At 44.6% G+C, this 109,815-nt stretch carries 85 protein-coding genes, 1 tRNA gene and 2 riboswitches (1 of these 88 cut by a window edge); of the genes, 31 read left to right on the top strand and 55 right to left on the bottom strand.

The window, feature by feature from the left end; genetic code table 11:
- Window positions 1-205: 205 nt before the first annotated feature.
- The 5 genes from DVG78_RS17565 to DVG78_RS17545 all read right to left on the bottom strand — a co-directional run bounded on the left by DVG78_RS17565 (window position 206) and on the right by DVG78_RS17545 (window position 5,966).
- Window positions 206-1,069, bottom strand: a complete 864-nt coding sequence (locus DVG78_RS17565) for a sigma-70 family RNA polymerase sigma factor (RefSeq protein ID WP_013930257.1) — start codon at window positions 1,067-1,069, stop codon at window positions 206-208.
- A 200-nt stretch (window positions 1,070-1,269) separates the two neighbouring features.
- Entirely contained in the window at window positions 1,270-3,495 is a 2,226-nt protein-coding gene (gene pnp / locus DVG78_RS17560; RefSeq protein ID WP_114462358.1) for a polyribonucleotide nucleotidyltransferase, read from the bottom strand.
- 229 nt (window positions 3,496-3,724) lie between these two features.
- Window positions 3,725-3,994, bottom strand: a complete 270-nt coding sequence (gene rpsO, locus DVG78_RS17555) for a 30S ribosomal protein S15 (RefSeq protein ID WP_114065773.1) — start codon at window positions 3,992-3,994, stop codon at window positions 3,725-3,727.
- Window positions 3,995-4,057: 63 nt separating this feature from the next.
- The gene (locus tag DVG78_RS17550) at window positions 4,058-5,563 is read right to left on the bottom strand and encodes an LptF/LptG family permease (RefSeq protein ID WP_114462357.1); all 1,506 of its coding nucleotides are present in this window, start codon (window positions 5,561-5,563) and stop codon (window positions 4,058-4,060) included.
- Between the two features lie 10 nt (window positions 5,564-5,573).
- Entirely contained in the window at window positions 5,574-5,966 is a 393-nt protein-coding gene (locus tag DVG78_RS17545) for an START-like domain-containing protein (RefSeq protein WP_114462356.1), read from the bottom strand.
- Window positions 5,967-6,192: 226 nt separating this feature from the next.
- Between DVG78_RS17545 and DVG78_RS17540 the strand changes: the two genes are divergently transcribed.
- Both DVG78_RS17540 and DVG78_RS17535 read left to right on the top strand, forming a co-directional pair.
- A tRNA-Met gene (locus tag DVG78_RS17540) sits at window positions 6,193-6,266 on the top strand.
- A 167-nt stretch (window positions 6,267-6,433) separates the two neighbouring features.
- On the top strand, window positions 6,434-6,769 hold the full coding sequence (locus tag DVG78_RS17535) for a T9SS type A sorting domain-containing protein (protein WP_147277108.1): 336 nt from the start codon (window positions 6,434-6,436) through the stop codon (window positions 6,767-6,769).
- Window positions 6,770-6,794: 25 nt separating this feature from the next.
- Here the strand turns inward: DVG78_RS17535 and DVG78_RS17530 are convergent, their stop codons facing one another.
- From DVG78_RS17530 to DVG78_RS17520, 3 genes are all read right to left on the bottom strand, one after another.
- Entirely contained in the window at window positions 6,795-7,508 is a 714-nt protein-coding gene (locus DVG78_RS17530; protein WP_114462354.1) for a LolA family protein, read from the bottom strand.
- A gap of 114 nt (window positions 7,509-7,622) precedes the next feature.
- The gene (gene trpA / locus DVG78_RS17525; protein WP_114462353.1) at window positions 7,623-8,402 is read right to left on the bottom strand and encodes a tryptophan synthase subunit alpha; all 780 of its coding nucleotides are present in this window, start codon (window positions 8,400-8,402) and stop codon (window positions 7,623-7,625) included.
- Window positions 8,403-8,562: 160 nt separating this feature from the next.
- On the bottom strand, window positions 8,563-9,048 hold the full coding sequence (locus DVG78_RS17520) for a peptide deformylase (protein WP_114462366.1): 486 nt from the start codon (window positions 9,046-9,048) through the stop codon (window positions 8,563-8,565).
- 156 nt (window positions 9,049-9,204) lie between these two features.
- On the opposite strand from DVG78_RS17520, the gene DVG78_RS17515 reads away from it, so the two are divergent.
- The 5 genes from DVG78_RS17515 to DVG78_RS17495 all read left to right on the top strand — a co-directional run bounded on the left by DVG78_RS17515 (window position 9,205) and on the right by DVG78_RS17495 (window position 15,951).
- The gene (locus tag DVG78_RS17515) at window positions 9,205-12,075 is read left to right on the top strand and encodes a PVC-type heme-binding CxxCH protein (protein WP_114462352.1); all 2,871 of its coding nucleotides are present in this window, start codon (window positions 9,205-9,207) and stop codon (window positions 12,073-12,075) included.
- Window positions 12,076-12,314: 239 nt separating this feature from the next.
- The gene (locus tag DVG78_RS17510) at window positions 12,315-12,893 is read left to right on the top strand and encodes a hypothetical protein (protein WP_114462351.1); all 579 of its coding nucleotides are present in this window, start codon (window positions 12,315-12,317) and stop codon (window positions 12,891-12,893) included.
- A 27-nt stretch (window positions 12,894-12,920) separates the two neighbouring features.
- Window positions 12,921-14,108 carry a serine hydrolase domain-containing protein gene (locus DVG78_RS17505; protein ID WP_114462350.1) on the top strand — a complete coding sequence of 396 codons (1,188 nt, stop codon included), beginning with the start codon at window positions 12,921-12,923 and terminating at the stop codon, window positions 14,106-14,108.
- Window positions 14,109-14,137: 29 nt separating this feature from the next.
- Entirely contained in the window at window positions 14,138-15,175 is a 1,038-nt protein-coding gene (locus tag DVG78_RS17500; protein WP_114462349.1) for a sensor histidine kinase, read from the top strand.
- A complete protein-coding gene (locus tag DVG78_RS17495; protein ID WP_114462348.1) occupies window positions 15,175-15,951 on the top strand; it encodes a LytR/AlgR family response regulator transcription factor in 777 nt (258 codons plus the stop codon). The genes DVG78_RS17500 and DVG78_RS17495 overlap by 1 nt, the downstream gene beginning before the upstream one ends.
- Window positions 15,952-16,001: 50 nt before the next feature.
- Here the strand turns inward: DVG78_RS17495 and DVG78_RS17490 are convergent, their stop codons facing one another.
- Window positions 16,002-17,084: a Gfo/Idh/MocA family protein gene (locus tag DVG78_RS17490; RefSeq protein ID WP_114462347.1), complete on the bottom strand. Its 1,083-nt coding sequence runs from the start codon at window positions 17,082-17,084 to the stop codon at window positions 16,002-16,004.
- A gap of 263 nt (window positions 17,085-17,347) precedes the next feature.
- On the opposite strand from DVG78_RS17490, the gene DVG78_RS17485 reads away from it, so the two are divergent.
- From DVG78_RS17485 to DVG78_RS17475, 3 genes are read left to right on the top strand one after another with little or no spacing between them, the layout of a single operon-like run.
- The gene (locus DVG78_RS17485; protein WP_147277107.1) at window positions 17,348-18,922 is read left to right on the top strand and encodes a sensor histidine kinase; all 1,575 of its coding nucleotides are present in this window, start codon (window positions 17,348-17,350) and stop codon (window positions 18,920-18,922) included.
- 8 nt (window positions 18,923-18,930) lie between these two features.
- Window positions 18,931-20,007 carry a sensor histidine kinase gene (locus DVG78_RS17480; RefSeq protein ID WP_229598255.1) on the top strand — a complete coding sequence of 359 codons (1,077 nt, stop codon included), beginning with the start codon at window positions 18,931-18,933 and terminating at the stop codon, window positions 20,005-20,007.
- Window positions 19,988-20,761 carry a LytR/AlgR family response regulator transcription factor gene (locus tag DVG78_RS17475; protein WP_114462344.1) on the top strand — a complete coding sequence of 258 codons (774 nt, stop codon included), beginning with the start codon at window positions 19,988-19,990 and terminating at the stop codon, window positions 20,759-20,761. The genes DVG78_RS17480 and DVG78_RS17475 overlap by 20 nt, the downstream gene beginning before the upstream one ends.
- Before the next feature lie 7 nt (window positions 20,762-20,768).
- Here DVG78_RS17475 and DVG78_RS17470 read toward each other — a convergent pair whose 3' ends face one another.
- On the bottom strand, window positions 20,769-21,248 hold the full coding sequence (locus DVG78_RS17470) for a Fur family transcriptional regulator (protein ID WP_114065789.1): 480 nt from the start codon (window positions 21,246-21,248) through the stop codon (window positions 20,769-20,771).
- 104 nt (window positions 21,249-21,352) lie between these two features.
- On the bottom strand, window positions 21,353-21,721 hold the full coding sequence (locus DVG78_RS17465) for an alpha/beta hydrolase (protein ID WP_114462343.1): 369 nt from the start codon (window positions 21,719-21,721) through the stop codon (window positions 21,353-21,355).
- A 304-nt stretch (window positions 21,722-22,025) separates the two neighbouring features.
- Window positions 22,026-22,173, top strand: a riboswitch (cobalamin riboswitch).
- A gap of 91 nt (window positions 22,174-22,264) precedes the next feature.
- Here DVG78_RS17465 and metE point away from each other — a divergent pair.
- Window positions 22,265-24,571 (top strand): 5-methyltetrahydropteroyltriglutamate--homocysteine S-methyltransferase, encoded by a 2,307-nt coding sequence (gene metE, locus DVG78_RS17460; RefSeq protein ID WP_114462342.1) that lies wholly within the window; start codon window positions 22,265-22,267, stop codon window positions 24,569-24,571.
- Window positions 24,572-24,644: 73 nt separating this feature from the next.
- Here the strand turns inward: metE and DVG78_RS17455 are convergent, their stop codons facing one another.
- The 7 genes from DVG78_RS17455 to DVG78_RS17425 form a co-directional block, all read right to left on the bottom strand.
- Entirely contained in the window at window positions 24,645-25,349 is a 705-nt protein-coding gene (locus DVG78_RS17455; protein WP_114462341.1) for a hemerythrin domain-containing protein, read from the bottom strand.
- Window positions 25,350-25,701: 352 nt separating this feature from the next.
- Window positions 25,702-26,976 (bottom strand): sialidase family protein, encoded by a 1,275-nt coding sequence (locus DVG78_RS17450; protein WP_114462340.1) that lies wholly within the window; start codon window positions 26,974-26,976, stop codon window positions 25,702-25,704.
- Between the two features lie 134 nt (window positions 26,977-27,110).
- On the bottom strand, window positions 27,111-28,433 hold the full coding sequence (locus tag DVG78_RS17445) for a DUF4374 domain-containing protein (protein ID WP_114462339.1): 1,323 nt from the start codon (window positions 28,431-28,433) through the stop codon (window positions 27,111-27,113).
- A gap of 23 nt (window positions 28,434-28,456) precedes the next feature.
- Entirely contained in the window at window positions 28,457-30,865 is a 2,409-nt protein-coding gene (locus DVG78_RS17440) for a TonB-dependent receptor (protein ID WP_114462338.1), read from the bottom strand.
- Between the two features lie 4 nt (window positions 30,866-30,869).
- A complete protein-coding gene (locus DVG78_RS17435; RefSeq protein ID WP_114462337.1) occupies window positions 30,870-32,051 on the bottom strand; it encodes a PepSY-associated TM helix domain-containing protein in 1,182 nt (393 codons plus the stop codon).
- A gap of 6 nt (window positions 32,052-32,057) precedes the next feature.
- Complete coding sequence (locus DVG78_RS17430) at window positions 32,058-34,397, bottom strand: TonB-dependent receptor (protein ID WP_114462365.1); 2,340 nt, start codon at window positions 34,395-34,397, stop codon at window positions 32,058-32,060.
- Between the two features lie 182 nt (window positions 34,398-34,579).
- Complete coding sequence (locus tag DVG78_RS17425) at window positions 34,580-34,909, bottom strand: DUF6686 family protein (RefSeq protein ID WP_147277106.1); 330 nt, start codon at window positions 34,907-34,909, stop codon at window positions 34,580-34,582.
- A gap of 372 nt (window positions 34,910-35,281) precedes the next feature.
- Window positions 35,282-35,493: riboswitch (cobalamin riboswitch) on the top strand.
- Window positions 35,494-35,559: 66 nt separating this feature from the next.
- Here DVG78_RS17425 and DVG78_RS17420 point away from each other — a divergent pair.
- Window positions 35,560-37,521: a TonB-dependent receptor plug domain-containing protein gene (locus DVG78_RS17420; RefSeq protein ID WP_147277105.1), complete on the top strand. Its 1,962-nt coding sequence runs from the start codon at window positions 35,560-35,562 to the stop codon at window positions 37,519-37,521.
- A complete protein-coding gene (locus tag DVG78_RS17415) occupies window positions 37,511-38,608 on the top strand; it encodes a DUF5074 domain-containing protein (protein ID WP_114462334.1) in 1,098 nt (365 codons plus the stop codon). Before DVG78_RS17420 ends, DVG78_RS17415 begins: the two co-directional genes overlap by 11 nt.
- Window positions 38,609-38,714: 106 nt before the next feature.
- Here DVG78_RS17415 and DVG78_RS17410 read toward each other — a convergent pair whose 3' ends face one another.
- From DVG78_RS17410 to DVG78_RS17300, 22 genes are all read right to left on the bottom strand, one after another.
- Complete coding sequence (locus tag DVG78_RS17410; protein WP_114462333.1) at window positions 38,715-40,400, bottom strand: hypothetical protein; 1,686 nt, start codon at window positions 40,398-40,400, stop codon at window positions 38,715-38,717.
- A gap of 147 nt (window positions 40,401-40,547) precedes the next feature.
- Entirely contained in the window at window positions 40,548-41,969 is a 1,422-nt protein-coding gene (locus DVG78_RS17405; RefSeq protein ID WP_114462332.1) for an exopolysaccharide biosynthesis polyprenyl glycosylphosphotransferase, read from the bottom strand.
- Between the two features lie 568 nt (window positions 41,970-42,537).
- The gene (locus DVG78_RS17400; RefSeq protein ID WP_114462331.1) at window positions 42,538-45,303 is read right to left on the bottom strand and encodes a hypothetical protein; all 2,766 of its coding nucleotides are present in this window, start codon (window positions 45,301-45,303) and stop codon (window positions 42,538-42,540) included.
- Window positions 45,303-46,010, bottom strand: coding sequence for a hypothetical protein (locus tag DVG78_RS17395; protein ID WP_114462330.1), 708 nt, complete (start codon window positions 46,008-46,010; stop codon window positions 45,303-45,305). The genes DVG78_RS17400 and DVG78_RS17395 overlap by 1 nt, the downstream gene beginning before the upstream one ends.
- 48 nt (window positions 46,011-46,058) lie before the next feature.
- A complete protein-coding gene (locus DVG78_RS17390) occupies window positions 46,059-47,195 on the bottom strand; it encodes a YjbH domain-containing protein (protein ID WP_229598254.1) in 1,137 nt (378 codons plus the stop codon).
- Between the two features lie 38 nt (window positions 47,196-47,233).
- Window positions 47,234-48,079 carry a YjbH domain-containing protein gene (locus DVG78_RS17385; RefSeq protein ID WP_158550045.1) on the bottom strand — a complete coding sequence of 282 codons (846 nt, stop codon included), beginning with the start codon at window positions 48,077-48,079 and terminating at the stop codon, window positions 47,234-47,236.
- A gap of 1 nt (window position 48,080) precedes the next feature.
- Window positions 48,081-49,100 (bottom strand): RodZ family helix-turn-helix domain-containing protein, encoded by a 1,020-nt coding sequence (locus DVG78_RS17380; protein WP_114462327.1) that lies wholly within the window; start codon window positions 49,098-49,100, stop codon window positions 48,081-48,083.
- A gap of 643 nt (window positions 49,101-49,743) precedes the next feature.
- Window positions 49,744-50,505 (bottom strand): WecB/TagA/CpsF family glycosyltransferase, encoded by a 762-nt coding sequence (locus DVG78_RS17375; RefSeq protein WP_114462326.1) that lies wholly within the window; start codon window positions 50,503-50,505, stop codon window positions 49,744-49,746.
- Window positions 50,506-50,522: 17 nt separating this feature from the next.
- Complete coding sequence (locus tag DVG78_RS17370; protein WP_114462325.1) at window positions 50,523-51,683, bottom strand: glycosyltransferase family 4 protein; 1,161 nt, start codon at window positions 51,681-51,683, stop codon at window positions 50,523-50,525.
- 17 nt (window positions 51,684-51,700) lie between these two features.
- On the bottom strand, window positions 51,701-52,714 hold the full coding sequence (locus tag DVG78_RS17365; protein WP_114462324.1) for a polysaccharide pyruvyl transferase family protein: 1,014 nt from the start codon (window positions 52,712-52,714) through the stop codon (window positions 51,701-51,703).
- 17 nt (window positions 52,715-52,731) lie between these two features.
- Window positions 52,732-53,619: a sugar transferase gene (locus tag DVG78_RS17360; protein ID WP_114462323.1), complete on the bottom strand. Its 888-nt coding sequence runs from the start codon at window positions 53,617-53,619 to the stop codon at window positions 52,732-52,734.
- 40 nt (window positions 53,620-53,659) lie between these two features.
- Window positions 53,660-54,844 (bottom strand): O-antigen ligase family protein, encoded by a 1,185-nt coding sequence (locus DVG78_RS17355; RefSeq protein ID WP_114462322.1) that lies wholly within the window; start codon window positions 54,842-54,844, stop codon window positions 53,660-53,662.
- A 28-nt stretch (window positions 54,845-54,872) separates the two neighbouring features.
- Window positions 54,873-56,186 carry a flippase gene (locus DVG78_RS17350; protein WP_114462321.1) on the bottom strand — a complete coding sequence of 438 codons (1,314 nt, stop codon included), beginning with the start codon at window positions 56,184-56,186 and terminating at the stop codon, window positions 54,873-54,875.
- 47 nt (window positions 56,187-56,233) lie between these two features.
- A complete protein-coding gene (gene gmd / locus DVG78_RS17345) occupies window positions 56,234-57,379 on the bottom strand; it encodes a GDP-mannose 4,6-dehydratase (protein ID WP_114462320.1) in 1,146 nt (381 codons plus the stop codon).
- 430 nt (window positions 57,380-57,809) lie between these two features.
- Entirely contained in the window at window positions 57,810-60,182 is a 2,373-nt protein-coding gene (locus DVG78_RS17340; protein ID WP_114462319.1) for a GumC family protein, read from the bottom strand.
- A gap of 96 nt (window positions 60,183-60,278) precedes the next feature.
- A complete protein-coding gene (locus DVG78_RS17335) occupies window positions 60,279-61,109 on the bottom strand; it encodes a polysaccharide biosynthesis/export family protein (protein WP_114462318.1) in 831 nt (276 codons plus the stop codon).
- A gap of 698 nt (window positions 61,110-61,807) precedes the next feature.
- On the bottom strand, window positions 61,808-63,124 hold the full coding sequence (ahcY, locus tag DVG78_RS17330; RefSeq protein ID WP_114065820.1) for an adenosylhomocysteinase: 1,317 nt from the start codon (window positions 63,122-63,124) through the stop codon (window positions 61,808-61,810).
- Window positions 63,125-63,486: 362 nt separating this feature from the next.
- Window positions 63,487-64,746: an asparagine synthetase B gene (locus DVG78_RS17325; RefSeq protein ID WP_114462317.1), complete on the bottom strand. Its 1,260-nt coding sequence runs from the start codon at window positions 64,744-64,746 to the stop codon at window positions 63,487-63,489.
- A gap of 401 nt (window positions 64,747-65,147) precedes the next feature.
- Entirely contained in the window at window positions 65,148-65,750 is a 603-nt protein-coding gene (locus DVG78_RS17315) for a Uma2 family endonuclease (protein ID WP_114462315.1), read from the bottom strand.
- A 220-nt stretch (window positions 65,751-65,970) separates the two neighbouring features.
- Window positions 65,971-68,163 carry a S9 family peptidase gene (locus DVG78_RS17310; RefSeq protein ID WP_114462314.1) on the bottom strand — a complete coding sequence of 731 codons (2,193 nt, stop codon included), beginning with the start codon at window positions 68,161-68,163 and terminating at the stop codon, window positions 65,971-65,973.
- A gap of 48 nt (window positions 68,164-68,211) precedes the next feature.
- A complete protein-coding gene (locus DVG78_RS17305; protein WP_114462313.1) occupies window positions 68,212-69,000 on the bottom strand; it encodes a M48 family metalloprotease in 789 nt (262 codons plus the stop codon).
- A 125-nt stretch (window positions 69,001-69,125) separates the two neighbouring features.
- Window positions 69,126-70,364 carry a NupC/NupG family nucleoside CNT transporter gene (locus DVG78_RS17300; RefSeq protein WP_114462312.1) on the bottom strand — a complete coding sequence of 413 codons (1,239 nt, stop codon included), beginning with the start codon at window positions 70,362-70,364 and terminating at the stop codon, window positions 69,126-69,128.
- A 199-nt stretch (window positions 70,365-70,563) separates the two neighbouring features.
- On the opposite strand from DVG78_RS17300, the gene topA reads away from it, so the two are divergent.
- Both topA and DVG78_RS17290 read left to right on the top strand, forming a co-directional pair.
- Complete coding sequence (gene topA / locus DVG78_RS17295; RefSeq protein ID WP_114462311.1) at window positions 70,564-73,026, top strand: type I DNA topoisomerase; 2,463 nt, start codon at window positions 70,564-70,566, stop codon at window positions 73,024-73,026.
- Window positions 73,027-73,154: 128 nt separating this feature from the next.
- On the top strand, window positions 73,155-74,015 hold the full coding sequence (locus DVG78_RS17290) for a dienelactone hydrolase family protein (RefSeq protein ID WP_114462310.1): 861 nt from the start codon (window positions 73,155-73,157) through the stop codon (window positions 74,013-74,015).
- Between the two features lie 87 nt (window positions 74,016-74,102).
- Here DVG78_RS17290 and DVG78_RS17285 read toward each other — a convergent pair whose 3' ends face one another.
- Both DVG78_RS17285 and DVG78_RS17280 read right to left on the bottom strand, forming a co-directional pair.
- A complete protein-coding gene (locus tag DVG78_RS17285; protein WP_114462309.1) occupies window positions 74,103-76,787 on the bottom strand; it encodes a TonB-dependent receptor in 2,685 nt (894 codons plus the stop codon).
- Window positions 76,788-76,931: 144 nt separating this feature from the next.
- Window positions 76,932-78,872 carry a putative porin gene (locus DVG78_RS17280; RefSeq protein WP_147277104.1) on the bottom strand — a complete coding sequence of 647 codons (1,941 nt, stop codon included), beginning with the start codon at window positions 78,870-78,872 and terminating at the stop codon, window positions 76,932-76,934.
- A 213-nt stretch (window positions 78,873-79,085) separates the two neighbouring features.
- Here DVG78_RS17280 and DVG78_RS17275 point away from each other — a divergent pair, with 213 nt between their 5' ends.
- On the top strand, window positions 79,086-79,880 hold the full coding sequence (locus DVG78_RS17275) for a pesticin C-terminus-like muramidase (protein ID WP_114462307.1): 795 nt from the start codon (window positions 79,086-79,088) through the stop codon (window positions 79,878-79,880).
- A gap of 90 nt (window positions 79,881-79,970) precedes the next feature.
- On the opposite strand, the gene DVG78_RS17270 is transcribed toward DVG78_RS17275, so the two are convergent.
- Together DVG78_RS17270 and DVG78_RS17265 are read right to left on the bottom strand one after the other, a co-directional pair.
- Window positions 79,971-80,615 carry a 3-keto-disaccharide hydrolase gene (locus DVG78_RS17270; protein ID WP_114462306.1) on the bottom strand — a complete coding sequence of 215 codons (645 nt, stop codon included), beginning with the start codon at window positions 80,613-80,615 and terminating at the stop codon, window positions 79,971-79,973.
- A 139-nt stretch (window positions 80,616-80,754) separates the two neighbouring features.
- The gene (locus DVG78_RS17265) at window positions 80,755-83,622 is read right to left on the bottom strand and encodes a T9SS type B sorting domain-containing protein (protein WP_114462305.1); all 2,868 of its coding nucleotides are present in this window, start codon (window positions 83,620-83,622) and stop codon (window positions 80,755-80,757) included.
- Window positions 83,623-83,935: 313 nt separating this feature from the next.
- Between DVG78_RS17265 and DVG78_RS17260 the strand changes: the two genes are divergently transcribed.
- The 6 genes from DVG78_RS17260 to DVG78_RS17235 all read left to right on the top strand — a co-directional run bounded on the left by DVG78_RS17260 (window position 83,936) and on the right by DVG78_RS17235 (window position 90,681).
- Window positions 83,936-84,721 carry a succinate dehydrogenase cytochrome b subunit gene (locus DVG78_RS17260; RefSeq protein ID WP_114462304.1) on the top strand — a complete coding sequence of 262 codons (786 nt, stop codon included), beginning with the start codon at window positions 83,936-83,938 and terminating at the stop codon, window positions 84,719-84,721.
- A 74-nt stretch (window positions 84,722-84,795) separates the two neighbouring features.
- Window positions 84,796-86,784, top strand: coding sequence for a fumarate reductase/succinate dehydrogenase flavoprotein subunit (locus DVG78_RS17255; protein ID WP_114462303.1), 1,989 nt, complete (start codon window positions 84,796-84,798; stop codon window positions 86,782-86,784).
- 105 nt (window positions 86,785-86,889) lie between these two features.
- The gene (locus DVG78_RS17250; protein ID WP_199563269.1) at window positions 86,890-87,642 is read left to right on the top strand and encodes a succinate dehydrogenase/fumarate reductase iron-sulfur subunit; all 753 of its coding nucleotides are present in this window, start codon (window positions 86,890-86,892) and stop codon (window positions 87,640-87,642) included.
- A 90-nt stretch (window positions 87,643-87,732) separates the two neighbouring features.
- Window positions 87,733-88,593 (top strand): LytR/AlgR family response regulator transcription factor, encoded by an 861-nt coding sequence (locus DVG78_RS17245; protein WP_114462301.1) that lies wholly within the window; start codon window positions 87,733-87,735, stop codon window positions 88,591-88,593.
- A gap of 142 nt (window positions 88,594-88,735) precedes the next feature.
- A complete protein-coding gene (locus DVG78_RS17240) occupies window positions 88,736-90,076 on the top strand; it encodes a hypothetical protein (RefSeq protein ID WP_114462300.1) in 1,341 nt (446 codons plus the stop codon).
- Window positions 90,077-90,336: 260 nt separating this feature from the next.
- Window positions 90,337-90,681: a DUF7678 domain-containing protein gene (locus DVG78_RS17235; RefSeq protein ID WP_114462299.1), complete on the top strand. Its 345-nt coding sequence runs from the start codon at window positions 90,337-90,339 to the stop codon at window positions 90,679-90,681.
- 63 nt (window positions 90,682-90,744) lie between these two features.
- On the opposite strand, the gene DVG78_RS17230 is transcribed toward DVG78_RS17235, so the two are convergent.
- Window positions 90,745-91,425 carry a DUF2461 domain-containing protein gene (locus tag DVG78_RS17230; protein ID WP_199563267.1) on the bottom strand — a complete coding sequence of 227 codons (681 nt, stop codon included), beginning with the start codon at window positions 91,423-91,425 and terminating at the stop codon, window positions 90,745-90,747.
- Between the two features lie 74 nt (window positions 91,426-91,499).
- Here DVG78_RS17230 and trpS point away from each other — a divergent pair, with 74 nt between their 5' ends.
- From trpS to DVG78_RS17210, 4 genes are all read left to right on the top strand, one after another.
- On the top strand, window positions 91,500-92,477 hold the full coding sequence (gene trpS / locus DVG78_RS17225) for a tryptophan--tRNA ligase (protein ID WP_114462298.1): 978 nt from the start codon (window positions 91,500-91,502) through the stop codon (window positions 92,475-92,477).
- A 42-nt stretch (window positions 92,478-92,519) separates the two neighbouring features.
- A complete protein-coding gene (locus tag DVG78_RS17220; RefSeq protein WP_114462297.1) occupies window positions 92,520-93,095 on the top strand; it encodes a phosphatase PAP2 family protein in 576 nt (191 codons plus the stop codon).
- Window positions 93,096-93,170: 75 nt separating this feature from the next.
- Entirely contained in the window at window positions 93,171-94,115 is a 945-nt protein-coding gene (locus DVG78_RS17215; RefSeq protein ID WP_114462363.1) for a ribose-phosphate pyrophosphokinase, read from the top strand.
- A 56-nt stretch (window positions 94,116-94,171) separates the two neighbouring features.
- The gene (locus DVG78_RS17210) at window positions 94,172-94,735 is read left to right on the top strand and encodes a 50S ribosomal protein L25/general stress protein Ctc (RefSeq protein ID WP_114462296.1); all 564 of its coding nucleotides are present in this window, start codon (window positions 94,172-94,174) and stop codon (window positions 94,733-94,735) included.
- Between the two features lie 85 nt (window positions 94,736-94,820).
- Here the strand turns inward: DVG78_RS17210 and trxA are convergent, their stop codons facing one another.
- From trxA to DVG78_RS17190, 4 genes are all read right to left on the bottom strand, one after another.
- Window positions 94,821-95,156, bottom strand: coding sequence for a thioredoxin (gene trxA, locus DVG78_RS17205; protein ID WP_114462295.1), 336 nt, complete (start codon window positions 95,154-95,156; stop codon window positions 94,821-94,823).
- Window positions 95,157-95,274: 118 nt separating this feature from the next.
- Entirely contained in the window at window positions 95,275-96,531 is a 1,257-nt protein-coding gene (locus DVG78_RS17200; RefSeq protein WP_114462294.1) for a serine hydrolase domain-containing protein, read from the bottom strand.
- A gap of 6 nt (window positions 96,532-96,537) precedes the next feature.
- Window positions 96,538-97,461, bottom strand: a complete 924-nt coding sequence (gene miaA / locus DVG78_RS17195; RefSeq protein ID WP_114462293.1) for a tRNA (adenosine(37)-N6)-dimethylallyltransferase MiaA — start codon at window positions 97,459-97,461, stop codon at window positions 96,538-96,540.
- Window positions 97,458-98,348 carry a PDDEXK family nuclease gene (locus DVG78_RS17190; protein ID WP_114462292.1) on the bottom strand — a complete coding sequence of 297 codons (891 nt, stop codon included), beginning with the start codon at window positions 98,346-98,348 and terminating at the stop codon, window positions 97,458-97,460. The genes miaA and DVG78_RS17190 overlap by 4 nt, the downstream gene beginning before the upstream one ends.
- Window positions 98,349-98,483: 135 nt before the next feature.
- Between DVG78_RS17190 and DVG78_RS17185 the strand changes: the two genes are divergently transcribed.
- The 5 genes from DVG78_RS17185 (at window position 98,484) to DVG78_RS17165 (ending at window position 102,716) form a co-directional block, all read left to right on the top strand.
- Window positions 98,484-99,281, top strand: a complete 798-nt coding sequence (locus DVG78_RS17185; protein ID WP_114462291.1) for an SDR family NAD(P)-dependent oxidoreductase — start codon at window positions 98,484-98,486, stop codon at window positions 99,279-99,281.
- Window positions 99,282-99,283: 2 nt separating this feature from the next.
- Complete coding sequence (locus DVG78_RS17180) at window positions 99,284-100,180, top strand: ROK family protein (RefSeq protein ID WP_114462290.1); 897 nt, start codon at window positions 99,284-99,286, stop codon at window positions 100,178-100,180.
- A gap of 47 nt (window positions 100,181-100,227) precedes the next feature.
- Entirely contained in the window at window positions 100,228-101,040 is an 813-nt protein-coding gene (locus tag DVG78_RS17175) for a sugar isomerase domain-containing protein (protein WP_114462289.1), read from the top strand.
- Window positions 101,041-101,056: 16 nt separating this feature from the next.
- On the top strand, window positions 101,057-101,545 hold the full coding sequence (locus tag DVG78_RS17170; RefSeq protein ID WP_114462288.1) for a GNAT family N-acetyltransferase: 489 nt from the start codon (window positions 101,057-101,059) through the stop codon (window positions 101,543-101,545).
- Window positions 101,546-101,687: 142 nt separating this feature from the next.
- Window positions 101,688-102,716, top strand: coding sequence for a cobalamin-independent methionine synthase II family protein (locus DVG78_RS17165; protein WP_114462287.1), 1,029 nt, complete (start codon window positions 101,688-101,690; stop codon window positions 102,714-102,716).
- A gap of 53 nt (window positions 102,717-102,769) precedes the next feature.
- On the opposite strand, the gene DVG78_RS17160 is transcribed toward DVG78_RS17165, so the two are convergent.
- The 6 genes from DVG78_RS17160 to DVG78_RS17135 all read right to left on the bottom strand — a co-directional run.
- Window positions 102,770-104,992 carry a DUF4175 family protein gene (locus DVG78_RS17160; RefSeq protein WP_114462362.1) on the bottom strand — a complete coding sequence of 741 codons (2,223 nt, stop codon included), beginning with the start codon at window positions 104,990-104,992 and terminating at the stop codon, window positions 102,770-102,772.
- A complete protein-coding gene (locus tag DVG78_RS17155) occupies window positions 104,989-106,209 on the bottom strand; it encodes a BatA domain-containing protein (RefSeq protein ID WP_114462286.1) in 1,221 nt (406 codons plus the stop codon). Before DVG78_RS17155 ends, DVG78_RS17160 begins: the two co-directional genes overlap by 4 nt.
- Before the next feature lie 180 nt (window positions 106,210-106,389).
- A complete protein-coding gene (locus DVG78_RS17150; RefSeq protein ID WP_114462285.1) occupies window positions 106,390-107,250 on the bottom strand; it encodes a DUF58 domain-containing protein in 861 nt (286 codons plus the stop codon).
- Between the two features lie 2 nt (window positions 107,251-107,252).
- Window positions 107,253-108,230 (bottom strand): AAA family ATPase, encoded by a 978-nt coding sequence (locus DVG78_RS17145; RefSeq protein WP_114462284.1) that lies wholly within the window; start codon window positions 108,228-108,230, stop codon window positions 107,253-107,255.
- Window positions 108,231-108,233: 3 nt separating this feature from the next.
- Window positions 108,234-108,851: a DUF4159 domain-containing protein gene (locus DVG78_RS17140; protein WP_114462283.1), complete on the bottom strand. Its 618-nt coding sequence runs from the start codon at window positions 108,849-108,851 to the stop codon at window positions 108,234-108,236.
- Window positions 108,852-108,916: 65 nt separating this feature from the next.
- On the bottom strand, window positions 108,917-109,815 hold the 3' portion of the coding sequence (locus DVG78_RS17135; RefSeq protein ID WP_114462282.1) for a TldD/PmbA family protein. It continues 439 nt past the right edge of the window; 899 of the gene's 1,338 nt are visible here — the last part of the coding sequence; its start codon lies off the right edge, out of view; its stop codon occupies window positions 108,917-108,919.

Below are 109,815 nucleotides of genomic sequence, written 5' to 3'. Positions count from 1 at the left end.
TAGATGAAAAATTTGTAAATGTTGTATTATTCTGTGGTAAGTTAATCAAAAGTTAAAAACCCCAGCAATAGTTAGCTGGGGTTTTTAAAGAAAAACAAAGTCCAAAGTAATTTCCAAGGGAAGCCTAAATATACCCCTAATAAACAAAAAAGCCGCCCTAAAAAGGCGGCTTCATTTATTATCGTCAAAATAATTCAAAGAGATGTTATCCCAAGTAAGTCTTCAACGCTTTGCTGCGCGATGTATGGCGCAAACGGCGGATGGCTTTTTCCTTGATTTGACGTACACGTTCGCGGGTCAGGTTGAATTTCTCCCCGATTTCTTCCAGCGTCATGGGATGTTCGCCGTTCAGTCCGAAGTACAACGCAATCACATCCGATTCCCGTTGGGTCAGGGTAGAAAGTGCACGCGCTACTTCTTTGCGAAGCGAATCGTTAATAAGCCCTTGATCGGGCTTCTCTTCCATGTCGTTTTCTAGTACGTCCAAGAGGCTATTTTCTTCCCCTTGTACAAAAGGCGCATCCATCGATACGTGACGACCCGATATTTTGAGCGTATCAACCACCTCATTGGCCGAAATGTCCAACACTTCTGCCAATTCTTCAGGAGAAGGCTCACGCTCGAATTTTTGTTCGAGATCCGAAAATGTTTTTGAAATTTTATTGAGAGACCCTACGCGGTTGAGCGGAAGGCGCACAATACGGGACTGTTCGGCCAATGCCTGCAAAATGGATTGACGAATCCACCATACGGCATAGGAGATGAATTTAAAACCACGCGTTTCGTCAAAACGTTGCGCAGCTTTAATTAATCCTAAGTTACCTTCATTGATAAGGTCACCAAGTGATAACCCTTGGTTTTGATATTGTTTAGCCACGGAGACCACAAAACGCAAGTTTGCTTTAGTCAATCTCTCCAATGCCTGTTGATCACCTTCCCGAATTCTTTGCGCCAAAGTCACCTCCTCGTCGGGAGTCAGCAAATCTACCTTTCCAATTTCCTGTAAATACTTATCAAGCGATTGGCTTTCTCGGTTGGTAATCTGCTTACTGATTTTTAGCTGTCTCATTTTATAAACTTTGGTGCTATCTTAATACTATTTGTTAACGAAAAAAGAGTATCAAAAGTTGATTTTCATATCAACTTTAAGTTAAAAAACCCAAAATCTACTGACTTTCTTGGATTTTTAGTAAAAATTATCAAAAAGGGCCAATCTACGCTTAGAATCAACTTGACTTTTTCGGCTGTGGCCCTTTTCAATACTCTTTTTTATCGACGGTTATCATCTCTACGACGCTCTCCCCCTCTATCATTGCCGCGTTCGCGACGGTCGCCGCGATCTTCACGCGGGGGTCTTTCTACGTGGCCTTCTGGTTTAGGCAACAATGCCTTACGTGAAAGACGATATTTACCCGTTTTTTTATCGTGCTCTACTAGTTTTACCTGTATTTCTTCACCCACTTGCAGCACTCCGTCCATCGCTTCGAGTCGCTCCCACGTAATTTCTGAAATGTGCAGTAAACCATCTTTACCCGGCATGAATTCAACAAACGCGCCAAATGGCTGGATTGTTTTTACAACTCCCGTGTACACTTCGTTTACTTCTGGAATGGCAACAATGCCTTTGATGCGTTTTACCGCAATGTCCATGCTGTTTCCGTTGGTGGCAAAAATGCTGACATAACCCGCACCGTCGCGTTCTTCGATGGTTACGGTTGCACCCGATACGCGTTGGATTTCCTGAACTACTTTACCACCTGGCCCGATTACGGCACCAATTTGCTCTTGCGCAATCTGAATAACCACCGCACGAGGAGCATGAGGCTTGAGTTCTTCGCGACTTTCAACAATCGCTTTCTTCATCTCACCCAAAATGTGCAAACGTCCACGACGCGCTTGGTCAAGGGCTTCGGCGAGTACTTCGTACGAAAGTCCGTCTACTTTCAGGTCCATTTGGCAAGCCGTAATTCCCTGTTCAGTACCCGTTACCTTAAAGTCCATGTCGCCAAGGTGATCTTCATCCCCTAAGATATCTGAAAGCACGGCGTATTTGCCAGAATTATCGGTAATCAATCCCATTGCAATTCCAGCTACGGGGGCTTTTATCTTAATCCCCGCATCCATCAGTGCCAGTGTACCTGCACAAACAGTTGCCATTGACGATGAACCGTTTGATTCTAAAATATCAGAAACGATTCGAATCGTATATGGATTTTCGTCATCGGGGGGTAATACTTTTTTCAATGAACGGTGGGCCAAGTTTCCATGGCCTACTTCACGACGGCCAGGTCCACGATTTGGCTTTACTTCACCCGTTGAAAAACCTGGGAAATTATAGTGCAACATAAAACGGCTGTAACCATAATACATGGTAGTATCAATGATTTGCTCGTCCATTTTGGTACCCAATGTAACGGTCGTAAGCGATTGCGTTTCGCCACGGGTAAACAACGCCGAACCGTGTGGTGATGGCAACAAATCAACCTCACACATGATAGGACGGATTTGGTCCAGCGCACGTCCGTCTAAGCGGCTGCGCTCATCCAATACCAAACGGCGCGAAGCTTCCCATTCCAAATCATGATAATAGCGCTTGATAAGCCCTACTTTGGCATCATATTCTTCGGGATTTTCGGCTTTGTATTGTTCTAAGTATTCGGTAATAACACCTTTGAAACCATCTTTACGGAGTTGCTTATTTGCACTTCCTTGACGGGCTACGGCGTAGATTTTATCATAACAAGCTTCACGAACTTTCTGACGAAGTTCTTCGTCGTGAACTACATACTCAAACGTACGTTTTTCAGTCTTACCCGCTTCTGCTTCAAGTTCTTTCTGAACCGCACATTGCAATTTAATGACTTCGTGGGCGGCTTTGATTGCCTCAATGACATCCTGCTCCGACGCCTCGCTCATTTCTCCTTCTACCATACAAATATCTTTGGCAGAACCCGCCACGATAAGATCTAAAGTAGCGGCTTTGAGTTGAGACGAAATGGGGTTAATGACGTATTCGCCATTGATTTTTGCCACCCGCACTTCCGAAATCGGGCCGTTGAAAGGCACATCGGTCAGCATCAACGCTGATGATGCAGCCAAAGCGGCTAAGGCATCGGGCAATACTTCGGCATCCGCCGAAATTAAAAATACGTTTACCTGCGTATCTGCGTAGAAATCATCAGGAAACATCGGGCGCAGGGCTCGGTCGACCAAGCGGCTGACCAACACCTCGTGATCCGATAATTTGCCTTCACGCTTCTGAAAGCTTCCGGGAATACGTCCCGCTGACGCGAATTTTTCTTGGTAATCAACCGACAACGGCAGAAAATCAGTACCGGGCCGGGCATCGGGATTGGAAACCACCGTAGCCAGCAACATGGTGTTACCCATACGCACAACAACAGACCCGTGGGCCTGTCTGGCTAGTTTTCCCGTCTCGATTGTGATGGTGCGACCATCAGGAAGTGTAATGGTCTTTGTGATGATGTTAAACATGAAAGAAGAATTAAAACCGCTTTGTGCCTGCGCTTCCGCTTAAGACTGTTATTTTGTTATCTATTAAATGTGAATCGAACAATACGTTTACACTTAACTTCATTAAAAGACAACAACGCAAGCTATTTATTGAATAAACCGCAAAAATTTTTGTACTTAATTTTGAAAGGGAGAGAAATGACAAACAGGGAATTCAATTGAATGAAATTCCCTGTTTGAGCGTATCGCGTTACTTTCTGATATTCAGTTCGGCGATGATAGTACGATAACGACTGATTTCAGTTCTTTGAAGATAATTCAGCAATCGTCTGCGCTTACCTACCAATTTCAAAAGACCAAGACGAGTGGCACTGTCGTGTTTGTGCTGCTTCAAGTGCTCGGTCAGGTGGTTGATACGGTGTGTAAATAATGCAATTTGTGATTCCGGAGAACCCGTATCGCTTTCCGACTTGCCATACTTTTGAAACAAGTCTTTTTTCACTTCCGATGTTAAATACATGATTGTAACCTCAGATTAATTTAGATGGAACATATATACAAAAACGGCTGCAAAGGTATGCAATTAGTTTGAATAAACAGCCTTATTGCCGCGCCATTTTTTAAGGGTATTGCTTTGCTGCCACTTTTTCGTCATTCTTTCCCACCAGATGATGTATACATCTTTATCAAACAGGCGAGAATCCTTCAAAGCACGGTCGGCAAAATAGATTCCGACAAATATCAGGAGTGTATTGGAAAACCAAGCCCCAAACGGCACCCAAACCAAGCCATCTTTGGCCCACTTGTCGCCCTGCAATGTAAGTACATACGATAAAATAAAGAAAAGAACCGACACCAACACTGGAATACCAAAGCCCCCCTTTTTGATGATGGCGCCCAAAGGTGCCCCCAACAGAAACATCACAAAACAGGAAACTGCCTGGGTATATTTATGATGCATTTCCAAATCATACCGATACCAGGTTTTCCCCTTATCAGTTAGGTACGTTTTGTTACTTTGGGCGTAAGATTTAACATTTTGGGCCTGCGTGAGCGCACTTGCGATTACTTGTTCTTTTTCGGAGGGCAAAGCCACGGGCTTTTTCTTCAACAGCGAGTCCACCCATTTGCCGTATTTGGGGGCCGTTGTTTTGGGGAGTGTTTCGGCCCGAAAAGCATAGCTAAAGTACTGTTTCGACTGGGGAAAAAGCCCATCTTTGGTCTTTTTATATTCCTTTTTGAGTGAATCAGCCACTTTTTGCAGCTCTTTGGCATTTTTCATGTACTCGTGGTATTGGAATTGATTCTCATCGGTACGTTTAAGGCCGAATGACTCCAAGCTTACCACCATTTTATAATGGTCAAAATAAGAGCGCGTAAATTGTCGGTTGTCGCTCGGCGAATAGCTCCCTCCTCCAGTTTGGCCATTTTCGGAGTATTGATTTCCTTTATACAATTCAAAAACCAAATAGCTTTGATTATTGATGGTGTACATCAGGCCTGAATCGGCCAAAATCACTTCGCGGTTACCCGCGTTGTAGTCGCTGGTCGGATGTCGATAAATCACCAATCCCTTTAGGCTTTTCTGGTCAGCAAATTTTTTATCTACTTTTATATTATACCCCGGCAAATCATTGTAGAAAATCCCTTCTTTAATATTGAGGGTGGCTTTGGCCGTTTTGATGTCATAAAGAAGGCTGTACCCCTTGAGATTGGCCCACGGCGCGACTTCGTTGTTGTACCAAAACGAGAAAACCGTAATCATCGCCACCATGACCATCACCGACCGCATGGCGCGCCATGTGGAGATTCCCGCGCTTTTGATGGCCGTTAATTCAAAAAACTCTCCCAAGTTTCCGAAGGTCATCAACGAAGAAAGCAGAACGGCCAAAGGTAAAGCTACAGGAACGGTAATGAGACTAAAAAAGCCGAGGAGTTTAACATAATTTAAGAAATCAATGTCCTTGCCCACGAGTTCATTCAAATACTGAGAGATAAGTCGCATCAAAAATATAAAAACGACAATGCACAAAGTCAGCACGAACGGGCCCAAAAATGACCGTAATACCAGTTTATCAATTTTTTTCATTCGTATTTACTCAACTTCCCACAATTTCCTTGAGACTCTCTATTAAACCGTCCCAAAGGTCTTTTAGTTCTTCTACGTCGGCGTTGGTGGAGTAGTCCGTAATCCGTAAATACGTTGAGCCAGTCAAGTCACTTACATCAATTTTAAATTCAATATAATTGTTATCCCGATTGTTTTCGCTCGTATTTAGAAACTCAAACTTTACGCTTTTGTTGAGGCGCAACGAGCTTTGTTCGGCAATATGACTCTCTTTGTCCCAGATAAAATCAAAGTTATGGTCAGGTTTGGTATTGACTTTATCACAAAACCATTCCGACAGGCCGGAAGCGGAACTTATGTAAGGGAAAAGCATCTTTGGCGAAGCCCTTAGTTCATATTCATTCGAGTATTTGAACTTTTGCATAGTGTTTGGCTTGTTTAACTTGTTAAAAAAGGTCGGTTGAATTTGCTTTGGTAGGGTAAACCGTTGTTTTTCTTCCTACAATTTTAAAATTATTTAATCTTCCAATAAATTACTTAATACTGCTAACCCTCTCAACGGCAACGGCAAAATAGAAACTTCCTTTAATTATTCAAAATCTGTTTGCGTAATAAAATTTTTTCTTCTACTTTTGCACCACCAAAACGATGGCGGGGTAGCTCAGATGGTTAGAGCGTAGGATTCATAACCCTAAGGTCGGCAGTTCGATCCTGCTCCCCGCTACAAAAAAAATCCCACTCTTGAGTGGGATTTTTTTGTTTGACAAATATACCATTCGCTTCATTCTACGGTATAAATCTCTTAACTTAGCGCCTGTTAAGGTATAAATTCCAGTTTGTATGAAGGAATTAATGCTATTTATTTTAATATTCTTTTTTTTCCCCTTTTCTTTGCCATTAGTAGAGAAAAGCGCCAACTCTTTATGCTATTTATTTCCCGAATCAGCTTCTGTTACAGATATTACCCCAGAATACGAATACTTTAAAGCCTATCCCAATCCTGCTTACGAACTACTCACCATCGAAATCGGCATGAAATTACCCGCCCATATCAGCCTCAAAATGGTTAATTCGGAAGGGGAAATAATACGAACACTTGTTGATGAACTTTTTCCGCCAGGAAGACATTTCTTTGAAACTACGCTCAACAGCGTCCCTTCAGGCACGTACCTGATTCGTTACGAAAAACTGGACAAGGTATTGATTAGAAGAGTGGTGGTCAAATAATTTTCGACCACCAAACTTCAAGTAATTATTTTTTAGGCATCACAAATACACTTTCGTCAATTGTCGGATTTATCTCCACTTTTGTAATCGTGGTCGTAATTACGCCTGCTTCGGGATTAGTGATTTCCGTCGTCGTAGGAAATGAAATTCCGTCAAATACTTTATAGTTTGACATTTTAGTTTCCACCTCCACATCTTTTCCTCCCACACTGACTTTAATGGCCGTTCTGATGATGTTAAAGTTTTTGGCGTCAATGGAGTGCGTCATGCTCGACCCGTCTTTCGAAACCATTTTCACTTTGTATACTTCTGTTCCATCAAGGGTTTCTTTCCCCAAAAGCTCAGTTTTGGTCCCTGATGATTTGTAGTTGGTAATCCCTGACAAATCAAGTTGGCTTACCGACGCCTTCAATTGCTCGTCGGGCAAAGGTGTGGGTTCTGGGCCAGCCATTGGATTAATCATCCAGCCCTTTTCTCCATCTATCGCCATAATGATAGACTGCCCCATAGCCTCCATTTCATTTCGCATTCCACGTTTATGCACAAAGACCGATTTTGTCGGAATATCCATTCCCATCACGCTGAGGGTCCCTTCCATACGCAGAGATTTTAGGCTATTAAGCTTTTCTGCCCCTCCCCTCGCCTGGATTGACTTGTCCAGAATCTCTTCGGCGGTTTGCGCCATCACTGTCAACGCGGTACTTGTGAGTAGCGCAACCATTACAACTAGTTTTTTCATGTCTTTACAACGGTTAAAATGTCAATTTTGGACGAAAGGTAAAACGAAAACGTAGAGCGAAAATAAGAACTTAAAAAAATAGGATGAACGGTCATTTCCCTCAGTCAGATGAACTTATAAACCTTGCTTTACACTCGAAACATAGGTAGTGATTGCTTCTTCTAAGTTTTCATTTTGTTGCACAACCCGGATAAAAGCACTGCCGATAATCGCACCTGCGGCGTGCTGACAGGCAGTTACGAAGGTTTCGTGGTCTTTTATGCCAAAGCCAATCAAACGGGGATTGCGCAAATTCATGGCGTTCACCCTAGCAAAATACGCTTCCATATCGTGCGTCACGCCCGTTTGAGAGCCTGTTACGCTGGCCGATGAAACCATGTAAATAAACCCTGCGCTGTTCTCATCAATCTGACGAATACGTTTGTCCGAGGTTTGAGGCGTGATTAGGAATATATTTAATATACCATATTGATCAAAAATGGGCTTGTACGTTTCGAGGTATTCGTCCACGGGCATATCGGGCAAAATCAGTCCATCTACACCCACCTCAGCGCACTGCTGGCAGAAGTTCTCCACCCCAAACTGAAGCACTGGGTTGATGTATCCCATCAATAACACGGGCAGTTTTATCTCGTCGCGCATATTGCGGAGTTGATCAAACAACTTTTTGACACTCATCCCATTTTCAAGCGCTTGTTGGTTACTGATTTGGATGGTTTCGCCATCAGCAACGGGGTCAGAATAGGGCATTCCGATTTCGACGAGGTCGGCACCTGCGTCTTGTAGTGACTTTAAAATGCGGCGAGTATCTTCCAATTTTGGAAAACCTGCCGTAAAATAAACGTTAAGATTATGGCTTGGATGGTGTTGAAAAAGAGAGACGATGCGATTCATGGAGTTCTTATAAAATTGGGATTTGTTACTTATCGGCGGAGCATTAGCAACGTAGTTTTGGTTACTAATCAACAACACGCCGAGGCAAAAGTAATTTTTTATACGCCTATAGCCAAAGTTTAACCAACGTTCTGTTGTTTACTTTTTTTTTGTAAAAAAACTACCGCCACCGAAACGATTTACCATCAATGGCCCGCATGGTACACAAAACGCCGTCGAGGTGGTCATATTCGTGTTGTAACAATTCCGACAGACTGCTATCGTCCATTATCCACTCACGGGGCTGCCAATTTTTATCTAAATACTTTATGGTAAGCGACTTATGACGTTTCACTTTGACCAACAAGTTGGGGAAGCTCATGCAATCATCCCACAATTCAAACATCTCATCGCTGAGATGGGTCAATTCAGGGTTAATAAAAACCACTGGTTTGTCGATATTCATGTAAATCAAGCGTTTCATGATGCCCAATTGCGGCGCCGCAATAGCCCGACCAAAACCGTATTTGGCGCGCACTTCCTGCATCACATTGTGCAAATCGGCCACCCAGCCTTCTACCAACGGTTTTTCTTCGGGTAAAATCGGCGAACAGGTTTCGTACAAACGTGAGTCACCCAATAAAAGTAAATCGGCTAAAGTTTTCATCATTCTATCAAAATGCTACATGGTGGGCAATTTACACAAATAGCCACAATCCTATTCAAAAAAATGTACTTCTTGTCCACTCTTTATAATAAGTTAAGAGTATATTTTACCAGAATGAGTACTTTTAATTGTACAACCTCAAAACCGTTTGTTAAGATGCCAAATGCACCTTTGAAAATCATTGTTGCCATGAGTTTGGTCTCGGTTCTTTCGTTTACAGGAACCAACACCCTCCAAAACGAATACCGTGCAGAATCGCCATCCGACTCCAACCAAGTGTTTGTACCCGATGATTTAGAGGCCACACTTTGGGCCGAGGCACCGTTGTTTTATAATCCGACCAATATGGACATTGATGCCAAAGGAAGGGTTTGGATTACGGAGGCGGTCAATTATCGAGAATTCAACAACAAACCCGATAAAAAACTTCACTTTGACCAAGGCGACCGCGTGGTCATTCTGGAAGATACAGATGGGGATGGCAAAGCCGACAATTCAAAGGTTTTTGTACAAGACAAAGATTTGGTGGCACCGCTCGGCATTGGGGTCATCGGCAATAAAATCATCGTGAGCTGCGCGCCCAATATCATCATGTACACCGACGAAAACGGCGATGATGTTCCCGATAAAAAAGAAATCTTCTTAACGGGTTTTGGGGGGCTTGACCACGACCATTCGCTCCACTCTCTCACGGCTGGGCCCGACGGTCGATGGCATTTTAATACGGGCAATGCTGGCCCCCACAACGTAAAAGATAAAGGCGGCTGGAACTTGCGTTCGGGCAGTATTTATACGGGCGGAACGCCCTACAACGACAAAAATCAGGGAAATCAAAAAAGCGACGACGGGCGCGTGTGGGTAGGTGGCTTGGCCTTAAGAATGAATCCCGACGGCACAGGACTGAAAGTGATGGCGCATAACTTTCGCAACAGTTACGAAATCGCCATCGACAGCTACGGAAATTATTGGCAAAATGACAACGACGACCAAGTAGTTACGTGCCGTACAAGCTGGGTGATGGAGGGTTCAAATGCGGGTTATTTCAGCGCCGATGGTACGCGCACTTGGCAGGCAGACCGCCGTCCCGACCAAGACATGTTTACGGCGCATTGGCACCAAGAAGACCCAGGCGTACTGGTAGCGGGCGACAACACCGGGGCAGGCTCTCCCACGGGTATGCTCGTGTATGAAGGGGATGCTTTGGGCGCAAAATACCGAGGCACCGTACTGAGCTGCGAAGCAGGCCGAAACGTGGTGTGGGCGTATTGGCCACAACCCAAAGGCGCAGGCTATGACATGACCAAACGCGTTGATTTCATCAGTTCATTTCCTAAAGTAGAAGCCCATTATGTATGGAACGACACGGGCGTGGATAAGCGCAAATGGTTCCGCCCCAGCGATGCCGCTACGGGCCCCGACGGTGCCATCTACGTGGCCGACTGGTATGACCCCATCGTGGGAGGGCACGCCATGCACGATAAAAAAGGCTACGGACGCATCTACCGCATTACCCCCAAAGGCAAGAAATTGACTACGCCTAAATTCGACCTTTCAAGCGTTGACGGGCAGATTGAGGCGCTCAAAAACCCCGCAATCAACGTCCGTAATCTTGGATTTGTGGCTTTGAAAGCGCAGGGAGAAAGGGTTGTTCAGCCCGTAAAAATGCTTTTGAATGACCCCAACCCTTTCATTCAGGCAAGGGCTGTGTGGTTATTGGCCCAGTTGGGTGACCAAGGGAAAGCGGAGGCCGAAAAGGTATTGAACGAAAGCAAAGATGAAAACCTAAGAATTACGGCGTTTAGGGCATTAAACCCTACCAATTTTTCTGTTCAAAAAAGTTTAGGGAGTGGGTTTTTACGCGAAATTGCTATTTCACTGCGCGACGTTCCTTACGAACAATCTAAAGAAACACTCAAAGCGTTATTTACCGCTTTTGACGGCGGAGACCGCTATTTTTTGGAAGCATTGGGCATTGGGGCCGACGGAAAAGAAGAAGCATTTTACAAGGATATTCGTCCAAGTTGGCCCAAAGACCCCGTTGGTTGGACACCCAAACAGGCAGGATTGGCGTGGCGTCTGCACCCCAAAGCCGCCCTGAACGATTTACGAAGTAGGGCCACGGCCAAGGCATTATCAGCGGCCGACCGTAAGCAGGCCCTCACCGCCATTGCGTTTATCAAAGACAAAGCCGCCGCATTAACGATGCTAGAATTGTCTAAAAGCCCGTTGAAAGATGTGTCAGAGCAGGCGTTTTATTGGGTAAATTTCCGTAAAACAAACGATTGGCAAGACCTCATCAACTGGCAGCAAGCCACGGCGGCGGTTCTTTCTCCCGTTCAAAAGAAAATGCTTGAATGGCAAAAGATAATGATGGATACCTCGGTAGCCAAATCACAACGCGAAATGGCCGCCAAGACCCTCGCCTCTGACCTCTACGGCGGTCAACTTTTGTTGGCGGCGGCAGGAGAGTCCAAAATCCCCAAAGAATTTAAACTGGTAATTGCAGAAGCTATTTTTAATAACCCCGACCGAAGCATCCGAATGATGGCGGGCGACTATTTCCCCCGCCCCAGTGGCAAAGGATTGTCCGTCAATTTGGCCGCCAGTCTTCCTGCCGATGTCACCAAAGGCAAGCAATTGTTTCAAACAAACTGCGCTACTTGTCACCGTTTTGAGACAGACGGCAAAGACATCGGTCCCGATTTGAGCATGATTAATAAGAAGTTTGATAAAAACGGACTACTCGACGCCATCATCAATCCCAGTGCAGGTCTGGCCTTTGGGTATGAGCCGTGGATTATCCAAACCAAAGACAAAAATACGTATTACGGATTTCTCGTAGGAGATGGTGCAACGGTGGTGCTAAAAGACGCCGCTGGACAAACTACGAGCCTTAAAGCCACCAACATCATTTCGCGTAAACAACTCAAAAACAGCCTCATGCCCGAGGCTTCATCATTGGGACTAAAAGAAAAGGATTTGTCGGACTTAACTGGTTATCTATTGAAATTACCAGCGGGACAATAACCTTTTTCCAAGTCGAATAAACCGAAGAAAAACTACCCGTCTAACAGTTTGAAATCTAAGAATGCCCCGTCTGACGGTTTCAAACCGACGGACGGGGCATTCTTAGGGAATTTCAGCCAAACCGGCCACCTTAAAAATACGACAATTCAAGTAGTACAATTAACCATTCGCCCCGCCTAATCTGGCAACTAAAAGAGCAAAAATGAAATTTTGTGGTGTCAAATCAACCAACAGTCACCATGAAACATTTTTTGCTCATTTGCTTTTCAATTGGCATAACACCCTCACTTTCAGCCCAAAACCAAACCCTGGTTGATGTATCAGCAGGCGTTCAGGCCTTTCATGTTCCCCTCAAAGGATTTTCGTATAACAATCCTCAGCCCGTCGTGATGGCGGGGGTTCATCAGGCATTCAACACCTGCCAAACCCTCGGACTTACCCTGCGCATTGGCTACGCCCGCCACAAGTACCAAGGCGATGCACTCTCGGTTCAAGCCATGTTTCAATACACACCCGTGGTAGCAAATCATTTAGAGTTGGGCATCGGCATTGGCGGCGGGTATCGGTGGTGGTTCCATCCTTCGCGTTCGCTCCAATGGACAGGCTCGGAGTGGAAAAATGGCCGCGCCTACAAAGGCGTCATTCAGGTACCGTTGCAACTAAGCATGGGCTATCGGGGCATTTCAACCGTTCAGGGAGAATTTAGACCGTACATTGCCTATCAACTAGGCGCTCATTTTGGGTATACTCCCGACCTTACCCCCATGCCTACTTCCACCTTTTTAGTAGGGTTAAAATACGCCCCCAAACAGCATTAATCAGTATTTTTATAAATTCATACAGACATGAAAAACCGCCTAATCGGATTTATTTTCCTCATAATTATCACAACTGCCTGTCAGAAAAACCTCTATGACGAGACAGTGGCAAACATCCCCGGCACCATTGCCGTCAATGCTGCGCACCCCATGAAAGACTCCCTGACGGCCATCGTCAACCGTCACGTTGCCAAGGGAGTTCCGGGCATTCAGGTCATGGTCAAAAGCCCTGCGGGTTGGTACGTTGTCAACGGGGGCTACGCCCGAATTGAAGATAAAACACCCATGCAAGACAACATGGTCGCTTGGTTGTACAGCCTGACCAAAACCTACACCGCCGCGCTCACCATGAAGCTGAAAGAACGGAGCTTGGTGGCCTTGGACGAACCCATTACGACGTATTTACCCGCTGATATTACCCAAAACCTCGTCAACAGTGACAAAATTACGGTTCGAATGCTGCTCAATCATAGCTCAGGTTTTCCCAACTTTACATCGCTGCCCGAGTTTCAACTACGACAATTTAACAACCCCTTTGACCAACAACCCCTGTTGGAACAATTGAAAACAGCCTACCATAAAAAACCCCGTTTTGAGCCCGGTACGGATTATTTGTATTCTAACACCAACTATTTATTATTGCAACTGATTATCGAAAAACGGTCGGGCAAACCTTACGACCAATTTTTAAAGGAAGAAATCTTGCAACCGTTGGCGTTAAACAAAACGTATTATGGCCTTACAGATCAACAAATTCGTTCGTTAGGCTTTCCCAATTATTATTTTGAACGCTACAACAACGGACAATTGGAAAACATCACCCAATGGAACAACGCCATCGGCAAGTCGATTGAAGGCTACGGTGGTATTGCCGCCAACGGCACCGATGCCATCAAATTTCTGGAAGCATTGAACGCGGGGAAAGTGGTTAATCAAACATCGTTGAAGGAAATGCGAACGTGGATACAAGGCAAAGAATCGACGGTGCCCGACTATGGTTTGGGGTTGGAATACTTTGAATACAACAAAGGAGTAGCCACCTACGGACACGAAGGCGACAACATCGGGGCCACGACTCAATTGATATACGTGCCCGCTTCCGATACTTATTTATTCATTTCCATCAATGCGGGTCGGCAGATTTTTGGGCAATATTTATTCCGAACTACCGATGCCAAAATTGACCTTTGTCGGTTTGTTTCAAAACTGAATTAGTCTCGACTTTAAACTCACCAAAATCCCTTATGGATAGACCCGACGACCGAAAATTACTCTTACTGGGCCCTTTAGCTCTTTGGACAATTTCGACGATTTTCTTTAATCTAAACATGTTCAATGGGGTCGTACCTTCGTTTAAGTTTCTGATTTTCGGGCTACTTTCGGTCTATTTTACATGGATTTTGGTGCGTTTTTTGGTCTTTCGGGTACGACGACGTTTTCATGGGATTCCCAACACCCGCAAACGAATTTTAACGCTCATTGCGCTGATGTTTCCAGGAACCGTGGTTGCGGTGGGTTGTCGGGTTATTGCCCTCAAGTATTGGGTTTATAAGGACACCGTGCTCACCGACGCCGACATCGACGTTTTGTTTATGACGGGACTGAGTTTTTTCAACTTTACCATCATTTATTCCCTCTACGAAAGCCATTATTTTTTTCAGCAATGGAACATCGTCAATCGGCAGAAGGAAGAACTGGCCCGTGCCAATTTAGAAATGCAATTGGATTCGCTGAAAAATCAAGTCAAACCCCATTTTTTATTCAATAGCCTCAATGCCCTTCAGGCGTTGGTCAAAACCCAACAGACCCAAACGGCTATGAAGTTTATTACTGATTTGTCGCAAGTGTATCGGTATTTGTTACAAAGCAACGAGCAGACGCTCATTTCACTCCAAAGAGAACTCGATTTTATGCACGCCTATTTTAGTCTGCTCAAAACCCGGTTTAGCAAGGGGCTGCATCTGGAAGTGAAAGTCAATCCTCAATGGCAGAATTACCAGCTTCCGCCCATGACGTTGCAACTTTTGGTAGAAAATGCGGTCAAACACAACAAGGTTTCAAGCCAAAATCCCTTGACCATCAAAATCGAAAGCGTCGAAGATGCTTACATTCAGGTCTCGAATAATTTACAACGCAAAAACAATGACTCGCTGCCAACCACCAAAAAAGGACTTGTCAGTATCAGCACCAAATACGAATTATTACAACTACCACCCATTGATTTGTACGAGGACACCGAAAATTATGTCGTCAGAATTCCGCTCATTAAACCCCAAGAATAATGAAAGTTGTCATTATCGAAGATGAAGAATTGGCCGCCGAACACCTCAAAGTCATGGTCACGGAAATTGACGCCAAAATTGAAGTAGTGGCGATGTTGGAGAGTGTCGAAAGCAGCGTAGATTGGTTTCGTACGCATCCCGCTCCTGATTTGGCGCTCATGGACATTGAGTTGGCCGACGGGCAAAGTTTTGAAATATTCAATCAAATTCAACTTAAATGTCCCGTCATTTTTACCACCGCTTACGACGAATTTGCCATTCAAGCCTTTAAAGTAAACAGCATTGACTATTTGCTCAAACCCATCGAAGAAGAAATGCTCCGACAAAGCCTACGGAAATTTCAACACTTACGAAAAACGTTTGGCGCTCTCGAAAATACCCTCAATTTGGACGAATTAAAAGCAATGCTCAGCTCGCAGAAGCACGTCAGGCCCAATTATCGCGACCGTTTTTTGCTCAAACAAGGAACCAAGCTATTGCCGCTGCGGGTGGAAGACATTGCTTATTTTGAAAGCAAAGAAGGGCTTACGTTTGTTAAAACCCGCGATAAACGTTCGTATTTGATTGAATATCCGCTCGAAGACTTGGAAACAATGGTCAACCCTAAGGCATTTTTTAGGGCTACTCGGCAGTATTTGGTGGCGCGACAATCCATCGACAAAATTCAAGTCCATCTCAACGGTCGCCTCAAAATCACGCTTAAACCCCTCACCGAAGATGAATTAATTATCAGCCGCTACAAAGCCCCTGAGTTTAGGGCATGGATGGGGGAATAAAAAAGGAGTGCACTCAACTGAGCGCACTCCTCAAAACTCACTTTTATGAATTACAATCTTACCACTTCGCCCGTACGCACAGACTCGTCGCAGGCAAACGCAATTTGAAGGCTGTTGACGGCGTCGTTCATGTGATCAGTCAAGTCAACGTCTTCCACGATGGCTTTTAAGAAATAGCTTTGTTCGCGGTTGCAAAGCTCTTGGTGGTCTGGCTCGTCGGTCAGGTTTATCCACTCATCTTCTTTGACAAACTGGTTGTTTTCGTTCAACTCGGCGTGATGAAAACGCAACGATTCGGTCTTGGTATGCGCATCTACATTGTCAGATTTGCCGCTGCCACCCGCTTCTTTGGCCACGATAGAAACGCAGCCTTTGGGTCCCACTACGTCTTTGACAAAGAAGGCGGTTTCGCTCATCATCGGGCCCCAGCCTGCTTCGTACCAGCCCACAGAGCCATCCTCAAAACGGATTTGTAACTGTCCGTAATTATAATTTCCTGCGGGAATTTCTTCGGTCAGTCGGGCACCGATGGCCGAGACCCAAACGGGTTTTGAACGGGTCATCTGGCACATCACGTCAATGTAATGAACACCGCAGTCTACAATTGGACTCAGGCTTTTCATCAAATTGCGGTGTACATCCCACATGTAGCCGTGGCTTTGCTGGTTGAGGTTCATACGCATGACCAAAGGCTTACCAAGTTCCTGCGCCAGTTCCACAAATTTTTCCCACGACGGATGGTGCCGCAAAATATAGCCCACCACCAGTTTTTTATTGGCTTTGACGGCCGCTGCTACCACGCGCTTTGCGCCTTCGACGGTATCGGCAACGGGTTTTTCGATAAATACGTGACAGCCATGCTCGAAGGCCATCACCGCAAACGCCTCGTGGGTATCGGGATAGGTCGAGATACAAACCGCGTCGGGGGTTGTAGCCTTCAGGGCTTCGGCATAATCTGAGAAAAGCGAATAGCCGCCGCCCAGTTTTTCATTCAGGACCTCCTTACTTTTTCCGGTTGAAACGATTCCGCAAATTTCGAAACCTTCGGCGTTATGATACGCCGTTGCGTGGGAGGCTCCCATGTTTCCGCATCCTACCACCAGAACGCGCACGGGTTTATTGAGTGTTGACATAGATAGTTTGAAAGGAAAATGATTCTTGCCGTAAAAGTACAACTTACTACTTTACCTACTACAATTTCTTGGGGGTTTGAATTCCCGCACGCTTTGGGCAGATAGAATCATCGGCCTAGACCTACCAACAGTTCATGCCGTGTTTTTCTCAATTCATTCATAAAAATCTCTAAATAAAGGCCGATGATTTCCGTGTTTAGGAAATTGCCCCTTATCTTCATCCCGCAATGCATTATGGCAACATCATGTAATTTAACCTAAACGTGTTACGACCCCGCTTTTTTTCACCTGCTGAGTGGCGATATCATCTGTTGATGATGCCCTTGCTGTTTACCATCGGCAATTATTTCTTCATCGGAATGGATTATTTCCGTTCTCTGGATACGTTTATCGCGGGTACGGTCGTGATTTTGGGGCTTTATTGGTTTTCAATTGTGTTGCTGACCATTGCCATTCGAAAAGTGCTCGCCTTTGTTCCCGAACAATACATCCTTAAACGCATCCTTATTATGATGGGGGTAGTGGGAGTGCTGACGGGGCTATTGGCCATTTTTGATGTGTGGGTGTATAGCGTAGTTCCGCATCTTTCCATCCCTTTTAGTTGGGCCAAAGTAAAACCTATTTGGATATTGGGAGCCGTGTTTGACGTTTTTATCTGCGCGGCCCTGAATTTGTTTTACGCGGAGTCTTGTCGAAGAAAAAAAGCTCAAGCCACGCGCCCAAACTCGTCGCCCCTCAACGCATCTTCAAAAATTGACGACCGTTTGGTAATTACTTATCAGGGATGGTGGTCGGGAGTGAGTCCGCTAGAATGGGGATTTCATGGATTGGTCTTGTTGATGTTGGTTCCGTTGACCAATTACCTGATTATCGGGCCAAATTATCTGTCTGACCCATTGCTGCTCAGCCTTGGCTCAGCGTTGGTCGTGATGCTATACATACCCTGCGCTGTATTATTGACGTTGTCGGTTCGGCTGGCTATTCGTACTTTCCCGCTTCTTCGTCAAACCCTTTTTCGGGTATTGTTAATGCTTTTCTTGACGGGAACGGTTTCTTCCACGGCGGTAGTATGCTCGTTGTGGGTCATTAGTGAAATCGACATATTTGGCGTTACATTTTCCATCATGACGGCCAAAGCGTTCATCCTGTTGGGGTTATGCTTTGATTTTTTGCTTTGCCTCACCCACGGTTATTTCTACGCTTTATCCATGTGGCAACAAGAACAGGTCGAAAAAGAGACCCTCAAAAATGAAGCCCTCCAACGACGCTACGACACGCTGAAGGGGCAGGTAAATCCGCATTTTTTATTCAACAGCCTTACCTCTCTTTCATCTTTGATTCAGGAGGATGTAAAACAGGCCGAAAAGTTTGTGGATGAACTGGCCAAGGTCTACCGGTATTTACTCCAAACCCACCAAAATCCACTCACCACGCTCGAAAAAGAAATCAATTTTATCAATTCGTACGTCTTTTTGCTCAAAATACGCTACGGAAATGGCATTTCAGTCACAATTGACGTCGACAATAACGATAAATCGGGTTATTTGCCACCGCTTACCCTGCAAATGCTGCTTGAAAATGCCATGAAAAACAACACAATTTCAGCCAAAAAACCACTGTCTATACTGATTCAAAGCACCGAAGAAGGCCAATTAATGATTCAGCACACGATTCAAAAACGAATGGTCAGCATTGCAGACCCGCAAGCTGAATTAACCAACCTAGTGGGCAAATATACCTTCTTGACGGTAGAGCCCGTTTCCATATTTGACAACGGAACAACTTTTACGGTACTACTCCCTTTGTTGCCCAATTTGACCGTCAGCGAAGATAAATGAAGTTATCATTGAAGCATATAACCCCGCCCAGTTTTCGCATCCGACAACAGACCAAACTGCATTTTCTGTTGTTGTTTTCGTGGTTTATTCCATTACTTACCTTTTGGATGGTTGGCCCCGACTATCTCAACAAACCCTTTGTTTTCATTGCAGCTACCAGCCTTAACCTAAGCATTGCGGCGTCGTGCCTCATTACTCTCGACTATTTTACGCAGCAAATCATCCAACGGTATCCCGACCTCAACCAAACCAAAAAACGGGCAGGATGGTTGCTCTTTACCTTTATGATTGTCACTCCAATATTCATTCTGGGGGGCATTTTCATGTACGATTATTTTCATCTGTTTGGCTATCATCACAATCCCCGCATCACCATACAAATTTTCATTTTGAATATCGGCGCAAACCTCCTTTCGGTAGGAATCGACGAAACGGTATATTCCATCAATAAATGGCGAGAAAACGCGCTTGAAAAAGAAAAATTGCAACAGGAAAACCTACAAAGTCGATTTGATAGCCTCAAAAGTCAGGTTAATCCTCACTTTCTCTTCAATAGCCTAAATTCGCTTTCCTCGTTGATTGCCGATGAACCCGCGCAGGCCGAGATTTTTGTGGACGAAATGGCCAAAGTGTACCGCTATTTGCTACAAACAAATTCGCAGGGGGATTTGACCAGTTTGGCCCATGAACTCAAATTCATTGAATCTTATTTTCACCTGCTCAAAACCCGCTACCGAAACGGCATTCATTTGGAGGTTAATATTCCAGAATCTTTTTATTCCTGTCAAATCCCGCCTCTAACCTTACAAATACTGGTCGAAAATGCGGTAAAGCACAACGTCATTGTGGCAAGTCGTCCTCTGCATTTGGAGATAACAGGACTCGACGGTCATTTTTTGCAGGTTCGAAATAACCTCCAACGCAAAAATACCCGCGTGGCATCCAATCAAATCGGCCTATCAAACATCATGGCCAAATATCAATTATTAACCCAATCAAAACCCGTCATTACTGACCATGATGGGTTTTTCACCGTTGTATTACCCCTAATTGTTGCGACGAAACATGAACGTATTAATCGTTGAAGACGAAGAATTGGCCGTAAAAAAACTGCAAAAACTCATTGCAGAGGCCGACGCATCACTCACCGTAGTGGGCATCACGGCAAGTATTGAAGAATCGGTGGATTGGCTGGAAAACCACCCCGCCCCTGATCTGATTTTTATGGACATCGAATTGGCCGACGGACAAAGTTTTGAAATTTTCGAACAGGTCAATGTACAGAGTACCGTCATTTTTACTACCTCCTACGATGAGTACGCTTTGCAAGCCTTTAAGGTCAACAGCATTGATTACCTGCTCAAACCGATACAAAAGGAAGATTTACAACGAAGCCTGAAAAAATTGCGCGATTTGCGCGGAAGCCAACAGACAGAGGGCGTGCCGTTTAGCATCGAAAAATTAATCAAAGAACTGCAATTGCAACAGCAGCCCATTGAGTTTCGGAAACGATTTCTGGTTCGCCAAGGCCAACGATTGTTGTCCATCGAAACGTCAGAAATTGCGTATTTCTTTACCGATGAACGTTTTAGTTTCTTCAAAACGCACAACAATCAAAAATTTCTGGTTGAATATACCCTCGACGAATTGGGGGAAAACCTCGACCCGCACCAATTCTTCCGGATAAGCCGTAGCGTCATTGTAACGCACCAAGCAGTTGAACAGATTCAGCCTTATTTTGGCAATCGTTTGTCCCTCAATTTACACCCGACGTTCGAGAAAGAAGCCATCGTTAGTCGGGAAAAGGTGAGCGATTTTAAAAAATGGATGGGTAAATAAAATGCCCTTAATTGACATTTTTTCCTGCTTTGTGGGGACAAAGTTCGTCGGTGCAATGCCCATAAAATACCAGCGAATGTTGTAAAACCTGCGTTTGAAACCAGTCACCAACGGTATTTTCGATGGAACCCATGCGCGGGTCACAAAATTCTTTCACGCAGTGACAGTCCAAACAAACCACGTGGTCGTGTTGCCGACTACCGAGCGTGCGTTCATAATGCGACGCCGGTGAGTTGCCAAATTGATGTTTTTTAATCAAACCCGCTTCGGCAAACAGTTCAAGCGTGTTGTAAACGGTGGCCATACTGAGGTGAAATCCCTTTTCCAGGAGTATTTCTCGCAGTTGGTTGGCGTCAAAATGATGATGGTCGTGGTGCGAATATATTTCTTCCAATATCGTATACCGTTCCTGGGTACGGCGGAAGCCTTTCAACTCCAGAAACTGGTCCAGTCGCAAAGTAGCTGCTCGAAGGTGTGAAGTGTGCATAATCTATAAGTAAGAATAGCGGGTGCATCTATGCCACAAATTTACCTTTATTTAGATTAATTACAAACAATAAACAAAGAAATCTTCAACCCAAACGCAAAGTGTTATTGGTTTTCAATAGCCGTCAAAAAACCAATAACCGTTTGATTAACAATGTATTGCTGTACTTTTCGTGTAATTGTGGCGTTGTCGTCGCCCAATTGTGAACTGTAGTATGCAAATTGAGCGTGGTTTCCGCCCTTGATTTCAACCCATTGGGTGTGGGAAGGCAACTTCCCTTTGTTCTCAAAAACTTCAGGCAGACTCGCCAAACCGTCATTGGTGGCGTAGAGTTTACGGTTGTTTGCGTAGTTGAAGTAAGCGTGTTGGCGGGTAAGTTTCGGGTTTGATAGGAAAGCCAGTTCCAAATCGTGAACGTGCCAATCAATGATAAACCAAACAAGTCTAAACCAGTTTCTCTTTGATAATTTCATGAGGGGATAACGTCGGCGAGGTTTAAAACCTCGCCGACGTTATTTATGAAAGATACATTTCAAAGCCAAAACGCCCAATGATTCTACTCTTAATCCCCACTAAGCTGCCACCTACTTTTTTTACCCTTATAAAAGGGCGTTTTTTTGCCAAATTCAAAAGATAAAATGTGTTATTTTATCAAAAATCAAACCATTAATAAATTATATTTTAACATTTTTTAGACTTTTTATCTATTTTTGTTTATATAAACAGTTTTTATATCTATATACATTTTCTTCCTATATTTTTGCCAAAGTTCTTTCACGACAATTGCCGTTTGGAGGTTTCTGACTTACTTTTTAAGGGTCAGAATTAAAAGGGAATCGTGTAAAAATCACGAGCTGACGTGCAACCGTAAGCAGCCACATAGAGCGCTGCGAGCCGAGATACTTGCCTCCAAACGTATTGACCGATGCTTTCACGATCTAAAGCAGTAGTCAAGCAAAAGGGAAAGACAATAAGTTACCAACAATTTATTGTTTCACTCAACTCCTTTTACGCAAATGCTAAAAAACAACCTCGGCTACCCCCGCATTGGTAGCCAGCGCGAGCTCAAAAAAGCCTGTGAATCCTACTGGACAGGCAAAATCTCCCAACAGGAATTGCTGGCCGTGGGTGCATCACTGCGCCGTCGGCATTGGGAACAACAACGGGCGGCGGGTATCGATTTGATTCCTTCCAACGATTTTTCGTTGTACGACCATGTGCTGGATCTGAGCCTTACCCTCGACGCCGTGCCCGAGCGATATCAGGCCGTTTTATCGGCCCATCCGCAAAACAACGCCCTCGATATGTATTTTGCCATGGCACGCGGCTACCAGAAAGATGGACTCGACATCAAAGCCATGGAAATGACCAAATGGTTTGATACCAATTATCACTACATCGTTCCAGAATTCACCAAAAATCAATCCTTTCGTCTCGCATCTGACAAGATTTTCAATGAATTTGAAGAGGCCTTGCAATGGGGTATTTTGACCAAGCCCGTTTTGCTAGGACCTGTTTCGTATCTGTTGGTGGGCAAAGAAAAAGAGGAAGGTTTTCATCGGTTAGACCTGCTACCCAAACTACTCCCCGTTTATTGTCAAATACTCGAACGGCTCCACGCCGCTGGTGCCGAGTGGGTTCAGTTTGATGAGCCTTGTCTGGCGCTGGATTTGACGTACAAAGAAAAGGATGCGTTGCGGTTGGCCTACGGAACCATTCGGACCCAATTCCCAAGCCTAAAAACGCTGCTGGCCACTTATTTTGACGGCTTACGCGACAATATCCTGACCGCTTCTCACCTATCTGTCTGTGCATTACACGTTGATTTGGTTCGTTTTCCGAGTCAATTTGACGACTTATTGATTGCCCTGAAAGAGCCCATGTCGCTGTCGCTAGGAATCATCGACGGACGCAATGTCTGGAAAAATGACTATGCTAAGTCGTTGTCATTCATCCAAAAAGCCGTGGCAAAACTGGGACCAGACCGCGTCATGATTGCTCCTTCGTGTTCGTTGCTGCATTGTCCTTCAGACTTAGCATTGGAAAAAGACTTGCCCCACGAAATCAAAAACTGGCTGGCCTTTGCCAAACAAAAATTGCAGGAAATAACTGATTTATACGACATTGCAGTAAATGACAAAGTGAATGTACTGGCAGAAAATCAAGCCGCCCTTATGAACCGTCGAACTTCACCGTTGATTCACAAACAACACGTCAAAAAAAGAGTGGCGGAGCTTAAAGAGAAAGATACCCAACGCAAAAGCCCTTTTGAAGTACGACAAAACAAACAAAAGTCCCTGCTGAATCTTCCACTTTTTCCCACAACTACCATTGGGTCTTTTCCCCAAACAGAGGACGTACGTCAACGCCGAGCAAAGTATAAAAAAGGGGAACTAACGCCCAAACAATACGAAACAGCCCTCGAAGAACACATTCAAAAGGCGGTAATCTGGCAGGAAGAACTCGGATTAGACGTTTTGGTTCACGGTGAGTTTGAACGCAACGATATGGTGGAATATTTTGGAGAACAACTCGAAGGCTATGTTTTTACGCAAAACGGCTGGGTACAGAGCTACGGCTCACGCTGCGTAAAACCACCCATTCTTTACGGCGACATTGAACGCTCCCAACCCATGACGGTTCGTTGGACGGTCTACGCGCAGTCACTTACCCAAAAATACATGAAAGGTATGCTAACAGGCCCGATTACGATATTGCAGTGGTCGTTTGTGCGCGATGACCAACCCCGCAGCGACACCATGATGCAGCTCGCACTGGCCATTCGGGACGAAGTAGCAGATTTAGAAAAAGCGGGCATCAAAATCATTCAAATCGACGAAGCCGCTATCCGAGAGGGATTACCTCTGCGAAAAAGTGACCGCAAAGCCTACCTCGACCAAGCCGTACAAGCGTTTCGTTTGTCGTCGGCGGCAGTACGGGACGAAACCCAGATTCACACGCACATGTGTTATTCGGAGTTCAGGGATATTATTGAAAATATTGCGGCCATGGATGCCGACGTAATCACGATTGAAACCTCCCGCTCGCAGATGGAGTTGTTGGATGACTTTGCTGGCTTTAATTATCCCAACGAAATCGGACCTGGAGTATACGACATTCACAGCCCCCGCGTGCCCACGGTGGAAGAAATGGTTGGATTGTTGGAAAAAGCCTTGACGGTATTGCCGGCAACAAACCTGTGGGTCAACCCCGACTGCGGCCTGAAAACCCGCAAATGGCCCGAAACCGAAGCTGCCCTCAAAAATATGGTGGAGGCAGCTGGCAGAATACGTAGTTTGGTAGAACAGGAATCTTATTCGTAATGATTACTTTTCATTGGCAAAGTGTAAAACTTTGCCAATGAAAAATTCACCCACTGCCCCATTTTGTAAAAAATCAATTCAAATTTCGCTCCAACTCCAACGCCATTGGCACCAAGACGTGGTCTTCAATGATGGCGTGCTTGCGCAGTTCCATCTCAAACAGTTCGACCTGATTGAGAAAAATTTTATACGGCAACGGCAGCGCCTGATTGCCCGAATAGCGCCTAATCAAAGTACTTACCTGTTCCAATTCATCTTCAATGCACGCGTGCGCTTCCATAAAACCGCAAATACTAAAATCGGGATTTGAGGCCAATTTTAGCGTGTTTTGTACTCCCTTGGAGGCCTTGATTAACAGTTGTATGTACGGGAATAAATCCTTTTCTTCAAAGCGAATATGGTCAATTAGTTTTGCTTTGTAATTATTAAAAAAGTACGCCAAACTCGCCAATAATTGATAACTCTCACTGTACTTACTAAAAATATCCACCAACGACTGTTCGATTTCGGGCAGCTTTTTCGTAAGATAATACCGGTGCGTTGCCTGTAAATAAGTCAAAATTTCCTCAAGAGAAAACTTATACATCTTTTCAAAGGGAAAACCATCTGAATTTGTGTACAAATCCTGAATAAGCTCCATTAATTCGGGATCCATATCCATCGTTTGGTGCAGCTCTCCCGCCACCATACCAGGTTGATTCGAAGGTTTTACTTCAAACCGTTCTAATACAAGCTGATGTACCTTTTCAGAATCGATAAACTCGTTTATTGCGGTCATTATTTTGGGGTTTGAGTTTAAGCAAATTTAAGAAAAAACAACCCACAAAGTATAATTATATCAATATTTTTTTTAATTTTTCTTGACCACCCTCCAAATTGGCTACAATCGTCTATTTTACCCCTATTAATTGTTAATTATTTGATAACCATTGATTTTACTATGTTTCAACATATAATTTTCTCCTGCTCACTCACAAAAGAACAACCTCATAACGCTTTAGTTAACCATCATCTTAGGGATATTTTCTGACCAAACTCTAACCCATATACGCTAAGTACTAAAAAGTTGGAATACAACAAACCCAGTGAACTGGCAGAAACACCAATTCACTGGGCCTGTTGATGAAATCCTAAAGGCGAACGGTGCTAACTTTAATCGTATTCAATTTATTGGCCTGCTTCACCTCATAAGCCACAATGGCCTGACTATCCGTTACCAATACGCTGGCATTGGTTCCATTTTCGGAGTTTTCAACCCAACGTGTTTCAGAAACGGCGTTGGGACTAATTTTCCGAAGTCCTATTGACGTAACCCCCTCTTCACTATTTTCTTTGACTTGTTCCCACACCACCACCGACGCATTGGGGGCGGTCACGAGGTACGAATTTTTGGCCGTCGGGTTATCCAAAACAAACAGGCGCTTCCCTTCGTTGGTCACCACCCGCAAACCAGACGAATTGGTGGCGGTTCCCGAAAACCAAGAAATCAGGGCACTTTCTCCAAAAACACTGGAACTCGCTCCGCTGTGTGGGCAACCTTTTAGTTGCCATTGGTCGTTAAAAAGAATTTGCGATTTTGAAAAAGTAGCGCCGTTGTCGGCAGAAGTCATTTTGGCAATGTCCCGAATATCGTTGTTGTTGTCACGGTAATAAACGTTAAGAATGCCTTTTGAATCAACCAACAAGCTGATATTACAGCAATCACACACGACGGGGTCAATGAGTTTTTCTTCTTGAAATACGCCATTTTTTGTAATCACCATCCGCAAATCTCGCTCTTCGTGTTTGGTACTGTTTTTCACATCTTTCAGGTAAGCCACCGCAATTTCGTCATTTGGCAACACCACCGCGTCGAAAAAGCCTCTTACCAAAGGCGTTGGGTCACTGTCGACCGAAACTGGCGCCGTCCAAGTATTTCCTCCATCTTTTGAAACGGTATATTTAATTTGCGACTCTCTCTTGGGTCGGCCGCCGTTTGCGGGAGCCGTCGCGGGTTTATCATGGTTTGCGTGGCCACCTTCGTGCGCCGTTGGAGCGGGTTTTTGCTCTCTAGGCGGCGTAGCTGCTCCCGAACGGAAAGAAAAAACCGCTGCCATCGTTCCATCTTTTTTGAACAACAATTTCGGACGTGCCAATCGGCCATTGCCCAAACCAGCATCGGCAAAAATTAATTTCTTATCAGAAAACGTTTTTCCTCCGTCTTTGGACACCGATAAGTAAAGATAAACCACGTTTTTATCGTCTTTTTCGGTCCAGTAAAGCACCGCCTCGCCTTTGTTATTTTTGGCGAGCGTTGGCAAAGCGTAGGCACGACTTTCGTCGGCAAAAAGCGGATTATTGGCCCCTGAAGGGAAATTTCCCGTAAGCAGGAACAAAGTGAAAACTAAAAAAAAGAGACTTTTCATTGTGTATATTTAGTGATGAATTAAACGCTAAAAAGCAGTTCATTTAGGCTCAGAGAGCGCACAAATGTAGCGTCTATTTATAATTATTCCAAATAAATTCAAGGCCGCCTTGTTAAACTATCTGAACGGTTTTTTCAGAAGATACCGATATAGTGATTACCTGCTTTGTTGACAAGCTTTGCCCCTTTCGTCACCGCTCCCGTTTTTTTGTTGAAGATGTAGATGTTTCCGTCCTTGCCAACGGGCGTAACGGCCACAAAAACCTCATCACCGCTCACCAAAATACCCTGGTATTGTCCAAAATTCAAATCAGCATCGTATTCAATATTTACTTTGGTGGCCGTCTTAGCATTCAAGTCCAAGCGAGCGATGTAGCCTTGCTCGGTGCCGTCGTGGGTATAAAGCACATAAGCGATACCGTCGCCCGCATACTTCCAACTATCAACGTATGCGTTTTTAACGCCCAGCGCGGCATCTAAACTAAAGATGTACGAGTTGTCGTACTCGTTGTTGGTATTAATTTTGAGGATGTGCGAACCTTTGCTGTCACGCTGAGTGGCTTGATAGATATTGCCATCTTCTGCCACAAAAGCATTAGGACTACGGTAGCCACTGTTATCACCAAAACTTACCGTTGAAGTAATGACTTTCGGGTTTTCGAGTGACGGATAATCTACAACAACCGATTTGGTTCCTAAGCGGTCGAAAGTACTTTCGGTAAGACCCGTAGCAGGGTTGTACTTACGCATCCATGTGCCAAGAATGAGTTTGTTTTGTGCTTTGTTGAGCAATGGAGCATCGAAACGAAAAAAACAATGACCGTTTAATTCTTCTTCGGCTGATAGTGGCACTTGATATTGTTTATACCCATTTATCAACACTTTTTGAAGGTCAAGTGAAAGCACAGTAGCTGTACCTCGGTAATATTGAAACGGCTTGGTTTTATCAGTAGCGTTGTTGGCGGCAATGCTTGCAATATTTAATGCTACCCCCGTTTTATCTCCATCCATCAGTTTTGACCAGCGGGGCGTTGTGGTAGCATATTGAGAAATATTTACCGTAACGTCTTCCTGTACAAAACTTCCTGCTCCGCCTACTTTGTAGCGGGCAAATTCGCCTCCATTATCTCCCGAATAAGCAATATTGAAAAGCGTATTTCCGTCTTCCGATGATTGTAAACGAGCCGTTCTGGTAGATTTTACGGGAAAACCTTGATCATAAACGCTTATTGACACATTCGGGTTTCTTGCATCTTCTTTACTAACCGAATACACGACCGTGCCGCCGTTTCCATCGCCTGCGGTGGTTCCCATCAAGGCACCCGCCACCGTAATCCATCGGCTTTGGTTGGTCACGGGGTCAATATCATCAGTCGAATCCGATTTATCACAACTCGCCAAGGTAAATGCGGTAATAACTGTGGTATAGCGTAAAAAATTTGTCAACTGTGTTTTCATTTGATTTTGATATGGATTGGTTATTAAAAATGATTGATTAAATAATTGATTTTCAGATAAAAAGCACGCCCAGGCTTCTGTACAGCAAAGTTGTCGTACGCTTGGCGGTCAAAGAGGTTTTTGGCATCCGCGGTGATAACAAACTTACTATTAGGAAAGGCGTAGCTCAAACCAATGTCCTGAATGTACTGGCGTGGGGTTCGGAAGTCTTCAATTTCTAGCCACGAAGTATAAAACCGCTCGACAAAATGGAAGCTGTAATACAGATTCAAAGCAGAATTTTTCTTGAACAGGTTTTTAAGCGTGTACTGAACATTGCTGTTGGCGGTCCAATAAGGTTCGTTGGGAAGCTGCTTGTTGAAGTAGGGATATTCTCGCCCGTTCTCGTCGAATTGAACATTGAAAACTGAGTTAAATTTTGACATATTTACCCCCACAATCAGTTTATTATCAAACGTATAGCGAAAATCTGACTCAAAACCGATTGACTTGTTTTTTCCAATGTTTTCGTAAGGATTGGTTTGCAGGGCATCATTCACCCTTGGGTTGATTCTTTGGGTTATTTTGTCGCGCGTGTCACGAATAAAGCCCGAAACGGTGAACGAATATTTGTGTTTCCCCGCGTAGAAAGTGCCCGCATTCAGCCCGACATTTAGATTATTGCTCACCTCAGGTCGAATCCCAAAGTTTTCTACGATATTTTCTCCCGGGCTTCCAAATACCTCATTTTCAGAAGGCAAACGCACCGCTTTTTCGGCAGAGGCCAAAAGGGTAAATCTGGACGTAATGGCGTACGATAAGGCCATCCCGTATCCTTTGGCGGTTTTATGGCTGTTGGTTCGGTTTTCGGTACGCGTACTCTGCCCATCCACCATTCGCAGTACAGGGTCCATGCGGTCGATTCCCTGTTGATAGTACTTATAAAAGAGATTGTTTTTAAACTTTGCATTGAAAGCCTGCAACTCATAAGCCACTGAGGTGATGTTTTTTTCCAGATTACGGGTCCCTATAAACTCCCGCTCGATTTCTGAACGCATAAAATCCTGTTCCCTTCGGTCAATGGCATAATAGATGTGGTTCACCACAAAGCGATGATTTTTGGACAGGTCATAATTAAAACCCGCTCGGAATGTGCTCACATTTCTGTCAATGTGATTGAGGGTTGGGGCTGCTTGCTGAGCGCCCGTTGGCCTCAAAATAGGGTCGCCGTTGAGGCCAACGCTTATTTGGCCGTACCAATTGTAATTCCACTTGACCGTATCGCTCACCACCTGACCGCGTTTGCTGTACATTCCGTTTACGTTGAATTCCAGCCCTTTAACTAGGAAATTTTTCTTGACATAATTAAGGCTGAATACATTGGATTGTGACTCACTGGTGCGGCCTTTGTAAGGAATTGACATATAGGTGCCATGCTGGATTTCTTTGTAGTCATTTGAGCCATTATAACCAATCAAAAACTGGTCAGCCCACTTAACATTGGTAAATCCCACCTGTATTTGCCCACCCGTTGAGCGGTAAGCATCGTCAAATCTTCGGGCCCTAACGTACTCGTAGCGGCCATTCGGAAGGATATTTCTGACGAATTTGCCCCACACCTCGTAATCATTGTCTGAATAGTTGTGAAACGCCGACGCCCTCACCGTAAAACCCGTTTTTTCGTCACGGTAAGTACCGTTGAAATTGGTTTGAAAAGTATTGAATGAACCATACGAAACCGATGCCGTTAGGTTATTCATTGACCCTTTTTTGAGAATAACATTGATGGCTCCCCCCAGGGCGTCGTCGGCCAAATGGGCCGGGATAACGCCCTTGTATACTTCGATTCGCTCAATAAGCGCAGGCGGAATGCTATTTAGGCTAAAAGACTCCCCGTAAGTCGAAATCGAAATGCCGTCAATAAAAACCCGAACTGAGTTGCCCGACATCCCGTTTAGGTTATAATTTACGGCCGAACCCAGCCCGCCATTTTGACGCACTCTGATACCTACGGTTCGGTCTAGCAACTCATTTGTTTGAAAATTGCGTTGCGCCACTTCTTTGGTTTCGATGACGTTGACGGCAAACCCCTTGGTTTCAATCTCTTTTTTCTCCGATTTCTGAATGACAAGGACTTCATTCAAATCAACGTTTTTGGGTTTGACAATGATTGACAACTCAATCTGCGCCTTATTGACGTTCACTTTTATACTTTGGGTTTCAATCTCAACCGATGAAACAATAAGTTCGTCTTGTCCAAAAGGCACGTTTTTTAACACAAAAAATCCGTTGTGATCGGCAATGATGGCTTTGTTGCATTGGGTCAACTTTATGCCCGCGTAGCTTACGCCGCCGTTTTCTTTGGAGTAGACCTTACCTTTGATGGTAGCCGTTTGTCCCAAGCCACTGAGATAAATCAGCGTTAATAATATGGTAATAAAAACGATTCTCATGCCCCTATTTGGTCAACACCTGTTTTGTTGCTGTTCTGTCAGTTGTATTCAGTACTTGTTTTTGGCGGCCGTATCCACGGCGGCGGCCCCACCAAATGTAAAATCCAGTGATGGGCAAACTCGCCGCAATCAGGCTGACAAAAAAAGCGAGTACTTTGCCCGCCAATCCACCGATGGCCCCCACGTGGATATCGTAGTTCATCCGCAAAGTTTTATCGGCCAACGTCGCGTCTTTAAAGCGTCCGTAAATGTGATTGACGGGTAACTCCTGCAATGAGTATTGGTCAAAATAGCGATAATCCGTTCTCCAAAATGTACCTTCTTCTTCGTTGATATTCACCGCAATAGAAGAGGAATCTGTTTCAGGAATGTGCACTTCCAACGTTTTGGCATTGGGGTATTCTTGTTGCATTTGATACCAAATCAGATCAATGGCGGGGGCTGGCGAAGAAGGCAAAATGGGCTGAATCATGGCTGAAATAGGCTCCTCAAAAAGCAGTGATTTCTCCCCTCCCAGCCTCGTATAGACCGAACTTGCAAACCACTGAAACCCCCATACCAAGCCAGTAGCGGCCAAAATAAGGATGAAAAAAGCTCCATAAAAACCCAAAATATTGTGCATATCGTAGTTTTTACGCTTCCATTGCATTCCTTCTTTCCACCGAAACCAAACGCGTTGTTTGGCCGCTGCTCGGTTTTTGGGCCACCACAGCACAATCCCCGAAATAAGCATCACCACAAAGGCCAGCGTAAAATACGCCACTACGGGTTGGCCAATGTGGGGAGGTAGCCACAGATAAAAATGCCCCTGCAACACTATCCGAAAAAAGTCCGCGTCCATATCTTTGACTTTCAACACTTTACCCGTATAAGGGTCGAGGTACACGATATAATAATACGACGGGTCGAAGTGAAAAAAGATGGCTTGAGCGGCTCTGGAATTGCCCGAATACATAACGGCATGAAGGTGCTTTTGGGGTAACTGTCGGGTGGCTATCTCCTTCAAAACGGAAGGAGATAGCTGAACAGAAGCACGCGGCTCAACGTATCGGAAGGATTCGGTCGCATTCAGAATTTCTTCCTGAAAAGCGTACAAACATCCCGTAATGCTGATGATAAACACCACAATCCCCGACGCCAACCCAAGCCAAAGGTGCAGCAGTCCAATGATTTTTTTGAACTTCATGGTTGATTAAAATTTATAACCAATGCTAAGTCGGCTGTTGCGGAGTGGCTCGGTTTGCCAATAGTACGCGTTCAACCACGTATAGGGCGCGCCCGAAAACAGGTATTCATTCAGTAAGTTGTTGACATTGAGGGCTACCGTCAGGCGGTTGCTCTGCCACGACACGGCTCCGTCGAGACGAAAATAATTGGGCAGCGCTTGGTTCGTTCCGTCAAATACATACCACGACGAACGGTCCACTTGCCACTGATACCCCAGCGAAGCGCCCAATCCTTTCAAGTTGCCATTGCTAACGCGGTACGAAAGCCACGCGTTGGTGATGTGCTTTGTAGCGCCCGCTACGGCCACGCCCACCTTCTTTTCGTCGGTATCTTTGGTCACTTTTGCGTCGGTGTAGGCATAATTCAGGGTCAAATCGAGGCCTTGGAGCAGTTGGCCGCGTAAGTCAAACTCCACGCCTTTGGTTTTGGTTTGCCCCAATTGAATCGAGAAATTCGGGTTGTTTGGGTCAGCGGTCAGGACGTTATTTTTGGTAATTTGGTACAACGAAACGGTCGAATTCCAACGCCCTCCCATCCATTCTTTTTTCAAACCAGCTTCGGTATTATTGCCCGTAATGGGGTCAAAACTCTTTCCATTAACATCCGCACCCGCCTGAGGAATAAAGGCTTGGTCGTACATTGCGTAGGCAGAAGTGCTTTTATTCAAGGAAACGCTCATACCTATACGTGGTGTAAATTTACTGCTTTTTACACTGCCCGAATACGGGTCATAGTCTTTGGCGGTGGTGTATCTTCCCGCCAGGGTCAGCCGAATTTTTCCATCCCAAAATCGCAGCTCATCCTGCACGTATAAGCCCGAATAACTTTGTCCATAATTCACCCCGCGATTCCGAAGGCTCTTCGAGCGGTCAAATACGGGCAATGAATCTGCGGGTACTGTTCCGTAGACGGGATGATAAATATTGAAAGGAACCGCCCCTTTCAACGTGCTGGCCTGCGCCCAGTCGGCAAAATATTCTTTCTGCCCCATGTCCAACCCCGCCAGAATACGGTGCGTAACACCACCCGTTTTAACATCACCGTTCACAAAAATCTGCCCTATTCTGTTGATTCCCAAGGCATCCCAGATACTAATGCCACGCACGATTGTCCCGTCGCTATTTACCGTACTGGGCCACATACTTGTCCCGATTTGGTTGTAATTGTAGTACGCCAATTGCCCCGTCAGCTTCCAGTCTTTGTTAATTTGGTGATTCAATATCAATAATAAACTGTGGTCGTTGATGTTGGTCGGGTCCAAATTAGGCTCCGTCAGGGTAAAGTTTACTGGCAAGTGCTCGTAGGGCTTTTGCGAAAACACGTAGGCCGAGCCAATCATCGACATTTGTGAATATTGATACGTGTATTCGGCCGTCAACGAAGTTTTATCGTTGATTTTGTACTTAATCACGGGCACTACCGAATAGCGATTGTTAAACTCATAGTCGCGGTGCGAGCCTTTCATTTGGCCCATCACGTTGAGGCGGTACTGCAATTTTCCGTCTTTGCTCAGCAAGCCGTCAAAGTCGGCGGTGGCGCGGTAGGTGTCAAAACTTCCCAGCGTCAGCGTCATTTCACCTTTGGTAATGCCCGTCGGCTTTTTCGTTACCACGTTATAAAACCCACTCGGCTCGCCGTTGGCCATCATAAAACCCGCCGGGCCCTTCACAAATTCGATGCTTTCCACCATGCTCATGTCTTCGGCAAGTGGTCCCCAAGGCATCTGAACGTTCATACCGTTGCGAAAAGCCGCAATTTGTGAGCCGCGCATGTTCAGCAATGCGTAGTTGTCCCAATGTTCGAGGCGGGTCACCCCGCTCACGTTGCGGGTTACCCCTTCGAGCATGTCAAAAATTTGTTGGTCGTTAATCAACGCTTTGGTCAATACCTGAATATTTTGGGGCGTTTCAATCAACGGCGTCTTCAACCGAAGCGAAACCGAAGGCATATCGGCATTGTATTTATTGGGGAAAGCCGTCACGACCACTTCTTCCAATTGGCGCAGATTTTCTTTCAATACTACGTTTACGTCCGACACCTGCCCCGCCGTGGCCGCCACGCTTTGGGTTTGGGTCTCCAGCCCGACAAAGCTCACCTGAAGTGCGTAATTGCCCGCTTTCACTTTTTCAAACAAGAATTCACCTGCTTGGTTGGTGACGGTTCCTTTGCCCGTACCTTTCAGGTTTACGTTCACAAATTCAGCCGCTTTGCCGTCGCTCGTCGTGATGCGGCCTTTGATGGTTGCGTGTTGGGCCATTACCCAGCAGGATAAGAATAATAATGCAAGGGAGAGGTAGATTTTCATTGTTTTAGTGGGGATACTGATAAGGTTCATTTTTATAAAAAGAGGTATGACTGATGGGTAAAAAAACTGGTAAAAATTAAGTAAGGTAAAGTGTAGTCCGACAAAACAAAACCGTGTTGAAGCCAAAGCATCAACAATCTAAAAAAGTGTATTACAGATAGATAACTAGAATACTTAATGCTTCAATTAACATTTTTGAGCATTTTTCGCGCCTCTACAGTGAGGGCTACTTCATTCATTAGCGTGAGCAATTCACTCACTTCGGCGTACGAAAAGAGGAGATAAAAATTGGATAAAGGCGTGTAATGAATGAGCTCTTTGCCGTGAGGGGTTTCAAAGGTTTCCATCATTCTTTTTTCGGTCAATAATTGCCGAAACCACTCAAATTCACTTTCATTCAAACAAAACATAATGTTCTTAAAAGCAATGTGATAAACCTTACAGATTTCACATACGCCTACGTATCCGTACTCTTTTTCGAGAAGGGTTCTAAAGGGGTGTTGGTGTGACATAAGGGTGCTGTTTTTAGGTAAACTTAAAGTAATGGCCAGATGGGTTATATCATTTCTCAATCACTCTCCATCTTTTTCAAGAATGAAATAAGCAACTGTATTTATTTAGATTAATTATAAATAATGGACAAAGGAATAGACTATTTAGATTCAATCCAAATAATTTCTCTCTTTTTTTTATCCTTGGTTTAACATTAACCCACCCCTCCCAAATGCATACCATGATTGCTGGCTTAAAACCTCCAATGGTATTTTTCTAATAAATTCTAAATCAAGAAAATACTTCACCATCAACTACCTTACAGTCAACATTTTGTATCGATTGAGAAAGATTGCAAAATCTAAATTTGGAGAAAAGTACGTTTTTAATATACCTTTGCATCAGTTATTGGTGCCTGATGTACGCCTCTGTGCGTGCCGATTGGCTTAATAGGGAATCCCGTTTCATTCGGGGGCTGTTCCCGCAACTGTACGTTTCAATACATTGTCGCTCACCTTTCAGTCACTGTTCTAAATTCAAAAAGAATGGGAAGACCAGCGCCAACGAAACAAGCCAGGAGACCTGCCAACAATCATTCTTGACGAGTCCTTACGGGTAATGAGGCAACGTCGAGCGTTCGATTTCACGTTCACATTTTCGGCAAAACACCTTGATTTACAAGCTCCTTCGGTTTGTTAGCTGCGTCCATATCGTGGTATTGTCGGCTATTGCTCCGCACCTCTACGCCCAAAAAGAGCAAAGCCTCTGCGAAGTAACCGTGCGGGGAGTACGGCCCGAACGCTTCATGGTGGGACAAAAAGTGCAGGAAATTGATTCGGTCCAACTTACGCGCTTTCGTTACAGTACGTTGGCAGATTTCCTCCAGTTTCAAAGTCCCGTGGCGTTCAAAAGTTACGGGGCAGGGCAAGCCACAAGCATTGCTTTTAGGGGAACTTCCGCCAATCATACGGCGGTGCTTTGGAACGGTGTCAACATCAATTCGCCGTCGTTGGGGCAAAGTGATTTTTCGACGATTCCAGTGGCGGGCTTCGACCAAATGAGCGTACAGTACGGCTCGGCGGCAAGCTGTGTCGGTACTGATGCCGTGGGAGGCAGTATTCAACTACGCTCCGTACCCGATTTTAAGCAAAAAGGGCTTCAAACCTTGGCCGCCTTTCGGCTCGAAAGCTCCGAAAATTATACGGGTCAAGCGGGGCTACGTTTCAATCAGAAAGCAGGGAAAAATTGGATAATTTCGGGCAAAACCCTATTGTATGGCAGTATTTTTAATAACGATTTCGGGACCGAACCCCACCGCACCCGCCAAGGCGAAAGCTATTCGTTTGAGCCCACCCGAACTACCCAAAAAGGCGTGCTACAAGACCTGTATTGGCAACATCAAAAAGGCAACCTATTCTCGCTTAATCTCTGGCTGACCGACAATACCCTCACCATTCAGCCCCATCAAGTTCCGTTGCGTGAAGTCACCCGTACGCAGGCCTACCGCGTGCTGGGTTCGTATCAGATTGGTAAAACACTGATCCGAACGGGTTTCATCCGCGACGTGATTGATTACGGCAAAGGGGAGAATCTAACCCCCAGCCATACCGAAATCGACCGTTTTATTCTCCGTACCGAGCACGATTTTTCGTGGATTCAAAGCTGCGACAAAGGCACTAATCTCAAAATTGGGGCCGAATTGGTGCATTATAATGCCCGCGTGGATGGCTATGGAGATGAGGTAAAAAGAGAAAATCGGGCCGATTTTTACGCCTTACTCCGACATCAATTCAACGGCAAACTCAGCGCATCGCTCAACCTGCGGCAAGCCTTGGTGACCCGATTCAGCCCCCCATTTACCCCCTCGCTGGGTGTGGAGTACACCGCGTTTACGCGTCCGCGTACCAAAATTAGTTTTAGCGGAAATACATCCCTCAGTTACCGTGTACCTACGCTCAATGAGCGTTACTGGGTCAATTTGGGCAACCCTGAACTCCGCCCCGAACGCGGTTTCAACAAAGAAATCGGCGTGACTTGGAAACAGCGTTTGGCCGAAATGAATCAATTTTCGGTATCTGTCACGGCCTTTCATAATCTCATCGACGATTGGACGTATTGGAATCCAGAGCGTAATTATCGGGTCGAAAACCTCCAGCAGGTACTTTCCAAAGGGCTTGAATTTACGGTTGGCTTAAAAACCCAATGGCATAAAACGCAGTTGGACGCCAACCTAAATTATGGTTTGACCGATGCTTCGCAACAAAAAACTTACGGGCCTTACACCCAAGACTTTATCGGAAAACAACTCATTTATGTGCCACGGCACACATTTGGGGGAACGCTTACCACCACCCACGGCAAAGCTTCCCTCACCGTGCAACAGCAATTTAATTCGGAACGTTACAGCACTTTTGACCATTCGGGACGGCCTTTTGCCCCCTATTTTCTGCTGAACGCGGTGTTGAATTATCAATTTCAAAAAGGAAACTTTCGCAGCGACATCGCCCTTCAGGGAAACAACCTAACCAATACGGTATATCCCAATCTCAAGAAAAACGTGATGCCTTTAAGAACACTATCACTCAACGTTATTTTTTATTTTCAATCAAAACAACCCACAAATGAATCGTAATTATCTGCTTATTATCAGCCTTTTAACTGTTGGTTTCTCTGCCTGTAACTCCACCGACCCCGTACCGTCTCAACCCTACGACAATGGTGTACTCGTCATCAATGCGGGAAATTTTCTGGACAACAACGGGTCTATTTCTTTGGTGCAACGAACTTCAACGACCGCCTCGTATGACATTTTTCAGAAAGAAAACAGTCGTACGCTTTCGGGGAGCCTGAGCGGTTATGCAGAAGTCAATGAAAAAGGCATTATCCTCGTCGATAACTCAACGGCGGGCAAAGACGGCATCGAAATCGTCGACGCCCACACGTTTAAAAGTCTGGCGTCTATTCCTTCTACCGAAGTGGAGAATCCACGGGCGGTGGTCAAAGCGACCGATACCAAAGCCTACTTTACCTGCTGGGATGCTACGGGTGATTTTTCTAATTTTTACAAAAACCCTGGCTACGTGGCCGTGCTTGATTTAACCACCAACAAATTGACCAAGAAAATCCCCGTCCAAAACGGCGCCGAAAGCATTTTGGTCATTGGCAACGAAGCCTTCGTGGGAAATACGGGAAGCGGAATGACAAAAATTACCGTTATCGACATCGCCACCGATGCCGTTAAACAATCCATCGAGATTGGCCGAAATCCTGAATTAGTGGGTCTTGATGTCAATAACAAACTTTGGCTGTATGCGGGAGGAGAAATGGTACGGCTAAACACCCAAACCAAAACGGTAGAAACACGTTTTAAAATTACGTCGCCCAATGCGTCAAAATCGCCCAGTTCGTTCACGCTGAGCGCCGACAAAAAAACCATTTATTTCACCAATTCATTCTACGACGCAGCCGACGGCTACCTCCAAAAAGGCGAAACTTACAGCTTTTCCATCGATGCGGCGGCTGTAGTGGCTGATAAACCTTTCATCAATCGGCTATTTTCGGGTGGGTTGGGCGTTGACCCACAAACGGGCGTAATTTATGCGGGTTTGGTGCCCTCTTTCAAACAAGCAGGCTATGTTCTCCGCTTTCAACCCAACGGTACGTTGATTGATTCGGTCAAGGCCGAAATCGCGCCGAGTACTTTTTACTTTAAGAAATAATACCCATTAACAGCCATGATATTTTAAGTCCGAAGGGCAGGCCGTTTGGGTCTGCCTTTTTTGTTTAAAAGTAAACAAAAAACCTCCTAACCAACTGACGGATAAGTTAATACCTTAATTTAGGTTCGACCCAAAGGGCAGTTAGGCAAAGCAAAAATAGCCCCAGCCACGCCCAATCTGGCAATTTTGCGGTCATCTGTTGCGTCGTTCCTGTCGAAAATTTCGACTGATTGCTCTTGTGCGCCTGCACGCCCTCCGCCATTCGGGCCGCATTCGATACCGCCGTTTCATTTTCCTCTACGTACACTTCCAACGAATCTTGAAAGGGCTGCCAACCCGATTTTCGGAAGGTATAATCTGTGCCATAACTAAGCGAGTTGAGGGCAGAACGCTGGAGCAAAACCGTATCTTTGGCCACCGAAACGGTCGCGAGAGGTTGCGAAAATTTATTCAAAACCAAGCTCGCACGCGTGTCTTTCCAAAGCGGTGCATTGATCACAATATTTCCTTCTTGTGATGGCACTAATGCCTGCAAAATACCCGACCAAATTTTATCATAGGCCAAGCTATCGCCGCTTAATTTCAACGAAAAAGTTTCGTTTAATAAACTCAGCCCCACCATTCCACCCGTTTTTTGCACGGCTACGGGATAGCCCAAAATGTTTTTTTGGTTTGGATTTTCTGCCAATCGGTACGGCAAAGCCGTGAGTCCGCTTCCTACCAAAACACTTTCATCATTGGAGATTTTCTTCAGATTCCATTTCGTTCCCAGTGCGACATTGACCTTTTTTGCAGCTTGCTCCGGGTCAGTTATGTTGTAAAACAAAACACTTTTTCCATCCGAAACGGCCTTTTTCACCAACGGATGGCTGGCATTGTCGGGGTCGGTAAAGACAATATCGGGCACAAAGTCCTTTTTATTTTTGCCCTGATTCATGGACACGCTCGTTTGGGTATTCTTGGCTACGGCCGTTACCATTTCTACCCTCCCGCCCTTTTTTCCCAACCACTCCGCCACGGCTTTGCTCTCAAAATCAGGATTTTGCAAAACAAAGTAGGCTGAAATAGGCTGCGGTTTTCGGGAATAGAAAGCCACTTTCTGTAAGGGTTGATTGTCTAACACCAAGGTGGTTTCGGTTCGTCCAATGGCAAAAGAAGGAAACGTCAACCGAAAAGTTTGGCTTCCCTTGCGCAACAACACACTGTCCAGTACCTGATTGGCATAGTTGATTTTGAGCACCTTGGGCGCATCCAAGGCCATGGCTCCCGACACTTCCTGCAATTCTCCTTTTCGGAGCATGGCCTTCCACTCAATCGACTGTAATTCGTTCTTTTTAAACCACGGAATCCAATGAATCTCGTGCTGGCTCAGGCGGGCAAGCGTGTGCGGGCGAGCATCTTGCCCCAGCACGTAAACAGTCCCCAATTGCGCCACAAAATCAGCCGTTTCTGACGTACGGCGCTCAAAGTCCTCTAAGGAAACAGTTTCGGTAATCTTCAAGCTTTCTTGGGCTTTTTTTACCGCCTCTAAGGGTACATTTTCGCTGACGAGCAATACGCGACTGGTATCGGCCGAGGTTGTCCAATGCGGATGGATGACATAAATTAAAAGTACCATTCCCATCAAAACGTTGAGCCCCAAACGGATTTGTTTTCTTTTTTTTGGCAACGAGTTGGACCTCAAAAGGGCTCCTATTTGAACGGTCGTTAGCGCGACCAAAGCAACAATAATCAACCCATCAAGCAGCGTTAGGGAAGAAAAAAAGGTCAGAAAAAAGAATAAAAAGGTCATTCAGCAATAAGGATTGTGGATCATTTCATAAAAATAAGGAAGAAATCCCCAAAGACAACGCCAAGCGGCCCATAAAAAAACCCTTTTCCGATGGAAAAGGGTTTTTGTTTCACTGTCAAAAAGGAAGGTTGCGGTGAGATCGGCCCGTTAAAATGCCTTGGGGTCTCCCTTCACCATGTTGTAAGCAGTACGGAGTACAATCTGAAAATCAAGTACTAAGCTCCAGTTTTCAATGTACCAAATATCATAATCGACGCGTTTGCGCATCAGGCCGATTTCTTGCGTTTCGCCCCGGAAACCATTCACCTGCGCCCATCCCGTAATGCCCGGCTTAAGGCGGTGACGAATCATGTAATTATCAATTTTTGGAAGCGTTTCTAAGCTATGCTTTACCGCGTGTGGACGCGGGCCTACCACCGACATACTTCCCAGCAGCACGTTGATGAACTGCGGAAGTTCGTCGAGGTTGGTCTTCCGTAAAAATCGCCCTACTTTTGTAATGCGCGGGTCATCTTGGGTCGTTTGGTTAAATCCACCATCCGCTCTTACCGTTGATGCGTTGTGGTACATGGTTCTGAACTTCCAAACCCCAATGTTACGTCCGCGTTGTCCCCAGCGGTCCTGTACAAAGAACACCGGTCCGCGCGAATCCCACCGAATGGCTAAAGCAATCAACGGAAATAACCAAGAAGCGACCAGTACCAAAAATACCGCACTAAAAAGCACATCAAACGCCCGCTTGAGCATCCACCACGAATCCATTTCGAGTGGGGTACTGCGCACGGTAATCAACGGATAATTACCAAACAGCTCCAGCGAATAACGAGAAGCGCTGAACTGAAAAAAGCCTGGCGTAAAACGCACCAAAATCCCTTTCTTATCTGCCCAACTGATGATGCCTTTTACGTAACTTTCTTCAAATTGACTCGGTGCAATCACCAATTCATCAATCACTTTACCGAGGGACGTTTCGTTCAGAAAATCAATGGTTTCAAGAAGCGGCGGCGTTTTTCTGCCGGGCTCTTTGTACCCCCATGCTCCCAAAATCGTGTACCCAAACTGCGGGTTTTTCAGCACCAAATCGCGAAAGCCGTCGACTTGATTCATTTCCCCTACGATTACTAGGTTCCGTTGGTTTACCCCCTTTAGGTTCCAAAAGCGAACTATCCTGCGGGTACTGTACATTTTGAGTACTACATTTGCCCCCAAAACCGCCACATACGCAAGGGTAAAACTGCGGGTATAATCGTAGTCTTTCAAGAAGAAAAGCGAGACCACCAAAACGATAAATTGGGTAAGCAAATTGGGCAACAATGCCAGAATCTCATCAATGAAGGTCACTGTTCGGAATTCATTGTACAGATCCGTGAGTTTGGAAGAGAAGTACCAACCCATTCCCATTCCGGAAATAATTAACACATCTACCTGTTGTAAGGTACGGTTGGTAAAATTGGCGGCCAGCATGTATGACAGCATGACCAGCATAACATCAGCCACAAAGCGTGGGTGATTTTTCCGTCGATTAATTTGATAAGTAATCGTAGACGGTAGTAACGAGTGTTGAGACATAACGTTGAATTTTCAATGGTTGATACTCGACCAAAGCACTAGTAATATACCTTTAACAAAATGCCAAAATAATAAATATTAATATCGGTAAAATTATAAAACTACCTTACAATATATATGATTTTTGTCATCTCCTATTGGTATACCAAATATAGAAGAATTCCGTAAAATAAACCATACAATTTTATCTTTTTTAAAAAAACTTATCAAATAATATTCTATTTCTTGAATTCTTAAAACAGATAAAAGTGAGCAAGAGCCCTCCTATTCAAAGAAAAATCTAAAAATATTACAAATTATGTTTGTTTATTTTATAATTAAATATCCCAAAAAACTGAACAATTTCAACAATGAAACAACCCATAATATCTACATATACTTTCAAAATGCAGTTTTTATTTAGTTAATAAAGAAAATAATGTATACCAATAAGAATTACAACTTTACAATCACCACGCCCTAATATCCCTTAAAGCATGTTTATTAATATCGGGACTTTCATCAAATTTACGCCCAGTTTCTTCGCTTAAATGTACCATTCCGTAGATTCATCTACGCGGTTCAATATTTATAATTTACAATATTCAGTCGTTTCAATCTCAATCACCCAATCCACTTTTCGAAGCTTATACGCCGATTCACTGAATGAGAAATAGCCGGGCGCTGGCCCCACCTGAAAATCGTAGGTTTTTCCTACTTCCAACAAATCCGTTACGATACTAAACGCCGTCTGGCCTGAGATGTATTTCATGCTCGGCAGGTTTTTCCATTGCAGCGTGCCCGTTTCCCGAAACCGCCCAAACAACTCTCGAGTGGGCAATTTATCTTCATCAAGGGCTTTGCAAGGAAACTGAAGCGTAATCCGAACTTCTCCGGGTTTGATGTTAGGCGGTATTTTAAAAGTAGTCACGTCAATCGCCTGATTTCCAGGAGCACACGCATCTACGGCCGCCGAAAGCGCAATGGCCGAGCTTTGCGAATCATAAATCCGCAGTCGAACTTTTTGGTCGGCGTCTAATCCGCTGATTTTAATCAAATTTCCATTGTTCAAAGTCGACTGGAAAGACTGGATTTTTGCCTTCGTTACGTCGTTAATCACTTCACAATTGTACGCCCTATCGCTGGTTGGCAAGGTACTTTTTACGCTGAATACCAAAGGATTAGCACACTTTAAGATTGGCTTTTTGAACGATGTCACATCAATCTCCTGAACGGTCGCCGTGCAGCCACCCACGGCCACCGACAGCGCCACGGCTCCGCTTTGGTTGTCCATAATTTTGAGTCGAACGGTTTGCTCACTGTACAAACCATTGATTCTGATGATTTCACCGTTATTTACCGTCGTGGCAAAAGTCTGCATCACGCCATTGGTGGCGGCATTGATGACCTGACACTGGTACGTAACTCCACTGTTGGGAAGGTTGCTTTTTACCCTAAAGCCCAAAGGCGAAGTGCATTTTGGCGGGGGAATTTTAAAATTTTCCAACACGAGCGGGGTCGTTACGTTGGTGCAGGCATCCAACGGGCTGGAGACGACCTGCGCGGAACTGAGAAAGTCAAAAACCCGCAACTGAATCATTCCCGTATTTTCGTAAAACCCACCGAGTCGAATCATATCGCCGTTGTTGGCCGACGACTGAAAAACCTGAATCCGCGCTTTGGTATCGGCCCTGATTACTTCAAAAGTATAGCTCCGGTCGCTGTTGGGCAATGTACTCGAAATCCGAAAAACGGGGGAGTTGGCGCAGCGCTGCGGCGGCACTTTGAAGGAGCTAATGTCTACCACCAACTCCGCATTGCTCGCGCAGGCATCCACTGGTTCTGAGGTCACCACGGCCGAGCTAACAATGTCCGTGATTCTCAAACGCACCTTCTGATCACTGTCTAGCCCGCTGAGTCTGACCACCTCGTTGTTGTTGGCCGTGGTCTGAAAACTCTGCAATTGCGCATTCGTTTCGGCGTTGATAACCACAAAACTATACCGATAATCGCTGTTGGGCAGCGGGCTTTTGATTTTAAAACCTGGCCCGTTGGGACATTTTTGAATCTGTTTTTTGAACGACGAAAGATCCATTTCCTGCACTTCGCCACTGCATCCTTTGACCAATTGAGAATTGACCACCGCCGTTCCCAACGCATCCGTGATGCGCAACCTAACAAATTGGTCACTTTCCAATCCATTGATTTTTATAATCTCGCCATTATTGACGGTTGATTTAAACACCTGTAAGCGCGCTCCAGTGGCTTCGTTGATTACCTCACATTGGTACTGGAGGTTGGTCGTGGGTAGGCTGCTTTTGATTTTAAAACTTGGACCTGTATCACATTTTTGCTTGGTAAATCCTGCCACCCACAGCGACAAATGCGACAGCTCCGCCACGTATTCCAAGTCGCCGTTGCTGGCCTTTTGCACTTTTCCGGGGGTTTCGGTCTGCCATTTTTCGGTCGCGGCGTCATAACTAAACAGGGGAATCTCGTCGCCCGCCTGAATCACCCGACGCTCCAAAGGATGGTATAGCTGGGGCGACACGCTGAACCGAACCCGAATGGGCTGCGAAGCCGTCTTTACCAGTTGGTACTGTTCGTTGTGAATCTGCAACAAAAATGCTCCCACTACCTGCGTCAATTGCTGATTTGTGCCTTCCGCAGTTCCTCCTCTTAAAATGGGTTTCGTAATTGTCTGATTAACAATGGGGTTAATCAAAAATGTATTGTTGGATTTATTGATGTCGACCGCCTGAAAACGCGCCGTCAACGTCCCTCCTACTTCCTTGGCCGCTACGTCTTTGAGCTGTGTCCCTTTTGCGATGCTTGCCTGCGCCACCGACTGATTGGCAATAATGGGCGTCGGGGTTTCAACGCTCCAATCCCGGTCAACGCTCCCCGACCTGCTGGCCGTACTTTGGGCCACCTTCACGGCCGACGTCGTACCCGTGGGTTGCAAAATCAACGCCACTGAGCGTTGGTTTTCGTTGCCCATTTCAACGGGTAAAACGGCATCCACAAAACCCGGCACTTTGGCTACTACCGTAAATTTCAGGGGATTTTGGGCGGTAGGTCTCGGCCCCAGGGAGTCAATGGACAAAAACAACGCGCCGTCTGATGAAATTCTGAATTTCTTGGTATTGACCGTGGTAATCAGTCGATTAGCATCAGGCCCCGCCAAAACCACTTCCATGTTCTCGGGGGGAGCCTTGCCTTCCACGGTGTAATATTGAACATCCAACGCTACGGGATACGGCTTCTTAAAACGCAGCTCCAAGCCATCCAAAGGGTTTTTACAGGCACTCACCACTCCCAGCCACAGCCCTATAAAAAGTAAGATTCGTTTCATCAGCGTAACGATTTTTTGACCAACGCGTACGTAATCACCAACTGAAGATTGGGTAAAAACCGATACCCACGCATGTTGCGTTCAATTAGCGGAACCTGCTCCTCCAACGTGGTCGTTTCCAGAAAACCATCAAATTCCATGTTAATTTTAGGGGCTCCGAGGTAATAACACCCGAGTTCGACCCCTACGCCCCAGCGTCGTTTGGGAATAGAACGCCCAAACCCCAACCCGGCATAACCTACCACGGGCGACCATTTTATGCCCAATCCTATGGTTCCAAATTCATCGGGTTTCATCTGAATTCCCCCCAATTCGATGGGCGACAGGGCACTGAGTTCCAGTTGAATATCTGGCCGCCACGTATAACCCAAACCTCCCGTCAAAAAAAAAGCACTCCGTGAAAAAGGGTGCCATTTAACCGAACTATGTACAACGCCGATAACAAAATCGGGGCGAAACTCAATGAGTGAACTATCGCCTAAATCAATTTGAATCTTTTTTTTGTAGGCTACGTAAGTGGCTCCCACCCGCAACACCAGTCTGGGTTGTGCGCGCAGCTTCCAAGCCCATTGCACGCCTACGCCCGTCGTACCCGCCTGAATGCCTACCGCACTTGGCCACCATCGCACCGCCGAGTCTCCTGGGTTGCCAGTGGCGAACGCTCGCCCCAGCGCGACGAAATAAATAAGCCATACCGCCTTCTTCATATCGTTGAGTTTTGTTGGACTATTTTTGCGAATGGGTAAAATAAACCCCTATTTCGTTTGCTGATACTGCCGATTCAGGTAGTTCTGATGGTACTGCCGCAAACGCTGATCAAGTTGATACCCCGTTTGGTAGCGCTCTCCCATTTTATATCCCCCCGCGTAGAGGTACTGCCATCTGAACTCCTCCGTGGTGCGCAACCTCATTTTTGAGGTTTGCACTATTTTTCTGGGTGGAATCGGAATAGCAAAGTTAAAACCCGCCGTCGCGCCATTTTGGGTGGCAACCACAAAAAGCCCGATTTCTACGTTGGTATATTGACGAATAAAATCAAATCTTCCCCCCTTATCTCCCCACAAAAACTGCCCTCCCGAAACCTTCAGCAAAAGATCCAACTTGCTGAAACGGTATTCGACGTCGGCCAGCAGCAGGAGTTTATCCATTTTTTCGTAATAAAGCCCTCCTCTTGGGTAGTAATACATCCCCGTCAGCCCTACTTCTAGCCCGTACGACCAAGGAGATTTAAAATCCGTGTGGCGGTACTGAACGTTGACGCCGTATTGGTCATTGTGAAAAAGCCCCGCCGACGCACTTACAAAATGATTGTCTTTGGCGTAAAATTGATTCAGAAAAACGGGGGCTGGACGAATCATTTTCGGGCGGTTGTCCAAATCGTTGGACACGGGAAAAAGGATTCCCCAATTGAGCGCCATGCCCGGCCATAAATACACTTGACTTTGTAAAAGAACACTCGTATTACTCCTGACGGGCTTGGAGAAATTTCCAAATTTGGCCCAAAAAACGGGATGTAACCAAAAATCAAACTTATAATTTCGGCGCTGTAACGGAAAAAAGCCCCATTTCGTCAGGGCCGAGCGCTCGGCCTGCGTCAATGCGTTTGCCTCCAACGATGCCCCCATCTTGTAGCGGGCCACTGGAATACCTTGTATCATCGGAACGTAGGTCAAAAGATGGGCCGAATCATTCACGACCTTTTGTATTCCGTACAACCCAATAAAAGGATTGCGGTACAATCGCTGTTCGTACACCACCTGCTGCTTATCGACCTGAACGTTTTCAAAATTCAAACCCTGTCTCCCCTTCCCCTCTTGACCCAAGAGTAGGCCCACGGAAGTAAACACCAATCCAACACTCCAAAAAAATGAATATAAATCTCTTAATTTCAAAGCCTTACCGTTGATTTCCTGACTGATTTATTAAAAAATCACTTCTCACTTTCCTTTCTCAACTGCCGGGGTAGTTTCAATAAATTTACCCCAAATGAAGTTCCAAACATAAATTGATCCCCGTTCAGCCATCCTGCCTGCACCGTCCAACGTTTAAAGAGCGTAGCATAAGCGCCGACATTAATGTTTTGAGAATCATACTCCACCATCAATCCCGCCTGTTTTCGAAAATGTAACACCGCTCCCCCAAAGGGTCCTACCAAATAATTGTTTTTAAAACGCCACTCACTTTTCTTCTGAATGGCAAAATTATTAAGGAAGGTAGAGTTAAGATCGGTTGCCAATACTCCATTATTTCGATAAACAAAATAAGGACTCCCATAACCCGCACTTACTTCTAAGCTAAACCTGGGATTAAACGTAAAATTCTTGGTGGCCACCACCACGTGGGTAAGCATGGCCCCGTCAATGGTAAAAGGGACGGTCATCACCACCGCCACCGAAGGCCGTTTTTTGGTTTCTTTTAACAACAAATACCGAATATCCATGGAGCGATCCCCAATTCCTTCCCGCACATCCCGAATCTTCGTATCAATCATTTGGAGTAACGTGGCCGTTATTTCCAAGCGCGGCAGAATTGCTAAATGCGCAAACCAAATCCGCTCGGGGTTCCTGTTTCGCCCCCTCATCCCGTAGTGAATGGGGTTATAATTGTACCCAAACCGAAACGCCCCATCTTCCAAGGCCACCGCCGAGGGGACATACATAAGCCCCGGTTTGCCCGAAAGATTCGTCTGGGCCGCTCCCTGCACCATGATAAAAACCAAAACAAAGGATAGCGCAAGGCTACCCTTTGTCAGAGGTGTATTCAATGGATGAAACATCTTAGCCTTGGTTGTGGCAGCTTTCGATAAGTTCAACTTTAGCGGCATTGGCTTCGTTCAATGCTTTGGTATAAGCCGCATTTACCGCTGCTGTGTTGGTGGTACGAGCCGCCTGCGCCGCAGCAGTAGCCGCCGTAGTCAGGGAGCTACACGCTTTTACATCGGCCGACTGCAAGTTATTGAGCGTGCTCAAATACCCTAAGTAACTGATGGAGTTCAAGGCTTTCAGCAAAGCGTAATCCGCGCCTAACACCGCCTGAGCCGCATCCAAGTCCGTATTTGTTTTGTCAAAAATAGCCTGCGCTGCGGTACGTAGAGCCGTATATTTTGCAGGAATACCCGCAGTACAAGTAGCTTCGTTACCCGCCAGAGCCGCAATAACCGTCTGATAGGCCTGCTCTACTTTTGCCATTTCTGCCGCTTTAGTGTTATCCAGTTTTGCAATAACCGTTGCTAACGCTTCTTCCGCTTTGGCAATGCACTCATCCGACACAGCCAAACCATCCGTTTGAGCAATGGTTTCTGGCACAGAAGCACCCGAACGGCCATTGACCGCCTGTCCATTGACAGAAGGTAACGTGAAAGAAGGCAAATAAGCCTTTAAAGCCGTGTTGGCAGCCGCTTTATCAAGCACCGCTTTCAAATCAGTTGGAAGCGCCCCACCGCCCGCTACTGCGGCCAATGTTGCGGGGGTAACCGTCGCCATTGCCGATACTTCCGTGGGTGACAACGCACCCGATACTTCAGCCGCTGACGTTTTTACCGAAGCAGGCACCACTCCTGAAGTCGCAATGCTGCCAATGGCATTGGCTACTTCAGCCGTTTTGGCGGAGGCCGTCACCGAAGATGGCGTGGTTGTAACGGGCGTTGGCGCAACAATCGTTACGGGAGCTACTTCAATTTTGTTGAGATCTTCAACCAAATCAGCATCGGGCTCCAAAGGATCGCTTTTTTTACAATTGTACATGAGGAGCGTCAAAGCCAGCCCAAATACGAAGAGTGAAAATGTACTTTTTTTCATTGTCATTGAGTGATTAAGTGATATTATTTGTTTTCTGTTTAATTTAATTTCAACCACTCCCGTGGCTTACTCGTTTTTAAATACGCTCTTTTTTAATTGATTTTACAATATAAAATTCCCTAAGAGGCAAGCTACACTAATTAACGATATTCACTATACGTCAGCAGAGTAAAGCCTTAAATCTCCAGTGTCCTTTAAGATTTAACTTTTGGACAAAGTAGTCGTAAGAAAAAAAAGATTTGCTAGAAATCCCGCCTCAAAACAAGGGGAATCAATAAACGGAGAACCGTGTTGGAGTTATGTTTCATAATTTATTAACGTTGAGTACTACATTCACCAACTAAAAACCAGAATGAAGGATTAGTGTTTATAGTTGACGATTAAGCTATAACAAATGTACAAAAAAAAACGACAAATAACAACCCAAAATAATCAAAAAACACTAAATAACTAGTAATCAAACCTATAACATTATATTTTATTAGAAAATAACAATCTAATCTTTATTATTTTCAATAAAATTACCTCAAAAATTGCTATTGTTTTTAAAAAAATGGCCCAATATCGAAAATTAGATACCTTATAGATACAAAAAAGATACCATTAAGAGTAGAATATTTAAGCTATCCGAAAAGGCAAGATATTACGTATGACTTGGAAACCAGCTCAAACGCAATTTTTCACGTAGGACCATAAAAATAAATAGTGAATTCGTTACAAAATAGCGTTTAAAAAGTCGACGAGGCTCTTGTATTAGCCGATACAACCATTCCAAGCTAGCATCCTGCATCCATTTGGGTGCACGTTTTTGGGCACCCGCAAATACTGGAAAGGCTCCCCCTACTCCAATCATTACTGACGAAATCCGTCCTTTCATGGCCGACATCCATTTTTCTTGTTTAGGGCAACCTAAAGCTACAAAGACAATCCCTGCACCCGATGCATTTATATCATTAATAATTTTTTGGTCTTCATCAGCAGTGAGTTTCCTAAATGGGGGCGAATACATTCCTCCAATCTTCAATGAAGGATAAACAAGAACACATTTCTCGCGAATTTTTTGTAGCACATCATCAGTAGAGCCATAAAAATAGACTATAACACCCGACTTGGAGGCTTCATCTAGCAATATAGGCATTAAATCCATCCCCGCTACGCGCTCCTGTTTAATGCCGTACAAAAAATTAAGTGCAGCACACAATGGTTTACCATCAGGTAAAACGATATCAGCATTGTTAAAGAAAAGGCCAAATTGATAATCTTGCTTACTTTCAATAAACATGTGAACATTTGCGACAAAAACAGAGGTTGATGTACGGGATTTTCCAAGTTGAATCATTTGTTGTACAAAATCAACAAATGTTCCAGAAGAGATATTTGCATGTAATAATTTAGCTTTATACATCACAATCCTTTTGAAGTTTACGTATTCTCAACAAGCACAGATTTATAAATATCAATTATAAAATCAAGATTTTTTTCAGGGGTGTACTTTAAATCATAGGTTAATTTTGCATTCTCTTGAAGTAGTTTCTTAAAACGTTCATCGGAATTAACCCAAAAATCAAGAGCAGACTTTAAAGAATCAGAATTACCAGTTTCAAAATGTAGACCATTGAATTTATGTGTAATCATTGAGGCCATAGCACCAAGATTGCTTGCAATAACAGGGGTGCCAACTGAAAAAGCTTCTAATATTGTCATAGGCATTCCTTCATACCATATTGAAGGAAATAATAATGCAGTACAACAATTCATTTCATTTAAAATTTGTGATTTATTAAGACTACCAAGATATGTAATGTTATTATATGTATTAGATGCAGTACAAACATCATCTAATAAAGGACCATCTCCTGCTATCAATAATTGGTAATCAATATTTTTGAAAACGTTTAGAAGTAATGTAATGCCTTTTTCTTCACTTAACCTTCCTACAAATAAAAATTTATTATTTCTTGATACTGGAGATACAAAATAATTTTGAATAAAATTTGGTTTGACAACAAATTTATCTGGATTTCTTCCTAGCCAGGAGTTCAGAAATATATTTTTAGAAAATCCAGTCAAAACAATATATTTATCAACTAAATACCAAGTTCCAATTTTTTTATGAAGCCAATTTACAAGCCCAAGCCAAAATGTTTGAATGTAAGAGTTCCTGTAAAGTTTTTTTTTAATTGCTAACCATGGAAATCTAGAAGTGATACTATCTAAAAACAATGAGTCATTAGAAAGTAAAGTAGCAGAGGGGCATAACAAACGATAATTATGAAGCGTCACAACAATTGGTATACCAAGCTTATTAGCAACCCTAATAATTATTGGACCAGAGGCAAAGTGAAAGTTGTGAACATGTATAATATCTGGTTTAAACTCTAAAATACTTTTCTTAATTCGCTTCGAAGAAGAAAGATTCCAAAAATACAATAAAAATTGAAATGCTCCAAAAAAGCTTTGCTTATTATGAAACATTAATTTATCAATTATCAGATGTTTTGAAAGAAGGTTTGATTCTTGTTCAAAAACAAAATCTTCACCACCTTTTAAATTGTAAAAAGTATGAATTAATAATATTTTCAAATCAAAAGTATTTAAAATTACAATTTATTTAAAGTATTTAAAAGAAAAGCAAAATGCTTTAAAGAGTCATCTCTTTGATTATCAATCAAGAATGAATTATTTTTTTTTGAGTCAAAACTACTTAAAAGATTAGACAAGGAATTTACGTCATCAATTATATAATTTTCATTATTAGAATTTTTCAAAAATTCTTTAGCTTTACTGGGACCTTTGTAACTAATAAAAAAGGCACCAAAGGATGCTGCGGCAACACCAACATGCAATTTTGATGAAATTACAAAATCGGCATCTTTGAGAAAATCTACTCCTTCGTGTATTTTATTAAAGTCAAAATTTTTGCCAGAAATTTCAAATTCATAGTTACCTATATGAGACAAAGGTGCTGCATGAGATTTAAACGTATATACGTCAAAAATATCAAAAATATCGTTTTTAATAAACGAATCTATTAAAGGTCTAGCTGTTTTATTTTTCAAATTCAAAACAATTTTCTTCTTTTTTTTAGCACTTACGACATTTATAGGTTTAAAAAAAATTGAAGTTGACAAAACAATGTCAGGAAAATATTCAAATATTGAGTTCTCAACAAGCAACAAATCAGATGGCAATCGAACGGAACCATTTAGTGTATACTGAGTTGAAAATATTTTATTTTTATAAGGGTTATTTAATTTAATCGAGTTTGCACCACCAATAGAAATAGGTATGATTTTTTTATTATACTTACGCAAAGAATTGAATAAATGCATAAATGACATTTCAAACTTAAATTCACTTTCTTTAAGTGCAAATTTCAAAAAGGAGTTATTAACCAACATTCCACCGCCACCAATCACAATAACATCATTATAATCAACAAAGTAATCAATTGATTTTATTGAAGAGCATGAAATTTCAGATGCAAGATTATCTGACAAATTATAGGCAGTAACTTCAAATCCTTCACTAATTAAATAATTAACAAATAATATAGCCATCAAATCATCGCCAAAATTTCCTTTATCATAAAGGCCCCAAATTCCGATTTTCATAAATTAAATTTTTATAGTCAAAAAAACCTATTTAAAATACTATTTAGTGCACTATAATTAAATTGAAATTTTTTAGATATTGAATTGTTTAAAAAAATATCATCTGGAAAATCAAAACTACCAAACTCCTTTGATTGGTCTAGACTATCATTGTAGTTAATATTTTTACTTGTATGAGTAGCATCTACTCCAAATCCAATATTTTTTACTTTTGAAACAACAGGAAATACAGACAAATAATTATACTTAAATTGGTGTAAAACAAATTGAACATCCCAAGTATCAATCTCACCTCTAGTTTGTTTACCTAGCATTGGGTATAAATTATATCCAAGTTTATAAAAATCCCATCTCTTTTGAAATGACGAAAAGTAATTTTGATAATCATCTATATTCCAATCAATTTTCTCCCATCTATTTTTCCAAGTGGCCCACCCCCAAGAAGTTGTTCTTCTTTCAAAAAAAACACTATATTTATAATCAACAGGAATATTAATGTTCGGCATATAACCTGATATTGACAATATTTTTAAATTTTTTTCATAAAAATTTAGTGATTCATTCATGTATATCAAGAAATTTTTACTGGTCACTAAGTCATCTTCTAATACAATAACTCTTTCATATCTTTCAATTACTTTATTTACACCATTGATTATAGAATTTGCAAGGCCTATATTACTCTGAGCTTCAAATATTTCAACATTTTTAAAACCACTTATGGTTTTAATAAATTCTCTAACCTTTAGCACTTTCTCAATATCATTTTCAGATTTTGCAAAATCTGAAAAAATAAACAATTCGCTTTCATTTGCAAGATAATTATTTTGCAAGGCATTTACAGTATACTGAAGAGTATCAAGCCTTTTATATACAAACAAAAGTATTGGACTTAATGATTTCATAAATAATTATTTCATAGAGTTTAAAGCCAAAATTGTAAGACTAACTTCCAGTTACCTTTCTTCCTTTTAAAGTTTCTTTAAATGAAATAATGGTAACAAAGTAGAACGAATACATAACTGTTTCATAGGTATATACATTGTCTGTTTGCATCAAAATCAAGAGCAGAAAAAAACTTGAAAAGGACAGAGGATGTATTATAGCAAATTTAACCATAAAATAACACCATAAAAGAAACAAAAACGGACCAAATTCAAAATAAAATTTATAAAAATCATTATGAAATGGCGTTGGGAGTTTCATAAAATAATATAGAATATTTTCAGCATATCCTATACCATACCCCAAAAAGAAATCATCTTTATCTTTTAGTAAGGAGAAAAATGTAGAGATACGACTAAGTCTACCCATAAAAAAAGCATTTGGACTTACCCCAATCAAATCATGAATTTGAGAATCAAATTTCCCAGTATATAGAATTGTCCAAAAATTTGCCAATAATAACATAACTAAAGCAAAAACCACACAGAAAGTATTTTTTACATTTCGTATAATTTTATTATAAATAAATGGATAAAAATATAACACTATTAATGACAATACTAAACCAAATATAGCAATTCTTTTTGCACCTAAAATCACAAACAAAACAGACAAAACAAAGCTTTGGTAACGCTTATAATGCAAGAAATATATTGAATAAAAGCCAAAAATTAGTGAGCTTCCACTTTCAGTTTCATAACTAGAATTTGTAATATAGTTCGAGCTAAGGCTACTTAAAATAGACTGAAAGGACACCCCTTTAAGGATTAGTTCAGCCAAATAAATAACTATGTAGTTATAAAATTGAAAAGATATTACTTTTCTCAAATCGTCATAATCAACATATAAGTTTATCAAATAAAGTGCAAATAGAGGAGAAAGTAAAAAAACAAAATTAACAAAGTTTCTATATGTCAGTCCTATTGAGTATACAAATGTATTTGTTAGAACAGTAAGTAATACAATAAAAATAAACAACTTTCCAATGTTAAAAATATATTTATTCCCAATTTTCCCATCATTTATCTTTTTATTTTTTACCTCTAAAAACGGCAAGAAAAGCAAAACTATTGGCGTTAAAAATCTTATATATTTTAGACTTTCAAATCCAATTGACTGAGCTAAACTACTTATTGAAAGAAGTATAAGTGACGAATAAACCAAAACTAGACGTTCATAATTCATTTTAAACTAGTTAATCTAAAAAAATAAATTAAAATCTCTTCTTTGCCAACTCATTATAATAGCCTCTAAAATGGCTTAGCATAAAATACTTCATATTTATAACGCTAATACCTTCCTTCTTTATAGAAAAATACAATATCAAACAAATAAGCATTTCAGTAAATAACCAATTAATTGCACAACCTATGAACCCCCATTGATGCACCATTAGTATATTTGTAATTACACTTACAAAAGCGTTTATTGCAATAACTTTAAAGTATATTTTATCCAAATTTAAATTCAAAATTGTTTGCACACCCATTACATTATTAATTGCAACAAACATTGGAATAAACGTTAGTATTTTAAAAACAATCACCGATTGAGCAAAATCATTTCCATAAAAAATCATTAAAACATTTTCACCAACTACAAACATAACTATTGCCAATAAAACTGTCGATATAATTACAATAGGAAGCAATTTTTGGACTGTTTGTATCCCTAATTCTTTATTTACTGCAAATGCTTTACTTATATATGGATAAAAAACTTGTGCTAGTGGTAGCGTTATAACAAGTTGAGCAACAGAAATTAGCCTTTGTCCTGCCGTATAAAAACCTACTGATTCTTTACTTTGTAAAACTCCTAACACTACAACATTTACAGTTGTATATATACTTGTAAATGCGAGAGAAAAAAAAACAGTTTTATCATCCCAAAGTAATTTAAAGCACCTATTTATTGGTATAAATATTAATTTTATTTTATATTTTTTTTTAGCCCAGACAAATGAAATCAATGAAATAATAACTTGTGAAGCACTTAACATCAATGGTTGCCAATAATAATCACTTCTCTCTCTAATTAATAACAGGACAGAAATTATATATATTGTTTTACCTAGTAAATTTAACAATGCAATTCTAGGCAAATCCTGCATTGCCTGAAAAAGCCATTCTTGAGTTAATACTGATGAAATACAAAATATAAATGCATATACTGACAATAACCTCTCCGACTCTAAAGCTGGCAAAAAAAGAACAAAGTTTGTAAAAATAATCAGGGAAATAAAAAAAAGAATTATTTTACAATAAAACACCTCACTAAATATGAGTTGTCTACGTTCAACAGTATCTGTAAATTGAGTAATTCTTCTTGTTGCAGTTAAATTGAACCCATAGCCAATAAACATATTAAAATATACTACAAATGCACCTACAAAGTTTATAATTCCAAATTTTTCCGGGCCAAGTATTCTTGAAATTATAGGAACTGAAATAAGAGGGAAAACAAAGTTAGCAATTTGAACAATACCGAGAGAAGCAATATTTTTAACTAGTACATTTTTCCCTGCCATAATTTTATTTCTCAATTATTTCTCTAAAAATATAATTTTAGAAACACTTATTCAAAGTAATTCAATACCCCAAATCCTTCTTTCAACAACAATTGATCTTTTTGGAAAAGGCGTAAGTCGGCAGTAGCCATGTCTTCAATCAGCATATCGAGCGTATGCTTGGGTTTCCAGCCCAACTTTTCCATGGATTTGGTGGGGTCACCGATGAGGAGCTCTACTTCGGTGGGGCGATAATAGCGCGGGTCAATTTTAAGGATAACGGTTCCTTCTTTTAAATGCTCACCGATGGGAATGCCCAATTCCTGCAAACGCAGGGTATCAATCGAGGCAATCGTGCCCACTTCATTGGCTTCGGTGCCCGTAAACGCCACTTCTACGCCCAAGAACGCAAAGGTTTTACGGATAAACTCCCGTACGCGGGTGGTTACGCCCGTGGCAATCACAAAGTCTTCGGGGGTTTCCTGCTGTAAGATGAGGTACATGGCCTCTACGTAGTCTTTGGCGTGGCCCCAGTCGCGTTGGGCGTCGATGTTACCCATGTAGAGGGCGTCCTGCAGTCCCAACACAATTTTGGCAGCGGCACGCGTGATTTTGCGGGTCACGAAAGTTTCGCCGCGCAACGGTGATTCGTGATTGAACAAGATTCCGTTGGTGGCAAACATCCCGTAGGCTTCGCGATAATTGACCGTTATCCAGTAGGCGTAGAGCTTCGCCACGGCGTAGGGCGAGCGTGGATAAAAAGGCGTGGATTCCGATTGGGGAACAGCCTGCACCAAACCGTACAGCTCAGAGGTGGATGCCTGGTAGATGCGAGTTTTGTGGGCAAGGCCTAATAAACGTACCGCTTCCAAGATACGGAGAGTACCGATACCATCGGCGTTAGCGGTGTATTCGGGCTCGTCAAAACTTACTTTTACGTGGCTCATGGCCGCGAGGTTGTAGATTTCGTCGGGCTGCACCTCCTGAATGATGCGGGTCAGGTTCATTGAATCGGTCAAGTCGCCGTAGTGTAAGATAAAACGGGGATTTTCGACGTGGGGATCTTCGTAGAGGTGGTCGATGCGGTCGGTATTGAACATCGAACTTCTGCGCTTGATACCGTGTACGGTATAACCTTTACTTAATAAAAGCTCGGAAAGATAGGCGCCATCCTGACCGGTGACGCCCGTGATGAGGGCTACTTTATTTGTCATAACGTTGAGCAATAAATATCTAACAAATTTGTGCTTTTCAGCACAAGAAATTCAAAATCAAGAATGATTCAGAAAAGCAACTTGTCATTAATTAGCAATAAAAGGACAAGTTTAATCTAATCATTTAAGCGTTTTCTTAATCACTTAACAAAAACTTAAAATAATCCTAAAACCAAAGAGATTACTATAATTTTTGTATTTTTTTTAGCTTTTTTCTCGCTTATCTTCCACTAAAGTACAAAAAAAAGTAATAATGACAAACACTTATCTAAAAAAATTACAAATTATTTACTTTCTTTTTGGTATACTTAACGGATAAAAGATAGAGTTGTACTATTTTAATATTCCTACAAGTTTATTCACGCAAAGGCACTAAGGAGCAAAGGTTTTATTTGGCATAAGTTTAATTTGCTTCTTTGCGTGAGAAAAATCAAGCTTTGTTCAACACCCGTTTCCAGAGGGGCTTGGGGGTATCTCCGTAGTAACCCTGTCCGTACCCATAACCATAACCGTACCCATAACCATAACCGTACCCATAACCACCTGAACCTTTGACACCGTTGTAAATGATGGCCATGGAAGGCATCTTTTGCTCGCGGTAGAGAATGGCCAAAGGCCCCAAGGCAAATTTAGGCGTTTTTTCGTGGCGAATGATGTAAAGGGTCGCGTCCACCAGAGGGGCAATCAGTAAGGCATCGGTAACCAAGCCGTTGGGCGAGCAGTCAATAAAGATGTATTCATAACGGCTTTCTAGTTCCAACATCAAATCGGCCATTTTTGAACTACCAATCAATTCAGCGGGATTAGGAGGAATGGGACCACTCGGAATGAAGGTGAGGTTTTCAATTTTTGTGTCAAAACTTACATCATCCACCTTCTTTTTGCCAATGAGGTAATTGACCAAACCCACTTCATTGTTCATGGCCAAGTATTCGTGCAATTTGGGTTTACGAATATCGGCGCTGACCAAGACCACTTTGTGCCCCGCTTTCGCCAAACTTGACGCCAGATTAAGCGCCACAAAGCTTTTCCCTTCCCCCGATATGGTGGAGGTAATCAAGATTTTCTTGGTTGCTTTTTCGGTCTTTAACAAATAGCTCAGGTTCGTGCGTAGGGTACGAAACTGCTCGATGATGATATTGCGGCTGTTGGTATCCAACAAAGGTCCCTCCACGTTTTTGGGCTTTTGGGCCACTTCTCCCAAAATCGGAATTCCCTTTACCTTGTCTTCAATTTCAATGCGTGACTCAATCTTGTCGTTGAGCATACTGCGCACGTTGATAAACGCAAACGGAATCCCCAATCCTGCCAACAACGCAATCAGGTACACAATGTTTCCTTTGGGTTTCACGGGCGATGGCGTGCTGTAAGGTTCATCCACCACCCGGCTATCAGTTACCGTAGAGGCGTAGGAAATGGCGGTTTCTTCGCGTTTTTCCAACAAAAGCAGGTACAAGCTTTCTTTGATTCCTTGCTGACGCTTAATGTTTACAAACTCCCGTTCCTTGCGCGGAATGGTGCGGATAGACGACTCAAAACGCGTATTCAGGTTTTGCAGGCTATTGCGGGTAATGATCAATCCCTGCTTTTGGTTCATGATGTTTTCCCGAATGGCGGCTTTGGTGTTGGCAATTTGGGTCGTTACCGTTTCCAACAGGGGGTTGCTGGCTTGCGTGGTGCGGGCGTATTTTTCGCGTTGGTTATCGAGCTCATTTAGTTTGGAGAGCAAGCCCGTAAGTACGGGGTCGGTTACCATCAGCGTAGCGGGCGCAATCCCCAATTGGCTGCTTTTTAGGTAGGCATCCACTCCCTCAAGAATTTTCAACTGAATGTCTACTTCGTTGAGTTTGCCGTCGTTTTCTTTTACTTTCTCCAAAAACAGGTTGGCTTCTGCGCTCAAATCGGTGATTCCCTGACTACTTTTATAGACTTCTACGTCTTTTTCTACGTCGCCCAATTCCCCCGTAATGAGCCGCAGACGGTCGTCGATGAAGGTCATGGTATTGGTGGCCTCGCGGTTTTTGTCGGTCAGGGCCGAATAGGTGTACGCGTCCAGTAGCTTGGCTAAGATGGCCCGTCCTTTACTGGGCAGCGCATCTTCAATGCTCAATTTAAGCACGGTGCTTTTTTGGTTGAGCAGTTCCACCTGCAACAAAGTTTGGTATTTCTGAATCAGGGATTCTTTGTGGGCAAAACGAATCTGAATCAGGTCGTTGTCTTTACGGTACAGAGAGTCTACCAAATAGACCCGAAACTGTCCAAATTCACTTTTTACATTTTGGCTAAAGGTATACTGTCCTTTGGTCGCCCCGCCTTCGTCCTGTAATTCAAATTGATTGTGGTTGATGACCTTGATCCAGAGCGGATCTTTGTAGGCGGCCTCGGTAAGTTCTCCCGCCTGTACCCAAATCGGAGAGGTTCCGAAGATTTCAACCGTCGGACGAATGTCCCCTTTTTCAAAATAAGAAACCATCAAGTTGAGGTCGGTCACGACCCGTTCCAACAACGCCCGTGATTTTAAGACTTCCACTTCGTTTTCCACGAGTTTGTTACCCGAGAAAAGTTCCAAATCTTTCAGCGCCTCCATGCCCCCTACGCCACCTTTCTTTTCATCTTTGATGAGCAAAACCGCGCTGCTGCTGTAAATGGGCGTGGCATAACGCAGGTAGAAAAAGGCCCCAAGCACCGCAAGCGCCACCGAGAGCACAAACCAGTACCAGTAACGAAGGTATTTGCCGATAACCAACTTCAGGTTAAATTCTTCCTCCGGTTCTTCCCAAAACTTCGATTCGTTATTCGTCATTTTTATTTCTTTTTCGTTGAGTATTCGATTGCTGTTATGAGCTCATGGCTTCGGAGTATCCCAGTTAGTAACCTTCACTGGTTTCCGTACTTTATTCTATTTCAACAAGTTCAAAATCACCACAATCGTGGTAGCAATGCCCGTGAAAATGGGGACCATTTGCAGGCGTTGTACGCGTTGGTCGGTAAATGTCACTTTGCCTTTGTCTACATCCACGTAAATCACGTCGTTGTTGCGCAGGTAGTAGTAGGGCGAGTTAAAAAAGTCACGCGAGGTCAGGTCGATGCGTACTACTTCGCGCTTATCTTTTTCAGTCCTAATCAACATGACGTTTTTACGCATACCATAAATGGTTAAATCTCCTACCATACCAAGCGCCTCTGGCAAGGAAGTGTGGTCGTCAAGAAGGCTTATAACTGATGGACGATTAACTTCACCGATAACTGTAAACTTATGGTTCAGGTAGCGCACATTTACCGTAGGTTCCTTTAAATAATTGAGTAATCTTACCTTGATACTATCCCCTGCTTGAGCAAGATTCAAACCAGTAACCTTAATTTTTCCCACCAATGGCATTTCAATTTGTCCCGTCGAGTCCACCAAGTAGCCTAAAGGTTGCCGTCCTGTTTGCCCACCTCCTATTACTCCAGGGTATACCGTCGTATTGAGCGCGTTGATGTTGGGGAAATTAAACACTACGTTGGATTCTTCGCTCAAACTACTTACAGTCACGGCGAGGATATCATCTGGCTGAATGCGGGTTACCTGCGGTGTAATGGGCGGAAGTACCTGATAAGGCAGTGTATCTGCGCTTTGGAAATAGGTAATCTTGCGCGTATCTACGGTCACACAGGAAGTAAAAAACGTTGAGCTGATTATACCAAGGCAAATGCTCCAACCGCCCAGTATTTTAAAAAATTTACGCATGTATAGTTTGTATTATTTCAATAAATTTTCATAACAATCTTATGAAACTAAGTAACAACCCTGCACCAAAATGCACGGAATACTTTGTTCAGCCCCTAGAAACTATTGGGCTACCTGATTGAAAACAGAACGGATAAAAAAAAGCATGAATAGCCCTAAAGAGCTAATTTTAGCTTGTTTTCTTTCGATTTTGCGAAAGAACGTTTTAAAATACCCGTAAAGAACAAATGAATGAGTTTAACGAAAGAAGTAGGGAAGTCGCCTTTGCTAGAAAGAGCGAGTGTGAAAGGACTAGAAATACTTTTCATAACGTTTAATTTTACCATAACAAGAGTGGAAGTACTTAATAGTAAAAAACAAATATGGACAAATATACGCTTATGTCAAGCAACAATGGTAAAAATATTTAAAAAATTTACCGAATGAAGGTCAAACACTCCCCAAATGCGCATATTGAATATCCCAAAAAGTAAAGCAAAATCAGCCCCAGTGCTTCTATTGAAGGGGTTTTCTGGAAACACAATTTATTTACTAATCCGAATGGTATCTTTTTGAAAATTTGAAGCAAAATCGGCATGAGTCACCCTTTAGCACCTTTGCTCCTCCCCACGTCTGCGTGAAAATGAAAGTCGATATTAGCCAAAAAAAAGGTGTCGGCTCAAAAGAACCGACACCCAAAAGAAGAAAAATGATAACTCCTAGTAACGATACAAATCAGACTTGAACGGTCCTTCCACAGTTACCCCGATGTAAGACGCCTGCTCTTCGTCCAATGTTTCGAGATGAGCACCGATGTGTCCCAAGTGGAGTTTCGCCACTTTTTCGTCCAAGTGTTTTGGTAAGATGTATACTTGCTTGTCGTATTTACCGGGGTTGGTGTACAATTCAATCTGCGCCAAGGTTTGGTTACAGAATGAGTTTGACATCACAAACGACGGGTGGCCCATGGCGCAACCTAGGTTCACCAAACGACCTTCGGCCAACACAATGATTTCTTTGCCGTCGATTTCGTACAAATCCACCTGCGGTTTGATTTGAATCTTGGTCTGTCCGTAGTTGGCATTCAACCACGCCATGTCGATTTCGTTGTCGAAGTGGCCGATGTTACACACCACGGCTTTGTCGCGCATGGTTTTGAAGTGGCGCGGCTTGATGATATTGATGTTACCCGTAGCCGTTACAAAGATGTTGGCGCGCGGAGCGGCTTCGTCCATTGTTACAACCTCAAATCCGTCCATTGCCGCCTGCAATGCGCAGATTGGGTCAATTTCGGTCACCAATACGCGGCAACCTGCCCCGCGAAGCGATTCCGCCGAGCCTTTACCTACGTCACCGTAACCCGCCACGACGGCTACTTTACCCGCCAACATCAAGTCAGTTGCGCGACGGATAGCGTCTACCAATGACTCTTTGCAACCGTATTTGTTGTCGAATTTCGATTTTGTCACCGAGTCGTTCACGTTGATGGCTGGCAAATACAAGGTGCCGTTTTTCATACGCTCGTACAAACGGTGAACGCCCGTGGTTGTTTCTTCCGACAAACCGCCGATTCCCGCAATCAATTCAGGATAGTTGTCAAACACCATGTTGGTCAAGTCACCACCGTCGTCCAAAATCATGGTGAGGGGATGGCGCTCTTCGCCAAAGAACAAGGTTTGTTCGATACACCAGTCAAATTCTTCGGCGGTCATGCCTTTCCACGCGTAGACCGAAATGCCAGCGGCGGCGATAGCAGCGGCGGCGTGATCTTGGGTAGAGAAGATATTACACGACGACCAGGTTACTTCCGCACCCAAAGCCGTGAGGGTTTCAATCAAAACGGCCGTTTGGATGGTCATGTGCAAACATCCAGCGATGCGTGCACCTTTCAACGGCTTTGATTCGCCATATTCAACACGAAGAGCCATCAAGCCGGGCATTTCGGCCTCGGCCAAACGAATTTCTTTCCGGCCCCAATCGGCCAAGGTAATGTCTTTTACTTTGTACGGTACGTACGTTCCAGTTGCTGTTGACATGTGATTTATTTGGGATTTCTAATTTTCGATTTCTTACTGCTGATTTCCGACTTCTTATCTTGGGATTCAGATAAAAACCCCACAAAATTAACCGATAAATGAATGTGAATGCTACTTTGGGAGTAGATAAAACAGGGGGGAATTCTAAAAAAAGATATTTTTTGGCATAATTACCCCTAAAAGCCCCCATTAATTAGATATTTAGTGGAGAATACAAAAACCAGAAAGATATTTTATCTATTTCAGGCAAAATAAAATATCAACATGCAGTTTTGCCATGGTTGGTGTTTTTTCACCAACAATTCATCAAAGGAGAAAGGGTTGGTGGAGAAAACTCCACCAACGGCAGCATGATGGTTCTTCTACGTTTTTCGTTTCTTTTTCTTTGCCGAAGGGAAAAGTACGTTGTTCAGAATAAGCCGATACCCTGGAGAGTGCGGGTGCAGGTTGAGGTCGGTGGGCATCCGGTGAAAACCCCGCTGCCCTTCGGGGTCGTGGCCGCCGTAGAAAGTAAACTGTCCTCGGCCTAACTCGCCGTAAATGTAGCGGTCGGAGGATTTACTTTGCCCCATCACCAACGCACTCGACTTAACGGTTTTTTTGTTGAAGGCGGTCGTTTGTCCCATAAACTCTCGAATCAGTGTTTCGTGGTTTTGGACGAGCATGGCAGGAATCACATCCCATTTGGCCGAAAAATCAAACAATGAAAAAAAGCTATTGCTTTCGTCGTTCCATCCTTGACCAGAAGAAGAATTAATACTAGAAAATGACATTCCTCCGCGATACTCGTCGTCACCAAGTTCCAATTTAAAATCTTCAAAGGCCAACGTCTTGCTAAAATCCAGTTTAGATTGCGCGTTGGGGTCGATGCCATCCCCGTCAAAAATGGACGGTACAATGTCAACACCTTCAGCCGCTAGGGCCACGTCCAGCGACTCCGCCCCAGAGCACATGGCAAACAAATACCCGCCGCCCGCACAAAAGCCCTTGATGGTGCGGGCTACGTCGAGCTTGAGCTGGGACACTTTCTTATACCCGAATTTTTTAGCGATATTTTCCTGCGCCTGCAAATCTTCAAGGCTCATCCGACGGCGATTGCGGCCAAATTGTCCCGTAAAATCTTCGTGGTGGAGGTGCAGCCAATCGTATTTGGCCAAATCCCCTTTCATAATTTCCTCATCGTACACAATCTCAAAGGGGATTTCGGCGTATTTGAGCACCAGCAAAACAGCATCGGTATCTTCAAACGAGGCGCGACCGACTTTGATGGGGCTATACACGACGATTTTGGCGGCCTTGTGGAGCTTCACGGCATCCATGTTTACGTCGGGACTGGTGATTTGGCTCATCATCGAATTGACCGTGGCGTCGGAGATGACCTCATACGATACCCCTCGCAAACGGCACTCTTTTTCCACCGCCGAGGAATATTTAATCAAAAAACTACCGCCCCGGTAATTGAGCAACCAATCCACCTCTAAATCTTCTTTCAATACCCAATACGCAACGCCGTACGCTTTCAGGTGGTTGGATTGCTTATCGTCCATCGGAATAAGGACCGCGTTGGCGAGGCTTTTGGTGGCCGCTGCCAGAAGCAAAAAGAACAGATACCAAGTTTTCATATCGTCCGTGAGAGTTAACAGGTTTGTGGACTGGTCGTGTGGGGACTGTAAACGAAATGGTTAACGGGAATTGGGCCTTACGGAAACAGTATACTGAGCAGGAACAACGGTGTGCATTTATGCCGCCTCAGTACCTGAAATTTCCTTAACAAAAATAGCAGAAAATTTTATTTTTTCAAGGAAGAAAAGGATTATACTTTTTCTAAAAATTAATTTAAAATGGCAGAATGACAAAAAGGTAAAAACGCTGGCAGTGAAGCAAATAGACCGTAGAGATGCTCACGAGAGCTCCCTGTCACAACGTGTAGCGGGCAAAGAAGAAAACAGACACGGAGACAACTACCCAAAAAGGGGAAAGAAGAAGCTAAATTGGCGCGGATAACACCGCCAAAAGGGCAAAGCTATAATAATTGCAAGTTTTCAGGGTCAAAAGGCAGAAACTCAACGCCAATGTAAATATCAGCCATTGGAATTTCAATGTCCAATGAATGCAGCGGAATCATACCTTCTAAGTCTGTATAAGCGCGGTATTCCCACGTATTCAATTCATTTTTGTAGAATACTTCCACAAAGGGCAAACTTTGGTCAATCAAGACATATTCCCGAAAGGACTCCATCATGCGATAACGCATAAATTTACCCCCACGGTCGTAGGCCCTGGTTTCTTCCGACAGTACCTCAACAATCAACACGGGATTATTGGCGGCATTTTTAAGTTCCTCAAAAAAAGAAACCCTCCCGCACACCACAGACACATCTGGGTACACATATTTATTGCGTGACGTGGCCACGCGCAAATCACTGTTATAAGTGTAACAACGTTTACCTAAAAGCGCGTTTCCTAAGCTACGTCCTGCATTATTGGCAATCAGACTATGCGTAGGGGTTCCACCAGCCATTGCATACACCTCGCCATCGTGGTATTCATATTTTGTATCAGTTTCCTTTTCCAACGCTAGGTACTCTTCAATACTTAAACGCTGCTGATATTCGGGCTGTCCCATATTACTTTGTGATTTCTTACCGTAAAATTACAAAAAATCCTGAAGCCTCTTTCGGTTTTAAGAAACCCAAAGCACTATGAAGTGAAGTCAGGTTCTCAAACCTGATGTTTGGGGTTGAGAACCTCCAAACATCAGGCTACAAACACACAAATCCGTGAATTTTCGGTTTTGAGAAACCGAAAACACAATCTAGAAACCGAAAACACCCTCCTCCAACGCTCTACTTTGCGCCGGGTGGGCAATGCTCTTTTAAAAATTTAGTAAAAAGTGTATTCAAGTGGCGAGAAGTCCCCTCACCTTCGTAAATACCATGCGAACGGTTAGGATAGGCCATAAATTGGAACTGTTTGTTGTACTTTATCAACTCATTGACCAGCTTTTCGGCATTCTGATAATGCACGTTGTCATCGCCCGTACCGTGAATATATAAAAGATTTTGGCTAGCGCGCAGGTTCTTTGCATGGCTGAGGGGCGACCCACTAACAAAATCCTCCCGATTTTCCTGCGGAATCCCCATGTACCGTTCCTGATAAATGTTGTCGTAACTCAATTGATCGGCCACCGCTGCTACAGCAATGCCCGTTTTGAACAGGTCAGGGTATTGAAACAACAAGTTGAGGGTAGAAGAACCTCCCCCACTCCAACCATGCACCGCTACGCGGCTGGTATCAATGAAGGCATTTTGCGCAAATAGGGTTTTGGCACCCATCGCCAAATCGCGAATGTTGACGTTGCCAATTTTACGGTAAATTGCTTTACGCCAAGCCCGTCCCTTCGGAGAAGGCGTACCACGGTTGTCGACGGAAGCATAAATGTAGCCATCTTTGGCCATGTCGCCGATGTAAAGACCATTGCGGCCCGTACCCCACCGATCCATGACAGTAGAGCTGGCGGGCTCGCCGTACACAGAAAATACAATGGGGTATTTTTTGGCAGGGTCAAAATTATCTGGCTTCACCATCCATCCGTCCAACTCGGTGCCATCCTCCGTTTTTACCCGAAAGAATTCCACTTTTTTCTTAGCCGACGTTTGAGCGGCCAATTTTGCCGTAATATCATCACTCTCCTTCAAGGCTTTGTGGTCGGGAAGGCGCAACCACTCGTTCATGGGAGCCGTGTTGGCATTGGAGAAAGAATGAGACGCCCACGCGCCATTGGGCGAAATATCGTAGCGATGAGACCCCACCTGACTTACTGGTGACATCCGTTCTGCTTTCCCACTCCCGTCCAATTTAGCCCGAAACAGGTAAGTTTGGGTAGCGTTATCAGGCGACGCCATGAAATACGCATAATTGTTTTTCTCATCAATTCGCACAATTCCAATCACATCGTAATCACCCACCGTCAGGCATTTTTCCGTTTTACCATCGCGCGAAACGCGGTAGAGGTGACGCCAGCCGTCTTTTTCACTCATCCACAAAAATTCTTTCCCGCCGTTTAGCCAATCCCAACCTGCGGGACTGTCTGCCCATGAGTAGCTACTTTTGGTTTCGACCCAAGCATCGTCGCTGTCGGTATAAAACTCGGTGGTGCGGCCCGTTTTCACGTCGGCATAGAGGCATTTGGCTTGATTTTGTTTCCGGTTGAGCTGTTCCAATACCAGTTCGTTGGCGCTAGCCCATTCCATGCGCGGAATGTACGTATTGCCGGGATCGCCGGGGGTGCTCATCCACTTGGTAGCGCCACCGCTCGCACTCACCACGCCAATTTTATACGGAGAGGGACGCTCTCCTACTTTCGGATATTCTACGGGCACATTGAAAGCGTAGGTAGAATCCGTATTATTAATCATCAAAAAATTACGAATCTTGGTAGCATCAATCTGCCAATAGGCAATATTTCGGCTGTCTGGACTCCAACGAAAACCATCGCGGCAGTCAAATTCTTCTTCGTACACCCAGTCAAAGGTTCCATTGATAAGGCGCGTAGTACCATCCTTGGTGAGCGGGGTAATTTTCCCCGTTGCGAGGTCTTCGGCAAAAATATTCCGTTCGCTCACGTAAGCTACCTTCTTGCCGTCGGGCGAGAATTTGGCAAACATCAAAGAAGAAACGGGACGTCCTTTTCCCACTTGGGTCAGGGTGTTTTTGTCCAAATCCAACACCCAGTAATCGCCCCGGGTATCGTAACGCCACACGCGGGCGGTATTGGTGTAAATCAATGCCTTACGACCATCTTCCGAAAACTCGTAGCTCCGAACGGTCAAGGGTTCGCTTTTCCCCGCAGGGGTTAACTGCTTGGCGGAAATCAAAACCGTTTTTTGCAAATCAGGCAGAGAATACTGAATAATTTCCTTGTTTTCAATACGGCGATAACCGTTGCCGTCTTCGGTCCATTGAACACCCCGGTTGAATTGGGCCTGAAGCGAAAGTTGTACAAGAAGGAAAAGGAGTAAGAAATGGATGCGTTTCATTCCAATAGGTATATTAATTTGTTGATTTTAAACAGGTAAGGATTGGTTTTACGGATTACGGTATTTAGCCATGGCTGCTTTTATCTTGGCCACGCGGTTTTCGGGGCTTGGGTGGGTACTTTGAAATTCAGCGGGGCGATTCGGACCACCAGCGGCGGCCAAAATTTCCATCACCTCCACCATGGCTTCTGGGTTTCGGCCCGTTTGTATCATGTATTTTACGCCAAAATCATCCGATTCAAGCTCATCGTCACGCCCGTATTTCAGGTTCATCAAATTAGCTACATATTGCGCAATGTAGGCACTGCCATTGGGAGAGTTGGGGTCGGATAAAGCCACCGATGCCGCCCCTGCTAAACCACCTACCAGCTCTTGCTTGGCCATTTGCTGCGCAGAATGTCGGCCTACCACGTGTCCGATTTCGTGGCCGAGTACTCCTGCCAGTTGGTCTTCGGTTTTGAGGCGCTTCAGCAGGCCCATCGTAATGAAAATCTGTCCTCCTGGCACCGCAAACGCGTTGACCGTTTCGGGATCGGCCAGCACATGAAAATCAAATTGGTACGGGCCGTCTTTTACTTCGGTATTCTGCACAATGCCCTGCCCCACTTTCTTGACCAGCGCCTGTACCTGTTCGTCCTGATACAGCCCTCCAAATTCGGCGGCCATTTGAGGCGCACTTTGAAGACCCAGCGTAATTTCTTCCTGAGGGGTAAGGCTTACCCGCTGCGTTTTGCCAGTGATTGGATTCACCTGCGACTTATTGAAGTAGCCAAACAATGCAACCACGGCCATGATTAGTCCAATCAGTAGCCTTCCACCAATACGAGAACGTCCCATTGTGTTAAAGTTTAAAGTTGAATAGAGAAGCCTTTGTTATAAAGGCATATATTCGAATTCGATAAGCAATAAAAAATCGTACCTGATTTTAATCGCTCTGTATTTTTTTGCCGCTAAGTCAATGATTACAAAAGCAACCCCGCCAAGGTAGCCGACATATATGACGCTAAAGTTCCGCAAATAAGTGCTTTAAACCCTAAACGCGCTAAATCAGAACGACGCGTCGGAGCCAATTCGCTGATACCACCCACCTGAATGGCAATCGAACTAAAATTGGCAAAACCACACAACGCAAAGCTGGTAATGGCGATTGTTTTGGCATCTAAGGTATCTTTGATATGAACCAAATCCAAGTACGCCACAAACTCATTGATTACCATCTTGGTCCCCATCAAGGCCCCTGCTACTTCCACATCTTTGGAAGGCACGCCCATGGCCCAGGCAAATACCGAGAAAACTTTTCCGAGCAAAAAGTTAAGGCTCAACGAAGGAAACGCAAAAAGGCCACCTGCTTTGCCCAACAGAAAATCGACCAATCCAATCAAAGCAATAAATCCAATCAACATCGCAATCACGTTAAAGCCCACTTTGAGTCCTTCGCTGGCTCCCGCCGCGATGGCATCCAACAGGTTGGCATGCGCTTTTTTGATTTCTAGTTTCACCACTCCCTTGGTTTCGGAAGTCTCGGTTTCGGGAAACACAATTTTAGCAATCACCAACGCCCCAGGCGCCGCCATCAAACTCGCCGCTATCAGGTACGAAGCAGGCACGCCCAACTTAATATAGGTAGCCATTACCCCTCCCGCAATACAGGCAAAACTTCCAGTCATGGAAGCCAGCAGCTCGGAGTTGGTCATGCCTTTGAGGTAGGGTTTAATCATGATTTGGGCCTCCACCTGCCCCACAAACGCCGATGCCACGTTTGACAGGGCTTCGGCACCGCTGACGCCCATGAGCCATTTCATCAACTTGGCCAACACCGCCACAATGCGTTGCATGAGACCAATATGGTACAAAATATTAACGAGAACGGCCACAAAAATAATGGTCGGAACGATGCTGAAGAAAAAGATAAAATCATTGCCTGCCCCAAAAGCTTTATTAAGTACAGAAGGTTTTACCAAGGGACTAAACACAAACTCAGCGCCACGATCCGAAAAACCCAACACTTTCTGAACACCTTTGCCCAGCCAATCGAACATTGTTTGTCCAATGGTCGTTTTAAGAATAAAAACCGCAAGTCCGAATTGAAGCGCCAGTCCTACACCAACGGTGCGGTAGTTAATCGCTTTGCGGTTGTTGGAGAGCGCGTAGGCAATACCTAAAATTAATACAATCCCAATAAGTCCTGTGAAACGTTCCATGAAGTGTGTCAGTAATATCTCTAAAGTGTAGGTTAGTTTTGGTTAAATCAAGTGGGTAAAGATAGGAATGCCGTTTTATTTTTCAGTAATTATATCCTCATTTTACAAAAAATAAAGTCATTTACCCTCCGTTCAATTTTGTTTCCACTTAGATTCCCCCCTATATTTGACGGCAATATTGGGACTAAACACACCCACCATGTCAAAAAACTTAGTTATAGTAGAGTCACCGGCCAAGGCCAAAACCATCGAAGGATACCTCGGAGCAGATTTCACGGTCAAATCCAGTTTTGGCCACGTTCGCGATCTCCCCGACAAAGATTTAGGGGTAGATGTTAAAAACGGATACGAACCCGCCTACGAAGTTTCTGCCGATAAAACAAAGGTTATCAATGAGTTAAAGAAGTTAGCGAAGTCCTCCGACGAGGTTTGGCTAGCGACTGACGATGACCGCGAAGGAGAAGCCATTTCGTGGCATTTGAAAGAAGCACTCGGCTTACCAAAAGATACAAAACGGATTGTTTTTCGGGAAATTACCAAAACAGCCCTCCAAAAAGCCATCCAAAATCCACGCCTTATCGACATGGATTTGGTCAATGCCCAACAGGCTCGACGCGTACTCGACCGGCTTGTGGGCTATGAATTATCCCCTGTTTTATGGCGAAAAATAAAAATAGGCAACAGCAGCGCGCTGTCGGCAGGACGGGTGCAGTCCGTAGCGGTGCGCCTCATTGTTGACCGGGAGCGGGAAGTGGAAGCCCACGAATCCAAATCCTCTTTTAAAGTCATTGCCAAGTTTATCTTGGAAGGTGGAAAAGTCCTCGAAGCCGAGCTACCCAAGAATTTAGAAACGGAAGCCCAAGCTCGGGCATTTCTGGAGAAATGCATCGGAGCCACCTTTAAAATCAAAAATCTGGAAGTAAAACCCGGTAAAAAATCACCCGCACCACCATTCACCACTTCTACATTACAACAGGAAGCTTCGCGTAAATTGAGCTTTTCGGTCTCACAAACGATGACCGTGGCCCAAAAACTCTACGAAGCGGGTAAGATTTCATACATGCGTACCGACTCCACCAATCTATCGGAGGAGGCATTGCAAAAAGCAACCGACCAAATCAACAGCGAATACGGCGAAAAATACCACCAAAAACGCGTATTCAAAACCAAATCTGAGTCGGCACAGGAGGCCCACGAAGCCATCCGCCCGACCAACTTTGGGGAATTGAAAGCCAGCAGTGACCGCAATGAGCAACGCCTGTACGAATTAATCTGGAAACGCTCTATTGCCTCCCAAATGGCCGATGCGCAGCTGGAACGCACCATTGCCACCATTACCATTTCAACCACCAGCGAAGAATTGGTAGCGCAAGGTGAAGTCATCAAGTTTGACGGGTTCTTGAAAGTGTATTTGGAATCTAAAGACGACGAGGAAGAAGACACCAAAGGAATGTTGCCCCCGCTCAACATTGGGCAAATTCTGAATTTGGATTTTCTGAAAGCTACGGAGAAATTTTCGCGCCCCAAACCCCGCTACACGGAAGCAAGTTTGGTAAAGCAATTGGAAGAAATGGGCATTGGCCGACCTTCTACCTATGCACCAACCCTCTCGACCATTATCAAGCGGGAATACGTGGTCAAGCAAGATAAAAAAGGGCTCGAACGCGACTTTAAAGAGCTGATACTGAAACAAAACCAACTAAAAGAGTCGGTTGGAAAAGAAAATTACGGGGCTGAGAAATCGAAATTATTTCCGACCAACACGGGCATGGTAGTCAACGACTTTTTGGTCGAACTGTTTCCCAACGTCGTTGATTTCTCTTTTACGGCCAACGTGGAGAAAGAGTTTGACGAAATTGCCGAAGGAAAACTCCCGTGGCAACAAATGATTGATGGTTTTTACCAAGGATTTCACCAGAAAATCGGTGAAGTAGAAGGTTCAAAAGTACTCAAAAGAGCCGAAGCCCGTGAGCTAGGACTCGACCCGAAATCGGGAAAGCCGATTTTTGCCAAGATTGGCAAATTCGGGCCGTACGTCCAAATCGGCGAAGCTACCGAAGACGCCAAACCCCAATACGCCAATCTGAAAAAAGGCCAACTCGTAGAAACCATTACCCTCGAAGAAGCCATTGAACTGTTTTCGCTGCCCCGTGAAGTAGGTTTCTTTGAAGACAAACCGATGGTGGTAGGCGTGGGCAAATACGGGCCTTACGTTAAGCACGACGATAAATTTTACTCACTCGACCGAGGCGATGACCCCTATACCATCGAAGCCGAGGCGTGCATTGCCGCCATCCGCCTCAAACGCGGCGACTTGGCCGGTGAAGGCGAAGGACTGGGATTTTTGGAAGAGAAGCCCATCACCACGGGTATGGGCAAATACGGGCCGTTTATCAAGCACGACGACAAGTATTATTCTCTCCCCAAAGGCATGAGCCTGCAACGCGTTACACGGGAAGAAGCCCTCGAAATCATTCAGAAAAAACGGGAAGCAGAAAGCAACAAAGTCATTCGAGAATTTGCCGAAAATACCACCGTTAAAGTATTGCGTGGACCGTACGGCCCTTACGTAGCCGTTGGAAAACGGAACATCAAAATCCCGAAAGACACCGATCCCGCTACCCTCACACTGGAAGATTGTTTAAAACTGGCGGGAGGATAGTTTTTAGGAGTCAGAGTTCAGAAGAGAGAACGTAATCATGAGTAGTTTATAAGTGGTAAATTGCTTTATGTATTTACCGATTGTACTTATTTTCACTGCTTTCTACTCACTTCTCACTCCTACAAAACATGGACCAACGCATTATTAATCTCTTTGACGAGTATACACACAAGCCCCTCAAACGGGACGACTTTTTCAAGCGATTGACCCAACTCACTGGAAGCACGGCCGCTGCAATGGCCGTGCTTCCTTTGTTAGAAGTCAATTACGCACACGCCTCCACCGTCAAACCCAACGACGAGCGTTTGACCATCGAAAACATTACCTACGAAGGAGATGGCACGCAAATGAAAGGCTATTTGGCGCGACCAGCGGCTCCTGGCAACTACCCCGCAGTGGTGGTCATTCACGAAAATCGGGGCATTAACCCCCACATTGAAGATGTAACCCGCCGCGTGGCTTTGGCGGGCTTTATTGCCCTTGCCCCCGATGCTCTTTCTCCGTTTGGTGGCACACCCACCGATGCCGAGCAGATTCGCACGTATTTCGGACAACTTGACGCCAAGAAAAACCTTAATAACTTTGTAAAAGCCTTTGATTATTTGAAGTCTCGCAAAGACTGTACGGGCAAAACAGGTTGCGTAGGTTTTTGTTGGGGTGGTGCGATGGCCAACCAACTAGCCGTAAACGTTCCTTCACTCAACGCTGCCGTCGCCTATTATGGTCGGCAGGCTGATGCCGCCGATGTGCCTAAAATCAAAGCAAAACTGATGCTTCATTATGGTGCATTGGATGAGCGCGTCAACGCGGGAATTCCCGTCTATGAGGAAGCCCTTAAAAAAGCGGGTATCAAGTATGAACTGTATGTGTACGAAGGTGCGCAACACGCTTTCAACAACGACTCCGCCCCTACGCGCTACAACGAGGCCGTTGCAAAACTGGCATGGGAAAGAACCATTGCCCTTTTTAAGAAAGAATTAGGAAGTTAATTACTCCCCAGCCCATAAACAAAAAGCCCTTCCAATGACTTGGAAGGGACTTTTTTTATGGTGTGGATATATATCAAAAAAGCTATTCTATTTGCTTCCTCCGCGACGACCACCACCCGTGGCACCACCACCAGCTGGCTGTCCGCCGCCACCATCGCCAGAGTTATCACCACCCTGTTTGGTATCGTCGTTGTTAACACTTTTCTTACGTTGGAAGAAATTACCGTCAAACGACATTTTACCAAAACGCTTACGGAAGGTAAGACGGAAACCACGGTTGTACATCAAGTTAACCTGCTCTTGGCTAAAGATATTTCCGGGTGTCGTACTGTTGAGGTTGCTGCGTTGGCTGAATGCATTTTGCAAGAAGTTCTCAGCACCAAAACCTAAGCTCGCTTGCTGCTTTTTAAACTCTTTCAGGATGTTTACACTGTATCCCATAAAACCGCCACGGGTACCTTGCAACTGAATATCGCGTGCCCGACCAAAAGCATACATCTGGGCGCTCCAATCCTTGCCTAACTGGTACTGAATCTGACCAAAGAGGTTATAGGTCCAGTTTTGGTTTTTAACCCCCAACGAAGGGCTGTTCAGCGTGATATAACGTACGTCGATGTTTCCGTTGATGGTCATTCCTTTCACTGGTTTTACCATCGCAAATACGTTCAAACCATACGCACGGTTGCTGCCGATGTTTTGGAAAGTGGAGAGAAGCGTGTTATCATTTACTATCACACTTCCAACATTTACGCCCTGCTGACTCGTCAATTGATCAAACAGTGCCTGTCCACCACGGTAACGCACGCTTTCAATCGAGCCCTCGGTCATACGGGTATAAGCCGAGAAATTAAGGGTCGTTGATTTGATAAATGTGCTCAGGTTAACTTCAAAGTTGTTGGTATACTCAGGATTAAGGTTCGGATTTCCGAAAGAAACGTTGAACGGATCACTCTGCGAAACGTTGGGGTTCAGGAACTGAATTGACGGACGCTGAATCCGACGGTTGTAGCTGAAGCGAATCGTTTTGTTTCCTTTCAGGCTTTTTGAAATCGTAATGCTCGGAACCAAGGTGGAGAAGTTCGGCAATGCTACCGCTGGTGCATCTTGGTATTTAGCCCCCAATTGCGTGTATTCGTAGCGCAAGCCCGGTTTGAACCCCCACTTGTTAGTCGTTTGAAACAAGAATGAAAGATAACCCGCAAACACGTTTTGGTCATAACTGAAAATATTGGTTCTCTGCGGATTAGGCGTATAAATGCCCCGACCTGTGCTATCATAATTGAAACGAAAATCACTTTCAATATGACGTAAAATCATTTTAGCTCCCGTTTCAATCTGGGCATATTTACTGATTGGATCTTGATAGTCAATCTGTAAGGTGCGCTCTTTCGTTAAGCTTTTGTTGGGGTTGCTTTCACGGTAAAACAATTCACCCTCCGTAGAGCCACGGTATTGGTCACGGGTATAGCTGTTGTCACCCGCATTTTGACTCAACTGCGCTAGGATGCTAAATTCCTTGTTTTCTTTTTCGAATTTACGGGTATAATCCAAGTTTACGTCAAGGTTGTTACCGATGTTTTTGGTATCAATCTTATTGGCAAACGTCGGATTAACGGTCGTTCCAAAAAAGCTATATGATTGCTGTGTGTTGTCTAAGTTAAACGCCCGGCGGCTGTTACGAACACTCAGGGTCACATTATCCTTTGCAGTAGGTGAATAATCGAGACTCAACTGCACATTTCCAAATCCACCCAATTGCTGGCCATTGTTTTCCTGACGGGTTCTGACTACGTCACCATTGGCCAACTGACGGCTGATATTGATGTAGCCACCTGTTGGCGGGTACATCATACGTCCTCCTGCGTTGACGGATACCCCCAATTTTTTAGTTCTCAGGTTTACGTTTCCGAATAAATTGCTCGACCGATTTCCGCCTGCAATATCAACCGAGCCTGTAATGCCCTGAAGGGTATTTTTCTTGGTAATGATGTTTATGATACCCGCCGAGCCTTCTGCGTCGTATTTGGCCGAAGGTGAAGTGATTACTTCAACGGTTTTAATCTGGTCGGATGGAATCATTTTCAAGGCATCGGCCACGCTATTGGCAACGATGGTAGAAGGTTTGCCGTTAATCAATACACGGATGTTTTCACTACCGCGCATCGACACGTTTCCGTCCAAATCCACCGAAAGAAGGGGCACTTTGCGAAGCACATCACCAGCATCACCTCCTGAGTTTGAAATGTCTTTTTCGGCGTTGTACACCAAACGGTCCACTTTATCTTCGATGATGGCTTTTTCTCCTGTTACGGTCACTTCTGCCAAGGTACGCACATCAGGGGGAAGATTAATATTTCCTAAATTTTGTTCTTTACTACCTTTCCCAATCGTTAATTTGGCGATTTCGAAGTTTTTATAACCAATAAAACTGGCCACAAACTTAAATTCACCATCGGGTACTCCTTTTAATAAAAAAGCACCTTTGAGGTCTGTCACCGAACCGTCGACTGGTCTACCAGTTTTAATATCAAAAAGGGCAACGGTTGCGTATTCAACTGGCTTACGAGAAGCAGAATCAACGATGATTCCTGATACCCGCCCGTTTCCTTTGGGAAGGTCAGGCATAGCCTGCTGTTGTTGTTGGCCCATACCGCCCGGACCTCGGTCACCACCGCGACCACCCCCACCAAAGCCCCCGCCTCCGGGAAACTGCGCCTGAGAAGTGAAAGTAATACCTAAAACGGCTGTTAAAATGTAAAATACTTTTTTCATTATAAATTGATTATGGTAATTTGTCTACTACTTAAGACAATTTTAAGTATACAAATGTTACTCCTAAAGTGTTAGAAAGCACATAAAAACGACCAACTGTAAGGTCTAAACGACTAAATAGGGGGAAAACATAGACGAACGAAATCAGTCAAAGAGAGGCCAATTGACCCCAAAACCAAGCGACCGCCCCACAACGGGGTAAAAGGGGGTAGAGAAATACCCACGTATCAATGCGCCTTGGTAATTTCCTTGCGCGGCATTGGCCATTTTTACGAACAATCTGACCCGGTTGATGCGGGCATTGAGGAAAACTTCAGTATATACCACACCTTCCGTTTTGAGGCGGTTTTGTAGGTAAAACTGCTGGGTCAGGGGCATGTAGGCATCGGCATAATAGGCCGACTTGTAGTGAATTTCGCCCCCTACTTGTAGAAAGAGAACTTTGGCATATACAAAATCAAAAGTGGCCCGGAAATTGGCAAAAAAGCGCGGAATACGCAGAATGTCATTGTTTGACACCAATGTATAATAGGTCTGGGTCAAAAATTGAAATTTGCCCGGACGCCATTCTGCCTCGCCTCCTATTCGCAACACACTAAACGCACTGGTGTATTGACGCGCCACGGCTGCGGTATCATAATAAAAATAGTTGTTGATTAAATGATAATCCAGCCGAGGACTCAATCGGAGTTGCTTTGTGTTGACGTTTATTTGGCCGTAGATGTTGTTTGAATTGACCAATCGGTTGGAGTTAGTCCAACGAAGGTGATTCGCATCGTACAATTGTTGAACAAAAGTAGGCGACGTAAACGTCGAAAGATAACCTACCTTAAACCATTTGCTAACCACTTCTCCTTTGATTTTAAAATCGCGCCCCAACAGATATTCAAATTCGGCGGTGGCGCGTTGGGTGCTGTCTTTGAGGTAATAAGCAAGCCATAAGCCAACAAAATTCTCAAATCGGCTGAGTCGATACGTCCCCGTAGTGCTGTCGCTTTTGGTATAAGCGCCATTCATATTGGCAATGCGCTGACGGTAATGGGCGCGGTAATTAAACCCCTGAAAACGCCCTTTGATACCAAATTTGTTTTCAAACAACCGAAACTTTACTTCCTGCCGGGTTTGTGTAGAATCGTAGTAATAATTATTGTAAAACCCGTACAAACGAGCATTGGTCAGGTCAGTATCGGAGAAAACATCAATACTGCGTTTGTAATCAAACACATGATAAACCTGAAAACCCTGCGCCAAGACATACTGCTGGTAGATGTGCCAATTGTTGCGCCGCTCCCATGATTGCGCCGTCCGAAACGTAGCCGAAGGGTTATCGTATTCAATGCCCCGGTCGGTTTTGAAGTTAAGGCTGTCGGGCGACATTCCTCCTTGTTCGTACACGTGATGATTCAGGTGGTTGAATTGACCCAAAAAAGTGTATTTTTCATCCTTTGATCGGTAATTTCCGTGAAAAACAAACCCCCAATTCTGGGCCAAATTCGTTTGGGAATCACTCTGTCCGCTGGTTCCAAATTGTTTATTGGTGGTAAAACGCTGAACGTTTATCCCCAAATTTAAACGGGGAGAGAGGTTTTGGCTGTGGTCGAAACGAAGGATATTCTGTCCGCCGCCGCCCAACGTCAGGTAGAGATTGGTATACGGAGATTTGGTGTCGTAGTATTTTACGTCGTTGATTTGGTAGGCATAGGGAGAATAGGCATCATAGCCAAATTGAGTACCTAGTTGCTCGATGGGGCGAAAGAATACATTCCGCGAAGCCGTTCCAAAATTACCCAAATCTACCAACTGAAAATCAGCGCGTTGCACAAAGTTATAGCGATGAAAATCATCGTAAGATGTATCAATTTGGTAGAGGGTTTTGTGGTTATTAAAAATATCCTCTTCCAAAAAATAACGCGCGGTACGGGGGCCATAAATCACCTTGGTAGAATCATCAATTTTGACCTGTCCACCCTGTCCCAAGCCGCCCTGCTGACCTGAGCCTAAAGAGCCACCCGTCGGCATCCTGATTTGGCCGTAACCCGCTACGGAGAAAAACCCGCAAAAAACAATGTATAACCACTTTTTCACGCCACAAAGTTAGTATAAGTTTTTACTCTAACGTTCATCGTTGACTGTCAATTGCCCTTTATTTCACGCCCACTATTTCATTTAACGTTGACTTTCAGATAATTACTTCAAACAGTTTGACAAGAATTAACGATATTTAACCTTTTGAGTATTCGGTTAGGGTTTGTCAATCAAAGCATGTTAATTTTGTTGTAACCATTACTGAAGAGTCAAATGTCCAGATATTCCTTTACATATCAGCAAGAAATAGGTCATCAGGGCCAAAGCCTGGTGCCCCATTTTCCGGGTGGGTTATCGGGAGTAACGATTGGTCCCGGCTATGACATGGGGAGCCGTACACCCATAGAGATTTACGAAGACTTAACCAAAGCGGGCATTCATCCGCAAACCGCGCAGGCGTTTATGGATGCGGCCTCCAAAACGGGCGACGATGCACAGGCTTGGGTCAACCAACACCGCCACGAACTCTACATTACCGAAGAGCAACAACAGGCGCTGTTTGACCATGTGCTCGTTGATGAATACGAACGCCGACTGCGGTCACAACTGGCCCAGTTTGCCGATGAAAGTGACACCGTAACGCATGACATGATTTCGTGGGAAGATTTATCAGAAAAGCAAAAACATATCCTGTTTGACTTTGCCTACAACCCGGGCCTAAGCAAGTTTCCTACGCTAACTGAGGCGGTATTGCGGGAAGATTGGGATACTGTCGCCCAATCGTTTGAGCGTTTTTCGGGTGGAGAGCCCTTGTCTTACCGTAACGATACGTTCTATGCGACTTTTCTCGACCCCAACGCCCCACCCATTGAAGCTGACTCGGAAATTGCCGAAGTGATTGATGCCATCGAATTGCCCGAAAATGAGTCTATTGAAGTCGCAGAAACCATCTGGAGCAACGACCTTTACGCCGAAACGCCCATTATCGAAGAGCACCCTTCCATTCCTCACGCGCTACCCGATGCGCATTTGGAAAACTCTCTCAATGAGCAGGATTGGGATGTTTAATTCTATAAATGATTCATAAATGCCCAAAAAAGCCGCACTCCTGACAAAGGGATGCGGCTTTGGTTCTTCTTCAAAAAAATCGTAGGCCCACTATTCGCCCAAGGGCTTAACCATGATATCCTTATAATAAACTATACTTTTGGGGTCATGGCCTTGCAACGCAAAAGTTCCGCTGCTGACTTTACGACCACCATCTTTCACCTTCGTTACTACCTCCTCGGGTTCTACGTAATCCACTACGGTTTTGTCGTTGATTTTGATGGTAATGTGCTTACCCTGCACAATGATGTGCTCGGTATACCACACGTTATCATCCACAAAAACATCTTTTACATCCTGAACTCCGTAGAGGCTTCCCGTTCTGCGCCAGTCGGTATGTGAGTTATTTACCTGCACTTCGTAGCCTTTTGAAGGCCAACCGCCTTCTTGGTATTGGGTATGAAAATAGATTCCAGAGTTAGAGCCCTGCGTAGTCATTACCTGGGCTTTAAATTCAAAATTCTTAAAGTTATGCTCTCCCACTTTGCCATCATAAAAAATATGCGCCCGAGGGCCTGCCACCTTGAGGGTGCCATTTTCAAGACTAAACGTAGAAGCATTCTCCCCTACTTTCCAACCGTCCATTGATTTTCCGTCAAAAATAGTAATCCAACCGTCTTTCTTCTTCTTCTGAGCAAAACTTACACTTACGGCCATTAAGAGCATCAGTGTACCGAAATACAAAACTTTTTTCATAATTCTTCAATGATTAAGGTTTAAAATAACATAAGGATACACCCGCCTAATTACTACTTTTGATTGAAGCCGTTTTTCTGCCAAAATCCATAAAAAAAGGGGCCGAAGCCCCTCTCTCATTTTATCGTATCGGTTGTAACTACCGAATAAGCTGAATCCATCCTTTGGTTGTAACAGGCTCACTTTCACGGGCCAGCGTCTTGAAACTCACTTTGGCCTGATAGAAATATGTTCCCGTGGGCAGTTCCTGTCCGTCGGTTGTTTTGCCATCCCAATTGAGGGCGGGGGTATTGGTTTCAAACACTTTTACTCCCCAACGATTGTAGACCACAAACGTGATAGATTCCACAAAAATGGAGCAGGTAAGCGGGATGAATAAATCATTTTTGCCGTCGCCGTTGGGCGTAAATACGTTGGGAACCCTAAAATCCTCACAGTTATTATTACAAACTACGTTGCTGCGGGTACTTTCTGACCCAAAACGGGAGATAGCCGTCACGTAATAACAGCCCGCGTACGAATCCAATCCATTGTGTTTGAAGGTGGTTACAGGCACGGTGGTTTGCCCAACACGCTTGAAGTCATCTTCGGGATAACGCGCAAAATATACATTATAGCTTGCCACGGCGGCGCAGGGCTGATTAGCCGAATTGGTAGCAGGAGAAGTCCAGTTGAGGGTGTTACTGACCGTTTCGGGACAAGCCCCGCCCGAAACCGTTGCACAATCCAATACATCCAATTTTAACTCGGGAGGGCAAGGTTTGGTGCTATCAGATGGAACACCACAGGCAATTTGTGAGAAATTGAACAATTGTCCGACCCGAATTCGTGGGCTGTCGTATGTACCGACGGTTTCGACCCGATAACAGTATGTGGAATCAGTCGATAACTTCTTGGAGACATCACCATCGGCCAAAAAGCGGTCGGTTCCATCGTCTATGTAGGTAAAGGTATTCGGCCCTTGCACCGACACTTCGGCAATCAGGTTAAACGTACCCGGGCGCTCACGGTTTTCACGGTACACGCGGTGCCGCTGGTTTTCGTTCCGCCAAGGCACAATCGCCTGCCAGTTGAGGCGTAATCCCTGCGACGCCGGCGACACATCCAACCGCACGCTGCTGGCAGGCTCCGTCGTTCCTAAGCTCGTCAAAGTACCATTGAGCGTATGAAAAAACTCCAACCGATAGCGGTAGCCGTTGAGGGAAGTATTCAAACCCCGATCTACATAAATCGTATCGGCATTGGGTTGGAGGGTCGTGTTGATGGTTGCGATAACGGTATAATTCGTTCCATTCAATCCCGTTGCCCGAGAAAGTCGGTATTGGTACGGCCCAGGCACATCACCCGGAGCAAACGGTGGCCGCGTCCACTTTACGGTAATTACGCCGCGCGTGTCGCTGGTCGTGTCCACGGTTACATTGGTCAACACTGGAATTTGAGCGGGCAAATCCAAACAAGTTTCGTCCGAAAGCGGGCTGTTTCCTCCCTGCGGCAAGGCATAAACGACCCGAATCCGATAACTGTACTGAACTCCTCCCCGACGAAGCCCCATTCCGTTGTTGTCGTCCGTAAAAGTTGTAGTAGCTGCTGGTACACGACCGATTTCGGTATAACCCAACGCCAACGGGTCGCCGGGATTGGTACAGGCACTAAATGTACCGCCCGTACAACCTTCTTTGCGATAAATGGCAATTTGTGCGCCGGGCAATTGACACAGATATGACGTCCAAGTCAACGTAAAGCCCGGAACCGCCCCTGTCGAAACCCGCGCCGCAAGCCCAGTGGGTTTGGGGGCCACCACCCGAATCGAAAACGACTCCAACGAGGCCAATTGCAGGCTCATCCTACCGGGTAAATCTTCTACTTTAAACACAACATCGTAAGGAGCTTCCCTCACATGGTTACAGTTGGTCAGCCAACGGAAAGTACCCACCGCTGGCGAACTTAGGGGCGTGGTGGGTGATGGCGTAAACGTAGCGAACGCTGGGGCAACAAATGATTGCTCAGAAGCGGGAATGGGTTTTCCATCGGGCCCTACGTTAAACACCCCGCCATAGGCAGAAAGCACCATTCGGTTATTATCGGGGTCGGTTGCCCGTACAGTTTGAGTCACGGTTTGTCCTGCTTCAACGCAAGTGTTGGCAATGGGGTCGAGCAGCGGCCTTCGGTTGGGACTGTCGCCCACCACAATCTGCATATCCCGTACTACTTCCCCGATTTTAACCCCATCACGCCATTCTTCAATGATAAAGGCTACGTTATAAATACCCGCAAAGGCGGGTGCATCCCAACATAAATCGCCGGTGATGGGATTGATAGTAAAAGTAGCAGGGCCATTTTTTAATTCATTTTGAGCGTCAGGAATCAATCCTAAGGCAGGATCACGGTAGCCATCAGCCACCCTGTTAATGCAAGTCCCGGGTTCGCCGCGTTTGGGGGTCGAAAGTCGATAAGCCAAGCTGTCGCCATCGGCATCAAATGCGGCTGGATTGTGGCAAAATTTCTGTCCGATGCGCGCCGAATCCAAGGGTGGATTGAGCATCACTGGCGTTTTGTTCAAACCCAACGACGCATTAATCACCAAAATCGTTTCTACGTAAAAAGGGACATTGACAGAATTAGTCAAATTGACCACCCCGTCATTACGGTTTTCTATCCCCACCGAAATAACATATACACCGGGCGAAGAAAAAGTAAAATTAGCCTTGAAGGTATTGGCTGAAGTAGAGTTGGTAATGGCCTGTCTGCCCGTTCGCATCGCCAATAAAGTTGAACCTGCTCCCCCGACAAACGGGCGGATACAAAAGGTTACATCGTTTTGCCCGTCACTGGCCATACGCCCCCCAATTTCGTCGTGGTAGGTGGTAAGCAAAATTTCGTAGGTTAAATCTTTGTCGGTTAATCTTTTGGCCGTGATTTCACCTGCGCGAACGTGGGTTGCGTAAGAATAGTATGTGCTGAAGACGCACAACAGAAAAAATAGAGAACGTAGAGTCAAATGCCTCATCGGTAGTAAAATATAAAATGGGGTCAAAAATACCTTGAAGTTAGGTCGTCGCATATTATCAATTAAAAAACGAAATATTTGCTCAAATGGTGTAAAAATTATTTGTTTTTAAAAGTAGGGGCATTTTTCTGATTCGTTTTTCGGTTTTTTATCAAACAAAAAATCTACACACAAGGTTAAAAAAACAAGCTTTAAATATCACTCGTTCTTTAGCAAAAAAAGTTGTACTTTAGATTGTTTCTAAATTGATTGAGACCTACTTTTGACCGCTGAAAACAGTATAATTTATCGTTTTAATTTAACATTTTTTGATATGTCTTGGCTTACCCAAACACTGACAAGCTCCATTGGCAAAAAATTAGTCATGGCGTTGACTGGCTTGTTTTTGTGCTCTTTTTTAATTGTCCACATGAGTGGGAACCTGCAATTATTTAAACAGGACGATGGCTTGGCTTTTAACGTCTACGCCGTTTTTATGACCACCAATCCGCTCGTCAAAACCATCTCGTACGGTTTATACGCACTGATTTTATTGCACGCCTTCGAAGGCTTGTATCTTGCGTACCAAAACCGTCTGGCTCGGGGAGCGCAACGCTATGTAGCCTACGACGGAAAAGCCAACAGCTCGTTGTTTTCGCGTAACATGGCCGTTTTAGGGACCGTTTTGTTGGTATTTATCGTGGTACACATGTCCAACTTCTGGTTTGAATATAAGTTTGGATATGTTCCCTACACCCAATACGAACAAAACCTAGTAACGGGCGAAGTAACCGCAACGCCTTACGAAGGGGAAATCAAGAACAAACTGGAAGAATTTGTCCGTGAAGAAAGCAACACCCGCGTTGTCATCGTTAAAGATTTGTACCGCAGCGTGTTGGAAGGCTTCAAAAACCCCATCGTGGTTTTATTCTACGTTCTTTCCATGTTTGCGGTATCGTTCCACTTGGTACACGGCTTCAAAAGTGCATTCCAAACCTTGGGTATCAACCACATCAAGTACAATTCACTACTTACCTTTTTAGGGGTGGGAGTGTTCGGAATCATTATCCCGATTGGTTTTGCTTTGATGCCTTTGTATTTTTTCTTTAAAAGTATGTAAATGAAGGGGTTTGGGTTATGGTGTATTCAGCCCAATGCCTCGCTAACGATTAACAATTCACAATTCACTTTTATATGGCAACCTCACCCAAATTGAACGCCAAAATTCCCGACGGGCCGTTGGAAACCAAGTGGACAAAATACCGTTCCACCGTTCCGCTCGTCAACCCAGCTAACAAGCGAAAACTGGAAATTATCGTAGTAGGAACGGGTCTTGCAGGTGCTTCGGCAGCTGCTACTCTGGCCGAGCTGGGGTATTCAGTAAAAGCTTTTTGTTTTCAGGATTCAGCCCGTCGTGCGCACTCTATTGCGGCGCAAGGGGGAATCAATGCCGCTAAAAACTACCAAAACGACGGTGACTCAACCTACCGTTTATTTTATGATACGATTAAAGGAGGTGACTACCGCGCCCGCGAGAGCAATGTGTACCGTTTGGCAGATGTGTCGGCGGGAATCATTGACCAATGCGTAGCGCAGGGCGTGCCTTTCGCCCGTGAATACGGCGGTTTGCTTTCAAACCGTTCTTTTGGAGGAACGCAGGTGCAACGTACATTCTACGCGGCTGGACAAACTGGACAGCAGTTGTTGTTGGGCGCTTATTCGGGCCTTCAGCGTCAGGTGGGTTTGGGGGCTGTCAAAATGTACACCCGTCATGAAATGCTCGACGTGGTGGTGATTGACGGTAAATGCCGTGGAATCATTGCCCGTAACTTGGTTACTGGCGAAATCGAACGTCATTCTGCTCATGCAGTACTCCTTTGCAGTGGTGGATACGGAAACGTTTTTTACCTTTCGACCAACGCAATGGGTTCCAACGTTACGGCGGCTTGGAAAGCGCACAAAAAAGGTGCGTTTTTCGGTAACCCTTGCTTCACACAAATTCACCCTACCTGTATTCCAGTTTCTGGCGACCATCAGTCTAAACTGACGCTCATGTCGGAGTCGTTGCGGAATGACGGACGGATTTGGGTTCCTAAAAAACAAAATGACACGCGTCCTGCCAATCAAATTCCCGAGGAAGAGCGTGATTATTACCTTGAGCGTCGTTATCCTGCGTTCGGAAACCTCGTGCCCCGTGACATTGCCTCCCGTGCCGCCAAAGAGCGTTGCGATGCAGGTTATGGTGTAGGAACTTCCAAAATGGCGGTTTATCTCGATTATGCGGCGGCTATCGAGCGTTACGGCAAAGGAGAAGTAAACAAACTTAACCTTCATGACGCCACTCCCGAAAAAATCACTGAACTCGGCAAGGCCGTAGTAAAAGAAAAATACGGTAACCTGTTTGACATGTACCAGCAGATTACGGGTGAAGATCCATATGAAGTACCGATGCGTATTTATCCAGCAGTACACTACACGATGGGTGGTCTTTGGGTCGATTATAACTTGATGACAACGGTACCCGGTCTGTACGCCCTTGGAGAAGCCAACTTCTCTGACCACGGCGCCAACCGCCTCGGAGCCAGCGCATTGATGCAGGGCTTGGCCGATGGTTATTTCGTTATTCCTTACACCATTGGTTCGTATCTCGCCAACGAAATCCGCACTACGCACATTTCTACTGATCAGGCGGAATTTGTAGAAGCCGAAAACAAAGTCAAAGAGCGTATCACAAAACTGCTTTCTATCAAAGGAAAAACATCTCCTGAAGTATTCCACAAACGCCTCGGCAAAATCATGTGGGATAAATGCGGAATGGCCCGTAATGAAGCAGGTTTGAAAGAAGCCATCAAAGAAATTCAAGCGTTGAAAAAAGAGTTTTGGGCGGATGTGAAAGTAATGGGTGATGCCGACGAATTCAACCCCGAGCTTGATAAAGCTGGCCGCGTAGCTGACTTCATCGAACTGGGCGAATTGATGTGTACCGATGCCCTCAACCGTAACGAATCATGCGGCGGCCACTTCCGTGAAGAATATCAAACCGAAGAAGGAGAAGCCCTTCGTGACGATGAAAACTACATGTTTGTATCGGCGTGGGAGCACAAAGGCGAAAGCGCATGGGAGCTTCATAAAGAGGATTTGATATACGATAACATCAAAATCGCGCAGCGGAGTTACAAATAATAACCCCTTTGTCACCCTGGAAAGATCTAAAAGTACAATCAACGCTATTTTTAGATGCTTTCAGGCTGACAATAATTATCCCCAAAAAAGATGTCAGCAGGAAATATGAATCTGACCCTCAAAGTGTGGCGTCAGAAAAATAAAAAAGATTCGGGTCGAATCGCGACCTATCAATTGGCGGGTATCTCCCCCGACATGTCGTTCTTGGAAATGTTCGACGTACTAAACGAACAACTCATCAACGAAGGACAAGAGCCAGTTGCATTTGACCATGACTGCCGCGAAGGTATTTGTGGGATGTGCTCAATGTACATCAACGGGCGTCCGCACGGCCCCAAAGGTGCCGTGACCACCTGTCAACTTCACATGCGCAGCTTCAACGACGGCGATACCATCGTGGTGGAGCCGTGGCGCGCCAAAGCATTCCCTGTCATTAAAGATTTAGTGGTTGACCGTTCGGCCTTTGACCGTATTCAATCGGCGGGCGGGTATATCTCGGTCAATACTGGAAATGCCCAGGATGCCAACAGTATTCCAATTCCGAAAGACCGCGCCGACGAAGCATTTGAAGCCGCCGCTTGTATCGGTTGCGGAGCGTGCGTAGCTGCCTGCAAAAACGCCTCGGCCATGCTGTTCGTTTCGGCGAAGGTTTCTCAACTGTCTCTTTTACCACAAGGTCAACCAGAACGCAAATTGCGCGTTGAACGCATGGTAGCTCAGATGGATGAAGAAGGATTTGGCTCATGTACCAACACGGGTGCTTGCGCCGCAGAATGTCCTAAAGAGATTCCGCTCGAACACATTGCTCGCCTCAACCGCGAATATTTAGGCGCGAAACTGACTTCGGAACGCGTTTAATTGCAATAAAACAACCTCAATAAAGTGTCTGTCGGTTTGGGTTAGCCCATTCAAAATCGGCAGACGCTTTTTTTATGGGATTTTTCAACCATGTTATCCTATCTTTCACAACCCTACCCGCTCAATACCCTTCTGACAAGAAACTGGTTTCTGACCTCTGCGGGCACGGGTACATTTATTGCCGTTTTTCTTATCCTTTTTCAACCCTTCGGCTCTGCTGGATGGCACGACCCGTATAAGCTGGCTATTCTAGCAGGTTACGGAGGTGTCACGTTTGTTTGCCTAGCGGGTATCAGTTTAATCATTCCTCGTTTATTCAGAAATTGGACAGCAGAAAGCCACTGGACGATTGGTAGAGAAATTGTCGGAATCCTGTTTATTTTAACCGTTATCGCCGCTGGAAACCTGCTCTACAGCCAATGGATGTTCAACAATACGTTCTCTCTGAGCGGCTTTTTATTATGGCTTGGCATTACAATGTCGATTGGCATAATTCCTACCACGGTGCTTACCCTGCTTAATCATAGCCGACTTTTACGAAAATATACCACGGAATCGTTGAGGGTAAAAAATGAAAACGAAGTTCATGAAAAGGCCAATGTACAGGGTTCAACCATTACCCTCGTTGCCGAAAATGAGAAAGATTCACTGACGGTAGCAGTCGATGAATTGCTGTTTATTGAGTCGGCCAACAATTATTCGGAAGTCGTATTTTGGCAAGGTCAAAAACACCAAAAAGTATTGATAAGAAGTAGCCTGAGCCGCCTTGAAGAACAAATTTCTCACGGAGATGTGATACGCTGTCATCGCTCATTCATCGTCAATTTGAGGCAGGTTAACAAAATTTCGGGCAACGCCCAAGGCTATAAATTAGCGCTTCACAACTGGGATACTCCCCTGCCCGTTGCCCGTCGGTATACCGACTTGGTTGCCAACTATTTCAGAAAATAGCCTTGTCATTCATCCCAAAAACGGCCAATCAACCCAAAAAAAGGTCATTCTTCCCAAATCAGGGGCTATTATCCCTTTTTTTTGTCACGTTACTTTTAGGCCACTAGGTTTGTGTCAGTCAAAACACAAACACTCATTCAGTATGAAAGCCCAATTGTATCGCGCAGCAATCAGCAACACCCCTTATCCATTGCTTTTTCTCTTTTCATTACTCCTCTCTTATTTGCCACTACCTGCCCAAACCGCCGAAAAAGACACAACCCTTGAACGCTTGAAAATAAGGACCTCTTTTGCAAAATCATATTTTGGAATTGATGCTTTTTCCACCACGGGAGGCACAACCCAATACGCCACACAAGGCGGTTTAAATTCAGTAAATTTTAGCGGAACCACCTCCCCCCGAATCTTACTTGGCGGTACCCACTTCTGGGGATATGCAGATTTTTACATCGCAATTCCCGTCGCAAAATTGGGTAATCGAGTTCCCAAAGAACTTCAAAATATTTCCTATACCGAAGGGGTAGAAACGGGCTTTCGGGTATTTCCGATGCCAATACAAGAAGGAAAATTACGTCCTTTTGTTGGAATGTCGCTCAAAGGCATAAGTTTTGCCCAAATTTCCAATGAACCGAATAAAACATACAAAACAGTTCCTTCGGTGGCAAAAATCAAATTTCCCTTTCAGGCAGGCTTGGTCTATGCGCGCCCCAAAGTACTGTTTCAGGCGGGTATTAACTATCAGAAAAACACCGATTATCTATACCCTATTTCCCGTACGGAATACGGCAACCTAAAACTATCCCCTTGGTCATTCAACATTGGGTTGAGTTATTGGATTAATACAAACGGAGGGCTTGCTTCAAAAGGCGGCGAGCGCTACATGAAAACAGGGGTGCGTAAATTGAACGCCAAAAATCGGTTGAATTGCTGGTACTTCGGCATTGGCCCTTCAAGCTCGTTTGAATTCAGCAAATCTGAATACGTCAAAGAAAAATACCCATTTTTGAAACAATCTAGCCCCGGAACGCTGATGCCCGACATCGCCGCTGGTAGGTATATTCACAAAGCCGATATGAACGTGGGAGTATCTTACCGTAAACTTCGTTATGGCTCAAACGGGTACGATGTTAAACTAAACTACGAGCGTAGTTCATATACCTTTGAAATGTACAAATTTTTGGGCGACTACCACGGATTTGTCCCCTATGTAGGTCCGACGCTCGCCTACGAAGCGTTAGCCTTTACCGATACCGACGGCGGCAATGTTCAAACTTTTAAAGCAAAAAAATTGGCCCTTGGCGTCATTTTTGGTTGGGATATTCGGATTACCCACGCCGAAACCTGGCTTTTACGTACCAATCTTCGCTATACCCCCAACCTACATTTAAAAGCAGAAGGCAAGAAAGTAATGTTTGACCAATTGGAGTTCAATTTCATTCAGTTCGTGTGGTTTGTGGGTAGAAACAAAGCCCTGAAAGGATAAATTCTCTTCAACAAAACGGTCGGAAATACAATGAATTAATCGCTATCAAAATTGTTTTTTGCTGAGCAGCTATTACCGCCCATTTTGTATTTCAATCCCCAAAGTGTCAATTAAAAGTCAGAAATAGTATCTTTAACTACGGCATCAATAAGATAAATAAAAAAAATACATCCCATTTTAAATGTCATATTGTACTTTTAGGGATATTTGACATACATTTATGAATTAATTTACCCTACCCAATCTAAATATTGCTTTTTATGGATACTATTCATTATTTCGCAAACTCACGAGATGAGCAGGATTATGTCTCACATTCCGAAATTGACAATGACTATTTTCTTCAACTTAAAGCCGAGCAAGCCCTCGTTGAGGCCATGAATTGGCATGGTGGAAAGATTGCAAAATACCGATTTGAGGTAAATGTCCTCCCCAAATCTTCTAAGCTGGGAATAAACAACGGAAGAATCTGGAAACTCCGAATTTGGGAGGGCGAAAAAGGGATGGCCAAAGGCAGTGTTGCCAATTATGACCGAGAATGGCAGCTCTCCCCTTCAAAAGAGTTAGAGCCTCATGTTAGGCGGATTTTAAAATTATACAATTAGCATTTTCAAAAAAAGCCGCTTTTAGAGCGGCTTTTTTTGAAAATGGGCATTTTTAGCAAATGGTTACAATTCAAATGTTTCTTCCTGTTCATCAAAAAACAAATAATTCAGAAACTCACAATACGGCTTGATGAGGCGACAGCCCTTAACAACCTCAGTGGCGAAACCCGGCGAGGTAACCTCCGCATCGGAATATTTATGCATAAAAAATAATTGCTTCCGTTTCAACAGCGCAATGTCTGGGTGGTCGTCGGGGTATCCTTTCGGGGAGCGCTGAAGGGATTCTCCCCAAATTTCGGGGAAATAATCGCGAAATTCGGGGGCTTCAATGATGCTTTTCAGGCTTTGGGGATTAAAGTCAATTTCTTGCCTAAATTTGGCCAAATGCTTAGGCGTTGGGGCCCACATTCCCGCTCCTAAAAAGGATTCCCCTGGCTGGATATGCAGGTAAAAATCGGTACGGCCCGAATGACGCCCACCTGGCCCGATGGCCGCACTAAACCATTGTTTATAAGGCGATTTATCTTTGGAAAAACGGATGTCCCGATTGATGCGAAAAATACAGTCCTTCACTTCGGTGTTGGGCAATGATTCAAACTCACTTACCCCTTTCAGCACAGCGGCCACCAACTGTTCAAGGTCTTTTTTTGAGGTTTCATAACGTTTGCGGTTTTCGGCAAACCAATCACGGTTGTTGTTTTCGGCTAAGTCTATTAAAAAATGTAAGGTTGACTGCGTCAGCATAAGATTTCGTATTTTGCCTTAAAAATAGCAATTTTGCACCGCTTCGCAGGAAGAAGTACTGTAAACTACAAAAAATGTCACGAATTTTAACGGGTATTCAAAGCAGCGGCAAACCGCACCTTGGCAATATTTTGGGCGCTATTTTGCCCGCCATTCAACTTTCCGAACAGACCGGAAATGAGTCATTTTTGTTCATTGCCGATTTGCATTCCTTAACCACCCTCAAAGATGCCAACACCCTCAAGGACAATATCCGGGCGGTAGCAGCGGCGTGGTTGGCGTGCGGACTGGACACCAAAAAAGTGGTTTTTTATCGCCAATCGCGGGTGGCCGCCTACCATACCGAACTGACTTGGTACTTATCGTGCATTACACCTTACCCCATGCTGGCCAATGCCCACTCGTTCAAAGACAAAGCTGACCGGTTGGCGGATGTCAACGCGGGTCTGTTTGTCTATCCTGTGTTGATGGCTGCCGACATATTGTTGTACGACGCACATTTTGTGCCCGTTGGAAAAGACCAGAAGCAGCACCTCGAAATGACCCGCGACATGGCCGAAAACTTCAATCGTACCTACGGCGAAACTTTTGTGGTGCCCGAGGCCCGCATTGATGAGCGAATGATGGTGATACCCGGCATCGACGGCCAAAAAATGAGTAAATCGTACGGGAATTACATCGATATTTTCTTGCCCGAAAAAGAATTACAAAAAATAACCAAGAAAATCATTTCAGATTCTACGCCGCTGGAGGCTCCCAAAGACCCGGAAAACGACATTACTTTCAAGCTTTTTTCGCTCATTGCCAGCGAATCTGACATCGAAACAATGCGTCAGAATTATCTCAAAGGCGGCTACGGCTACGGACACGCCAAACAGGCTTTGTTTGAAGCACTAAACAGCCGTTTTGGGAAAGAACGTGAGCTTTTCAATTATTATTACCACGAAAACCCCGAAGCTTTGGAGCAAAAATTGCAGGAAGGCGAAGAAAAAGCCCGCGCCGTTGCGGCAAAAAAAATAGCTGATGTTCGCCAGAAAATTGGTTTATCTTAGCTCATACTAATCCAGCTTCCCACAAACTGAAGGGGAACCTACATGCTCCATCAAATTCAGGAAATCGACACTCGTATATTTTTAACGCTCAATGGGTTACATACCCCTTGGGCGGATACGATTATGTATTGGGTAACGCAACGAAACACGTGGATACCCCTCTATGCCCTGCTGATTGTCTGGCTGATTTGGAAGTATAACCAACGGGCAGCGGGGATGATTGGCGCGCTGATTCTTACCATTATTATTGCCGACCAAACGGCCTCGGGCTTGCTCAAGCCCTTTTTTGAGCGTCTGCGGCCGTGCCATGTTTTGTATTTACAAGACAAACTTCACTTAGTGGTTGAAGATTGCGGGGGCAGGTATGGGTTTGCCTCCTCCCACGCCGCCAATAGCTTTGGGCTGGCAATGGCGCTGTATTTACTGGTAGGAAAAAAGTACCCTTGGACAACCTGGTTCTTCTTTCCTTGGGCAGTGGCCGTCTCTTACAGCCGTATTTATGTGGGCGTTCATTACCCGTTTGATGTAGTAGTTGGGGCCTGCATTGGAGCGGCGGCGGCATGGATTGCCGTCAAAAGTGTTGAAAGAATCCTCAGGTTACGAAAGAAACCTGCCTAAGATTCCTCAAAAAACATCCCAAACATGAATTCCGTAAAAGAAAAATCCGTACCTTTGCGCAAATTTTTTCAGGGCATGGCCTCATTTAATCCAATAAAAATATTCTCCGGTTCGCAGTCAAATTACTTGGCAGAAAAAGTTGCCCGTCATTACGGGAGAGACTTAGGCGGCTATAGTTTACGTAAATTCAGTGACGGTGAAATGTCTCCCAGCTTCGAAGAATCCATTCGGGGGTGTGACGTTTACTTGATCCAATCGACCTTTAATTCTTCCGAAAATTTCATGGAATTATTGTTGATGATCGACGCCGCCAAACGGGCATCTGCTCACCAAATCACGGCAGTTATTCCTTATTTCGGATACGCTCGTCAAGACCGCAAAGACAAACCAAGGGTACCGATTGCCGCCAAATTGGTTGCAAATTTGCTTACCGCCGCTGGGGCCGAGCAAATCATGACGCTTGATTTGCACGCGGGTGCCATTCAGGGATTTTTTGACATTCCAGTAGTACACCTAGAAGGTACAAGCGTGTTTGTGCCTTACATCAAGAGTCTAGAACTAGACAATCTGGTGGTGGCTTCTCCCGACGTGGGTGGTGCCGCCCGCGCCCGAAACTTTGCAAAGTTTTTCAACGCCGACATTATCCTTTGCGACAAATACCGTAAAAGAGCCAACGAAGTAGCCTCGATGCAGGTAATCGGTGACGTAAAAGACGCCAACGTGGTCTTCATTGATGATTTGATTGATACAGGAGGCACCATTTGCAAAGCCGCTGAGCTCGTAATGAGCAAAGGAGCGAAGTCGGTACGTGCCATTTGTACCCACCCAGTGATGTCAGGCCCCGCCCACGAACGTATTCGTACGTCGATGTTGGAAGAACTGATTGTGACGGATACCATTCCGTTGCGCGAAGAAAATGAAAAAATTAAGGTATTGTCGGTGTCAGAATTATTTGCCAAAGCCATCGGCCGTATCCGTGACCACGAATCTATTAGTTCATTGTTTATAAATCCTGCTTAGCAGGGGTTAATGAGTGATTCATTAGCTATTTTCAAACTATTTTAAATACAAAAATTATGAAAAGTACAGAGATTGTAGGGTTTAAAAGAGCGAATCTCGGCAAGAAAGAAGCACGTGAACTACGCCTTGAAGCAATGGTTCCATGTGTATTGTACGGTGGAGCGGAACAAGTGCACTTTGCTGCACCTATGTACCTCTTCCGTGAACTTCTTTTCTCTCCTAACGTTTACAAAGTGACGTTAAACATCGAAGGTGAAATTCATTACGGAATTTTGCAGGATGTTCAGTATCACCCAGTGAGTGATATCATCCTTCACGCCGACTTTTTGGCCATTGACGATGAAAAAGAAATCAAAATTGAAGTACCTGTCCGTTTTACAGGAACTGCCATTGGGGTAACCAAAGGGGGTAAATTGGTACAGAAATTGCGTAAAATCAAAGTAATCGGGTTGGCAAAAAACATCCCTGATTTCGTTGATGTACCCGTAGGTGATCTTGATTTAGGAAAATCAGTAAAAGTAGGTCACTTAAAAGTAGAAGGATTTAAAATCGTAAACAATGCTTCGCTACCAATCGCGGGTGTTGAAATCCCACGTGCATTGCGCGGTACGTTGAAGTAAGCTTTCCCCATAAAATGGCTAATAGACAAGAAGCCCCGCAAATTGCGGGGCTTCTCTTTTATATACCAGAATTTTAGGCTACAAATTAGGCCGTTACGGGCAATTGAGCTTTCAATTTGTCTTCCAATACTACCTGTGGTACTGCGCCTACAACACGGTCTACTACCTCTCCATTTTTGAAAAACAACAAAGTTGGAATGCTGCGAATACCGAATTTCATGGCTGTTTCGGGGTTCATATCCACATCTACTTTTCCGATAACTGCCTGTCCTTCATACGATTCTGCGAGTTTTTCTACTACTGGGCCTACCATGCGGCAAGGTCCGCACCATTCTGCCCAAAAATCTACCAAAACTGGTTTATCTGAACCTGCGACCAAGTCGCCAAAGTTTGCGTCTGTAATTTCGACTGCCTTTCCCATTGTATTATTGATGACCGGGTCGCCGGTACGATTAGTGAATGATTGTATTTAGTGAAGAAACCATTTTGCCCCCGGCAAAAGTTCCCAAACTTTAAAATCGACAATCTTCCTAAACAGCCTAATGGGGTTCGGGATGCTCTATCGAAAGCGCTACAGATTCCGCACTTACCCGTGCCCCACGCGCCTGTAACGCTTTGGCGTAGGCGTTATAAACAAACCCCACAATATTGCCGTCGTTAAACGGAAAAATCAATGAACTATTTTTGTATTGAAGGGCATTGACAAACAACACACAGGTGAGGTTATTGGGAAATTTGACCCATATCGTACGAAGTCCACGTCCGGCAGGAGTAAGCACTTCGTACCACCAACCATCATGGTAGACCATCGTGCCAAGATTTGAGGTGGCTTTATAACAACCTAAGTTCTTCACTATCAGCGAGTCAGCCAAGGCGGGTGTAAGCACTTCATTGGTACCCGACGACAACGCCGATGCGTAGATTTTACCCGCTTCGGTCGCGGTCAGATACATGCCGTAGGCCCCAAGAACGAGCCCGAAACCACCCGGATTCCAGCCTCTTTGGTCGGCGGTTAGGGGAAAGTTGTAGGTGTATGTGGGATTATTGGCGGGAAAAGACGCGATGGCATTTTGAATACCCACTTTTTCAAAAATTTCCTGCTGTAAAAAAGCCAAATAGCGCTGTTGGGTTTGGGCGTCGTCTGTGGCGTCATTGCCCGTAAAAGCATAGCCCAAAATACGGGGAATTAATATCCTAAATAGTCCAAAATTAGCATTTTGGTAGCAGTAATTTCCGCGCGAAGTCACCCCCAATGCCATCAAACTTTTTAGGCCAGCATATATATTTTCACCGTAAGCGCCGTTCAGACACGAACCACCCAGCCCCCTTATTCCGCTTTTATGGGTTAATAAATCACCAAAAGTAATTTTATCAATCCCCGCTCCTAGCTTCCATGAAGTAGGCAAATAGGGTGCAATTAAATCGCTGGTTTTCAAACCTTTTTGGGAAGCCGCTTTCAAAAAAGCCATTGCCGTAATCGTCTTGGTCATGCTGGCAATATGCAGCTTTGTATCGGGGGTAAAGTCCTTTTGCCCTTCGGGGTCAGCCATGCGGGATTGAAACCCGCCGCTTCCGTCAGCCTTCAATTCCGTTCCCTCATAAATCGTAAAAGCGTAACCTACTCCCCTATTTTGAAGCGTATCTTCCAGTTTTTGGGCAAACAAATCAGGTAAAGTTGCCGTCAGTGGTTCTGGCTCCGTTTCGCGGCAACTATAGACGCCAAGCGTTATCGTCACCACGACGAAGCTGAGTGATTGAAAAAGTGTTTTTGTTTTTTTCACGTTGCTGTTTTTCATAGATTTTTACAATCCTGCCGTTGATTTTATCTGCCCTATTAATTCTTCCGTGGGCAAATGTGCATCCAACCAATGAATGACCAAACCATCCCGTTCCATTTTTCTAAAAAAAGTCATCTGTCGTTTGGCAAATTGGTGAATCGCTACGTTTAAACGCTCAACCATCGTACCATAATCTAACAAACCGAGGAGATATTGGGCAATAAATTTATATTCCAATCCGTAATAAATCAATTGCTCAGCCGAAATGCCACGTTTTAACAGCGCCTGTACTTCATCAATCATTCCATTTTGCAATCGTTCATGTAGGCGGCGGGTAATGCGGGCCCGCCGCTCCTCTACGGGCAGCGAAAGTCCAAATAAATGATAATCAGGAAGAACTATCTTCGTATTTGACGAACTAGGAAAGGGATGATGGGTGAGAAAAACCGCAATTTCAATGGCCCGAATGAGGCGCTTTCGGGTGGACGTATCGGCCAAATGTGCATACTCAGAAGGGGTATTTTTAAAATATTCCCGCAATTCTTCGTCCGATAATTGCTGAAGTTTTTCGCGAAATTCTTCATCAATGGGTATCGCCGTAAACTGATGTTCTTTCAACACCGCTTCGATGTACAACCCTGTGCCCCCACAAATAATCGGCAGTCGATTTCTAGCCTCAATCTCCGCAATGGCTTCGTAACAATCCTGCTGAAAACGGTGAACATTGTACATTTCACCCGCCTCTAGCACGTCTATCAAATGGTAAGGTATCTGCTGATTATGAACCACATACTCTTTCAAATCCTTCCCCGTCCCGATGTCCATTCCTTTGTAAACTTGACGCGAATCAGCACTGATAATTTCCCCCTCCAACGCATACGCCAACTGAGTTGCCAAGTGGGTTTTGCCGCAGGCCGTGGGTCCGAGAATGACAATGATTGGCTTCATTTTGGGTTCTTTAGAAGGTCAAGCAAATACTTTATGTTGCCCGAATTATAAACTTTTACGGCATTTTCAAGCTTACTTTCGGGCGTTGTGTATTCCCGCTCAAAGGTTTCAGGATTAACCAAAAACGCCTGAGGGGGCGTTGTTCCAAGCCGTTCAAAACCCAGTCGTTCGTAGCTTTGTCCGTTGGACCAATCACGGTCAGCGTAGGTCATAATGTCGTCGGGATGCACTTCTTTGATAAACGCTTTTAACAATTTATCCAACCCACCCACGACCGTTGCGTCCAACACATTGGCAAAACGAATCAACTCAAACGAACGGTATGTTTGTGCGTTTCTAGGGATATTTTTTCCGCCACTAAAAGACGCCACCGCAACAAGAAGCGAAGCCGGTTCAGGCCTGAGCAGTGAAAAATCAGGTTTTTCAGTCCATTTTTCCAATACCCTGAAATAACGTTGTGGCAAAAAAAGGCCGTACTTATACTTCGCCGTGGTCGAAACCTGCAAATGGTTGATTTTTAGAAAGGCATCCAAGGTCGGCTTGTCGATTCGTCGCACTTCCGTCAAGCGGGCAGGGATTCGATACGAGCACCCAAATAATGACCTCAATCTTGACTGCACGACTCCTTTTTTTGCTCGCCACACATCTTCCCAAATGTGAACCACTTTTATGCCCATGGCCGCCCACGCATCAGATACGCTTACGAAGGTGTCTGGGGAAGTCACTGATAACCCTTTTTTGAGCGGAACGCAGTGAATAATAAGGCGTTGATTAGAGAAAAAGAAGTACGAAAAGGGCATTTCAATCGAAACTGGCGGTGCTTCTATCTCCGCCAAAGTACGTAGAAAATCGGCTATTTCACGGGTAAACGGCGGGGTTGATTCCAAAGGAAATTGGTTAATTTTTCAAGAACATACGTTAGATAAAACGTTCTTCAACTTTTTATAATAAGTTGATATTTTTATCCCAAAATCAGCACTGCAAATCGGTCAAAACAAGTCGGGATTAATGACAAAAATAACATGGTTTCGGATAAGTGGCTTGAAAATAAAACAATTATTATCATCGGGGGAACCACCGGGCTGGGATTATCGGCGGCAAAGGCATTTGTAGCGCAGGGCGCAAACGTGGTGGTGGTCGGAAGAAACCCTGATAGCTGCGCCGAAGCCGAAAAAATATTGGGAAAAACAAGAGCCACCGCTATCCAAGGCGACGCCACTGACCCACTTACGGCCGACAATGCCATTCAAAAAGGAATTCAAACCTACGGTGGCTTCGATGGATTGTACCACGTAGCCGGCGGCAGCGGGCGCAAATACGGTGACGGGCCATTGCACGAACTGTCGTTGGAAGGTTGGAACAAAACATTTGAACTGAACCTTACGTCGCTGATGCTTTCCAATCAGGCAGCTATCCGTCAGTTTTTAAAACAAAATACGGGCGGGAGTATCCTCAACATGGGCTCGGTGTTGGGCTACTCCCCTTCCCCCAAATACTTTGTCACGCACGCTTATGCCGCTACCAAATCGGCCATTATCGGGTTTTCTCAATCCATTGCGGCTTATTACGCCCAAAACAACATTCGCATCAATGTATTGGCCCCAGCTTTGGTCGAAACGCCCATGAGTCAGCGCGCCTCCAAAGATGAGGTTATTCTCAATTTTGTTAAAACAAAACAACCACTGGATGGCGGACGAAACGGACAACCCACTGATTTAGACGGGGCTGCGGTGTATTTCATGTCCGATTATTCAACATTTACCACGGGACAAATTTTATCGGTCGACGGCGGCTGGTCCATTTCTGAAGGACAATATTGACTATGTATATCATCGGAATAGATCTTGGTGGCACCAACGTAAAAGGAATCATCATTGACGAAAAGGGGACCGTTTTGAAACAACATTACGTGGCAACACAAGACAATGGCGACACCACTTGGCGCGTAAATGTGTTGGAAATGGTGCTTTACCTCAAAAATTGGTTGCAGGAGCCGGTGGCGGCCATCGGAATGTCAGCCCCAGGCCTGCCTGACGAGCAGAATCAATGCATTGCTTTTCTGCCCAATCGTCTGAACGGGCTGGAAAATTTCATTTGGAGCAATTACCTAGGTGAAACCAGTTACATCCTTAACGACGCCCATTCGGCATTGATGGCCGAAGCAACTTTTGGCGTGGCAAAAGGGCATAAAAATGTCGTTTTATTAACCCTCGGTACAGGAATCGGCGGCGGCCTACTCATCAACGGACAATTGTATCAGGGGCTTAGTCAAATGGCGGGGCATTTGGGGCACTTGTCGCTCAATGCCACCGACGACGAAGTCAGTATCGTAGGAATGCCCGGCAGTTTGGAATATGCCATCGGCAATTATTCCGTTGCCAAACGCTCCAAAGGGCGTTTTGAATCGACATGGGAGCTGGTAGAAGCCTACCGAAAAGGAGACGCTTGGGCTACGTTGATTTGGCTTTCATCCCTCCAAAAATTAGCCGTGGCACTCAGCTCGCTGGTCAATGCTTTTTCGCCCGAATTGATTGTACTCGCGGGCGGAATCACTTTTGCCGACGATGCCCTTTTTGAACCCCTTAAACAATTTATGGATTTTTATGAATGGCGACCCGGTGGGAAGAAAACGCCCATCGTTCAGGCCGAGTTTGGCGACATGGCTGGGGCCATCGGAGCCGCAGGTTTTGCCATGTCAAAAATCAAAAACACTTTGTAAATCAACAGGAAGATGCAAAATGTTGCGTCTCTACAAAACAAGCGTATATGTCAGTAATACAAGACTTTATCAATAAATCGCGCGGTATTTTAGATACCATTGAAGCGCAGCAACCGCAAATTGAACAGGCTGCGCAATGGTTTGCCGCTTCTATTTTGGCGGGGCGAATGGTCCACGTTTTTGGCAGCGGACACAGCCGAATTATGGTAGAAGAAATGTGGCCTCGCTACGGTTCATTTGCCGGATTTAACCCCATTGTTGAGCTATCCCTTACGTTTCATAATCTCGTCGTAGGGGCCAACGGACAGCGGCAAGCCATGTTTTTAGAGAATGTACCCGGATTTGCCGAGCGCATATTGCGCAATTTTGACCTTTCAGACACCGATACCGCCTTGGTTATTTCCTCTTCGGGCACCAACATTGTTCCCGTAGAAATGGCCGAAATTTTTCAACAACACGGCATCAAAGTCGTGGCATTGGTGACTAGCCTACATTCATCGGCAAGTACTTCCAAACGCGCCGACGGCAAGAAATTGACTGATTTTGCCGATTTAGTGCTCGACACGGGCGCACCCGCCGGCGATGCCATGGTTTATGTACCCAACCTCGACACGCCCGTTGCTCCGGGTAGTACCGTGGGCGGGGCAACGCTCATTAACTGCCTAAAAGCCGAAACCGCCCGCCTCCTGACCGAAGCGGGTCAGCCTCCAAAAGTGCTCAGCGCCGCCGCCGTGGTAGGCACCCAACGGGCGGTAGAGCTTTTTGAAGGGGCTTATGACGAGCACGCTCACCGCATTGCGAAAATGTACGAGAAAGTAGGAATTCCGAGTTATGTCTCTGAAAACAAAACAGTTAAATAGTATTTTCATTCACCCAATGTTAACCATACGCCTAGCCGTAGTAAGCGACCAAGATGCAGTTTGGGAAATTATAGAACCAGTCATTCAAGCGGGTGATACCTACATGTACGCGTCAGATTCTTCCAAAGAAAAAATGATGGGCATCTGGTTTGACCCCGAAAAGTACACGTACGTTGCCGAGAAAGAAGGTCAAATTGTAGGTACTTTTTTCCTAAAAGCCAATCAGCCCGACTTGGGGAGTCACGTAGTAAATGCGGGGTATATGGTTCATCCAGCGTATCGCGGACAGGGCATTGCGGAGCAGTTGTGCCGTTTTTCGTTGGGAGAAGCCCGAAGACTCGGGTTCAAAGCCATGCAGTTCAATTGCGTTATTTCCACCAATACCGTTGCCGTCCGCCTTTGGAAAAAATGTGGCTTTGAAATCATTGGAACATTACCCAAAGCCTTTCAACACAAGGCATTAGGATTGACCGACGCGTACGTAATGTACCAATGGCTAGAGTAGCAATATCGAATGGCAGTATAAAAATTTTCGGGATGTACAGAGTCGGGTTATGAGCAACCCTCCGCACGGGACTTTTACATTTTGCGGTTTTACATCATCACCACCTACTGATTTTACAGCATTCTAAAAACACCTAAAGAATATGCAACCACTCCCCATAAAAACAACCGTTGTAGGCTCAATGCCTTTTCCCGGCTGGCTCGAATTTGCCAGTATGAACCTCGACAAATTTGGCCCCGCCGACATTGCCGAAATGATTGACGATGCCGTGATTGCGGCCGTACACGACCAAGTAGCGGCGGGGCTTGACGTAATCACCGACGGTGAACAAACGCGTTTGGACTTTAATCTTTCCTTTTACGGTTTTATCAAAGGGATTGTCAACGACGGCACCGAAACCCGTAAGTATGGCCCGCCCGCGCATGACCAACGCGGCAAAAACAGCATCATTGAGCCACTGACCGCCCCCAAAGGCTTGGGCGTGGTGGAAGAATACAAGCGACTAAAACGCCTAGCCCCCGAAGGTCAACGCATCAAAATGTCTATTCCGGGGCCGTATACGCTTTCAGGGCGGCTCAATCCGGGCGGGCTGTACAAAGACCGTTGGGAAGTAACGGAGGCTATTTTGCCGTTGGTTCGCCAAGAAATTGAAGACCTTGTGGCCCTTGGTGTCCCCGAAATCTGCGTCGATGAACCTTCCATGAGCTGCTACGCCTACCGCGAAGATACACAACGTTTTGTGGATATTTTTAACCGCACCGTGGCCCCAGGCGTGGGCAAAACCCGCCTTTCAATGCACCTTTGTTTTGGAAATTACAAAGGCCGGTCGGTGGGCAAGAAAACCATTGCGCCCATGTTGCCTAGCTTTTTGGACATGACCGTGGATGAACTCCACAGCGAAATGACGGTGCTCAACTTTACGGATGTACATTTATTAGAGCGCTTCGCCGAGAAATTTGACGTTGCAGTGGGCGTGATTGACGTAAAAAGTTACTACATCGAAACCGCCGAAGATGTAGCGGAGCGTATCCGCAAGGTGTTGCCTTACGTCCCGGCTGAAAAACTCGCCGTGGCACCCGACTGCGGCATGAGCCAAACTGCCCGCTGGGCTACCAAACAAAAATTGAAAGCCATGTGCGATGGAGCAAAGCTGGTAAGAGCCTCTCTATAAAATCTTCCCCACGCCGCGACAAACTCGCTGCGTGGGGAAGATAAATGGTTTATTTACAAGCTTTTCCAGAAAGCCTTCTCCAGTTTTTTATCACTTGCATACGAAGACGGCGCGGTATTTTCTCGGGCTGGCAACGAACTACCAATCAATTGATAAAGCTTTGTTTCTAAGTTTTTTTTCTCCGTTTCGGTAAGGGGCTTATCGTTTGCTAGTTTCTGCAATGAACTTAAAATCGACCAGTTTGACAACCGACTATTCATCACTTTTGAGGTCAACAAATTACCCAATTCAAGTACTTTTTGTTTTTGCACCCCTTTAAGTTTTTGATTTTCAGACGCCTCTACAATCCCCAACACCTCCGAAACCAAACGTTCGACCTGTTGTTGGGAATAGTTTTTTTCGCTCCGATACGCTTCATTGTAGTTTTTCAATTCTCCCGTCAGGCGCTTTTCACTTTCTTTGATGGGTGGCGGGTCATAACTCGTTTTTTTAACAAACGTCCTTGCTCGGTGCTGCGCGGACTTCAAGTATTCCAAGGCTTTTTTCTCAAACGGAATGGCCTTTTCAGGCTCGTACAACCGCAAATGCAGTTCCGACTGCCACATCTGTTCCAACGCCATTTTCAAGAGCGAGCGCGTTGATTGTTCATAAAACGTATTGGCTTCCCCATCATCGTGGGAGTGAACATATTCTTCCAAAATCGAAGCTACGGGGTCTTTTTCTTCTGTTTCGCTCTTTCCGCCTCCGCCGTGGTTATGTCCCTCGTGAGAATTTCCGCCCGATTCGCCCCCCGGTTCGCCTGTATCATGGGCGTGTACAAAACCATGCAACAAAGCAAACCCCACTACGGCATCGCCGTCATTGTCTTTGGGTAAGGCATTGCCTCCGCCGATAGAATTCTCAAATTCTTCGCCCAAATATTGTCCATAGCGCAAACGAAGGGCTTTTTGGTCAAATCCAATTTCGTTAGAAGTGCTGTTAAACTCTTTGGCTGTTGTTTTTTTTCGTTTTGCAATCAGCTTCTCGGTATCAATGATAATTTGCCGCTGACTTCTAAAATATTCGGGCAAAATATTCATCGCCATGGTCGCCAATTCTGATTCTTCCACGTTGGCGGTATCTTTGTAGACCACGAAATAAGTATCTGACTTTGAATAGTTTGGTTCAGGACGTTTGTTATCAATCGCCGCCCAATAATAATACAATTCATCGCCGGGCGTAAAATTGAGGGCTTTTAGGTCAATGTTTTTGACGATGTTTGTTTCCTTAAAATTGGCTTGACCAATGGGCAATTTTACTTCCCTAAATTTCACATTTTCACCCGACCCTCGGGCCACCGTAGCCACGATAAATGCCTGTTGGACCGCAAAATCATCCGATATTTTGGCCGAAATCTGAAGGTTTTTAGGGTCTTTCAAGAAATGATATTGGTATAATTCTTTGGAGGCAGGTTCAATCTTGGGGGCCAAATCAGGAATAGCTTCTAGGCGATAATAGTCTGATTGATAGACCAATGAGTCTTTCCAATAAGCTTTGATACCATACAATCCTGAGTTGTACAATTGGTCGCGGTATTCAAATTGATTCCCCACTTTTTTAAAGGGAAGTTCTTCTCCTCGGTTATTGGTTAATTTAATCGCCACACTTTCTGAATGACTAAACGACACCTGCCATATCAACCCCGAACCACTGATAGAAGATGCGTTCAAATCCGCTCCTTCCCGAACGGGTAACTTAGTATATGCGGGCGGTGTAACGATTAGTTTGGCCGAAACCAACGAAGGAATTACTACTTTATTTTCAAGCGTTTGCCCTTTTGTTACTTCTTCAACTAAGTCCTTAAATTTGTCTTTTTTCAGCAACGGCAATCCAAACCGCAAACCCAGACAAACTAAAAATAGTGCCACAAAAATCCACCAGTGAGACGGCAAAATGCGGGGTGTTTTCTGGTCTTGAATTTTCTCGGCTAAACGTTCCAATTGCAACTGCTGCGCAATATTAGGCCGATCTATTTCAAGAAGTTGAAGGCTATACTCCGTGTCGTGAAGGTTCTGGTGAATGAGTTGAATCGCCTCGGCTCGTTTGCTTTGAAAAAGCCCTTTCCAGTACGCACTCACCACAAACACGGCCAAAGCCGCAAGCGCAGGCACCATGACCGTGGATGCGACCAACGAAACCACTAAAAAAGCCGAACCCGCCAGCAATACGCTCATTAGCAACGCGCCAGCGTAGAGTTGGTAGGTTACCCAAGTGATGATTTTATGGAGGTGATTCATGCGTTTTTTTGGATGGCTAACCAACGTTCAGTGCCCAACATAATGATAAAAAACAAAAAAATCCATTTTGAAAACTGCACCCCTTCTGTCTGATTCACAGCATATTGACTTTTTGTGTCTAGCGTTTTAAACAAGGCATTAAGTTGCTGATTGCTTAATGATTTCGAGGAAGGATTCAGTTGAAAATGACTCACCAACACTTCACCCAACCATTCGGGGAGCCGCCCGTTTGTAAGCATTTCCCCCGAAAATTGCGCCGTTTTCCACTCTCCATTTATCGGAATGTGGTTTGCATCCGAAAAAATAAAACGCGTTTGGGATGAAAAAACTTTAGCATCAGGCGGCAGTTTATTATCCGTAAAAACCCAGTCGTACTGTTTTTGCGAATTTAATTTTTCGTCAATCGAAAACGCAATTTGGTACACCTCCGTCAATGCTTTCAACGCCGCCCCAATGGCCTGCTTTTCGGCTTTACTTTCGAGGGCGACCAATACATTTACCGCATTGTTGGGTAAAGGCTGTGATTCAAATTTTTCATTCGGGGGTAACACCGCCGCAATCGTCAATTGATTGGCCTGATTAACAAACAACTTATGTTTCTCGGAAAATTCCAAATAGGGTTTGGGTGCTTTTGACAACGTATCAACCACGGAATGTAGGGCGAACGTCCCAGGCACAAAGATGTTTGGCACTTGACTTAACACCTGACTATTAACCAAATAAATCTCAAATTGCTTCGTACCCACTTCCCGATTCAACTCATGGGCTTTGTTGATACTCGTTTGTAATTCCAACGGATGAATCGCCCCAGAGTATGTCATAGAGGTCATGTCGTTCAATGACTCCAATACTGCCCCCATTTTATATATTTTCTCCCCTTTTTTGAGGGCTTCTTCCAGTTCAAATTTATAATTGTCAACCACCAAAGGATTCAGTTGTACCAAGTAGATTTTTTGAGGGTTCTGAGCGCTTGTAGCCCAATGCAGGCTGGGTTTTGCCAATAAAAAAGCCAATAAAATCACCAATAAACACCTGATTATCAACAACAACACATTATCTAACCGAAACCCTCGTGAGGGTTGTAAGTCCTTCTCCGTCAGCCACTGCGTAGCCGCCCAATTGAGTAATTGTCCCTTTTTCTGATGCCAAAAATGAAGGGCGATAGGAATGCCAACCGCTAAACTGCCCCACAACATCAAAGGGTTTAAAAATTCCATTTACTATATTTTTGGGTTAAAGTTGTCTTTCTGTGGTTTTTCAAGCCTGTGCTTTCGGTTTCTCAAAACCGAAAGCACAGGAAAAATTCCATTTATCTTATTATTATGTTTCTAAAGGACAGGACAATTCAAAAAATATCTTCCTTTTTCTCAACAACCAGACAATTCCGAAATTTACCATCAAATTTTTCTTTTTCTCAACGCCTCTGAAATCACCGAAGCAATGGATTCGTTCAAAGTGGTCCGAATCAAATGTACGTGCGGAATCTGCAAGGCTTCGTCTAAATTGGCCAAATAGGCGGCGGCTTTTTTTTGAAACTCTTCTTTGATAGTCGATGCTTCCAGTTCCATTTCTTTGCCTGTCTCCAAATCCTTGAAACGATAAAAACCATTCAGGCTAAAATGCAATTCCTCGGTGCCAAGTATTTGGAAAATAAGGATTTCGCGACGCGGATTGGCCACGCTCTGAATGAGTTTCATCCATTCATCATCCACTTGCAGAAAATCAGATGCAAATACAAACAACTCTTTCTGCTTTTGCTGAAAATGCGGAAATTTAGGGTGCTCGTTCTGCCACGTTCCTGTTGCTTCGGCTTTTTCCAACTCGTACAAAATCCGCTGAAAAGCTTGCTTGCCCGCGGGTACAAGGGTTTCTAAATCTCCGTTTTGCAACGCATACAAACTCATCTGGTCGCTTTGTCGGTAACCCAAATAAGCCAACGACGCCAGCAGAATCTTGCAATAATTCAGGCGGCTGATGTTTTTTTCAGCATAATTCATCGACCCCGACAAGTCCAATACAAACCGAATATGGAAATTGCTTTCCGTGGCGGATTCTCGCACCAAATGTTTTTGGGTACGGGCGTAGAGTTTCCAGTCGATGCGTTTTGGGTCATCGCCGGGTTCGTAGTGGCGATATTGCTCAAATTCAATCCCAATCCCCGACCGTTTACTGCCATGAATCCCCAACATCAGCTCTTCACTGACCAGTTTACCCGCGATTTGAAGGTTATTTAGTTTGATGAGTTCGGTGGTGAGCATAGCTATCCTTTCAACAATTCTGCTACCACATCATCCGTTGTAATATTCTCGGCTTCAGCCCTGAAATTGAGCGAGATACGGTGACGTAATACGGGGTAGGCCAATATTTGAATGTCTTCGGGGATAACCGAAAACCGTTGGTTCAACACCGCCCGGGCCTTGGCGCAAAGAATCAACGCTTGCCCCGCCCGTGGGCCTGCCCCCCATCCGCACCATTTTTTGACAAAGGCCGATGAAGTAGTATCGGGACGCGTTGAACGTACCAATTGATTCACTTTTACAATCAATTCTTCACTGATATGAACCTGACGCGTCAGTTTTTGTAAATCAATAATTTCTTGGTCCGTAAGAATGGTTTGAAGACTTTGAGTGCCAAAACCCGTGGTATTTTTCAACACATCCAACTCCTCTTGTTCGGACGGATAGCCTAGCTTGATATACAACAAAAAACGGTCAAGTTGCGCCTCGGGCAACGGGTAGGTACCCGCCTGTTCGATTGGGTTTTGGGTGGCAATAATCAGAAACGGGCGCGGTAAGTCGTAATTCATACCCGCATACGTCACCTTGTATTCCTGCATTGCCTCCAACAACGCCGCCTGCGTTTTGGGCGGCGTACGGTTGATTTCATCGGCCAAAACGATGTTGGCAAAAATGGGCCCTTGGTTAAACTTAAAAAACTTTTTGCCCGTTTCGTGGTCTTCCTCCAAAATCTCGGTTCCGATGATGTCGCCAGGCATTAAATCGGGAGTAAACTGTACCCGTTTAAATTTCATTTCGAGGGCTTCAGCCATCGTTTTCACCATGAGTGTTTTGGCCAATCCCGGCACGCCTTCCAGCAAACAATGTCCACCAGCGAGTAGTGAAATCAGAATTTCATTGATTACTTCCTCTTGCCCGACGATTACTTTGCCAATCTCTTTTTTTAGGTGTGGTAGCTTCGATACCAGTGTTTTATAGTGGGTTAAGTCCTGCGTTTCCAATGCTTAAACGGTTGTTAATGCGTAACTAATAATGTTTACTCCAAATTTTGTATTGTCTTCGGCCAACCAACGCTTGTTCCTAAAATCATAATCCCACTCGCAGCCGTAATCTTTATTGCTGTACAAAACCCCGATTCGGCCGTTGATTTCAATGGCTTTCAGGTAATCATGGACCAAATCGTCGCCCCAGCCGTTGAGTTCGAAACTCGTCGTAGGCGGGCCTTCAAAATGAAAAAACGAATGATAAATCGGATGGTCGTTGGGGATTTTCTGCAAGGCCTTTGGCCCAAAAGTGCGCGCCATTTCCTGCTCAAACGACTTAGCAAACAACCCGTCGATGTCGTGATTACAATCATCCACAAACACAAACCCGCCGTTTTCAACGTATTTTTTAAAATGGTCGCGTTCCTGACTGGAAAACTCCACCAATTTATGACCACTCAAATAACAGAAAGGGCTTCTAAACAACTCAGTACCCGTCAATTGAACAATTTTTTCTTTTTCATCAATCGGAATCGTGGTATACTCCACCAACGAATTGAGGAGATTGGAAGGCATCCGTTGGTCGGTGTCCCAATCTCCCGAAGCATACTGAATCCGGGTAAAAAAAAATGGTCTCATGCTTGGAAAAGATTAAACCTCTCGGCTGCGGCCCGCAACGGTGGTCACGGGCCGCAGCCCTAAGATTATACCGCGTCGGAAAGGGATGAAAAGGTAAACTCCCTGATTTTCATCGGCGGCAGAATATAATTTAGGTCTGATTCTGTACTAACCACCCGCTCAGGAATCCCTAAGGTTTCAAGATTATTGAGCATGATGATTGGGCTTTCGTTGAAACGGAAATTTTTGATAGGATATTTGATTTTTCCATCTTCGATATAAAATGTCCCGTCGCGGGTGAGGCCCGTTAGCAAAAGTGTTTGGGGGTCTACGGGGCGGATGTACCAGAGTTTGGTGACCAAAATACCGCGTTTGGTACTTTTAATCATCTCGTCCAAAGTCGCGGTTCCTCCTTCCATAATCATGTTATTTGGGTTTGGAACGGGTTTCACCTCTTTTTTCTGCGCCCAAAACCGAGAATAAGAAAGGTTTTTCACAACCCCTTTGTCAATCCAAAGCGTTTTGGCCTGCGGCTGTCCATCTCCCGACCATGCCGCCGCGGGCAAATCAGGATGCGTTGGGTCAGAATAGAACGTAACGCGCTCATCTACAATCTTTTCCCCAAGCTTGGTTTTCCCCCCTGGCTTGCTAAAGAATGAGCGCCCTTCGTCGGCACTACGGGCATCCATTCCAAAAAAGATGCTTTCGACCAATACCGCCGCCGCCGTTGGCTCCAAAATCACGGTGTATTTTCCGGGCTCAAGCGCCTTTGCGCCTTTGGAAGCCAACGATTTCTGAACGGCAATTTTGGTAGCCGCCGCCGTATCCAGTTTATTGAAATCATTGTACCCTTTGGCTACGTAGCCCGAGCCTGTTCCGTCGTCCGTTCTGACCGTAAGCGAAAAGTTAACGTTGGTATTTTTGTAATACGCAAACAGTCCTTTCGAATTCATCATGGCGGTAAACCCTTTACGGTCTTCCATAA

Origin of the sequence: Runella aurantiaca, from assembly GCF_003339505.1 — a bacterium.
Classification (GTDB): domain Bacteria; phylum Bacteroidota; class Bacteroidia; order Cytophagales; family Spirosomataceae; genus Runella; species Runella aurantiaca.
Note: the sequence above shows the minus strand (reverse complement) of the source record. Positions and strands in the feature narration are given on the sequence as shown.

Coding starts and splice junctions, on each gene's coding strand:
- DVG78_RS17275 (WP_114462307.1), top strand. CDS start 79,086: ATGTCCAGATATTCCTTTACATATCAGCAAGAAATAGGTCATCAGGGC.
- DVG78_RS17445 (WP_114462339.1), bottom strand. CDS start 28,433: ATGAAAACACAGTTGACAAATTTTTTACGCTATACCACAGTTATTACC.
- DVG78_RS17285 (WP_114462309.1), bottom strand. CDS start 76,787: ATGAAAAAAGTATTTTACATTTTAACAGCCGTTTTAGGTATTACTTTC.
- DVG78_RS17385 (WP_158550045.1), bottom strand. CDS start 48,079: ATGTTTCATCCATTGAATACACCTCTGACAAAGGGTAGCCTTGCGCTA.
- topA (WP_114462311.1), top strand. CDS start 70,564: ATGTCAAAAAACTTAGTTATAGTAGAGTCACCGGCCAAGGCCAAAACC.
- DVG78_RS17470 (WP_114065789.1), bottom strand. CDS start 21,248: ATGCACACTTCACACCTTCGAGCAGCTACTTTGCGACTGGACCAGTTT.
- DVG78_RS17465 (WP_114462343.1), bottom strand. CDS start 21,721: ATGAAATTATCAAAGAGAAACTGGTTTAGACTTGTTTGGTTTATCATT.
- DVG78_RS17325 (WP_114462317.1), bottom strand. CDS start 64,746: ATGAAAACTTGGTATCTGTTCTTTTTGCTTCTGGCAGCGGCCACCAAA.
- DVG78_RS17175 (WP_114462289.1), top strand. CDS start 100,228: ATGTCAGTAATACAAGACTTTATCAATAAATCGCGCGGTATTTTAGAT.
- DVG78_RS17425 (WP_147277106.1), bottom strand. CDS start 34,909: ATGTCACACCAACACCCCTTTAGAACCCTTCTCGAAAAAGAGTACGGA.
- DVG78_RS17405 (WP_114462332.1), bottom strand. CDS start 41,969: ATGTCTCAACACTCGTTACTACCGTCTACGATTACTTATCAAATTAAT.
- miaA (WP_114462293.1), bottom strand. CDS start 97,461: ATGAAGCCAATCATTGTCATTCTCGGACCCACGGCCTGCGGCAAAACC.
- DVG78_RS17310 (WP_114462314.1), bottom strand. CDS start 68,163: ATGAAACGCATCCATTTCTTACTCCTTTTCCTTCTTGTACAACTTTCG.
- DVG78_RS17500 (WP_114462349.1), top strand. CDS start 14,138: ATGGATAGACCCGACGACCGAAAATTACTCTTACTGGGCCCTTTAGCT.
- DVG78_RS17565 (WP_013930257.1), bottom strand. CDS start 1,069: ATGAGACAGCTAAAAATCAGTAAGCAGATTACCAACCGAGAAAGCCAA.
- DVG78_RS17185 (WP_114462291.1), top strand. CDS start 98,484: ATGGTTTCGGATAAGTGGCTTGAAAATAAAACAATTATTATCATCGGG.
- DVG78_RS17335 (WP_114462318.1), bottom strand. CDS start 61,109: ATGCGTAAATTTTTTAAAATACTGGGCGGTTGGAGCATTTGCCTTGGT.
- DVG78_RS17545 (WP_114462356.1), bottom strand. CDS start 5,966: ATGCAAAAGTTCAAATACTCGAATGAATATGAACTAAGGGCTTCGCCA.
- DVG78_RS17155 (WP_114462286.1), bottom strand. CDS start 106,209: ATGGAATTTTTAAACCCTTTGATGTTGTGGGGCAGTTTAGCGGTTGGC.
- trxA (WP_114462295.1), bottom strand. CDS start 95,156: ATGGGAAAGGCAGTCGAAATTACAGACGCAAACTTTGGCGACTTGGTC.
- DVG78_RS17240 (WP_114462300.1), top strand. CDS start 88,736: ATGAAAGCCCAATTGTATCGCGCAGCAATCAGCAACACCCCTTATCCA.
- DVG78_RS17245 (WP_114462301.1), top strand. CDS start 87,733: ATGTTATCCTATCTTTCACAACCCTACCCGCTCAATACCCTTCTGACA.
- DVG78_RS17430 (WP_114462365.1), bottom strand. CDS start 34,397: ATGAAAATCTACCTCTCCCTTGCATTATTATTCTTATCCTGCTGGGTA.
- pnp (WP_114462358.1), bottom strand. CDS start 3,495: ATGTTTAACATCATCACAAAGACCATTACACTTCCTGATGGTCGCACC.
- trpA (WP_114462353.1), bottom strand. CDS start 8,402: ATGAATCGCATCGTCTCTCTTTTTCAACACCATCCAAGCCATAATCTT.
- DVG78_RS17475 (WP_114462344.1), top strand. CDS start 19,988: ATGAACGTATTAATCGTTGAAGACGAAGAATTGGCCGTAAAAAAACTG.
- DVG78_RS17380 (WP_114462327.1), bottom strand. CDS start 49,100: ATGAAAAAAAGTACATTTTCACTCTTCGTATTTGGGCTGGCTTTGACG.
- DVG78_RS17260 (WP_114462304.1), top strand. CDS start 83,936: ATGTCTTGGCTTACCCAAACACTGACAAGCTCCATTGGCAAAAAATTA.
- DVG78_RS17180 (WP_114462290.1), top strand. CDS start 99,284: ATGTATATCATCGGAATAGATCTTGGTGGCACCAACGTAAAAGGAATC.
- DVG78_RS17315 (WP_114462315.1), bottom strand. CDS start 65,750: ATGGGACAGCCCGAATATCAGCAGCGTTTAAGTATTGAAGAGTACCTA.
- DVG78_RS17170 (WP_114462288.1), top strand. CDS start 101,057: ATGTTAACCATACGCCTAGCCGTAGTAAGCGACCAAGATGCAGTTTGG.
- DVG78_RS17140 (WP_114462283.1), bottom strand. CDS start 108,851: ATGAGACCATTTTTTTTTACCCGGATTCAGTATGCTTCGGGAGATTGG.
- DVG78_RS17505 (WP_114462350.1), top strand. CDS start 12,921: ATGAAAAACCGCCTAATCGGATTTATTTTCCTCATAATTATCACAACT.
- DVG78_RS17515 (WP_114462352.1), top strand. CDS start 9,205: ATGCCAAATGCACCTTTGAAAATCATTGTTGCCATGAGTTTGGTCTCG.
- DVG78_RS17435 (WP_114462337.1), bottom strand. CDS start 32,051: ATGAAGTTCAAAAAAATCATTGGACTGCTGCACCTTTGGCTTGGGTTG.
- DVG78_RS17375 (WP_114462326.1), bottom strand. CDS start 50,505: ATGTATAAAGCTAAATTATTACATGCAAATATCTCTTCTGGAACATTT.
- ahcY (WP_114065820.1), bottom strand. CDS start 63,124: ATGTCAACAGCAACTGGAACGTACGTACCGTACAAAGTAAAAGACATT.
- DVG78_RS17235 (WP_114462299.1), top strand. CDS start 90,337: ATGGATACTATTCATTATTTCGCAAACTCACGAGATGAGCAGGATTAT.
- DVG78_RS17255 (WP_114462303.1), top strand. CDS start 84,796: ATGGCAACCTCACCCAAATTGAACGCCAAAATTCCCGACGGGCCGTTG.
- DVG78_RS17290 (WP_114462310.1), top strand. CDS start 73,155: ATGGACCAACGCATTATTAATCTCTTTGACGAGTATACACACAAGCCC.
- DVG78_RS17265 (WP_114462305.1), bottom strand. CDS start 83,622: ATGAGGCATTTGACTCTACGTTCTCTATTTTTTCTGTTGTGCGTCTTC.
- DVG78_RS17220 (WP_114462297.1), top strand. CDS start 92,520: ATGCTCCATCAAATTCAGGAAATCGACACTCGTATATTTTTAACGCTC.
- metE (WP_114462342.1), top strand. CDS start 22,265: ATGCTAAAAAACAACCTCGGCTACCCCCGCATTGGTAGCCAGCGCGAG.
- DVG78_RS17340 (WP_114462319.1), bottom strand. CDS start 60,182: ATGACGAATAACGAATCGAAGTTTTGGGAAGAACCGGAGGAAGAATTT.
- DVG78_RS17495 (WP_114462348.1), top strand. CDS start 15,175: ATGAAAGTTGTCATTATCGAAGATGAAGAATTGGCCGCCGAACACCTC.
- DVG78_RS17210 (WP_114462296.1), top strand. CDS start 94,172: ATGAAAAGTACAGAGATTGTAGGGTTTAAAAGAGCGAATCTCGGCAAG.
- DVG78_RS17415 (WP_114462334.1), top strand. CDS start 37,511: ATGAATCGTAATTATCTGCTTATTATCAGCCTTTTAACTGTTGGTTTC.
- DVG78_RS17530 (WP_114462354.1), bottom strand. CDS start 7,508: ATGAAAAAACTAGTTGTAATGGTTGCGCTACTCACAAGTACCGCGTTG.
- DVG78_RS17270 (WP_114462306.1), bottom strand. CDS start 80,615: ATGAAAAAAGTTTTGTATTTCGGTACACTGATGCTCTTAATGGCCGTA.
- DVG78_RS17450 (WP_114462340.1), bottom strand. CDS start 26,976: ATGAAAAGTCTCTTTTTTTTAGTTTTCACTTTGTTCCTGCTTACGGGA.
- DVG78_RS17200 (WP_114462294.1), bottom strand. CDS start 96,531: ATGAAAAACAGCAACGTGAAAAAAACAAAAACACTTTTTCAATCACTC.
- DVG78_RS17395 (WP_114462330.1), bottom strand. CDS start 46,010: ATGAAGAAGGCGGTATGGCTTATTTATTTCGTCGCGCTGGGGCGAGCG.
- DVG78_RS17250 (WP_199563269.1), top strand. CDS start 86,890: ATGAATCTGACCCTCAAAGTGTGGCGTCAGAAAAATAAAAAAGATTCG.
- DVG78_RS17230 (WP_199563267.1), bottom strand. CDS start 91,425: ATGCTGACGCAGTCAACCTTACATTTTTTAATAGACTTAGCCGAAAAC.
- DVG78_RS17150 (WP_114462285.1), bottom strand. CDS start 107,250: ATGCTCACCACCGAACTCATCAAACTAAATAACCTTCAAATCGCGGGT.
- DVG78_RS17360 (WP_114462323.1), bottom strand. CDS start 53,619: ATGAAATCATTAAGTCCAATACTTTTGTTTGTATATAAAAGGCTTGAT.
- DVG78_RS17550 (WP_114462357.1), bottom strand. CDS start 5,563: ATGAAAAAAATTGATAAACTGGTATTACGGTCATTTTTGGGCCCGTTC.
- DVG78_RS17305 (WP_114462313.1), bottom strand. CDS start 69,000: ATGGGACGTTCTCGTATTGGTGGAAGGCTACTGATTGGACTAATCATG.
- DVG78_RS17365 (WP_114462324.1), bottom strand. CDS start 52,714: ATGAAAATCGGAATTTGGGGCCTTTATGATAAAGGAAATTTTGGCGAT.
- DVG78_RS17520 (WP_114462366.1), bottom strand. CDS start 9,048: ATGAAAACTTTAGCCGATTTACTTTTATTGGGTGACTCACGTTTGTAC.
- DVG78_RS17490 (WP_114462347.1), bottom strand. CDS start 17,084: ATGTCAACACTCAATAAACCCGTGCGCGTTCTGGTGGTAGGATGCGGA.
- DVG78_RS17300 (WP_114462312.1), bottom strand. CDS start 70,364: ATGGAACGTTTCACAGGACTTATTGGGATTGTATTAATTTTAGGTATT.
- DVG78_RS17455 (WP_114462341.1), bottom strand. CDS start 25,349: ATGACCGCAATAAACGAGTTTATCGATTCTGAAAAGGTACATCAGCTT.
- DVG78_RS17160 (WP_114462362.1), bottom strand. CDS start 104,992: ATGAATCACCTCCATAAAATCATCACTTGGGTAACCTACCAACTCTAC.
- DVG78_RS17440 (WP_114462338.1), bottom strand. CDS start 30,865: ATGAGAATCGTTTTTATTACCATATTATTAACGCTGATTTATCTCAGT.
- DVG78_RS17400 (WP_114462331.1), bottom strand. CDS start 45,303: ATGAAACGAATCTTACTTTTTATAGGGCTGTGGCTGGGAGTGGTGAGT.
- DVG78_RS17165 (WP_114462287.1), top strand. CDS start 101,688: ATGCAACCACTCCCCATAAAAACAACCGTTGTAGGCTCAATGCCTTTT.
- trpS (WP_114462298.1), top strand. CDS start 91,500: ATGTCACGAATTTTAACGGGTATTCAAAGCAGCGGCAAACCGCACCTT.
- DVG78_RS17350 (WP_114462321.1), bottom strand. CDS start 56,186: ATGGCAGGGAAAAATGTACTAGTTAAAAATATTGCTTCTCTCGGTATT.
- DVG78_RS17510 (WP_114462351.1), top strand. CDS start 12,315: ATGAAACATTTTTTGCTCATTTGCTTTTCAATTGGCATAACACCCTCA.
- rpsO (WP_114065773.1), bottom strand. CDS start 3,994: ATGTATTTAACATCGGAAGTGAAAAAAGACTTGTTTCAAAAGTATGGC.
- DVG78_RS17355 (WP_114462322.1), bottom strand. CDS start 54,844: ATGAATTATGAACGTCTAGTTTTGGTTTATTCGTCACTTATACTTCTT.
- DVG78_RS17410 (WP_114462333.1), bottom strand. CDS start 40,400: ATGACCTTTTTATTCTTTTTTCTGACCTTTTTTTCTTCCCTAACGCTG.
- gmd (WP_114462320.1), bottom strand. CDS start 57,379: ATGACAAATAAAGTAGCCCTCATCACGGGCGTCACCGGTCAGGATGGC.
- DVG78_RS17215 (WP_114462363.1), top strand. CDS start 93,171: ATGGCCTCATTTAATCCAATAAAAATATTCTCCGGTTCGCAGTCAAAT.